The organism is Maribellus sediminis (assembly GCF_011799805.1).
Classification (GTDB): Bacteria; Bacteroidota; Bacteroidia; order Bacteroidales; family Prolixibacteraceae; genus Draconibacterium; species Draconibacterium sediminis_A.
The window spans coordinates 461,373-576,715 of sequence record NZ_WXUB01000004.1 but is presented as its reverse complement, the minus strand read 5'-3'; the positions used below and the strand labels follow the sequence as shown (position 1 = coordinate 576,715).

Below are 115,343 nucleotides of genomic sequence, written 5' to 3'. Positions count from 1 at the left end.
GCTGGTGCACCACGGTAAAACGTCATTTAGATGCGAACGGAGTGCGTTACCGCGAAATAAATGTTGCTGCGGATGCAAAAGCAGCTGAGGCGATGGTGAAGAAAAGTGGCCAGCAAGGAGTACCGCAAACTGAAATAAATGGCCAGATAGTTGTTGGATTTGACAAAACAAGAATAAATTCGCTGTTAGGAATAAATTAAAAAGTAATGATATGAAATGAGCCCCGACTTTTGTCGGGACGAATTACATATGATACCATTAAAAACAATAATTATAATCATATGAAAAGAACATTTTTAACACTGGTTGTTGCAGGAGCCCTGATGTTTGGATTCAGCAATTGCCAGGCAAAAGCAGAAAAATCGGTTGGTGAAAACCCAGTTAAAAGCGTTTCCTCCAATGAAAAAGCGACTGTAAAACTGACCAAGGCTTTGTTCCTTGAGAAAGTGTGGGACTACGAAAATTCTCCACAGGAGTGGAAATTTAAAGGCGATAAACCTGTACTTATCGACTTTTATGCCGACTGGTGTGGTCCATGTCGTACTGCAGCACCAATTCTGGAAGAAATTGCTACGGAGTATAAAGACAAAATCACCATTTATAAAATAGATACACAGGTTGAACGCGAACTGGCATCTGTTTTTGGTATCCAGGGAATTCCTGCATTTTTGTACATTCCGATGGAAGGTAAACCAACCATGAGTTCGGGAATTGCCAGAACAAAAGAAGACACTAAAAAAATGTTCACTGACAATATTGACAAACTGTTATTGACAGAGAATTAGCGTATAACTTTAAAATTTAAATGTAAAATGAAAGAATTACAGCCTATTAACCAAAATGTGTTGCTCGAGCTGTCGGAAGACAAATCGGAGCAGACTACTGCTGCAGGGATCATTATTCCTGATTCTGCAAAAGAGAAACAAGAGGTTGCAAAAGTAGTTGCAATCAGTAACATCGAAAATGCAGAAATAGCACCTGGTGACGAGGTTCTTTACAAAAAGTATGTAGGAACAGAAATTGACTTCGACGGTAAACGATACCTGCTGTTGCCTTATTCTGAAATCCTGTCGAAAGTTGTAGAAACCGAATCGATTTAAGCTGAATTCAGGATTTTATACATTCTGTCAAAAACATTTTTTTATTTCGACACCTGAGCCGGTTCATCCAAAATGATGGACCGGTTCTTTTTTGGATAAAACTGAAGTGATTAATTCATCGCGGGATTTTCAGGGAAATTTTCCCAAACTGAGTATCTGCGGCCTGCACGTTTTACAAAAGCAAACCACGATTCGGGATTGAGATCATCCATTACAGCTTCCTGCTCAACATCGGTAACCAGCCACGAATCGTCTTTCAATTCCTCTTCCAACTGACCGGCATCCCAACCCGAGTAACCTAAAAAGAAACGAATTTCGGAAGGATGAATTCCTCCCAAACGAATTTCGCGTTTAATGGCATCAAAATCGCCTCCCCAATATAAATCTCCGAGTACGTGAATACTTCCGGGAATTTTCATTCCCAGCTTGTGTATAAAATAGATGGAATCGGTAGAAACCGGGCCTCCCAGATATACCGTTGTATCGAACGCCGGAAAATCGGGAAACGCTTCCTGCATCGGGAAATCGACTTTCTTATTCAAAATAAATCCCACAGCTCCTTTATCGCTGTAGGCAACCAATAACACCACCGAACGGTTAAAATAATTCCCCGACAAAAAAGGCTCGGCAATCAAAATCCTACCCTTTCTAGGCGCGACATTGTTTGTTTGTATTCTGAATATGTCGTTGTTGTGATCCATTCTATGAGCAATATAATAAAATAAAATTATACGTCAAATAGCGCACAAGGCATCAGTATGGAAACGGAAAATGCGGAAAAATGTTTTTAGTCTTCTACTTCTTCAACGATAAAAACATCTTCATCGGGCTTGGACATGTAGTATTGTTCGCGGGCAAATTTTTCGAGTTCTTCTTTACCCCGGTTCAGCTCCTTGTACTTTTGCTTGTCAATCGCAATACGTTCCTGGTAGTAAGCTTTCTGTTCAACCAGATCGCTGAGCTTACGCCGGTCCTTCAAATGGCGCGAAATACTGTTCTCATCAAAAAAAAGAATCCAAATAACAAATGCCACTGAAGTAATGAAGTATTTATTCTTCAGAAGTTTGAAAGCACTGCTATTAAAAAATTCCTTGTTCATTCGTTGTAAATCTTCTCACAAAAATAGAATTCTGTTTGCTCAAAAAAAAGAGGAGATGTACAAAGTCATCTCCTCTTTATGAACATTCTATCGTTGGTATTTATTATTCTTCGTCGGCCTGAAAATTCGGATAAGTATATTCCGTTGGCGAAACAAAGGTTTCCTTGATCGTGCGAATGGCCGTCCAGCGCAGGAAGTTAAAAATTGAACCTGCTTTGTCGTCGGTACCCGAACCACGTGCACCACCAAATGGCTGCTGACCTACAACAGCTCCGGTTGGTTTATCGTTAATGTAGAAGTTACCGGCTGCATTTTCGAGGCGTTTTGTAATTTTCTCGATGTTGTATCGGTCTTGTGACATAACAGCACCTGTTAAGGCATAAATCGATGTTTTATCCAGGATTTCCAGTGTTTCATCCATTTTTTCATCTTCGTATACATAAACGGTCAGAACCGGCCCGAACAACTCTTCCTGCATGGTAATGTAATCAGGCGTTTTGGCCTGAATAACTGTTGGCTCGATAAAGTAACCAACCGATTTATCACAGTTACCGCCAAAGATCACTTCTGCATCTTCATCTTCGCGTGCCCTATCGATAAAGCCTTTCAGTTTATCAAAAGAATCTTCGTCAATAACAGCATTTACAAAGTTTGTGAAATCTTCAGGTGGCCCCATTTTAACGGTTGCCAGTTCGGCACCAAAAATCTCTTTTACTTCAGGCCAGATACTTTCCGGAACATAAACACGCGAAGCAGCAGAACATTTCTGTCCCTGGTACTCGAAAGCACCCCGTAACATGGCAATTGCCAACGCACGTTTGTTAACGGTGTTGTCGGCAAAAATGAAGTCTTTACCACCGGTTTCGCCAACAATACGTGGGTATGATTTGTATTTGTAAATGTTCTCACCAATCTTTTTCCAGATACTCTGGAAAACGCCTGTTGAACCAGTGAAATGGATACCGGCAAAATCAGGATGTGTTAGTACGATGTCAGCTGTCATTGGACCCGATGCAAACACCAGGTTGATAACCCCGTCAGGCAGACCAGCTTCCTGGAATACTTCCATAATTACTCCCGCTGAATAAACCGCAGTTTTCGAAGGTTTCCAAACAGCTACGTTACCCATCAATGCAGGTGCAGCAGGCAAGTTACCCGCAATTGAAGTGAAATTGAACGGAGTAAGTGCATAAATAAAACCTTCCAACGGACGGTATTCGTTGTAGTTCCACATTCCTTTAGCCGATTCAGGTTGAATCTTGTAGATATCAGTCATTACCTGAACACCAAAACGGAAGAAATCAGCTAATTCACAGGCAGCATCAATTTCAGCCTGGAACGCATTCTTCGATTGCCCCAACATTGTGGCTGCATTGATTTTAGCACGGTAAGGACCAGCCAAAAGATCGGCAGCTTTCAAAAATATTGATGCACGATGTTGCCACGACATATTGGCCCATTTTTCACGAGCACTCAATGCTGCATCAATAGCCATCTCAACGTGGCTGGCATCACCCTGGTTGTAGTAACCCAAAGTGTGAGCGATCTCGTGCGGAGGAAACATTCTTACCTTACGATCGGTAAAAACTTCTTTTCCACCGATAATCATTGGCAACTCAATTTCCTGAGATCTTAACTCTGCAATTTTAGCTTTTAATTCTTTGCGTTCCGGAGTGCCCGGAGCGTAAGTTAATACCGGCTCATTTTTGGCAACCGGCACATTAAAAATTCCTTTTGGCATGATATAATCTTTTAATTAATAATAATTTCCTTTTAACTATCAGATTGTTATGCTATGTTGACAGCATAAACACTAAGCTACTTTTTTCTTTGTTAGATGATCCTGGCAAAATCATACAGATTCTGTATCAAATCATTCATTCCGGGAACACTTCACAAGCTTTTATCCGATTGCTACAAAACTAAGGATTACTGCCCGTTCAAATCATAACAAAAATCAGGGCTTGAAATTTTTCACTTTTATTTAAACCACTGAATATCTGACGCCTAACACATGTTTCTGTAAAAACAAAACAAAAATCAGGTTTTTAAACGCGTCAAATCAACGCTTATTAAGTTTGTTTATTGAGCATTTGCAAGCAAATCGAATGGTTTTATAATAAAAAGAATCGGACGTGCCGGGTATTAATCCTATTTTCGTAAAATTGCAGCTACCCACGTGTCTTTTAATACATTTTTGATACATTTACATTATTGTTAAGAAGTTTATTTCATATCATAAACGCTCAGTTTTGGGCTGATCTTCCAAAGGAAAAGCAAAGACAGCTGTTTCAACTCCTCACTGTGTGGACTGTGGTTGGGGTAAGCATGTTAATTATATTGTTCAGCCACTTACTATTTCCGGGAACAGTACTTTGTTTAATTTGCGACTTCCTGCTATTGGCAGTTTCTATCCTGACTATTGTTTGTACACTGAATGGCAGATCGGCATGCGCCATAAATATGATTTTTCTGATTCCGGTATTTCTTTATGGCTATTACATTTCTGAATTCAGTTCACACCTTCCCCCTGCTCAAACCGTTCATTTTTCGGCATGGTGGATGATTGCCGGTTTAATATACCTGTATTTCTTTACCAAAGATGATATAAAGGTCATCCTGTTTTCCATTCTCAGCCTTCTTACCATTGGTGGCCATTTGTATCTTGGCGATCAACTGCGCGATTCCTTTTCAATATACGAGCCATTTCTGATCCATCCGCTTTTTATTTTTCTGGCCGTATTTCTGCCTACCTTTTACCTGTGGAAACGTCAAAACACTGAAAATGAAAAACTCGTTGAGGCTATTCAAAATCAAAATGCAAATCTGAATCGAGTTTTACAAAATTCATCCTTCATGATCAGCCGGATAATTGCAGAAAGAGATGAAGACGGAAACATCGTAAAACTTGTAGTCGATAAAGTAAACCATGCGTTTGAATCTACTTTTAAACGCAATTTATACGAAATACAGGGTCAGGAGGCCGATTATGTTTTCAACCTTATTTTTAAAGGTAAACTGGATGTGAACAAAACACTGCTTTTTAACCGGCGAAAAACTACAGAGTTTCATGCCTCCAACATGGACAAATGGTTTAAAACGCATGTGATTAATCCGGGATATAATCTCTACTATTTGATTTTTGAAGACATTACAACCATAAAACAAAAGATTGCCGAACTGGAAGCCAACAAACGCAGATACAAAGTTCTGCTTGAGGCTATTCCCGACATCTTCTTTGTAATTGACAAAGACGGCATTTACGAAGATTTTGTGATTAAGGAAAGTGATTTATTTAAAATGGAAGATGCCAACATCATCGGCAGCTCGATTTTTAATGCCGGTTTTCCCGATAAAATGGCCAACAAGATTTACAGTTGTATACAAAGCTGTTTAAAAACCAATTCCATTGAAACTATTGAATATTCGCTGAATACACCCAATGGTACTTTCCTTTTTGAAATGCGTTTGGCGAAATTAAACGCCAACTCGGTAATTTCGGTTGCCCGCGATATCACCAAGCGAAAAACAGCCGAATTCGGCCTTGAAAAAGCACTGAAACGCGCCGAAGAATCCGACCGACTGAAATCGGCTTTCCTTGCCAACCTGTCGCACGAAATTCGCACCCCAATGAATATCATCACCAATTTCACACGAATGTTAGTCGATGCTGATATGAATCAGTTCGAACGTGTTGAAATAACTGATGCCATCACCGAAAACGGGAAGCAGCTGATCAACATGATCGACAATACCATTCACCTTTCTAAAATAGAAACCGAAAACATTGAAGTGAAACACCAGTTCGGAAAGGTGAACTCGATTATTCGGGACATTTACAACGCTTATTCGCCCAATCTACCTGATTCGAAAGACCTCCGTATTCAGTTAAAACTGGAAGTTATGAATCCCGAATTCGGTTTTAGTACCGATATTGACTTACTAAAAGAAGCGCTAACCATTATAGTAGACAATGCGGTTAAATATACACCGGCAGGTGTTGTAACAATAGGTTACGAAATGGTAAGAAATGAATACGTTAAATTTATCGTCACAGATACCGGAATCGGAATTCCGAAAGATGAATTCGAAAATATTTTCAGTCGTTTTTACCGTATTCCAAATACGATCAATCAAAGCACCTCAGGCTCCGGAATCGGACTTTCAATTGCCCAGCACTATATTGCTTTGTTGGGTGGTGAGCTACAGTTTGATTCAAAAGTAGACAAAGGAAGTGAATTCTGGTTTGCCTTGCCTTTTACCGAAGGAAAAGGTTATATGGCCGTGGTGAAGTAAATTTTAACATTATTTGTCCTCCACACTTATTTCAAAAAACGTAAATTAGCTTCTATTGAATCAGTTTTTCCAAGATACGAATGTCAATTAGACCTGACAATTATCAGAACCAAACCTGATATGATTTGTTAAATTGTAAAATCGAAGGGAAAAGATTTAATTTAGTATAACTCAAACAATTCAATAGAAAATGAAAAATCTAATTACTACAATTTTACTTTTAGTGTTAACCGGATATGTGGCAATGGCCCAGGCACCCGATTCCATCATTTTTAAAAACGGTAATTATATTGTTGGTGAAGTAAAAACGATGGACCGTAATGTTTTGTCGATTGAAACTGATTACAGCGACGACGATTTTACCATTGAATGGGACGGAATTAAGGAAATTTACACCAAAACATTTTTTCTGATCACGCTGTCAAACGGAAGCAGGTACAACGGAAACATCAATTCGTCAGGATCTGGCAAATTGGTTTTATCAACCGATGACGGTCAAACGATAGAAGTAAATCCGGAAGAAATAGTGATAATGGACGACATCGACCAGGGCTTTTGGAGCCAGGTTTACGCGTCGGTTGATTTTGGCTGGGACATTACAAAAGCCAATAATTTCAGGCAATATTCCATGCGAAGCAATCTGGGATACATTGCCAAGCGCTGGCAGCTTGATGCCGATTACAGCCTGCTTAAAACCCAACAAGACGATGTTGACGACATCCATCGTACCGACGGTTCGTTAACCTATAAATATTTTCTCCCGCACGACTGGTATCCATTGGTAGCCGTTTCACTTTTATCGAATAGCGAACAGCAACTTGATTTACGGACAACGGCAAAACTCGGTATGGGAAAATACGTGCTGCATACCAACCAATTGTACTGGGGTTTTTCGGCTGGTGCCAACTACAACGACGAAAAATATTCTGGTGACTTAACTGCTGACCGTTCGAGCTGGGAAGGTTTTCTGGGGACCGAACTAAATTTGTTCAACATAGGCGATTTTAGCCTTCTTACTCAGTTAACAGCTTATCCAAGTTTTACTGAATCAGGACGTTGGCGTTCCGATTTCAAGTTTGATATGAAATACGACCTCCCACTCGATTTCTATGTAAAACTGGGTTACACACTTAATTACGACAATAAACCAGCCGAAGGATCATCGAAAAGCGATTATGTTTTTCATACCGGTTTTGGATGGGAATGGTAATCCCTGCAATAGTTTGAACCAATGTATTTAACTAACAATAAAAAATGAAAATCAAAACACTTTTACTACTAGCCGCTATTTTAACTGTAGGTTACGGTTATTCAAGTGCCGCTGACACAAAGTCGAAACAGGAACCGCAACGCGTAATGATGATTCAAAGTTCGTTTGAGCCCCATCTACGCATCAATGGTTATACTTTTTATGCGTTCGACGACCAGGTAGATTCGTATTACTCGAACAGCGATTATTTTAAGGGAAAAATAAAAGGTGGCTTTCAATGGGGAGGCGGACTGGAATACATGCTGGCTCCGGTTCAAAGCATTGAAATTTGTTACCTCAGGCTCGATACCGAAGCGCCAATGAATTATTATAACAATGGTCCGCAATATTCGATTTTCGATGTGGCTACCAATTATATTTTGGTGGGTGGAAACCGTTATTTTCCAACTGGTTCTGCCATCGAGCCATATGCAGGAGCTCAAATTGGTGTTGCTATTTTCAATATAGACAATCCTGATACCGGAAAATCGGGGAATGCCACCAAATTTGCCTGGGGTTTGAAAGCCGGGCTCAACATCTGGGCCAGTGAAATGGTCGGGCTAAAAATTCAAACCGGATTAAACTCAGCCGTTCAGGCAGCAGGTGGAAGCTTTTGGTTTGGTGGTGGTGGTTCAGGAGCGGGAATTTCAACCTACTCTACATTTTACCAATTTTACATTGGAGGTGGTTTAGCCTTAAAAATAGGGAATTAAGTTTTTCTAATATGATGAAAAGGTTGTAGCTAATTACTACAACCTTTTTTATGCCTTTAATTCCTGTTTTCTATTGAATTCAAAATTCTGTAACCTACTAAACGATCGTATCGGGCTGCCAAATCGCGGTAGTAAACAAAGATCTGATAATCGTTCTCTGTTTCCCAGAAACTACCTTCAATATTGGTATGATCAGCAGTCATTGAGCCTTGCGGAACATAGACGTAAATATAGTTGTAATACCCTTGCTTTAACAAAAGCGTAAGCTCGTATTCTCCTTTGTCAAAATTATAAGTCATTTCGTTGCCTTTGTTGGCGTTCCATTGGGTGAGTCCACCAAAAACATTTACGCTACCACCTAAAAGCGGTGATTCAACCGGCAGGTTGAAATGCACAAAAACATAATCGCATTCGGTGTCATAATCCCGCACTTCCTGGTCCTGACTTTCAACCGAGTATTTACCGTTCATCTCCTTATATTGAAAGAAATTTTTATTGGCCCTTATTTCATCAGTAGCCAGCGTTTTATGATAATAGGGCCGCATAAAATCTGTAGCAATAACATTTTCGCCATTCATGCGGTTAGTACGATTATCGAAATACCGAAATTCATTCCCGGCCTTAAAAACATTTTCCTTATCGTAATCGTAAATCAGTTGACCATCGCGAACGTACTGCGGCTTTAAATCAGTTTTCGCATTATCCCAGCGGCTGTTTTGCATAATCACCACTTTAACTTCTTCTCTCGGATTCAGGATGCTCAATTTTGGATGACGTACGGTAAAGTCAACTTCGTGGCTGGTGCCCTTAAACGCATCGAAAGTGGCACGACGCACAGTGCCTTCAATCGTAACGGCCGATTCGTAAATCTGGAACCGCTGTGTTAAAACGACTTTTTCTTTGTCGTTATCTTCAAAAACAACCAGTACATAATTACCCGAAAATTTGGGCTTCACATTTTCGTTCGGAATCTCGATCTGGTAATTCACATAATCAAAAGTTGTATTGAACGACATGGCATAATCTGTAATTGGATTATCAGCAAATCCATCCAGATAATCGGTTTGCGGTATATAACTTTCCTTCCAGTCTGCATCGCAATGAATGATGGTATAGTAGTAATCCTTAACATTCGAGTCCAGGTCATCGAATTTGAAAGTAAGCGACTGATTTTCATTCAGCCCCATTACGGGATTCGACAAAACAAAACCTGTACGGTACATGAGTGCCGTTTTTATGGTTTCCTTGTAGACTGCAGTTTCGTAATAAAAATTTCCGTCCTGAGCATATCCTGTTAAAAATGCCAGAAACAGAATAATGGAAAGAATTCGTAGTTTCATGCTTACATATTGTTTGTCAGTGCAACGGCAATCATTTGCCGGATAGCAATTTATAACCTTTCTAAAATAACGTCAAAATTGTTAAATTAATCTGAGAAAGCGAATATTTTATTCAATAAATCAAGGCCTTATAAATTGAAAGGTTTTTCATGGCACTTAACATCTACACATTCTACTATATTTATATATTAAGTCTTTAATCTTTATCATTGTGAAAGAGCAATTAATTATTACTTTTGCACACCTGAAATCAATATTAGTCTTAATTCAATATGTCAGAAGTGATTAGGTTAAAAAAAGGGCTGAATATTAAGCTGAAAGGAAGTGCCGAGAAGGTACTCGAAAAATTGCCGATTCCGGCAACAGTAGCTCTGAAACCAACCGATTTCCCGGGACTAACTCCAAAATTAAGTGTAAAAGCTGAAGCCGAAGTAAAAGCCGGTGATGCCTTATTCTACGACAAATACCACCCAGAAATTGTCTTCACTGCCCCAGTTGGCGGAAAAGTACTTTCTATTAACCGTGGCGAACGTCGTAAGGTTTTGGAAATAGTTATCGAGACAAACGAAAGTGCTGGAAAACTTCAGTTTAAAAAAGCTGATCCGGCCGGTTTGTCGGAAGACGAGGTGAAAGAGCAGATCCTGAAAAGTGGTCTTTGGCCATTTATCAAACGACGTCCGTACGGAGTAATTGCCTCTCCGACTGAGAAACCCGGATCGATCTATATTTCAACATTCGACACTGCTCCGTTGGCTCCGGATTACAATTTTGTACTCGAAGGCCAAATGGATACATTCCAGACCGGTGTGAATGCATTGGCTCGATTAACCGACGGGAAAGTAAATCTGGGAGTAAATTCGGGTTCTGCATTTAGCGGAATCAAGAATGTGGTAGAGAACACCTTCGAAGGTCCACACCCTGCCGGAAATGTAGGTATCCAGATTGCCAATACCAAGCCAATTAACAAAGGCGATGTAGTGTGGACAATCAATGTACAGGATGTTGTACTTATTGGCCGGTTATTTGAAACAGGTGAAGTAGATTTCACCAAAACCGTTGCACTTGCCGGGTCAGAGGTAAAAGCGCCAAAATATTACCAAACCGTTTTAGGAGCACCTGTCGCTTCCTTAATAAATAACAAATTGGTTGAGGCTGATTACAACCAGCGTATCATTAGCGGAAACGTACTTACCGGAACTAAAGTAAACACCAATACTTTCCTCGGATATTACGATTCATTGGTATCGGTTATTCCTGAAGGCGACGAATATGAATTTATGGGCTGGGCCGATCCCGGTTTTGGTAAATTCAGTGCTTCAAAAGCGTTTTTGGGCAAACTGTTCCCCAAAAAGGAATACAAGCTTAACGCGAACCTTCATGGTGGAGAACGTGCTTTCGTGGTAACAGAACAATACGAAAAGTATGTACCAATGGATATTTTGCCGGTTCACCTGCTGAAAGCAGTTTTGGTGAACGACATCGACAAAATGGAACAACTGGGTATCTACGAAGTTATTGAAGAGGATCTTGCCCTTTGCGAATATGCTTGTACTTCGAAGATCGAAGTACAAAAAATCCTTCGCGAAGGAATCAATACCATGATTAAAGAGCTTGGTTAATTTTTACAAGTAATCAATTTAGTCTTTTAAAGATGAATTTTATAAAAAACATTTTTGAAAATACGAAACCCTACGTACAGAAGGGCGCCAAGTTTCATTGGTTGCATTCAGTACACGATGGTTTCTTCACATTGTTCTTTGTACAGAAGAACACTTCAAAATCAGGTACGCACATTCACGATTACATCGATTTGAAACGTACGATGGGTCTTGTTGTACTGGCACTTGTGCCTGCACTCCTTTTCGGAATGTACAACACAGGCTATCAGCATTACAAAGCGATCGGAGAACTGGCATCAACCGGTTTCTTCCAGTTGTTTCTGTTTGGGCTGCTTAAAGTATTACCAATCGTAGTAGTTTCTTATGGTGTTGGCTTGGGTATCGAATTTGTGTTTGCCCAAATACGAGGCCACGAGATTCAGGAAGGCTTCCTGGTATCAGGAATGCTAATTCCATTGGTAATGCCAATCGAAACGCCGCTATGGATGATCGCTGTTGCTACAGCTTTCGCTGTAATTATCGGTAAAGAGGTTTTTGGTGGAACCGGAATGAACATCTGGAACCCGGCACTCGTTGCACGTGCATTCCTATTCTTTGCATATCCTGCTCAAATGTCGGGTATTAAAGTTTGGGTGGCTTCAGGCAGTCAGGCAACCGATGCGATTACATGCGCTACTCCGCTCGGAGATGCTGCATCCGGTAGTATCACTTACACTGCTGCTGATGCTTTCTTCGGATTAATTCCCGGATCGATTGGCGAAACATCAACATTGGCACTTTTGATCGGTGCTGTAATCTTAATAATTACCGGTATCGGAAGCTGGAGAATTATGTTGTCAACCATTGCCGGCGGTGCAGTTATGGGACTTATCCTTAACTTCTTTGCAGGCAGCCCGGCACTTTCTGAAGCCAACCAGGTATTCTTCGGAATTCCATTCTGGCATCACCTTATTTTAGGCGGATTTATGTTTGGAGCCATCTTTATGGCAACCGATCCTGTTTCGGCAGCACAAACCGTGAAAGGAAAGTGGATCTATGGTTTCCTGATTGGTATTATTGCTGTTCTTATCCGTGTGATCAATCCTGCATATCCTGAGGGAATGATGTTGGCAATTCTGTTGATGAACACCTTTGCTCCGCTAATCGATCACTATGTGGTAGGAGCTCATATTAAACGTAGACTAAAACGTGCTACCGTTAAAGGTCAAACTGCTTAAATATAAACATCATGAACAGAAACGGTAATACATATACAGTTTTATACGCAGCAATAATGGTAACTCTTGTTGCGGCAATTCTGGCCTCGGTTTCAATGGCACTTAAGCCACAGCAGGTCAGGAACAAAGAGATAGAGAAAAAGCAGAGTATCCTGGCTTCGGTTAACATTGCCAGTACAGCCGAAAATGCTGACGAAATTTACAGCGAGAAAATCGTAAGTCAGTATGTAATCAATACAAAAGGCGATAAAGTTGAAGGCGATGCCTTTAATATCGATCTGAAAAAAGAGCATGCAAAAAGCAATGCAGAAATGCATCTTCCGGTTTTCGAATGTAAAACCGACGAAGGATTAAAATATGTTCTTCCCGTTCGCGGAACAGGTCTTTGGGGACCTATCTGGGGCTATATTTCGTTGAATGATGACATGAACACCATTTACGGTGCCAATTTCGACCACGAAGGTGAAACTCCCGGTTTAGGAGCAGAAATATCTACCGTGCCTTTTGAAAAACAATTTATCGGAAAGAAATTATTTGATGACAAAGGTACTTTGTATTCAATAATTGTTGCCAAAGTTGGACAAGATGCACCGGCAGAGCATAAAGTTGACGGTATCTCGGGTGGTACAATTACCAGCAAGGGATTGGAGCAAATGCTTCTTGACGACTTTACCAGATATGAAGAATTCTTAAAAAAGAAAAAATCTTAAGCGATGAGCGAACCATTATTTTCAAAGAAAAATTTAAAGCTGTTATCTGATCCGCTGAACAGCAGCAACCCGATCACCGTTCAGGTGCTTGGTATTTGTTCGGCGCTGGCAGTAACAGCTCAGCTAAAGCCTGCTGTGGTAATGTCGATCTCGGTAATGGCGGTTTTAGCATTTGCTAACGTAATTATTTCCTTATTAAGAAATACTGTACCAAACCGAATCAGAATTATCGTGCAACTCGTTGTAATTGCTTCTCTGGTAATCTTGGTCGACCAGGTTCTTAAAGCTTATGTTTACGATGTAAGCAAGCAGCTTTCAGTATTCGTAGGTCTGATTATTACTAACTGTATTATCATGGGTCGCCTTGAAGCTTTTGCGCTTGGAAATAAACCCTGGCAGTCGTTCCTCGACGGAATTGGTAACGGCGCCGGTTATGCAGTTATTCTTATTATCGTAGGTTTCTTCCGCGAATTACTTGGATCGGGTTCAATATTCGGATTCAAACTTATTCCGGAAAGCTGGTACATTACCAACGGTGGTTTTTATGCCAACAACGGTATGATGATCCTTCCCCCGATGGCTTTGATCACGGTAGGAATCATCATCTGGGTACAGCGTAGCCGTAACCGTAAATTAATTGAAGACTAATCCGTAGAAAACAGATCATCATGGAAAATCTAATAAATATATTTGTTAAGTCGATTTTCATCGAAAACATGGTATTTGCCTACTTCTTAGGCATGTGTTCGTACCTGGCTGTTTCGAAAAAAGTGAGTACTGCTGCCGGACTTGGAATCGCTGTTATTTTCGTACTGGGAATTACGGTTCCGGTGGATTACCTGCTCGAGAATTACGTATTAAAAGAAGGCGCCCTTGCATGGTTAAGCCCATCGCTCGCCGATGTTGACCTGAGCTTCCTTTCGTTTATCATGTTCATTGCCGTTATTGCATCAATGGTGCAATTGGTAGAAATGGTAGTTGAAAAATTTGCTCCGGTACTGTACAACCAGCTGGGTATTTTCCTGCCATTAATCGCAGTAAACTGTGCCATCTTAGGTGGCTCGCTGTTTATGCAGCAAAAAGCCTTTGTAAACATTGGCGAAGCTACTGTTTACGGTTTAGGTTCGGGTGTTGGCTGGTTCCTCGCAATTGTAGGTATTGCCGCTATCCGCGAAAAAATTGAATATTCCAATGTACCTGCGCCGCTTCGTGGACTTGGTATTACGTTTATCGTTACCGGTTTAATGGGTATGGCCTTTATGGGTTTCATGGGAATAAAATTGTAGAATCGAAAAAAATCAGTGAATAATGATCTTATTATCAGCTCAAACTACTGTAATTCTGGCCAGTGTGATCGTGTTCCTGGGCGTTGTTATACTGTTGGTGGCCATGTTACTTTACGTGAAGAAGAAACTTACTCCTTCCGGAACTGTAAAGGTGAGCATCAACGGTGGCGACCTGGAAGTGGAAACTGAGCCCGGAAATACCCTGCTATCAACACTTGGTAACAACAAAATCCTGCTGCCATCAGCATGTGGTGGTGGTGGTACCTGTGCCATGTGTCGTTGCCAGGTTGAAGAAGGTGGAGGTTCTATTCTTCCTACCGAAACCGGTTTCTTTACCCGTAAAGAACAGAACGAAAACTGGCGATTGGCTTGTCAGGTGAAAGTAAAAGAAGACCTGCAAATTAAAATTCCACAGGAAGTACTTGGGGTTAAGAAGTGGGAATGCGAAGTGGTATCGAACAAAAACGTGGCTACTTTTATCAAGGAATTTGTGGTTAAATTGCCGGAAGGTGAAAACCTCGATTTCAAATCAGGTGGATATATCCAGATTGACGTACCTAAAATAGACGTTGATTTTAAAGACATGGACATCGATGAGAAATTCCGCGACGAGTGGGAAAAATTTGGCATGTTCGACCTGAAAATGAAAAACCCGGAACCAACATTCCGTGCATATTCTATGGCTAACCACCCTGCCGAGGGTAACATTGTAATGCTGAATATCCGTATTGCAACTCCGCCATGGGACCGTGCTGCCAATTCATTTAAGAAAGTCAATCCTGGTATATGTTCTTCGTACATCTTCAACCTTAAACCGGGCGATAAAGTAACGGTTTCTGGCCCTTACGGAGAATTCTTCCTGAAAGACAACGACAGCGAAATGATGTTTGTTGGTGGTGGTGCCGGTATGGCGCCAATGCGTTCGCATTTGTTCCACCTGTTCCACACCTTAAAAGAAAGTAAAAAGAAAGTTACATTCTGGTACGGAGCTCGTTCATGGAAAGAGGTATTTTACTACGATCAGTTCCGTGAAATTGAGAAGAACTTCCCGAACTTTACGTTCTACCTGGCACTCGACCGTCCTGATCCGGCAGCCGATGAAGCTGGAGTAAGTTATAAATCGGGATTTGTTCACCAGGTGATATACGATAATTACCTGAGCCAGCATGAAGAACCTGAAGAAATTGACTTCTACATGTGTGGCCCGCCAATGATGAACGACGCTGTTCAGAAAATGCTTTATGATCTTGGCGTTCCGAACGAAAACGTATTGTTCGACGACTTTGGATCGTAAATAGTATTGAGTACTGAGTATAAAAGTATTTAGATATTTCAAAGCCACTTTCCTGACGGACAGTGGCTTTTTTCTAACCCTCATTTCACCGCTGGTTCGAATCTGCAATTCAGACCTCAGCCCTAAAGCTGAAAAATCCGTATATTTCAAATTCTCAAAGCTTCCGAGATGCACACCGTTTGTAAATCGGCGCAAACGGGGTGGCTTTTCTATTTCATATGTACCGTCAGAAAACAAATTCATTCTCCAATAGTACCTACCCTTTATACACATCTTTGCGAGGTTCTGCTCTATTTACGTCCGGAACAATTGTTCAGTTTCGATCAGCCTTCTTCGCCGGAAGAGGTACATCATACTATTGTAACCCAGGCCGCCGTAATTCTTTGAATTACTCTGGTCTGGGCTAAAATACAACGCACTTTCAGTGCTGTTTTTTCAAATCTCGAAAACAAGTTTTGCCAATTGCAGGGCTGAAAGTTCTTAATCATTCAGCCCCGGGCAGAACGACCCCGAACATTCGGGGTGAGTGTCGCCCGGGGTTAATGATCCTACAAAATCGGCGTAATTGCGGCAAAGCATTGAAAAGGTACCCTATAATGCGCCGAATTTCTGGAGGTGATCAAAATCGCTCATTTCTTGTATTTGTGTATAAAGGATGCCAATAGTACAGGATAAAATAAAGCAAATTCACATAACAATTACTTGAGAGATTTGCCTAAAAAACCATGCTTTAAATAAATTTTGCGATTTATTGTAAAATTAGTTGTAGCTTGCACCCATTAATTTTTTTAAAGAATATGAATAAAGGAACAGTAAAATTCTTTAACGATTCCAAAGGATTTGGATTCATTAAAGATTCAGAAGCAACAAAAGAGTATTTCGTACATGTAAGCGGATGTAAAGATGAAATTCAGGAAAATGACGAAGTAACTTTTGATTTGGAAGAAGGCCGTAAAGGTCTGAACGCGGTAAATGTAAAACTAGCTTAGTTATTATATTGCTTAAAAGAAAAGTCCTGCCGGTGGCAGGACTTTTTTTATGCTTTGACTTTTGTTTTCTAAAAGCAACATACTCCTTGAAAACTTCCTATTATTCAGAAAATAACAGCGTTCAAATACGCTAAAATTCGAAACCTTTTATCGTTGGCCGAGCCAGTTTTCCACTCAGCTCCAAAACTATTGCTTCGTTCTCGCGTGGCAGTTCTTTCCCCAATTGTTGTTCCAGACCATTCACCATCTTTTCCAGATCAGGTGCCAGGTTTTTTACGGTAAGTTTCGCTTCATTTATACTTGAATTTAACAGATTTGATGCTGTTACATCAACATCGGCATAGAGTTCGGCATCTAATAGTGAACTTTCAATTCTGCTATCGGAAATGCTCAATTTCTCTTCGTCGAGGTGGTAGTTTATATTTAATCGATCCACATCCAAATCATCAAGTGAAAAATTCATCATCGATTTTCCCGTGTTGTTGTTGGCATTATCGTAGCGAACCTTGAGGTTTACAAGCTCTAAAGTCATATCTCCCTGCGGAAAATTTTGCTTGTTGAATGTTACGGTTGATTTATTATGAAAAACTAATTTATCCAGCTGAAATTCTCCCTTTCCGCCGTTCTCATCTTCCCATTCAAAATTCTTTGGTTCAAGCTTTAAACTACTTTCCATATAGGCGCTTTCAGGCTTAAAATCTTCTAATCCCTTACCTTCATATTTAATGGTAGTATGGCCTTTATAGGTGATTACAGGCGATTCAATTGAAAAATTCTGAATATCAATTTCTTTTGAGTCGGGATTATAAACCAGCGCATAGCTTCCTGCATCAACATTGGAAAACTGTTCGAGCAATTGCGAAACTGGAGGATTAGAATACATGTTCTCAGGTAATTTCACGCGCATTCCCGAAAACGACAATACCAATTCCTGCTTCTTTTCGGGGAAACGTGTCTTCAGGTTTTCGAAATCCGCTTTGGTGAGCTGACCATCAAAATCAATAACCAGATTATTGAAAGTAACAAAGGCGATTGCCTCTTCCCCACTAAATTCAGGTTTAACAAGCTTAATTTTCACCGAGTGAATCTCCTCGAATTCTGTACTCTCCAGCCAGCGTTGCGCCTCTTTATACGGAATATCAATATCGAACATTTCGCATTTAAACCTTTCCTCACCATCCGGGTTAGCTACTGAAACACCAAGGATCTTCACTTTCGAAAAAAGTGGATTAACCTTTACTTTGGCATAATCAATAGTTACAGGAAGTTCATTATCTGCAATTTTTGCTTTTAATTCGGCATCTATTTCTTTGGCTAATTTGTTGCCGTAAATACTGTTGCCGACAACTACAGCGGCAAGCAAAATCACGATTAAGGAGAGTATTATTTTAGATCTCATTTTATTGAATGAATTTATCGATTAAAGTAATTGGCTAATTTCTTTCACTAATTGTTCTTTTTGCTGAGGCCGCGGAGCTTTCATATTAACAATATTTCCTTCGGTATCCATTAATATATAAGTTGGAAAGGAATTTACCGAAAGCCGTCGTTCGAGCATTGATTGTTGTTGCTCGGGTAAACGGTAGTGAACGGCATTCTCGCCCGACAGGTGGTTTTCTTTAATAATGTTTTTCCAGGCTTGCTCGGGCGAACCATTGGCGAAGTACATAAATATTACATCTTTATCTTTAAGAGCTTCTTTCACTTCGCGAACGTATCTCATTTGATCTTTACAAGGCCCGCACCAGCTTCCCCAAAAATCGATGTAAATCACTTTTCCGCGATAAGGCGAAGTTAAAGCAGCAAATAGCGAATCGGCATCGCTGGCATCTTTCAGGTGGTCGGTATTTTTCAGGCTTTCAACATAAAGAATATCCTGCTTACCTAAATCATTGTAGTATTGATCCTGTTTGTTAATATCAGCTTTAAGCAGGTCGTTAGTGACACATTCGTTAAGCATTGTCTTCATATACTCCGGTAAAGCTGATCGCTGATGGTCGATATACTGGTAAAATAGCTGAGCTTCAAAAACATCTTTTATAATGGCATCGGTAATTAGCTGGTCGCAAATTTCGAGCATACTCTTATACCGCTTACTGTCTATCATTTCGGACGCAATATCGCGCCAGTCGTTGGCAAGAAAGCTTTTTACCGGTTCTTTTTCAAAAAGTTCAATAATCGGTTTTCCAACACTATTGTACTTTTCAAAGGCAGCTGCCAGTTGCAGCGAATCTGCCTTTGCCCGGCTCAGCGCAATTAGCGTATCCAACTGTTTGTTCAATTCCGGGATGGCAATTTTCTGCTCTTCTGTTAATGTAATCAAGCCCTTTTCGTCCATATAATACAATGCATCAGTTTGCTTTATCGACCAGGAGTTTCTTCCCAACTTATATTGCTCATAATTGATGCGATCCCGCGTAAATGTGAAGAAATCGCGAACCAGTGTACAGGGTTGCGGTGGATTGTTTTGATACAGCGTATCGTTTACATAGCTCAGAAACGTTTCCGGAAACTTCTCTTCTGCCCTGCGGTCAAGGGTAAAAAAGCGTTGCATTAGATTGCCTCCTGTCTGAAAACGGTAATAATTTTTATAGAAATATTTAAAGCGGTCGGATACTGCAGGATTGTTTTCAATGAAATTATCCAAATGCGTGTAACTATCCTTGAGTTCTTTCTTCTGGATTTCCAGGTATTCCAATTGAGGTAATTTTTGTATGCGTTCGTATTCTTCACGAGTCATTCTAGGGTTGGAATAATAAACATCGTAACTAGCAAACTCATTGTGAAAACGTTCGTTGTCTCCGGCAATTAAATGCTGTTTATTGTTTAGATCATAAAACAGAAAATAACTTTCGCCCGGCTCCACCACATCCATTTTGGTCATCCGTCCCCAGTCGAGAAATACCTGTGTAGTATTTAACAAGGAGAACTTCAGGGTAAAAAAACCGTTTTCGTCAACATCGCCATAAAACTCCACCTGGTCATCTTTTATCGGATCGTGGATAGTCACACTAAAAGGTTTATCAAAAGGATTATGACGCAGGTATCCCCGAATGGTAACCGTGTCGGCTTTGCTGAAACCGGTATCTTTAAATTTTCGGGTATCGGCTGTTGTATAGGCCGGCAAAGTTTTCCCGCACTTAAACAGGGTAATCGGCTCTGATTCGTTGAGGGTAACTTTACAGTTTGAGCTGTCGCTTAACGCCAGCTGCAGGTTAATTTGCTCATTTCCCTTTTCCAAAACAAAGCGAAATTTGTTGCGCTTGTAATCAAACGATTTACAAGGATAAACTTCACCATCGAAGATTACAAAGTCTTCAAAAAAACCAAAGCGCCATTTGTTATCGTAAGGATCGGCCCAGTTGCCCAGTATTTTATAAATCTCAGGATTATCGGCCAGAGGTTCGTACAATTCTTCTTGTAAATTGCTTACAAAACGCAGGCTTTTTTCCGAAATGTTATTCAAATAAATGAGTTTGTACAAATCGTCGTTCTTAATCAGCATCCGGTATTCTTTATCGAGATAATACCCTGCCCAGATTACTTCCCAGTTTTTGTTTTTATAACGAAGCTGGTTATTTTCGTGCAGGTAAAAAGCAATCTTACCATCCCCTGTCGTCCATTTTTTAAATAGAGGAGCAGGTAACTCATCGAAAGTAAGCCGCTTGGTATCGGTAGGAAAATCTAATAGGGTACATTGTTTAGGTCCATCTCCTGAAAATTCGAACAGAGCCTGGTTGTTATCAATATTTGAAATGGTAACTTCCTTCTTCTCTCCTCCCTCCGAAACCAGACTGAATTGAAATGAACCATCCGGTGTCTGGTTAATGTCGGTGAGCGAATAAAGCTGGTAGAAAAATTCAACATAATTTTCTCCAACCAGGATTCCATCCCAGTATCCTTTTTCTTCCACATCGAAGTGCCAAAATCCGTGTAGTTTATCAGGAATTGATTTTTGGGTTTGGGCAAAACAAAAGCCTGTAAGAATCAATACAATTAAGGCTGTTAACAAGGTTTTTAAAGGTGTGTTCATTTTTAAAGGTTTTAATGAAAAAATACTTTAGTGAGTGGTTATTTTATGATATTGGAAATTTGAAGAATGTACATTGCGATTTTGGAATTAAATGTAGCGATTTAAACAGAAAATTCAAATTTAGCTAACATTCTTTTGATTATGTCTAATGACGGATTGCGACAAAAACATGGTTTTGTTCCAGTATACATCCTCCCCTGCAAATTATTCGATTTGAATTAACTGCAGTATCTTTTGTGCATACGAGCGCCCGGTTTCAATCTTGGTGGCCTTCACATCATCGATAACCAGCACATATTTACCTCGAAAATATTTCCGGAATTCTTTTATATGCTCCACATTAACAATGGTACTGCGTTGTATACGAGTAAAATTACCGGGTAATGTATCTTCCAGCTTTTTAAGGCTGATGTCGCTAATGTATTTTTTGCCATCTTTTGTGTAAAAATCAACATACTTTTCGTTGGCCACAAAATGCGTAATCTGTTCAGGCTTTATAAGAATTACGCGGTCGCCAATTTTATGGGGAATAGAGTGAATTGTTTTGGGTTTCGATTGCTGTTGAATAAGTTCGAGCAACTCTTTTATTTGTTTACTGCTTCCAGTTACTTGTTTCGTACCGAGCTTTTCAACCGTTAATTTTAACCGTTCTTTTTCAACTGGTTTCACCAGGTAATCGAGTGCAACGGTATTGAATGCTTTTAAGGCATATTCTTCGTAGGCGGTACAAAAAATAATAATCGGTAAATGATTCATCTCCTGCAACATTTCAAAGCCTGTTTTCCCCGGCATTTGAATATCAAGAAAAATCAGATCAGGTTTCAAATGCTCAACCATTGCCAGTCCTTCTTCTCCATTTTTGGCTTCGCCAATCAACTGAAAAACAGGCTCAAATTCTGGCAGAAGTCTTTTCAAACGCTCGCGGGCAATTTGCTCGTCATCAATTATTAAGGTTGTAAAACGTTCCATTTATCTCAGTTTAAGGCTTACTTGTTTTATTGGCGAGTTGGTGAAACTCAATTCAAAACGGTCGTTGTATAAAATCTCGAGTTTATCGTAAATACTTTGCAAACCAAATCCCGGTGTCAAATCCTTTGGGAATTCCCTGCCCGAATCGGCAACCGAAATTACAATGCCCTTTTTATCTTTTTGTATTTCAACTTTTATATTTCCTCCTTCAACTGATTTTGAGATGCCGTGTTTTACTGCATTCTCAACCAGCGGTTGAATGATAAAGCGTGGAATTTTCTGTTCTTTCAATTCGTCAGGAATTACCACCGAATAAACCAGCCGATCGTTAAAACGTACTTTTTCCACATCGAGGTAAATTTTTACCATTTCCAGTTCTTCGTTAATGGTTGTCCAGTCCGATTTTTCTTTGTTAATCGAGTACCGGAATAACTTTGATAAGGACAGCGCCATGTGTTCGGTTTGATCGGCATTTGAGTGTGCCAGCCCGGCAATCGAGTTTAATGAATTATACAAAAAATGCGGATTTACTCTTGAATGTAAAGCATTTAATTCGGCCTTGGTTTTTAGCTCGCGTAATTTTGAAAGTTTGGTTTCTGATTCAAAAATTAAGTCTTTCTCTTTGAAAATGAAATAGCTGATTAAAGCACGCAATGAGGCAACGAAAATACAACCAAGAAATACGTACGATAAAGTTCTAATGTCGGATTGCAAAATCTCATGTGGTCTGTTTCGTATACTGTACAAAAACATCGCTAAAAATGCACTAAAGGGAATTAATCCGGTCGACAAAAATATCAGCACTATTTTTAAAGTTTTTCTATGCGTATTTTTATGAATAAGTTTCTCAACCAGCCTTAATAGGTTGACAGCGGGTAGGCCCATCACGGATAACATAAAAAACCCAGCAATAAGATTCTTTATATATCGATAAAAGGTAAAATTATCATATTTAATGGCAAAACCCACAGAAAAATAGAGCGCACCAACGATAGCCAATAAAACAACTGCAATAAGTCCATGTATGTTGAACTGTAGAAAATTATTAGAAGAAATGCGTTTTGTCTTTTTTATCAACCATAAATAGAACATTGTTAAGAGAAGTAATAAAACACCAAATGGAAGCAAAAGAAAGGCATAGGAGTTATCTCTCAACCATTTAGGAATGGAAATAAAAGGTTTAAATTGCTCGGTTGCCATTGCAAGTTTCTTCTGAAAATCAGCGGAATATACTTCACTCAACAATTTTTTATCAAATTCATGCAAGTCTTCGAAATATAATCTTTTACGGTTTCCTATGGAAAGAGCCCGATAAATGCTTTCCTCTACTTTTTTGTCTCGATTCTGATATTCAAGATATTCGGCATCATTCCAAAAAACCGGAAACAAAGCAAAAGCTAAAGTATTGGTCAAGTAATTTTGCCGTTTTGGAAGTGGTACCAGATTAATATTAATAGCCTGAGAGAACAATTTGTAATTATCCTGCAAAGTACTGTAACTCCATCGGTCATCCCCATCTTTATCAAGTGTTATTATATTCTTATAATCCCTGTTGTTTATACTGTCTAAAAAATATATCTCAAGATTTCCCCTATCGCGGTTTGAGAATTTTAATTGAATGGTTTCTGTCAATGCATTTAATTCAGTCATTGAATTTTCAATTATAATCGAATCAACAGTAGTATAATTTCCAAAAAGTTTAATCTCAATATCTTCGGTCCATTCCGTGAAATGTGCTTTTCCGTGCATATCAACAATTGCCCGCCACGGTACTTCAGGGAATTTCTCAAGTTGCAGGGCATTGCTAACAAGAACAATCAAGTAAAGAGGTAATAAGGTTAGTAATTTCTTCATCGCAATAAAATTAGAATTAATAGTTCCTCAAAAGAAGAATATGTTAAGGAACTTATCTATTAAATTCCGACAAAGTGGTTCACAAGTAGTATTAAATGGATAATCGAAGTATAAATCGACAAAATAGAAGTAGAGTTTTTATTGAAAACAAATGGATTGATTGTTTCATCTTTTTCTGTATTTATACACCAGCCCCCACTCTATCCAGTCGGCAACACGTTCGTCACGGGTTTTTAAGGAGATCTGAGCATCCAGTTTTGGTAAAATCTCAAACCTTCCTCCGGCGCGCATATACCATTTGCCTCTCTCCTCGAAGGGCTTGTAAATGTACCTTCCGTAATTAAACATTAAGGCAATTTTACCCACTACATATTGTAAGCCTGCATGTGCTCCGTAAAAGGCTTTATCATTAAAGTTTAATGCATCGGGACTGGTTGTACCATAATAATTTTCCACTGAACGATCGTAGAAGAAATCGACACCACCCATTATTTTTAGTTTATGATTAAACTGGTAGGCATAATCAACGGTAACACTGTTTGTAAAATAACGCGGTCCCACATTTTGGGTGCTGTCCATATCGCCATTTTTGTGTTTCCAGTCGCCTGGTTCGGCTTGCACATTACCGATGGCTGCCATAATGCTTATTTCGGAATAAGGCTTAAATTCAGGTTTTTCACGCTTTATTAATGCCGGACGACGATAAGGTTTTTCGGCAAACTGCTTGTATCGGGGAGAGTTGTAATGATAAGTTGAACTCAAATTAAATCCCAACATGTTAATTCCTTTCTGTGGTGTTGCCATCCGTCCGCAGCTAAAATGAAGAAACGAAATTCCCATTGCCACATCTATTCGCTCGGTTAACAAGTAATACAATTCGAGCGACATGTTCGCATGCAGGTTGGTTTTTGCGGCAATTATATTTTGTTCAGGATTATTATCGGGATCGTACTTATGAAAGGCCGTTGCTAAGCCAATCTCTAAATCGGCGTTTAACCGAAATTTTTCCGAAACAGACAAAATCGGTTCACTGTAAAAAAGATAATAAGAAACCGGTTTCCCAAACAATTCATCAACATTCTCGGTGCCAAGATCATAGATAGAAAACCCTATGCCATACTTTGGATAAGCATGAACTACCTGCCAGGCCTGTCGTCCGGTTGATTGTTTCCCTAAACGAAATCCAACTCCATGGAAGTTGCCTTCGAGCAATTGCCGGTATCCCTCAAAATCGGTATGATGACCATGTAAGTACGAAACCTGCATATAATTAAACCAGCCATCGTTTTTGGAAGAATCTGCAATTTCCTGTCCTCTTACAGAACTAACCAAGATCAAAATGAAAAGTAAAAACAGTATGTTTTTAAGATCTGACATAGAATCAAATCGATGTTAAACACATTCAAATAATCAAGGGATACAAAATTTGCATTGTATGTTTTTTTAAAGTCAACAGCCAAAAGTGGCTTAAAGGATCATTTTCAGCTTATTAAATATACGAAATCGTTCTGTTTTATACCGCAACTATTTCTGTTTTACTTAACACAGATTTTCCTAAAAGAATTTCAGAATTTATTTGTACGGAATATTTGTTCAATCTTCTGTATCGCCCTATTAAAAGACTTTTCAGTACGTTATTCTGTATTAAAACAACCTTAATACAGCTTTGCAAAAGGTCGTTCTTATCTTCCCCAATTTTTAAAAGACGTAATTTTGAGCCGTCAATTATAACAGGCAATTATGGGCTATACAAGTAACACACACATTATCCGACGCGATCTGCTGCGCCATGTCGTAAAACTTTTTGCTGATGGCGAACTGGAGGAGAAGATCGATCGAATTCCTTTAAAAATGGTCCCTAAGAACCGTGAAACCCAACTGCGCTGTTGTATCCACAAAGAGCGCGCGGTTATTAAATACAAAATGTTTCCTTTACTTGGCTTCACAGTTGACGATGAAAAAGATGAATTGACACCGCTAAATGAATATGCAAGCGCAGCCATTTCGCGCCAAAAAGTAAAGAACGAAATTCTTACAGTAGTTGATGAAGCGTGTACCAGTTGCGTAAAAGATCAATATGTTGTTAGCAACTTATGCCGGGGGTGTGTGGCACGTCCCTGTATTATGAATTGCCCCAAAGATGCTGTAAGCATGCAAAACGGGCAAGCGAAAATCGATTCTACAAAATGTATAAATTGTGGAATTTGTAAACAGCAGTGCCAGTATCACGCCATCATTCATGTACCAATTCCCTGCGAAGCTGCCTGTCCGGTTGGCGCCATTTCGAAAGACGAGAACGGTGTGGAACGTATCGACGATGAAAAATGCATCTACTGCGGGAAATGCCTGATGGCCTGCCCTTTCGGAAGTATTTTCGAAGTAAGCCAGATTATTGACGTAATGATGGCTATTAGAAAGGAAGAACACCTCACCGCAATTTTTGCCCCTTCAATTCACGGGCAGTTTAATTTGACCACCGGACAGATCGAAAACCTCTTAAAAGAAATTGGCTTTAACGAAGTTGTTGAAGTTGCCGACGGTGCACGTAAAACCGTAGAGCACGAATCGGCTGAATTTGTTGAGCGTTTGGAAGGCGGACAGGCATTCATGACCACCAGCTGTTGTCCGAGTTATGTAGAGACGGTTGAAAAGCATGTTCCGGGAATTAAACCCTTTGTTTCCGACACGCCTTCACCAATGATGTACGCGGCGGATATGGCCCGGGAAAAAAATCCGGATACCAGGGTTGTGTTTATTGGTCCTTGTATCGGTAAACGAAAGGAAGCCAAAAAGAATGATAAAGTCGACCTTGTAATGTCGTTTGAGGAATTGAATGCGATGATTGTTGCATTGGATATCGATTTGGGAACCTTGCCAGATAACGAAAAAAGAAATAACACCAAAACACTCGACCGCGGGTTCGCCCTATCCGGTGGCGTTGCTGCTGCTGTAAAAGCCGAACGACCTGAATTAAACATCAACGAGTTGGTGATAAACGGAATTGACAAAAAAGCGCTCGGTTTATTAAAAGCTTATTCGCGCGGAAAAGCACCAGCTAATTTTATTGAAGTAATGAGTTGCGAAGGAGGTTGTATTAACGGCCCGGCTTCGTTGGGAGATATGATTGGAAACAGGAAATTATTCAACACGAATTTGAAATAAAAAAGGTTGTTCCATTCGGAACAACCTTAATTTTGATTACGATTCTATTTGTTGTTTAATGTACATTTAATTGTCCTTTTGAATCGGCATCCACAAGGTTTCGAACACCTGTATTTCCGCCTTCAGTAATATGCAGGTCAAGCGGCTTATTCGTTTTCCAGGCACCACGTGTAAAGTCAGGAACTTCGATCGGTTTCGAACCGTTTGCAATCGACCATTCACTCAACGGTGTAATTGAGCTCCATGCGGCAGCATCGTATACATCCATATCCATTGGAAGGCCATTACGCAATAAGTCGATCAGACGCCAGTCCATGATAAAGTCCATTCCACCGTGACCACCCACTTGTTTGGCCATCTCACCCACACGGCGAACAATCTCAGGAGTATATTTTTCTTTTAGTTCTTCCATTTTAGCTTCGTCAGCCACAGCGTGTCCGAATGCGATCTGCTCAATCGGGTATTTCTGGGCAAAACATTTGGTTCCGCTCAATTGGTGAATACGTGAATACGGGCGAGGTGAAGAAACATCGTGCTGAATCATGATCGTTCTTCCTTTTGCGGTACGGATCATTTGCATATCCATGTTACCACGCATATCCCAGCCAATAAACTGTTCGAAGTAAGGATCTTCTTTTGCTTTTTCCTCAATACGTTTTGCCAGCGTAAAATCATCGCCCATCATTGCAGTCAGATAATCCATTTTATCACCGCGGTTGATGTTCATTGCCTGACAAATCGGGCCTAAACCGTGAGTTGGATATACGTTTGCTTTTCTTTTGTTCTCGTGCAGACGCCACATTTTGTAATAAGCTCCATCAGTCATTTTTTCATCCTGAGGCTTATTGAAATGCCAGTAATCCAAATCATGAATGTAAGCACCTTCGCCATGAATCAAATCGCCAAATACTCCCTGACGAACCATGTTCAGTGTTAACAGTTCGAAAAAGTCGTAACAGCAGTTCTCCAGAATCACACAGTGTTTCTTAGTGCGTTCTGATGTTTCTACCATTTGCCAGCATTCGTCCATGGTTTTTGCTGCAGAAACTTCCAATGCGGCATGTGCACCACCTTCCATAGCTGCAATTCCAACCGGAACGTGCCATTCCCACGGTGTAGCAGTATAGATCAGGTCGCAGATTCCATCGGCAGCCAAACGCTTGAATTCAGTTTCAGAACCAACATATTCTTTGGCTTTTGGTAAACCGGCTTCTTCCAGAATTTTCTGTGCACCGTCAACCGCAGCCTGACGAACATCACATAAAGCAACAATTTCAACGCCTTCGATAAAAGTCATGCGTTTTACCGCACCCGATCCGCGGTCGCCGATCCCAACAAAACCTACACGGACTTTGTCGAGTTTTGGAGCAGCATAGCCACACATATTAAAATTCATAGCCGGAACACGTTCAGCCGACTCACGAATAAATTTTACTTTTTCATCCTCATTTGTTGAGGGTGCACAGGCTCCCATTAAAGGGGTGCTTGCAGCAACACCAGCTCCTACGCCAATGTGCTTCAGAAATGTTCTACGGTTCGTACTCATTTTATTGTATTATTTAGAATGAAAGCAATTTATTTTAAACTTATTGAAGTATTTTCAAAGATTTATCTGTCTGATTCGCTAGTTCATTATCCACCCAGCAATTTAATTATTTTTGATTTAAATCTTCTTTTATTAAAGAATCTGATTTATTTACCTTTATTCCATGTTGATTAAACCATGTAAACATGTCTTTTTTCATGGCCATGCTTAACAAGGTCACAGTTTCATTCATTCCATAGCTCGAAATGTTTTCCGGCTTAGCGTAGGTTCTTTTTAATTTGAAATAATCGGCCAATAGTGTTGGATTTTCCTTTCGAAGTTGTTCAAGAATCCAATACGATTTTCCCCAGTGAATATCATTGCGGGCTCCTTTTTCAAGTTCCACACCTTCACCTGTTAAGTTTCCCTGCAGGTCGTAATTAGTCATGTCGGCATCGTATTTCAATGCACGTTCGATGGTTTTGGCAATTCGTTTTTCGGCTTCTTCCTTGTAGCCCATGTCCATCATAACAAGGTTCCCTACATAGGTTGCAATGGGTTCGTTCCACACTTCGGCAAAAGGAAGTACCCACGAGTGCACTGATTCGTGCGTTAAAAACTCAATCATGGAATCATCGCGTTCAGGGAAACCACCCCACCAAACCGCCAGGGCGATAACCGCTCCACTCGAGAAACCTCCGCCACCGGTAGCCAGCAATGTAATTTTCGATGCCATTCCGGGTGACAGCGGCACTCCCATCCGGGTTTCGATAAATGGAAAAGTTCGCTTGTACACTTCCTCCATCGCACCGGCATAAGGTTTCATATAGTCGTTGTAAGTCAGAACGAAGGATCCCATGTCCTCACTATACTCCAGATTTTCAATGCCACATCCTTTAAAAGGTTGGTTGGCATTCACTTTTTTCCCGCTAGCGATCTCCGGTAAAATCGTTTTCCAAAGCTCCACGTTTATCGAATCCCTTGCACTTGGATGACTTCCTGCAAGCGACCGCGATGCAACAAGTAGCGTACCTGCTCCGACCTTTGTTTTTGCCATCACCGGTTTATTTTCGGAATCGCTAACAATTACCTGCCAGCTTTTTGCCTGGTTGAAATCGAGCACTGCGCCATTTGCGGCTTCTATTTCAGTATTGGAGAAGCGTTCTTCAGCCTTAAAAGGTAAAGTTGCCGCTTCGCTGAATTGAGTCCCGAAATTCTTTAGTAAAGTATTCTGTGCCCTGGTTTTCTCCGAGCCAAATACCACAACACCTCCACCATCGTTAAGAAAATCATTGATTGTCTTCAGGTCTTCAGGAGTATAATCGATTCTATCATCACACGACAGCAAAATCAACAGGTTGGCGTTCGAAAAATCCACATGGTACAAATCGCACCAGTTGGTTACGCCTTTATGTCCTTTTAAATATTGCTGATGAAAACGGTGGTCGGCATAAAACGAAAATTCGTGCGACAAATCAGTAACTGCATGTACACGATTCGATTTAACATTTTGAGCCGAAGTATGCTGAAAACTCAACAATACCAACAAACAGGACAAGAGGAATATAATTCGTTCTCTCTTCATTTTTAATATTACTATTTAAAGGGGACTTTTACAATTACCGTTTCGCCTTTCCCTTCTTCGTTGGCAATACTTTGTATGGTCCACAAATCGGTCAGGTTGTCCCCGTCAATCGTGCTTCCACTGTAATCGCCCCAGGCTACGCCGTCGGTTGCGCCTTTTCCTTCGCCAAGTTTAACGATCTCGCGCAATTCTCCTTTTGGATCGCTCGCTTTCCGGAACGCCATTCGGGGACTGATGTACATATTTTCGTTTGTTTCCTGAAACCCTACCAACACATCGTTGTGCTTATTCACCGCAATGGTGGTTTGAATAAAATTACTTTTAGGATCGCTGATCCTTCCACTTTGAACAAGGGTACCATCGAGATTTAGCTGATGCCATTGCACAGCCGAACGTTCGTTGTAATTTACGGCATGTGAAAACCAGATACAGTTACTTTGCAAAACAAGGTTCTTAGGATTTCTGTCGCCGGATGACGTGACCTGATCGGTTCCTTTTTGCGGCGACTTTGGCGGATAACTGTAGTTACTAAGGCCATGAGGTTGAACAGCCACCACCTTTGCCAGCGGTGCCCCGTTCTCATCTTCATAAACCCTGGTGATTACAAAATTCTCGCCTTGTATCTTAAAGAAGTAGAGATCTTCAATATCGTCCTGGGTAAAAACGGGGTGTCCAAGACTGCCTTCGAAATGATATACGGTTGCCGGCTGGCCGTTAATCGCATCTTTCATTTTCAAAACAAAAGTTTGCTCTTTTCCTCCCGGGAAGGAATAACCAATCCATTTTTTACTAAAACCGATTCCACCGCCATCTTTTCCTTCGGCAGCCGAAACCGGATAAATGTTCCAGGCACCAAGTGGATTATCGGTTTCCGAAACAGCGATATTTACCGGCTTTACTTTCAGGCTATCCCAATACACCCACAGATCGAATCCAAAAACACGGTTGTGCGGATCGAAAAACAACTTGGGATCGATTCCATTGGCAAAGGCTTTTTGCGAAACGCCGTCAACAAAATTTCCGGACTTGTCGTAAATCACCAAACCGGAGTTGGTTGCGTGAAAAACATAACCGCCACCTACCGCAATTTGCGGATCCACCTGGCGATTACCGTCCTGAGAACCATCAAATTGCAAATATCCGTTAACGGTTCGAGGATTTCCTCCCTGTACACGTTGCGGATAGTCATTCTTTCGAAATTCCGATTTTTTTATTGGCGCAACTACCTCTGTACGAGATGGACGTTTCACCAGATTTATAACATCGGGAGCCGGTTGATATCGCTGCCCGATTACCGAAAACGATGTGAACACAAGAAACAGACTTAATGCCAAATAAGTCTGCAAATGGCGCATCGATTTTTTTGCTGCTGTATTTAACATGATAAACAATAAAGATTTATTAGGTATCTATCGATTCAGAAAAATAATAAAAATAAAAGGTTGCCCCACGAAGGTGCAACCTTTTAACTATTTGCTGTTTATTGAATAACCTTTGAATAAGGAATACGCATTTTAATGTTCCAGGTACCCGAATCGTTGATTTTGATACCCCAGCGAATGTATGCCTCGCAAACAATGTTTCCTGTGGTTTCATTAACTTTGAACTGGCTCCAGTCCATCGCACCTTTATCAGCTTCGTATGCTTCTTTATCAACTGTAAAAGCATCGCGAGTACTTATGTAGTACATCAGGTACGAAGAGTTACCAGAGTAATTCCTTCCAAACTGTGGGAACGGAGGAGCAGGCAACGAAAACGAAGTACTAAATTCGCTTTGAACTGTTTCAGTTGAGTTGTCGTGGAAATTCTGTAAATAACTTGCTCCCGAAGGATAAAAAGCGATTTTAGAAGCCGGAATTGGCTGATCGTGACTATCTGTAACGGTCATGATGACTTTAATACCCAGACTTGGTTCGTCACTGGCTTTAGTGACGCTAAAATACGGGTGCGTACCATCCAGTACGCTCGGCACACCGTCGTCGTAATCGTTCATAATTTTAGCAGTAGCTAAATCATATTTACTGCCGTTTGTTTTGATTAAGTTGTTACGCGAACGCATTTCAGTTGGGAATTCAACCGGTGCAAAAGGCATCATTTTAACCACTACAAAACTATCCAGTTGGCGGTCGCCACGAACATTTGAAACGTTTACATCGATATTAAAAATATCGTTCTCAACAAACTTACTTGCCTGTGTAAATGCTAATTCACCACTTACATCGTTGATCAACAGTGTTGGTTGCATCGACAGTTCGAGTTTTTCTTCGGCCAAAGCAAGTGTAGTATCCGTATCAGGATTAAATGCCGAAGTCCAGATCAGAATTTCATGTTCTTCGAACAACTCATTCGTAGAGTTTCCATTTTCATCCTGTACATCGGTAATTACCCACTTCAGCGGATAAGTTGAACCTTCAGCAGCAGGAGCAGCCGATGTCATAAAAGATCCCCTCGGAACAAAAACAGTGTCCTCCAGAGCATGAATATTGTCGCTGATGTAGCCCACCTCGGGTTGTACACACGAGCTTGCTGCTATCAGAATGGAGAATATATAAAGTAATTTTTTCATATACATTTTGTTTTATTCAATTGCCGGTTTTCCTTATCAGCATAAAATGCCGGATCACAGGTTCACCGGTAAAAGCATTAATTTTTGTTATTCACCCTCGTAATCAAAAAGTGTATGCGAACCCTGTAAAACGTGAATCACACCATTTGTAGAGATCAGGTTTGAAGTGCGAACGATAATCTTTGTATCGTCTTTCAGGTTATCCCAGTCATCCCACGAAGTACCATATTTATAGGTGTAATAAACATATTCAGGTGCGATTGTCAGGTTATTACCATATGCAATCTCTCCCGATAATACCGGTTCGAGCGAAATTCTTCGTTGTTCTCCGTTCACGGCCGTGTAAATCTGTCCTTCTTTGGACATATCGTCGCGAGTGATTTTTGTGTCGAAAACATAGGCACCCATGTATTTCTGTAAGGTATCAAGCGGAATGTCATCGATGGTGTAAGTTGCCAATGGATCTTCTTGTCGAAGTTCACTTAATACTTCATCCAGATATTTATTAACCGAAAGGTTATTGGCAACAAATACTGTGCTTTCACCGTCGACTTCATCAGCAAGCCCTGCCCTTTCAATAAGAATGGCAAAGGTATCGAGTTGTGGATGTTGTTTCAGATAAGCCATCGTGCTCATATACACATTCGGATCGCTGAGCCCTCCATCCACCAGGTAGTCGTCTTGTTCGCATGCGAAAAAGGCAACTGCTATCATGATTATGAAAAGTAACTTTTTCATGTAATTTGTTTTTCTTGTTTCGTTTACCTGTCTCGAAATCCGAAACAGGTATATTCTTCATTTAAATTATACTTTACCTCTCCAGTATTCGGTTTGAACAATGGATGGATTCACCGAAATTACGTTAGGGTGAATAGGCCAGAAATAACCCTTCTTCGACAAACGGTCGACGTTCATCCACGGCACGCCTTCGTAATAATAGTCCATTCTGATGCGGTCGAAACCCGACTGACCTTCTCCAACGAATTCAATCGCGCGCTCATCGAAAATGGCTTTGATCATGCTAGCGCGGTCAGTTGCTCCGCTGTAAGGAAGTACACCTGCTTTGCTTCTGATCTCGTTCAGGTCCTGAACCGCCTGGGGACCTTTTCCCTGTTTGGCTAAAGCTTCAGCCCTGAGCAGGTACATATCTGCCAAACGGAAAATCAGGATGTTTGATTCCGAGAACTGTGCATAAGGATCTTCTGAGTTTGGATCCGGTGATTGCAGCGCGTATTTCGTTAAAAACGAATCGTTGGGCTTGCTGTATTCATAAAAGAACAGCGCTTTTCTGGCATCGTTGGCATAATCCGGATTCTGGGCAATGAACTCGTTTCCGTAGAAATCGGGATTCATTTTTGGCGCTTTGTTCGTGTTCTTGTTTTTCCAGATCGGGTAATTCAGAGTTAATCCGGTGTAGTAAGCATCTGCGTCACTCATACGAAATGATTCGTTCATACTTGCATCAACATTAATCTCGAACAAACCGGTTTTCGATTGTCCCCAACACATGTCTTCGTAACCATCGATACTGTCGGTCACATAATCAATCAGAGAAGCACCACTGTTGTTGATTACCGAAGTTGCGGCATCAACACAAGCCTGGAGCATTTCGCTGTTGTCGTTGTCGCGGCTCGAATACCACAGCGTTAAGTGGGCTTTTAAAGCTTCGGCACTGGCTTTGTTGGCCTGAATTGCCCAGCTTGGATCACCAGGATTTGAATACTCAAGGTTAGCGATTGCTTTTTCCACAGCACTCAAGGCATAATCCAAAACTTCTTTTTCCGACGAACGTGGGATACGTACTACGTAGCCATCATCGGTAATCAACTGGTCTGACGACTCGATTGATTCTGTTACAATTGGTGCTTCACCCCAAATACGAGCAATATAAAAGTAGGTTAATGCACGTACAAACGCTGCTTCACCAATTATTCTTTTTTGCTCTTCGGGTGAGTCAAACATGTCTTCGGTCATTCCTTCAACATACGACTCGATGGTCATTGCCCAGTTGGCTGCACGGTAGAGATCTTTCCAGTTTCGTGAACCATCACGGTAGGCCAATACATAGTTACCGCTACCTTCAATGTAGTCAACAATCCAGTTCTGGCTGTCCATAAAAGTCATACCGGTAAATTCGCCCCAGAAAAGGAAATTCGACTGATAAGTAATGGCATATTTAAGCAAACTATACGAACCTGCCAATGCCTGTTCGGCGTTACTCTGACTCACCCAAAACACATCGGGATGGGTGATCGTAATGGGCTCCTGATCGAGTAAGCTGGTACAGCTTTGCGATCCGAGCAAGCCCAGTGTAATCAATAAACTATAAAATATTTTCTTCATTTCTTTACTGTTTTATTTTCACGGTTAAAATCTAACATCTACACCAAACGAAATGGTGGAAGCTTGTGGATATCCGTTTCCGTAAACACGGCCTTTAGCATCAACCAATGAGGCGTCAACAACAGTTTTCGAACGCTGCCATTGGTATGGATTAAGTACGCTTGAGTAAACACGGAGTCTGCTCAACCCTAACTTGCTTATAAAGCTGTTTTTCTCGAACGTGTAACCGATTGAAGCATTGGTGATTTTCCAGTAATCGCCACTTTCGAGCCACATTGTTTGTACACCTCTAAATCCATAGAAGGCACCCAGTCCTGAACCTGCAGGATACATGGCAGGGAAACGAACTCCGGCAGCACCGTCGCCCGGTTTTTCCCAGAAAGAGAGGTGGCTAAGATCAGCCAAACCATTCTTCGCCCAGCCTGTTCCACCGCGGTCGTATGCATCCATATAGCTGTTTAATACCGTATTCATGATATCTGCTCCAAAAGAGAACTGGCTGTACGCTCTCAGATACCATCCTTTGTATTGCAGGTTGATATTGAATGATCCCATGATATCAGGGATTGGCGAATATTCACGAGCCAACTGTAAATCATGTGTCTCATTCAGAATGTAGTCGCCGTTAAGGTCTTTCCAGATCGGGAATCCGGGACGGATGGCTGCCCACGCACTTTTACCAGTAAGCGGCTGTCCGGTGTATGGATTCACAGGTAGTTGCGACAGGTCATCAATAATGTAATCGTTGATGAACATTTTGTACAGGTTGATTGGCAAACCAACCACATATCCGTAGTCGCCACCGGTGTAGTCTTTGTTCCCGTTCGGAAGTTTACTGATGAAGTTCTGGTTTCTCGACAAACCCGAGCTTAATTCCAGGCGCAGTTTATTGTTACGCGGGAATACATGCCATTTCACCATCGATTCCCAACCGTAGTTCAAAATTCCGGCAACGTTAGCCTTGGCGCTGTTATACCCTGAATAAGCCGGGAAAGTAATGTCGAAGAAAAGTTTGTCGGTAAGCTTGTTATAAGCATCGAAAGTAACGCTCAAACGCTGCTTGAACATGTCGAGCTCGAAACCAAGGTTCCACTGACGTGAGTTCTCCCACGATAATTTATCGTTACCAATGGCGCCATAATTCGGAACAACACCTGTTGTTCCACCGTAGCTTGATACGTTCATCTGGTTGGTCCAGTATGCTGATCCACCGTAACCCAGGTTGTATTTTCCATAGCGCAGGTAATTCTCGGTAAACTGCTTACCGTTGATACCCCAGCTGAATTTCACTTTTGCAAAATCAACAAAGCTTTCTTTTACTCCGGCAAACCAGGGTTCGTCGGAAATAACCCAGGCCGCAGAAAGCGATGGGAATTTTGCCCAACGTACATCTTCACCAAAACGTGAAGAGCCATCAAGACTGAAGTTTCCACCTACAATGTAGCGGTCTTTGAATTTATAGCTGAAACGTGCAAAGTAAGAAAGCAGTGCATTTTCTGCGATATCAGTATAACCACTGATTTCATCTTTAGTGTAACGATCGTTAATTACTTTAATCGCATCACTACCAAAACCAACGGCATACATCGCCATGTCTTCGTAACGGTTATAATCCACTTTCTGACCGAGGATACCTGTTACTTCATGGTCACCAAATTCTTTGAAATAACTCAGGTAAGTGTCCGAAGAAAGGTTTCTACGGGTGTACAATGCGTAACTGGCAAAACCATCACCTTCCTGACGGGTAATTGATGGTTCGTAGAAATTCTTTTTGTTACTGCTGTATACAAACGTAAGCTGCGAGTTCAGTGTCAGTCCTTTAAAGACATCGAGTTGAGCCAGGTTCGAAAGTGTTGTTTGAATGGTTTGGTCGGTATTCATTTTTTCTTCCAACTCGCCCTGAAGACCTTGCAAACGCGAGTCCTCAACGAAGAACAACGAAGACTGCAAACTAGCCGGATCTACAGGCAGTGCAGGATTCGAAGAAGTTGCATCGTGATACGGGTTTCCTTGTCCGGTTTGCTGATCGGTAAAAACCGTACGTGTTGTAAGTTGGTTTCTGAAGAGTTTACCGACTTTCGAATTCAGGTTAGCTGAGAATGTATAACGATCGAGGCCGGTAGCTTTCACAACACCTTTATTATCGTCGTAACCAAACGAGATACGGTAGTTGGAAGCTTCAGATCCACCGCGCATACTAAAACTGTATTGCTGCTGTACACCTGTTTGGTAAAACAAGCCCTGGTAATCGATATTGTTATTGAACGCGGGGTTCAAACTATCGGTAAGCATGATCGGCACTTCACCGGTTTGCAGGTAATCCGGTGTCCACCAGGTATTGATCATGTCCATTTTAGCACGACGTTCAGCTGCACCTACCAACATGCCTACCAATTCAGGCTTAGGCTGAAAACCGTAGTTGGCTGTAAAGGTAAATTCCGGTTTATCCATCGCTTTACCTTTTTTGGTATTAATAATAATAACACCATTGGCACCACGCGAACCATAAATTGCAGCTGCCGAAGCATCTTTCAAAATGTCGATACTTTCGATATCAGCCGGGTTCAATGAAGCCAGGAAGTCGAGGTTAGAAACATTGTAACCTGCAAGGTCTTCCAATGAAGTCTGTACCCCGTCAACAACATATAAAGGATTACTAAATGCCGTGTTTGCATTCAGGTCGCCAGAAATACTGGTATTACCACGAATCATAATAGCACCACGTGCACCGGGAGCACCACTTAAGGTAATGTTTTGTACACCCGTAGATTGCGAAGCCAAAAGCGAAGAAACACTCGTAACAGGAATGTTTTCGAGATCTTCTGCACCAATACTGGTAACCGAAGCGGTAAGGTCCTTTTTGTGAACGGTCTGATAACCAATGGCAACAACTTCGTCGATACTTTGCGAGCTAGCCTCGAGTTGAATATCGATGGTCGTTTGTCCTGCCACCGGTAATTCAACAGTTTCGAGCCCTACAAACGAAAATACTATTACAGCATCGTTCGGTACTGCCAGAGTAAATTGGCCGTTTACATTAGTAATAGTACCATTAGTGGTACCTTTTTGAATAACATTGGCACCAGGTAAAGTGATACCATCCGGATCCCGGACTACGCCCGTGATCGTCTTTGTTTGTGCCATTACCCCTTCCACCGTGAGGCAAAAAAAGGAAAATAGCATCAGAGCAAAAACCAAGGTTTTTTTCATACAACTAGATTTGTTAAATTAAACGTTTTGATTTCCTGAACAGGCTTTGGCCCGCCGATCGTTAAAAGTAGATGAATGAAAATGGGACGTTCTGCACGAATTCGCCAATAAACCGTACAAATCACCAACACACAAAGACAAATCAATCACAGTATCGCACACATCATGCATCTTCTAATTGTCCTCCAATAAAAAAATACTCCCAATATGCTATTTTTCAATGCATTACAAACTCTACGCACAGTTATCCTTATTTTTTTATGAAGAAATGGTTTTTCTTACTTTTTTAATTTTTTGTAATGTATATCCATGCTTTATGATTAAAATCAAATCTTATTGTATTCGTTTATCTAACTTAGCACGCGATTAAAGTGTGTGTATGAAGACCTTTTTTTACAAGATTTTTCTTTTGCTGTTTTTGTTTCTTTCCATTCAGTTGAATGCCAATGTGAGGTTTACACATCTGACGATACAGGATGGACTATCGCAGCTAAGTGTAAAAAGCCTCTTCCAGGATTCGAAAGGCTTTATCTGGGCAGGAACAGCCGATGGCCTGAATCGCTACGATGGTTACGAGTTTAATATATATCGCAACATTCTGGAAAAAGAAAACTCGGTGGGAGGCAACGACATTTCCTGCATTTACGAATGTGTGAATGGGACCCACTTATTTATTGGCACACAGGATGCGGGTCTTTTTTTGTACAACAGAGATCGTGACAATTTTCGAAGTATTACGTCCAAAATTGAGCAATCGCGTTTACACATCAAAGACATTCTTGAGGATGCAAATGGAACCATATGGATTGCTACATTAAAAGACGGATTGTTTCGATACAGTATTTCAGACTCGGTACTTTACCCGGTTTCCTTTGGCGGCGAAAATCAACCGACTGCAATAAACAGTCTTGCTTCAGATGAATCGGGAACCTTGTGGTTAGGCTGTAATAACGGACTTTTTACGATGAGCCAGATTACAGCGGATCATCCTGCAGAACTGCAAAAAATAAATTATACAGCAGCAAAAACTTCCCCTAACGTGCGGGTTTTAACCTTTGATGTAAAGGGATATTTGTGGATCGGGACACAGAATGATGGTTTGTTTTGCATTCACCCGAGATCAACTTACAATAAACACTATCTGGCCGGTGATGAGCGTAATGCGCTAAAGTCGAATCAAATAAATGACATCATTTGTGACGATGATGGAATATTCTGGATTGCCACAGCTAACGGCTTGTATAAGTTCAATCAAAAAAACAAAGAGTTCGAGATTTTTCGCAACCAGAAAAATAATCCGGAGTCGATTAGTGCAAATCAAATTTATTGCCTGCTTAAAGACGATTCAGGTATTCTTTGGGCCGGGACCTACGCAGGCGGCATTAATAAACTGGATTATCATCAGTATCGTTTTCCCATATACCATGTTTTACAAACTGAAGATGAAAATACTTATTCGCTTCAGGACATTAGGTCATTTCAAATCGATGATCAAGAACATGTCTGGATAGGCACTTCAAACGGATTATACGAAATCTCGCGGAATGACCTCACAACATCGCCTGAAATATTCAGCAAAGTTACCTGGCACAACAAAAACCAATATGTAGGTGCACTGGGTTCAATTAAAAACGGAATAATTGTAAGTTCAGAATCATTTATCGAATTTATAGATCACAGTGGACAAAGGCATAATTTCACAGCTAAAATATTAGCGCAAACGGGAGTTGAGATCACGGCCTTCAGACATTCGGTAAGTGATGACCAGGGTTGTCTCTGGCTTGCCACCAGTCTTGGATTGCTAAAATACAATCCCACAGAAGATACCTTCAATCTTTTTAAGCCACCGGTTCCGGAAGACGAGAAAAAAACGCCCAACCTGAGTACATTGTTTTTCGATCATTCAGGAAAACTGTGGGTTGGTACACACAATACCTTTTTGTACGTATTCGATATTCATAAAGAAAGCTTCGAACCAAAACTAAGTGATATAAAATTGAACGGTGGCAGAGGATTTTCGAAGATATTCTCCATCAACGAAACACGTCCGGGAAATATTTGGCTGGGAACCGACCGGGGATTATTTCATCTTGATGATAACAGCCATGAACTAACAAAATTCAATGTTGAAGACGGACTCCCAAACAACATTGTATATGCAGTAGTACCCGAGAATGATCGAAAAGTTTGGTGCAGCACCAATCTCGGAATTACCTGCTTTGATACCGAAACCAAAACCTTCAGTAACTACTCCAAAGATGATGGTCTTCAGGGATTTGAATTTAATGAAGGGGCATATTTAAAAGACGACAAGGGTTTTATTTATCTTGGAGGAACGGATGGCTTCAACGTTTTTAACCCTTCGAATATAATAACCAACAATTACCTGCCCAAGGTGGTTATTACCGAAATGGAGATTCAGTACAAAGAGGTAAGTCCTGAAAATTTTCCAGATGTTGTTGACAAACAAATCAGTGAGGTGAGTTCACTAAAGCTACACCATAAATTAAATACCTTTAGTTTTACATTTACAGCATTGAGCTACAGCCTTCCGCAACGCAACAAATACCGGTTTTGCCTTACCGAAGAAGGTCAGGATGACAACTGGATTGATGCCAAATTAAGCAGAACCGCAACCTATACCAATGTACCACCCGGAAATTACCTGTTTAAAGTAATGGGATCGAATGCAGACGGCGTCTGGAATCCGGATCCCACAACAATAAAAATAACCATCGTACCTCCATTTTGGCAAACTTCGTTATTCCGGATACTCGTCATTTTACTTATTGGATCAGGATTTTATGCATTCGTTTATTTCAGACTGAAACAGATACGAAACCAACAGCAGAAATTAAAGCAACTCGTGCGGGAAAAAACCCTTGAGCTTACCGAGCAAGCCAAGCAAATTGAAAGGCAGAATGCTGAACTGCTCAGGGTTAACAGGAAGATGGCAGAAAAGAACAAACACCTGTATGACCAACACCAGCAAATTTCTGAACAACGCGACAAATTGCTAAAAATGGCCGAGACTGTTGAAGAGAGCAATCAAGCCAGAATTCGCTTTTTCACCAGTGTATCGCACGAACTCCGCACTCCATTAACACTCATAATTAGTCCGCTAAAGGCTATCCTGAATAACTTCGACAAAACTTCAACCGGCGATTTGAAACGAAATCTGGGTAACATGTACAGCAATGCCTCAAAACTGCTGTTGATAGTCAACCAGTTGCTTGATTTCAGGAAGGCAGAATCCGAAAAACTGCAGCTTCATGTGAGCCATTTCAACCTGGTAACATTTGTTCGCAATTCTTTTTTACTCTTCGATGATCTTGCCAAACAAAAGAATTTTAGTTTCAGCTTCAATGCGCCTTCGGATAACATTCCGATCTGGGCCGATTCCGACAAACTGGAAAAAGTAATTTACAATTTGCTGTCGAATGCTTTTAAATTTACCGATGTCGGTGGAAAAATCGTTGTTGGTATCTTTCCGGCCAGCGATGGTAAAAGCGTCACTATCTCCATACACGACACCGGAATAGGCATCGAACAGGATAAACTTCCCTTCATTTTCGAACAGTTTTACCAGTTAAAAACTCCACAACAGATCAATATTGCAGGAAGTGGGCTGGGACTGGCTTTGGTGGCCAAATTCATGGAATTGCATAAAGGGAAAGTATCTGTTAAAAGCGAGCCCGGCGAAGGGACGGTATTTACTGTAACCTTGCTCACGGGCAAAGATCATTTTGATGACAATGTCGTTTTTGAAAAGGAAACGATCGACAATTCCGATCTACTCAAATCGACCATCCGGCATTATTTGCCAATGCTGGAGCAAGAAACTATTCAGGAACAGGATAAAAAGCATACTGTTCTTTTGGTAGAAGACGACGAAGATCTGCGTGCTTTTATGAAAGAAATCCTTGTGCAGCAATTTCAAGTAATTGAAGCCAGCAATGGAGTATCCGGTCTGCAGCTGGCAGAAGAACGGAATCCGGACGTGGTGGTTAGTGACGTAATGATGCCCGGCATGGGCGGTTTTGAATTGTGCAACAAGATCAAATCAGAGTTTAGTACCTGTCACATTCCTGTTATCCTGCTCACATCGCTGGCCGATCAGGAAAGTCATTTTACTGGGATTGAAGTTGGTGCCGACGATTTTATTACCAAACCTTTCGACAACCGGCATTTGGTATTGAGTATTCAAAATATGATCTCAGGAAGAAAACGGTTGCAAAATAAGTACCGCCTTATTGATTCGAATAATATGAACTCAATTGTATCCGGCGATGCCGATCAGGTTTTTATTAAAGAAGCAATAGGCTTTATAGAGCAACACCTGAGTGATTCAGATTTTAACGTTGAAAGTTTGTGTAATCAATTGCAAATGAGCCAATCGCAATGCTATAGAAAGATAAAATCAATTACTGGCTTTAATATTTCGGAATTTATTCGGAATACACGATTGAAAAAGGCTGCCGAATTGTTGGTAACTGGTGAGTATAAAATAAATGAAATTGCCTACGAAACAGGCTTTAACGATCCAAACTATTTTACGCGTTGCTTTACACGTTTATTTGGGGTCAGACCCTCAGAATACGGTCGGACGATTTGATAGACCTATTTGGGGATTGCCCAGTCTGGAAAAGCTGACACATCGATATCGAAAACCAGAGTACCCCAGAAATACATAATCAGGGTGGCAATAATTATTCCTGTTAAATTTAGAAGGATCCCCGTTCGCACCATGTCTTTCACCCGAATTCGGTTGGTGCCAAAAATAATGGCGTTTGGCGGTGTAGCCACGGGTAACATAAAAGCCAACGAAGCTGCCAGTGTTGCCGGGATCATCAGCAAAAGCGGATTAATTTTAATGGTAACCGATAAACCGGCCAGAATTGGTAAGATCATCTCGGTAGTAGCTACATTCGACGTAAGCTCAGTTAGAAACGAAACCATGGTAACATTGGCTAGGGTAAGTACTAACGGCTCAACATTCGCGAGGCCGGCCAGTTGTTCGCCAAACCAGGTTGATAATCCCGATTCGACAAATCCCTGGGCCAAAGCAAAACCTCCGCCAAATAACAAAACAATGTTCCATGGAATTCTGCGGGCCGTTTCCCAGTTCATGATCCGCTCCCCTTTTTTTGATTTCGAAGGAATGATAAAAAGCAAAATGGCTATAAAAATGGCAACCGTTCCATCATTGATATAAGAAGGATTTTTGAAGAGTTGCGCCCAACCCGGAACTACAAATGACTGTATATTGAATCCGGATCGAAATATCCATAAAAATGCCAGTACCGTAAACAAAATCAAAACAATTTTCTCTTCCGTTTTGGCTTTACCCAACGCCATGTATTCCTTTCTGAAATCGCTGATCTCAAGTTGCTTCCAACTCGTTTTTGGACGATACATAAAATACAACAAAAGCCAGGCAGCGATAAACAAAAGGACGGTTACCGGCAAAGCATAAATAAACCAGTCGGCAAACGATATTTCGGTCATTTCGGGAAAAATAATACTGACAATCCGGGCAAATGAAAGATTGGGCGGGGTACCAACCAACGTGGCAATACCACCGATTGATGCTGAATAAGCGATACCCAGCAAAAGTCCGACATTGTACTTTGCCATATTCTTTACTCCTACCGATTCTTCAAGCTTCATAATTATTGAAAGTGCAATCGGCACCATCATCATCGCCGTAGCTGTGTTCGACATCCACATCGAAAGAAAAGAGGTTGCCAGCATAAATCCCAACAGGATTCTTCCCGGACTGATTCCAAACAGGATAAGTATACGTAATGCAATCCGGCGGTGCAGGTTCCAGCGTTCCATGGCAAATGCCATTAAAAAACCACCAATAAACAAAAAGATCAGGTGATTAAAATACATGGATGAAACCGTCTTACCATCCACCACTCCGAACAAAGGAAACAAGGCCACAGGAAGAAGTGCCGTAACTGCCAGCGGAATGGCTTCGGTGATCCACCAAACCGCCATCAGCAAGGCTATTGCAAAACAATACGTAACCTGCGGATTGCCGGGCTTCAGGTCAGCAAAAAGCATGATAAAAAGAGAAATAAGTGGCGCTAAAATCAATGCTAATTTTGTGGTCCAGCCAGATTTTGCTTTTTCAAGTTTAGGCATCAGCTTGCGTTTATTTCCTTCTAATTTAATAAAAGAATGGCAGTTGCTCTCATCCTTGAACACAAAAATAAACAGAACTACTCTGGCAACGAATCTTGATTATAAGCCACATTTTGGTTAACTTAACTTGAATTTATAACACAATACAAATGTTTACATACAAAGCAAAGGTAGACCGTGTAGTTGATGGCGATACAATCGATCTGGTAATTGACCTTGGATTTAAAATAACAACGTTTCAACGCATACGGCTGCGGGGAATCAATACCCCCGAAACCTACAATGTAAAAAAGGATTCTGAAGAATATAGAAAGGGAATCAAAGCCAAAGCTTTTGTTATTGAGCGCCTTAAAGACAATGAAAACGAAGTTATTGTTGAAACGGATAAAGACGTTGGCAAGTTTGGCCGCTACATTGGCATTATACGACTGGCCGACGCTGAACAAACACTAAACGATGAACTGGTAGAAAAAGGTTATGCAGAATATGCCGAATACTAAGCTGTTTAATTTGTATTCCCATTAAATCGTTTTATCTTTTCTACGTTCAATTTTTATACTTTTTATGACGAAGCAAATCAGGCAATTTGGGACAGCGCCCGTTTTTTTCACAGCCATTTCAACCATTTTAGGAGCCATTCTGTTTTTACGCTTTGGCTATGCAGTCGGAACACTCGGTCTTTGGGGAGTAGTTCTAATCATTCTTCTCGGACACCTTGTAACCATACCAACTGCGCTGGCAATTTCAGAAATCGCAACAAACAAACGCGTTGAAGGCGGCGGCGAGTATTTCATCATTTCCCGATCATTCGGATTAAATATTGGAGCAACCATTGGTATGGCGCTGTATTTTTCGCAAGCCATCAGCGTTGCGTTTTATGTGATCGCCTTTACCGAAGCTTTTGAATTTCTTTTCGACTGGATTGCGCGAACCTATGATTTTATTCTGCCGCGTCAGGTAATAAGTCTGCCTGTAATGATAGGTTTAGCAGCTTTGATTATAAAAAAAGGTGCCAATCTTGGTGTTAAGGCCCTCTATATTGTTGTTGGAATTTTGCTGATCTCGCTAATCATGTTTTTCCTGGGTCACACTGACCATGCCGAAGTAACCAGCTATACATTATCGGACAGTGCATTCCGGAATCCACAAAGTTTCTTTGTTGTTTTTGCCATCATTTTTCCTGCATTTACTGGAATGACAGCCGGTGTGGGCTTATCAGGCGATTTGAAACGCCCTTCCAAATCAATTCCGCTGGGAACAATCCTTGCCACTGTTTCGGGTATGATCATTTACTTTTTCGTGGTATTTAAACTGGCATCATCGGCACCGATTGAAGACCTGTTGAACAAACAGCTCATCATGGCCGACATTGCCATTGCCGGGGTGATTGTTGTACCTCTCGGACTTGCGGCCTCCACCATTTCATCGGCTTTGGGATCGTTTATGGTAGCGCCGCGTACTTTGCAGGCACTGGCATTGGATAAAGCTCTGCCGTCGAAGCGGGTTAACCGATGGCTTTCTACAGTAAACCCGGCCGATAACGAGCCACAAAATGCTTCCTTGGTTACAGCCATCATTGCTTTTGTTTTTGTCGCACTCGGAAATGTAAACGCAGTGGCGTCCATCATTTCCATGTTTTTTATGGTTACTTACGGTTCGCTTTGTTTGATCTCTTTTCTGAATCACTTTGGCTCCTCCCCTTCATACCGGCCTACCTTCCGCTCCAGGTGGTTCATTTCCCTGGTTGGATTCCTGGTTTCGGTGTGGGTGATGTTCAAAATAAGTACACCGTATGCATTGCTTGCCATTGTTGTAATGACTCTGATGTATTTGTACGTTAATCACTACCATAAATACCGAAAAGGATTTGCCTCTATTTTTGCCAATGCGCTCTTTCAGCTTAACCGCGATTTGCAGGTGATGCTACAAAAAAGAAAAGATAAGGTGTCGCGTCAGGAATGGCGACCAAGTGCAATTTGTATTTCGAGTAAGCCTATTCATCAGAATAAAGCATTCGACCTGCTCAACTGGATTTCGTTCAAATACGGATTTGGCACTTATTTGCACCTGATTGAAGATTATTATTCGAGAAACACGGTGGAACTGGCCGAGAAAAAATTACACGAGATCATCGAAAACGTCAGCCATGTAACCAATTATGTGTACATCGATACGATCATTTCGCCATCGTACACTTCAGCTATTTCGCAAGCCATACAAATACCCGGAGTTGCCGGAATGGAAAACAACATGGTGATTTTTGAGTACGATAAGGAAAGTCCGGATAAACTCAAAAAAGTGATCGATAACTTTGCGCTTGTTAACAGTGGGCAATTTGATATTTGTATCCTGGCATGTTCAGAAAAACCGATGAACATGAAAAACGGCATTCATGTATGGATAAATTCACTCGATACCGAAAATGCCAACCTGATGATCCTGCTGAGTTTTATTATTCTTGGTCACCCCGATCTGAAAAAAGCTGAAATCAAAATATTCGCTCTTTGCAAGGAGGAAGAATTACCATCGATAAAACAGGAATTACGCAACCTGGTGATATTGGGACGTTTGCCAATTAATGAAAAGAACATAAAGGTCATCATTCAACCTGAAGGAGTTCCGGCAAGAAGGATTATCTCAGAAAAATCGGATAAAGCCGGTCTGACATTAATTGGTTTAAGAGAAGAAATGGTGAAGCATGGCAAGGAAGAAGTTTTTGAGGGCTACGATGAGTTGGGTACGGTACTTTTTGTTCATTCCAAAAACCAGAAAAGCATTCACTAAAAACGACATTTGCAAATTGCTCTATTATACGTAAATTTCATTTGTTTAATATTGATTCTTTGTATCGTAACAAATGTAACCCGTCCCTTTAACCAGGGACTCGGGTCATTTCGAAAAGGCAGTAACCCATGAAACAGCTGAATGAATTTATTACGCATCATGTTGGTTTGAATACCGAAACCCTGAGCAAAGTGGCAGTAACTGCACTCATCATTATTTTTCTGTCGCTTTTAAGGATACTCATACTGCGCTTAGTTTGGCGAAATACCGAAAATGTGAAAGTCCGTTATCAGTGGAAACGATCTTTGTCGTTTATCATTCCAACAATTGGCTTTTTGCTTATCGGCGCTGTTTGGGTAAAGGCGTTTGAAGAGTTTGGCACCTTCCTTGGGCTCTTCACTGCCGGTATTGCAATCGCCTTAAAAGATCCACTCACGAACTTTGCCGGCTGGCTGTTTATTATCTTCAGAAAGCCTTTTGTGGTTGGCGACCGTGTTCAGGTTGGCAATCATACCGGAGATATTATCGATATCCGTCCCTTTCAGTTTACTATGCTTGAAATTGGTAACTGGGTGGATGCTGACCAAAGCACAGGAAGAATTATTCACCTGCCAAACGGAAAAGTATTTTTAAAACCACAGGCCAACTATAGTTCGGGCTTCGAATACATTTGGAATGAAGTGGCCGTGAACATTACTTTCGAAAGTAACTGGGAAAAAGCAAAATCACTTCTGGAACAAATCATCAACGAACTGGAAGAAGACATTCCGATTAAGGCACAAAAGGAAATTCGCGAAGCCAGTAAAAATTACATGATTTATTACAAACACCTTACTCCTATCGTTTATACATCGGTTAAGGAATTTGGTGTTCGTTTAACGGTTCGTTATTTGTGCAATCCACGCACCCGGCGTGGCAGCGAAAATGCGCTTTGGCAAAAAATCCTGTTGGCTTTTCAATCTGAAAAAGACATTCAGTTTGCTTACCCAACTACACGCTTTTATACAGCGGGAGAAAAAAACTGAAGCAATTTCATACCTTCAAATAGTATTTGCATCAATTAAAAAAAAACAGGATTTGCTACGGCTTGAAAGACGAAAGAATATCGAACATAAACCCATATTGATGCATTTGTGAAATTCAGTTTTTTATTTGAAACAAAAAATCGTATTTTGTATCGATCTTATTTTCAGGCCCTTTATAAAATCAATTACAAAAAACGACTAAATCATGAAAAACCAGGCTTCAATCACTTTCAAAATTAGTGTATTACTTATCTTGTTGATTATAGCAGGAATGGTAAATGCTAAACCGGATGCAAAAGATCGGAACACGCCAAAGCCTGCTATCAGCACTGCAGCGGCAATTGGAGGCTATAATGTTTATTACGGACATCTGCATAACCACTCGAACGTTTCGGATGGAGCAGAAACTCCTGATTATGCGTACAATTATGCAAAAAATACTGCCGGTCTCGATTTCTTTGGATTATCAGACCATGCAAGTGCCATTGGCAGTACTGAATGGACCACCATTAAAAATGCTGCCAACACTTACAACGAAGACGGTGTATTTGTTGCGTTCTGGGGATTTGAATGGTCGCACAGCACGCAGGGCCACGTTACAATAATAAACACTGATGATTATTGTACAACAAATTCAGAACCTAACTTCAGCAATTTACTGTCATGGGTGAATTCGCGCGAATGTGCTGCCTTTTTTAATCATCCCGGCCGACAAAATTCAACCGATCAGGAATTTGGTCAATTTCTTAACACTCCTTCCGAAAAGTTTGTAGGCATGGAATTGTGGAATAAGACCGATATTTTTAATGTGTATTACTACAATGACGGTTATTACTCTGCAGACGGGAACCTGGGCTATTTTGATGAAGCATTGATACGTGACTGGAAAATTGGTGCAGGCGGTTCGGAAGACAATCATACAGTAGATTGGGGAACCCGCACAGATAACAGACTAGCCGTACTCGCGAATAGCCTGACCAGAGCCGATATTTATGATGCAATTAAGAATAAACGATTTTTTACCACGCTTGATAAGAACCTTAAAATGTCCTTCCAAATTGATGGACAGGAAATGGGCTCGACCGTTCAGGGCAATTCGGGGCAATCGCTTCAAATAACCGCATCGGATGACGATGGAGAGGTTTTTACCACGGTGCAGTTGCTGCTAAATGGCACTGTGCTTTCCACTTGGTCGCCGGGGACATCAGATGTAAGTATAGTAGAAAATATAAGTACCTCTGATGGTGATTATTACTACATAAAAGTTACACAAGCAGATGGCGATGAAGCCATATCTTCACCAATATTTATTGAAGGTGGAATTTCGAATGTTTCGCCGCTTTGTGCAATTACCGGTCCCGAAGACGGACAGCATTACGATTTAACGCAATCCATAGTTCTTTCGGCTGATGCTACTGATTCAGATGGAACTATTTCGCAGGTTGAGTTTTTTGTTAATGAGGTTTCGGTTGGCACCGACAACTCATCGTCTTACGAAGTAAGCTGGACAATTCCTGCGAACGGAGCCTACACCATTACTGCAAAGGCAACTGACAATCTTGGAGCGGTAACAAGTTCTGATCCGGTGAACATTACCGTTGGAACATTTACAGAAACAGTCTCTGTTCAGATTGCATCAAGCAACGATGATGTGGAGGAAGGCCAGAATGGAACCATTTACACAAACAGTACCGACCTGGAATTGATTTATGATACGTACATGGACCAGTTTTTGCAAACCGTCGGATTACATTTTCCTGACCTCAATATTCCGCAAGGAGCAACAATCACAAATGCCTGGGTGCAATTTACAGTTGATGAAGCTTCAACCGGAACTGTTGAGCTGACCATTTCGGGAGATGCCTGTGATGATTCGCCGGCATTTACAAGTTCAGCATACGAGCTTTCCAACCGTAACCGAACTACAAATACGGTAAGTTGGAGCCCGTCTGACTGGAACACAGTTAACGAAGCCGGTGTAAATCAGCAAACACCCAATTTATCAACTGTTATACAGGAAATTGTCGACCGGCCAGGATTCACTGCTACGAGTGCCATATCGCTGTTTATTACCGGTACAGAAACCAACAAAAGAGTTGCCATGGCCTATGACGGAGTACCATCTTCGGCAGCCGTTTTAACTATTGATTATATTGTTGGGGATCAAAATATCCCACCTGTAGCAGCATTTACACACAACGCTAATTATCTGACAGTTAATTTTACGGATGAATCAAGTGACAGTGATGGAACAATTTCCGCATGGTTATGGGATTTCGGGGATGGAAGTACATCAACCAGTCAGAATCCTACTCATACGTATTCCTCTTCAGGAACATATACCGTTACCTTAATTGTATTCGATAATGACAATGCAAGCGACAACACAGCGCAGCAGTTTAGTGTTAATTGCCTCGACACCGACGGCGATGGTGTTTGCGATTCCAATGATGATGAAATTAATTCACCGTGTCCTGACAATGTGGATGAATTTGGAGTTTCTGTCGACACCGATAACGACGGACTTGCCGATTGTGTCGACGGTTGTCCTGACGACCCTAATAAAACCACGCCGGGTGCTTGCGGATGCGGTGTGCCAGATACCGATTCTGACAATGATGGTGTTGCCGATTGCAACGATCTTGAGGAGAATTCACCCTGTCCGCAGGACGTTGATGAAAATGGCGTTTCTTTCGACACAGATAATGACGGCATTGCTGATTGTTTGGATCAGGAATTAAATTCACCTTGTCCTGACGATGTCAATGATTATGGTGTTTCTATTGATACGGACGGCGATGGTCTTGCTGATTGTTTGGATGGTTGCCCTGATGATGCAAACAAAACGACACCGGGCGACTGTGGCTGTGGAATTGCGGATACGGATACGGATAATGATGGTATAGCCGATTGTATTGACGGCTGTCCTAACGATCCGAATAAAACAGAGCCCGGAGATTGTGGATGTGGAGTGGCAGATACGGACGCTGATAACGATGGCATTAGCGACTGTATCGATCCCTGTATTGCGCAAACTACCGGTTTTACCGATAATTCATTAAGTCACACAGGTACTGGTTCAAATTCAACAACCTTAATCCTTCCCAACAATAGCCAGGACGTATCGTTCACAATTTCAAATATCGATGAAAAAACCAGACCAGCATCGAAAAGCTATGACGAATGGGTAACAGTACAGTACGACAATGGTTTTGGGAATACTACCTTAGGAACATATTCCAGTGTAAGCTCTGTGCTTATCGAAATTCCAGAAACGGTAGTATCTGTTACTGTTAGCCTGACAGATGGAGGAGATGGTGATTCAGGAACATCAACGATGAGTATCACTTTCAGTCCGGTTAATTTCTGCGTTGCGAATGTTGAGCCCTGCAATGACGACGATAACGACGGAGTATGTAACGAAGTTGACCAGTGCCCCGGATTTGATGATTATGCTGACGAAGACGGGGACGGAATCCCTGACGGCTGCGATCCCTGTAATGATCTGATCGATACGGATGGAGATGGTATAAGCAATTGTATTGATTTGGAACTCAACTCACCTTGTCCCGGCAATGTCGATGCCTACGGAGTATCATTAGATTCTGATGGCGATGGCATTTGTGATGAAAACGATATTTGTTCCGGATATGATGATAATTTTGATACCGATGCTGACGGAGTTCCGGATGGTTGTGACATCTGCCCGGGATTTAACGATACTGTTGACACAGACGGCGATGGTATTCCGGATGACTGTGATCCATGCAATGATTTGATTGATTCTGATGGTGATGGATTTAGTGATTGCATTGATGCAGAACCAAATTCACTGTGTCCAAATATTGTAGATGACAACGGAGTATCAATCGATTCAGACGGAGATGGTGTTTGCGATGATATTGATAACTGTCCGAATGTTGCGAATGCAGATCAGTTAGATTCTAATAATGATGGTATTGGAGATGCCTGTGAAGCTTCGGATTACTGTGTCCCTGAAAATATGATCATTAACGGTGATTTTATCCGGACTGTAACGGTTGGCAGTTTTACTGAAACTTTCGGCTTAGGATCGGGCTATGAATACTATACCGACAATATCGTTTCACTAAGCACGGGAACTAACACCGTTGAACTTACTCCTGAGAACAGTAAGAACCGTAATTACTGGAAAATCTGGATCGACTCTGATTACGACGGTGTTTTTGATGATTTAAGCGAAACAGTTCTTTCTATACCAAGTAAAAAGGGAACAATCAGTGCACAAATTTCAGTTCCTGCAATCACCAGAAATACCCGAATGAGAATCAGTATGCGAAATCTGGCATTGCCTTTGCCTTGCGACGACAACTTTGAAGGAGATGTGAAAGATTTCGAACTTTCTCCAGCAGCATCAACCAAAAGCGCTTCAATGAATCCTTCAATATTAATTGAAGAAGAATTGTCGTTTAAAGTCTATCCGAATCCGTTTGTTGATGAAATTAATATACTTATTAACGGAACAGGGGAATATGAGAAATCCAGCGTTCATATCCACGACATTGCAGGTAAATTGGTTTACACGGAAGTTTATGGTAAAGAAGGTAGAATCACGATACAGGATTTACAACTCAATCCGGGATGCTACTTTATCACCGTTCAACTGGACGACTGGACAAAAACCGAACAACTGATAAAAACACATTAACTGAATATCGAATAAAACGAAAAGGCTGCTACTAATTGGTAACAGCCTTTTCTGTTTCTCTGAATTTTCGCTTAAGCTGAAGTGCAACATTTACCAAAGCTATCATTACCGGAACTTCAACCAGCGGGCCAATAACTGCCGCAAATGCTTCACCCGAATTCATTCCGAAAATGGCGATGGCTACAGCAATTGCCAGTTCGAAATTGTTGCTGGCAGCTGTAAACGACAATGTTACAGTTTGCTTGTAGTTCGCTCCCACCTTTTTTCCCATGTAAAAAGAAATGAAAAACATCACCACAAAATAGATAAGTAAAGGTATTGCAACCAAAACTACATCACCTGGGATTTTTACAATGTATTCTCCTTTTAGCGAGAACATCACCACAATTGTGAACAGCAGTGCGATTAACGTAACCGGGCTGATTTTGGGAATAAATTTCTGCTCGTACCACTTTTTACTTTTTACCCTGATCAGGATAAAACGCGTCAGAAAACCGGCAGCAAATGGAATTCCGAGATAGATCAGTACGCTTTCCGCGATCTGACCGATGGTAATATTTTCAACCGCAGTATTGGTTGGCACACCAAACCATCCGGGTAAAATGGCTATAAAAAACCAGGCATAAACCGAGAAAAACAAAACCTGGAAAATGGAGTTGAATGCTACTAAACCAGCGGCATATTGCGTGTCGCCTTTTGCCAGGTCGTTCCATACGATTACCATGGCGATGCAGCGTGCCAGCCCGATCATGATGATTCCGTACATGTAAGGTAAGTTGGCATTGTTTTCGCCCGGAAACAGTTTGAAAAACAAGATAGCCAGTGCAAACATCAACACCGGGCCGATCACCCAGTTTTGGATCAGCGAAAGGCTCAGCACCTTGTAATTTCTGAAAATATCGCCCAGTTCCTCGTATTTTACTTTAGCCAGTGGCGGATACATCATTAAAATCAGACCGATTGCAATTGGCAGATTGGTGGTACTATCTTCCGATGGTTTCAGCGATTCCCAGAAATCGGCGATTGCCGGAAATAAATATCCGCTGATCACCCCTGCGGCCATAGCCAGAAAGATCCAAAGCGTTAAATACCTGTCGAGAAACTCGAGACGTGGTTGTGACGGCATATTTCGAATATTTGAATATTAGAATTTTGGAAGGTCAGAATGCAGTCCGAAATTGTGTTTTGCCAACTGCAAAGTGCCTCTCTCTTAACACTAAACTTTGAACATTGAACCTGCCCGAATGAATTCGTTCAGGCGGGCTCTGAACTAACCCAACTGCGGTTTAATTTCTTCATCGTATAATTTTCTGAAACCGGCATTGATTTCATCGCGGACACGGTAATATTCACTCTGAATAAATTCAGGAGTTCCTACTGCATGCGATGGATCGTCGTAACCCATGTGCAATCGGTGTTTGACTTTACCGATAAAAGCAGGGCAACTTTCGTTGGCACCACCACAAACGGTTATCACATAATCCCATTCCTCATCCAGGTATTTTTCTACTGAATCGGACGTGTGCGAACTGATGTCGATTCCAATTTCTTTCATCACTTCCACAGCTTTGTGGTTAAGTTTTCCTGAGGCTTCGGTCCCGGCTGATTCCACCTGGATACGCGCATCAAACGACTGTAAAAAACCGTGCGCCATCTGACTACGGCAACTGTTACCTGTACAAAGTATAAGTACCTTCATGCTACTTTTCTAAATTTTTGATTGAATAATATTTTTAAATTCTTCTTCTGAAACAAATCCGTATTTGCGAAAAACCTCAGTTCCCCGCTTATCGAGTATTAGGTGTGTTGGCACTGCTGAAATGCCATAAAATTTCATCAATTCCTGGCTGTCGGGATTCAAAATCTGAATGACCTGAACATTCACTTTAGCCACCTCCCAATTCTTTAATGATTCCAAAACCGGCTCCATTTGTTTACAAATGGTGCAACCTGATGACTTAAATTCAAGCATGGTAAACTGAAAATCCTGTTTGTTTGCCTGGTAGTTAAAATGCTTCTGAATGTATTCCTTTGCAACAAACTGCGTTTCTTCGGTGATAGATTTCTTCACCTCGCTCCCAATATAGTCGTAGATCTTGCTTTTGAATACCAATGCAACCAGTAAACCCGCTACTACTAGAATCAAAACGATCAGAATGCCATGTTTCTTTATTATATTCATCGAAAATGTCTTTCTAAAACAACTACAGTCTTTTAAAAAACTAGGGCTTAATTTTGCCAAACAATCCCAAGAGTTTCGTATTCAGTATGTTCTTAATTTCGTCTTCGTTCTCTCCAATAGGTTTTACAGGAATCAAATCCATTACCTCGTCAGGATTCAATCCCGATTTGTAGTATAATTTCCAGGCTTTTTTCAAAGTTGATGAAACCGCCTTTTGAGCTTCCTGATCCGATAGGCCGGTTTCGAGTGCGATATGTTGCATTTCCTGCCACTGAAACCAAAAGTAAGTAGGCAACATGGCCGAAACAATCGCATAAGCTTCCAGCTTCGATTCCTCAGTTTCAAAGGTTTTGCCCAATTTCTTCAGCAATTTCAACACCTGTTTTTTCTCTTTCGCATCGAAAGCATCAGAAAAAGTAAGCGGATTGTAACCCTTGTTAATAAACGATGTGGCGTTGGGAATCATTCTTGCCAGCTTCTGGGTTGGCAGAACCGCGGCCATTTTTTCGAGGGTGATTTTTGGAGCCAGTGAAATAACAATGGTTTTTGTAGTTACTGATTCTTTTATTGCCTGCAAAGTTTCCATAACAACCGGAGGGTGAACCGCAATAAAAACAAGGTTTTGCGTAGCCACTTCGGCTGCTGAATCAACAACAGTTATTTCGGAAAAATCGGCATGCAATGCTTTTACAGTGTCAGCATTCGGATCAAAAACTTTTACGGTTTCGGGTAAGGCATTTTTGTTGGTCAGTCCTTGAAGAAAAATCCGTGTGATTCTTCCCCCGCCAACAAATCCTATTGATTTTGATTTCATAATTTTGTTGTTTGATAGTTTTACATGATATAGTTGAAGGTGAATCCTACAATGATAATTCCCAGTGCAACAATCCCAACGAAAATGGCTATAAACTGCCATTTCAGTACTTTTTTCAGGATGATGATCTCGGGTAGCGACAAACCAATAACCGACATCATAAATGCGAGCGCGGTTCCCAGACTTACTCCTTTTTCCATTAATACAGCTACAATGGGAATAATTCCGGCAGCATTCGAATACAGCGGAATACCCAGCATAATGGCCAGTGGAACAGCATACCAACTCCCCTCGCCCATAATCCGCGCCAGTGCATCTTCTGGCACATAACCGTGCGCACCTGCTCCAACGGCAATACCAATCAGAATATAAACCCAGATTTTTCCAACGATATCTTTTACGGTTTCAATCCCAATTTTAATCCGGTCGGAGAAATTCAGGTGTTCTTCGGACTGATTCTGTTGATTGGCCTTCACCTGGAACACCCAGTCGGCCACGTATTTTTGAAGTTTTAGTTTCTCTATAATGAATCCTGAAAAAGTAGCAATCACCAAACCTGTTGCCACATAAATAAGTGCGACCTTCCAGCCAAATAATCCGGCCAGAAGAATTAAGGCAACTTCGTTGATCAGCGGCGCAGCGATTAGAAATGAAAAAGTAACGCCAATAGGTATTCCGGCTTCTACAAATCCCAAAAACAGAGGAATGGCCGAACAGGAACAAAACGGTGTTAATATGCCCAGTCCCGATGCCATAACATTTCCTGCAAACAACGACTTTCCTTCGAGGGCTTTTCTTGTTTTCTCGGGTGAAAACCAACTTCTGACGATGCCCACAATAAACACAATCAACACCAGCAGGAGCATAACTTTGGGTACTTCATAAACAAAAAACCAGATAGATTCGGTGAGGTGTTTTCCTTCTTCGAGGCCAAGCAGATCGTATATCAAAAAATCGGTAATGTTTTCGAGGTTGATGAATACCAGCACCCAAAGCGGCAATAATAAAACCGGGATAATCCAGGTAGTGTTGATCCTTTTTAGTGTCAATACTTTTTCGTTCATTTCTCTCTTCCTTTATTCGCCCCTAAACGATATTTTAGAAATACACCGTGATGATGTAGTAAATTCCTACCAGCATAAAAACCACAGAAATAAACCTTCGGAACCAGATTTCGAAAGTTTTAAGCTTGTTGTAAACTGTGCCAACTCCTGAAAGAGTATACGCAATCAGCCAGGCAAAAATGATAACCGGAATACCCGTCGCAATGGCAAAAACAACCGGCAGGTACAAACCGGATGCACTGCTGATGGTCATCGGGATCAGCATGCCAAAATAAAGCACCCCGCTGTAAGGGCAAAAAGCCAGCGCAAACAAAATTCCGAGTGCCAGCACATCCCAGTAATTCTTAATGCCGTTTTTTTCGAAACGTTGAGTCAGCCTGCTAACTCCGGGAAACTTAATATTCAACACATCGAGCATCAGCAAACCGATGATTAGAAGCAGCGGACCGATAATTTTTTCGCCATAACGCTGAAAGACTCCCGACAGTGAAAACTGATCGGCACCCAAAAAAATAATTAAAGCAAGAACGGTATAAGCCACTGCCCGACCCAGTGTATAAACCAATCCGTTATAAAAAACACGGTTTCGGTTTTCGATGTCTCTGCCAATGAATCCAATTGCAGTGATGTTGGTCGCCAAAGGACACGGACTAATGGCTGTCATCAGTCCCAATAACAAAGCAGTAACAAATGGCAGTGAGCTGTTTTCGAGCAGTCCGCTTAAAAATCCTTCCATGCTATAACAGCGGTTTTATCTTTTTTTCGATTACCTCTTTAAATTTCTCGGGATTGGTGCGTGCATACAAAAATCCTTCGTTGGTGAGATCGACTTTTTTATTGCCTTTTACCACGATCAGCGACTGACTGTTCACGCCCAGTTCTTTGCCTTTCGCTTCGCCCGCCGGCTCGTCGAGGTTATAGGAAGCAAAAGTCACATCACTTCCGAAAAGTTCCTTTACATCCTGTTTTGCTTCCGATTCAATGGCTTTGCAGGTTGCACAGCGTGTGTTTAAATGAAAATAGTAAACATCTACTTTTGCGCTTTTACCTTCCTGAGTTTTTTCGTTTTGTTGTGCCGAAAGGCTAAAACTAACTAAAAGTGCGAATACAAAGCTTAGTAGTTTCGAGTTGATTTTAGTTTTCATTGTTGAAGATTTTTATTGGGTTAATAGATTTTTTAGTTCTTTGTCGTTCGGCAGGCGGCCACTTAAAACCACCTTCCCATCGATGACCAGGGCAGGTGTATTCATCACTCCGAATTGCATGATTTCCATAATGTCTTCCACTTTGCTGACCTCTGCAGCTAGTTTTAGTTCCGAAACGGATGCCGTTACAGCTTTTTCCAGTGCCTTGCATTTAGCACAGCCTGTTCCCAAAACTTTAATATCCATTTTGCCTGGTTTTAAATCAGTGTATTCCATAACGTCGATTGTTCGTTGTTCGCAAAACTGCGAACAAGCAGTATAATTTTTTTTAGCGTTGCATTAATTCTTTAAATAATGTACTGGCTTCTTCCCAGTTCTCCTTATTGATACAGTACTTCACTCTCGGCGCTTCAATTTCGCCCTGAATCAAGCCTGCATCTTTTAATTCTTTCAGGTGTTGCGACAAAGTTGATTTTGCAATGGGCAACTCTTCGCTCAGGTCGCCACTGTAACAACAGGATTGTTTGCCCAGTAATTCGAGCACATAAACGCGTACCGGGTGCCCAAGTGCCTTGGCGTACCGTGCCAGTTTTTCCTGATTATCTGAAAATACTTTTACATCCATAATACAGATTGTTCGTTGTTCGCAAAAATACGAACAGTTTTCTGATGTACAATTTTTTCCTTGTGAAATTTGATTGAATTAATTGTTAAATCATAGGTCTGCAATTTTATATCGCGTGCGATATTTCATCAGACTAACTATATTTGTGTCGCGAACGACATAAATAGGAAAGCATAAAAGAATCAAACAATGGACAACAATTTTTATCAATTCACAGCAAAGAGTTTACAGGGAAAAGAGATCGATATGGAAGCCTTTAAAGGCAAAACTGTATTGGTGGTGAATACGGCCAGCAAATGTGGTTTTACGCCACAATATGCAGGTCTTGAGGAATTAAATAAAAAGTACAAAGATAAAGGCCTGGCCATTTTAGGATTTCCGTGTAACCAGTTTGGAAACCAGGAGCCCGGCGATGAAAAATCGATTTCAGAAGGCTGTCTGATCAACTATGGTGTTACGTTTCAAATGTTCTCGAAAGTTGATGTTAACGGTGAAAACGCTCACCCACTATTCGACTACCTGAAGAATGAACTGGGCGGTACTTTTGGTAAAAAGATCAAATGGAACTTTACTAAATTTCTGATAGACCAGCATGGGAAACCTGTGAAACGTTTTGCGCCGACAACCAAGTCCGAAAAACTGGAACCTGAAATTATTAAGTTACTGGAGCAGAATAAAAACTAAATGATCGTTAATATGGAATACGAGCAATTAAAACTTGGTAACCAGGTTTGTTTCCCGATTTACGCTGCATCACGGCTGATTACGCGTGCGTACCAGCCGCTGCTCGACCAACTGGATTTGACCTACCCTCAGTATCTCGTAATGATGGTGCTGTGGGAAAACGATCAGGTTTCGGTGAATACAATCACCGATAAACTCATTCTGAACACCAACACAGTTACTCCCCTTTTAAAAAGAATGGAAGTTCTGGGTTTGATTACGCGGAAAAGATCAGAAACCGATGAACGCAGCCGTACGATCAGCCTCACAGAAAAAGGCTTGAAACTTCGTGAGCAGGCGGCTCTGGTCCCCATGCAACTGGCCGAAAAACTGGATGTCGGCGAATTAAATATTGATGAAATCATCGATCTCCGCGACAAGCTCAACCGCCTGATCGAAGCCATAAAAAATTAAAAGCTTATTGGCACATTTTCAGGTCGGGCACTGTTGAAATACTTCTGAAACATGGAAAACCGTTGCGATTTCGACTGTGCCCGTTTTTGACGAACAAACTCAAAATGAAGCGGTGAATACTGTTCTATCTTGTTCAGATAATCAGCTGTATACCACTTTTTATTCATACCAACCGATTCGATCACCATGGTTTCGATGCTGCGGTTCATCAAATCAATAAAATCACGGTTACCGGCACCCTCAAAACAACGCATCTCTTCCAAAGCAACGCGGCCAAAATGAATGGTGCGATTAACAAAACTTCCGAGATCTTCTTCGGGCAGGCACGAAAATATGGTTTTGGTAAATGCCAGCGAATCTTCCTTTACATCCTGGATATCGTCAAGCAATTGCAGGTAAACGCCATAACCAAACAGGGCTTGTTCCTGTTCGCGTGTGAGTTTTCCGGCAACCAGGTAACCATCAGCTAAAACCGATGCACCACCTTTTTCAAAACAAATCTCCACTATTCTGTCATCCGAAAGACCATTATCAGCGGCCATTTTCAGGCTATCAGTTTGTCCCTTTTGTATGGCATACAAACTTTCATACACCTCAGTAAAGTTTTTTCGTGGAAATTCATCTTCGAACATACGCACCAGCTTAAACAGTTGCTCTTCGGTAAACGAGGCAGGATTTACTTCCTCGCCATGCAACCTCCGGTTAAAGCGCCGCGAAAAAATCTCCTTCTCTCCTGCAAGAATTTCGGGATCATCGAGAAAATTATCGCTGTACGGATAGATCATTGAATAAGCAAAAACAGATGGTGTAATGCGAACCGGAACATTCAGCATCAACTGAATGCCGTTCATGATCCACACATTTCGCATTCCCTGGTATATATTTTCAGGCTTTAACTCGGGGCCAAAAGCACGTGCCTTGTAAAAAAAGTCTTTCGAAACATCCTTGAATTCTTCCGAAAGAATGACTTTAAGATGATCTTTTTCGAAATCGAAAACTGTTTCAAGAAAAGCTTTGAACATGGGAAAGAAAGAACCTCCGGGATCATTTTTGAGCTTCTGTACTTTGCTGTGGTTTTGCAGGCTTTTTATTTTGGCCTGGAAATGTTCGTAATTCGTTTCTCGTTCGCGTTTTTCTTCTTCAGTATATAACTTTGAAAACTCCGGGAAATGATTGGGACTCGATTCCCAGATTTGTTTGAAATGTTTAATGTATTCCTGAACTGGCAGCATAAGTATTGTTTTGTTCGAATATAGGAGAAAGCCGCCAATAAGGAGGAAGTTTTTAGATAAGCGATGCTTTTTTCGAGGTTAATGCAGCAATTTCGGTGATAAAACAGAATAGAAGTTGAAATAAATTATAAAAATGTAGAAAAATCAAAGCAAGCAAACATTTACGAAATAAGCACCACTCCTAACCTTCCGCCAGCTGGCGGAGAGGAACTGTCCCTTCCGGGGATTTAGGGGGTCCAAAACTACCAGCTTAAACACAAAAAACGCATCCACTTTGTAGTGAATGCGTTTTCTAATTATGGTTGCAATGTTGTAATCAGAATTTATGCGATGTTGGTATAAACCGCCTGTACATCGTCGTCTTCTTCCATCTTATCCAACATTTTTTCAATCTCTTCCATTTGCTCTTCCGTAAATTCAACCGGCGTAGTTGGAATACGTTTTAACTCAGCTTTGGTGGGCTCAATTTTCAAGCCTTCGAAAGCTGATGCCAACTCGCCAAAACTGGTATAATCGGCATACGCATAATATTTACCTTCGTTTTCTTCGATCTCTTCCAATCCGGCATCGATCAGCTCCAGTTCAATTTCTTCCACTTCCATTCCTTCAGGCAGGTCGAATTCAAAAACAGCTTTTCTTGAAAACATGAATTCAAGCGATCCGTTCGGAACCTGACCACCACCGGCCTTATTAAAGTAGCTTTTTACGTTGGCCACTGTACGGGTAGTATTGTCGGTTGCGCATTCAACAAAAACCAATACGCCATGCGGGCCTTTTCCTTCGTAAAACACTTCCACATAATCGGTAGCATCTTTTCCTGAAGCCCGTTTGATTGCCGCATCAATGTTTGTTTTCGGCATGTTTTCATGCTTGGCATTCAGAATTGCCGTACGCAACGACGGGTTCATATCCGGATCGGGACCACCTTCTTTAGCTGCAATGGTTATTTTCTTGGCGAGTTTTGGAAAAACCCTCGACATTTTATCCCAGCGCTTTTCTTTGGCTGCACGGCGGTACTCAAATGCTCTTCCCATGTGTTAGTCTGTTTTTAAAATTTGCTGCGAAAATATAAACTGCCCGCCTAATTACCAAGAAGGTAAGGCGAAAAACATTTACAATTTACATCGAAATGAATCAGAAAATACGAACAACCTTAATCAACTGTTTTATACGAATCGATTTTTTCAGGTTTACAAACCTTTTCTTTCTTGCTTACCTGTGCACCGCATTTCTTACAAGCGTATTTTGCGTGCTCTTTATTCTGAAAATCTTTCTTTTTACATGCTTTTTTGCTCATCTCCAACTATCCTGTTCACGGTGTACTAAAACAACGTTTACAGGATAATTGTTTTGCAAATATTCGCCCAATTTTTCGGCCGAATATACAGAGCGGTGCTGGCCGCCGGTACAACCAAAATTTACCGTTAGGTGCGAAAATCCGCGCTCGAGGTACACTTTAACCGACTGCTCCACCAGTTTTTTGGCAGCGTCGAGAAACAATCCCATTTCCGACTTCTGTTCTAAAAACTCCTGAACTGCCAGATCTTTTCCACTCAATTTTTTATATTCCTCGTAACGGCCCGGATTATTAATGGCCCTGCAGTCGAAAACATAACCGCCGCCATTTCCTGAAGGGTCGTCTGGAATTCCTTTTTTATAGGAAAAACTTGTTATTCTTATGGTCAGATTCGAATCGGATTTACCAATTTCCTTAAGCACTTCCGACTTGCTAAGCTTTTTCAAAACGGCAACCAGCTCGGTTATTTTCACAGGCAGATCAAGATCTTTCAGCAGCAAATCCAGGTTTTTCAAAGCATATGGAATACTTTTCAGGAAGTGTTCTTTTTTCTCGTAAAAACCGCGGAAACCATAGGCTCCCATGGCCTGCATAATACGAATAAGCACAAATCCTTTGAAGTAGGCTGTGAAGCGCTCCTCATCTACCTTCATGTATTTCTTTAGTTCATTCAGGTAGAAATGAAACAAATCCTGACGAACACTTTCCGGGATATCGGCTTTACCGTCGTACAACAACGAAGCCAGGTCGTATTGCAAGGCACCGCGACGACCACCCTGGTAATCGATAAAATACACTTCGCCGTCCTTCAACATCACATTGCGCGACTGGAAATCGCGGTACAGGAAGAAGTTGGAACTTGCGCTCAGCAGGTAATTGCTGAATTGCTGAAAATCATCTTCAAGCGCCTGCTCATCAAACGAAATTTTGGCCAGCTTCAGAAAATAGTATTTAAAGTAATTCAGGTCCCACATCATCGACTGCTTATCAAAAGCCTCGCGCGGGTAGCACACCGAGTAATCGATATCTTTTCCGCCAATGATCTGGATTTTTGGTAAAGCCGTCAGCACTTTTTTGTACTCGGCAATAATATTTTCCGAGAACCCTTCCTCCTCACGTGTTTTACTCAGAAAAGCAAAAAGTGTGGTGTCGCCAAGATCCTCCAGTAAGTATTTTTTCAGGTCGGAACTTACCGTGTAAATCTTCGGAACTTTGATTCCGAGGTGGTACAAATGGTTGGAAAACGACAAGAATGCAGTGTTTTCCTTTACATCACTGTTTAGGGCACCTATTACGGTGCGGTTCTTATTTCCAAGCCGGCAATATTCTCTGTACGAACCCGATTGCGGCAGCATTTCAAACGTGTCAACAGTTTCATTAAACTGATGTTCAAAGAGTTCAAGAATCTCGTTTTTTTCTGAAGTATTCAAAAGCCTGTGTTTTAAATTTTAACTTACTTTTATACGATCAATGATCAAGTATGACCAAACTGAAAGTCAAAAGTATCTATTTTTTGAAACTACTGAGAAATTTCTTTGTGATTGCCGGCGTGTTTTTCACCATTTGTGTGTTGATAGCTTTCACAACCTGGCCCTACTGGGGCTATCACTGGCTGGGAACAAGCAAAGCGGAATTGAGCTGGCAACCTGAATTCATTGTGCTTTTAGGTGGCGGAGGAATGCCAAGTCAGAGTAACCTGATGCGCAGCTGGTATGTTTCGCAGGCCTGCAAAAGTTTCCCCGAAGCCAAGGTAATTGTGTCCATGCCCGGCAACGCAGCCGACAGCACCAGCACTCCCCGAAAAATGAAAGAAGAGTTAGTGTTAAGAGGCGTTAACGCATCGAGTATAATTTTAGAAAGCGAAGGAACCAACACGCGTTCTCAGGCATTAAATTGTGCCGGACTGGTGAATTATAAAACGCCAATTCTGCTGGTTACTTCGCCCGAACATATGCGGCGTGCAGTGCTTTGCTTTCGGAAAGCAGGATTTGAAAAGGTAAATGCCGTGCCTGCCTTTGAAAATGCAGCCGAAGCCGATTTTACTTTTAAGGATGATGAACTGGGTGGAAATAAATTACTCGTGCCTGATGTAGGGAACAGCATGAACGTGCGTTACCAGGTATGGAATCACCTGAAGTACGAAATCCTGATCGTTCGCGAAATGCTGGCTCTCTCCTACTACAAATTAAGGGGCTGGATCTAAAAAATAAGGATGTCGTCCGTCAGTTGACGGATGACATCCTTACTCGTTTACCCCTAGTTCCCCTGAAGGAGAATTACTTGTCAGAATATTTTGAGATTTCTGTACCCTCTCTCCTGTCTCTCCCTTTTTAAATGGAGAGACGATCAGTCCCTGCAATAAATGATCTTATGTGATCAAATTGCACTGTATTTGTCTAAAACCACTGACCATTCGTCCTTCCCTGTATGAGGGAAGGATAAGAGGATGGGTGGATACGTTCAGCTATTTATTGAAATTTAATGGTGTTTTACAGTTCCACAATCAGCACCGTTTCTTTTTCACCACGAATGATGTCCACCGAAACGCGGGTTCCGGCTTCGAGTGTTTGCAAACGGGCCATATAATCGTAAATGTTTTTTACGGGTTTACCTTCGATGGCGGTAATAATATCGCCTTTTTTCATGCCCGCTTTGTACGCCGGCTTGTCTTTGGTAACACCGTCGATGCGCATTCCGCGTTTTTCCAGTCCGGCATAATCGGGCATAATTCCGAACGTTACTTTAAAACGGCCGCCACGGCTGCGTTGAAACTTACTTCCGGCTTCCTGGAAGGTGAGTTTTTCATCGCGATTAGCCAGTTCTTCCAGTACAGCGGCACCGTATTCCATCACTTTTTGCGCACCTTCGTAATCAATCAGTTCAGCATCATCGAGCGGTGTATGGTAATCGGGATGAGCGCCGGTTGAGAAAAAGAAAACCGGAATATCCTGCAGGTAAAACGATGCATGATCCGATGGCCCGATACCTTCGCCTGAAAAAGCCAGTTCAAATCCGGGATTTAGATCGGTAAGGATCTGTTCGGTTTCTACCGATGTTTTTGTTCCGCCAATGCTGATAGCGTTGGTTGTTGTATCCAGCCGGCCAATCATATCGAAATTTAACATGGACACAACACTGTCTAAACCAACTGCCGGATCGTTTGTAAAAGCTTTCGAACCTACCAAACCCATTTCTTCGGCACCAAAAGCTATAAAAATGATGCTGCGTTTGTTGCTCTTTTCTCCGGCCATTTTTTCTGCCAGTTGAATTACCGCGGAAACGCCAGAAGCATTGTCATCAGCACCGTTGTGAACGGCAATGGTATCCAAAGCACGCGAGCCCGATCCCGGTCCACCCATTCCTAAATGATCGAAGTGAGCACCAACAACCACATATTCATTTTTAAGTGTTTCATCGGTTCCGGGTAACATTGCCACCACATTCTCTGTTGTTTTTTCTTTCAGATTAACATTTACAGTAGCTTTTACAGTAGCCTCAGTTGACAAATTCAAACCGGCATTATTTTCTTCCATTTTAGCCTCGAGCGAAGCAATGGTTTCGCCTGTTCCTTTCAGAATTTCGTTGGCGACTTTCCGGGTAACCTGCAACACAGGAATTGAAAAACGACTGCTGTTTTTGTCAAAAAATAAGGACGACAACTCGTCTTTATCATTAAATTTTGGTCCGGCAACCAGAATCAAACCGGCAGCATTTTTATCGGATGCCACAAGACCTTTTGCGCGTTTAGTAGAAAACTGAAGGTAAGGACTGTTTGGATTATCTAAATCGGGATCGCCCTGCAAAGCCAGAATCCATTTTCCGGAAACGTCGGTTCCGGAGAAATCATTCCACTTTAGTGAATCCTGATCCACTTCCAGGCCATAGCCACAAAAAACTACGCCGGCTTCAACAGTTGAATTGGCAGAAAAAGCGTAAGGCTGAAAATCAACTTCAGGAGCAAATGACTCAGAACCAACCTGTAAATTATTCCCTTCGCCCATTTCTGCAGAGGCTACCAGGTTGAAATACTGAAATCCATTATCGTAAAGCAAATCGAGCCCGGCACTTTCGAATTTCGAACGTATAAACTCAGCAGCCAACTTATCACCGGCTTCACCCGACATTCTTCCTTTTAATGAATCGGACGCCAGATAGCCAATATTTTCCTGTATCTCAGGAATTGTAATCTCAGGATTATACTTTGGGCCACAGGCGGCAACTACCAAAACAATCAGTATAAAATAAACAGACTTCATCTTTTTAAAATTTCAAATGAAACAATTTGTTACAGAATCGGTTTTAACAACATTAACCACTTACCGCATCGCTGAAACGGTCGCGTAGTATTAACCATAATTCATTCGTTCAAATTTATCATTTTAATTGGGAACTCATGTAACTAGCATAAAACACAATCATAATCCTATAATTTAAATTACAATGCTCGTTTAATCATTATAAAAAAGGAGTTGCTTATATTTACGACTTTTAAAATTCAGAAGATTTGATCTCATTCGGAACAACATACTGGCCGGTTATCATACTGGCATTCATACTTGCAGCAATCGGAATTTCCCTCTTACTGTATTTCAGGAACAAAGCCAACGGCGAGCTCTCGAAAATACAATTACGTACCTTAATGGTATTGAGGTTTCTATCCTTTTTTCTGATTGCATTTTTATTACTGTCGCCATTTATCCGGAACCTGAAAAAGATCACCCAGAATCCGGTAATCATTACTGCCTGGGACAACTCTTCATCAATGATTTTAAGTGGCGACTCTGCCTCAGCAGCCAATGAAATCACGGCCGTTCAGGAAGAAATAAAAAAGCAGTTATCCGCCGATTTTGAACTTGTCAACTACACCTTTGGCGACGAACCGGGACCGGATGAATTAAATTTCTCTGAGAAAAGATCGGACTACAGCCAAATGCTGACTACGGTAGTCAACAATCACTTCAACCAAAACATCGGGGCATTGATCGTTGCCGGAGACGGTATCTACAATCGTGGCAAAAATCCGGTTAACCTGCTTGGTGATGTTGGATTTCCGGTGTATACCATTGGTTTTGGCGATACAACAGTTGTTAAGGATGCCCGCATTCAGGATGTGCGAATGAACCGCACCGCATTTCAGGGCAATAAATTCCCGGTTGAGGTGGATGTACAGTTCTCGAGGATTCGAAACAAAACCCTGAAACTTTCCATTTTTCACAATGATGTTGAACTGGAGAGTGTGATGATCACCCCGCCCAACGACAATTATATTATTACCAAGGAATTTATACTCGAAGCCAGCGAACCGGGTTTGCAACATTACACAGCAATAATAGAAAGCACAGAAAACGAGCGCAATACGGATAACAACAGTGCTAATTTTGTCATCAATATCCTGGAAAACAAACAGAAGGTGCTGATCATTTCCGATGGTTCGCATCCCGATATCGGTGCTATAAAAAACACGCTCGACGAGCAAAAAAGCTACGATGTTACGGTGTTCACTGAAGAACCGTATCCAAGCGACCTGAAAGAATTCAATTTATTAATTCTGAACCAGCTGCCAACATCAGGCAAGTCGATGGGCGAACTCGTTGAAAAAGCCAAAGCCGCCCGCCTGCCCGTTCTCTTTATTGTTGGAAGCAAAACCTTTATTCCGCAATTTAATATTCTGGCACAGGGTGCCGCAATTCAGCCGCTGGCGGGATCGGGAGAAGAAGCACAGCCTGTTTTAAATCCGGGTTTTGCCACCTTTAAACTGTCGGAAGATTTTAAGGAATTACTTCCTAAGTTTCCTCCTTTGATGGTAAACTTTGCCGATTATACCCTCGATGCAGGATTTACACCACTTTTCTATCAAAAGCTTAAAAACATTGAAACCGGGAAACCTTTGATGGCCACCGGGAAGATCGACGGACGAAAAATTGGATTTATTTTCGGTGAAGGTATCTGGCGCTGGCGTTTGTTCGATTACTACCAAAACCAGAGCCACGAGCGCTTTAACGAACTCGTTAATCAACTTGTCCAATACCTGGCTTTACGCGAAAACGAAGATAATTTCATCATCGATCATCAACCGGTTTATGCCGAAACTGATGATGTGGTCATGACTGCCGAAGTATATAACGACGCCTATGAGAAGGTAAGCAGCGGTGAAATAAACATCCTGATCAGGAATTCGAATAACGAAGAGTATCGCTTTACTTTCGATGTGCAGGGCGAGAATTACTATTTGAATACCGGCCATCTTCCGGTTGGCGATTATACATTTGAAGCAGAGGTAACACTTGGCGACGAAACCTTCACCGAAACCGGTTATTTCACGGTTATTGCCGTTAATCTTGAAAATGTAGTTACCCGGGCCAACCACAATGTTTTGTATCAGCTGGCCAACCTAAGCGGAGGTCAGTTCTACCTTCCCAATAATACAAACAGCCTGATCGACGAACTAAAAAACGGCAATAAATTAAAAGCTGTGAGTTATTACCAGGAAATGATTAACGAGTTATTAAACCTAAAATGGCTTTTCTTCGTTTTATTAGTCCTGTTGAGTGTGGAATGGTTTTTGAGAAAATACTGGGGTGTTTACTAAAAACAATTTTGTTGAGTTACTGCCAATGAATCTGTCCATCAAAAAATATTATGTTATTTGGATTAGCCTCCTGATCTTTTTAGGTTCTTGCTCATCGTTTAAAACGGTAACAATAGAACTGCCTAAAAAAGCAAAAAATGAATTGCCGGCAGAAATTCAAAGCCTGCTGCTGATCAACCGGACAGTTGATGAAAGTTATACCGATGTACCAAGTGACACTTTGCAGCAACTATTTTTCGATAAAGGCTTTAGTACCGACACCATCATAAAAGACATTCAGGCTGCCGATACCATGCTGAAAGCCCTGGGCGATCTGCTCTTCGAATCGGGCCGCTATGATATTGTGATACCTGAAAATCGATTTATCGCCCATGAAAGCAACGCATTTTTTAGCGAATCGATGCCCTGGGACGAGGTAAAAACCTTGTGTGAAGAATTCAATACCGATGCCATACTTTCGGTTGATATGTTCAGCACACGAGTGATCTGCAAATACGATAAAGAATCGTATTATAATCCCGTAGACAATGGATTTTATACGGCCTCTGAAGCACACATGGCTGTTGTTTACGAGTCGCTGCTAAAAGTTTATGAACCGGAAAATGAGAAGGTCCTGGTTCGCGAATTTATGCGTGATACTATTATTTGGGAAGACATGGCAGGATCGGCGCAGGAACTTTTCAGGCATTTCACACCTGTAAAACAAGCACTCACTGAAGCCGCAATTGCGCTCTCCCTCGATTTTACTGAGAAAATAAGTACTTCGTGGATAGCCGAGCAACGAAAACTCTTTTCAACCGGCGACAATCAACTGGAAACGGCTGCCAAATACATCGACAGCGGAGACTGGACCTCAGCAGTAGCAGTGTGGGAAAAACTGGCAAAAGAGTCAACATCGAAAAGCACAAAAAGTAAAGCACTCTATAACCTGGCTGTTGCGGCAGAAATCCAGGGAGATCTCGAAAAAGCCATCTCACTTGGCCTGAATTCATACAATACCCAGTTCAACCAGCAAACCTACGATTACCTGGAACGATTAAAGTACCGAAAACTAGAACTCGAAAAACAAAACCGATGAACCGTGTCGCCTTATTTATTTTATCCATTTTTCTTTTAAGTGCGTGTACTGTTTACAAGGAATACCCTATTGAAATTTATCAGCCGGGTGTTATTGCCGTACCCCCGCAGGCCGAGAATGTGGCCATTGTATACCGGAATTTCAAATACACCAACGATACCCTGCTGCACTATTACCAGGATGATTTCAGGCTGAAAAAAGCTGCAAAAGATCCGAAGAACCTTGACTCGGTGCTGGTAAACATCAGTATGCAGGAACTGGCTAAAAACCTGAAGGAAAAGAACGCTTTTACCAACATTAATATTTTCCCCGAACTTTTCAAGGAACATCGTGGAAATAAACTTCCGGCGCTTGATTTTGATGTTATCGAAAAAATAAGCGAAACAACGAATTCCGACCTGTTGATTTCGCTCGAAACCTTTTCCTGTTTTTATTCCGAATACTCGTCAACAGAAGCCATGCCAACCAAATCGAATGAAGTGATCACGGCTGCAGTTTGGGCAGTTTACAATCCGAATACGCAAAAACTGCTCGAACGTAAAACGATGATCGACACCATTTTCTGGAACGGTTACGACAACCAGGGAAATTACCAGCGAAAAACGAAACTTCCGCCCCGTATTACGGCACTGAAAATTGCGGCACAAATGGCTGGAGAAAACTATTCGAAGCGCTTTTTTGCTTCGTGGCAAAACGTCAACCGCATGTATTCAGTTCCGCCTCTCCCCGACTTTGCAGCTGCCGATGAATACGTACAAAAAGGTGAATGGGACAACGCCATTATGCTGTGGAAAAGATATGCCGACGACAGCAACGGGAAAATGGCCATTAACGCCCGCTACAACCTGGCCCTGGGCTACGAAATGAAAGACGACCTTGATACCGCTCAAAAATGGTTGATTGCAGCTCAGCAGATTGCCATGGACTACAAAAGCAAGGAAGATCTGAAAATGATTATGCAGTACCGAAAACTACTTTTAAAACGGCAAAAGGATATTGAACGACTAAACCAAAATGAATACTAATTTCGAATCTGACCAATGAAACCAAAAACCTCCGCCCTAATTCTTCCCATCCTCGCAATCCTAATGGTAATTCAGGGCTGTAACACGCTTTATAATTCAAGAATGATCGACATAGATATTTTGCAGCCGGCGAAGGTTAAACTACCCGACGATTATCAAAATGTGGCCCTGCGCTATAACAATTCAAATGTCGCCTGGAATCCAATCTGTGCAAGCTATAATGTTGATGGCAAAGAAATGGTCGATTCAACCAACCTCGACAGCATCGCTTCAGAAGTTTATTTCGATTTATTTGCTGCAACGCTACAAGAGCAACACTTTTTCGAAAATGTCAGCACGCTGAATTCAGCAGATTATTCTACTACTCAATTTATCGACACGCTTGCCATACCCGAATTAATTTTTGGTGATTCAACGCTTACACAGGATGAGTTAAATAGTTTTATGGGCGTTCACACCTTAACCAACGAACTCAAAAAAACAAAACCTTCTCCAAATCCGGTCATGCATAAAAAATACATCGATCCACAATTTGGCTTGTATTCAAAAGAGGAAATTGCGGTCATTGCAGATACCTGTACTGCCGATATCTTGCTGTCACTTGATCATTTCTACACGCAGAATGGCATAAGCTATTTCGATTACAGTGCTTCAGCTAACGAAGTGGTACTGATCCACTATTTCTGGACCGCTTACGATCTGAACAAGCAAAATCTGGCCTTTCATTTCTCAAAAACCGATACCATTTACTGGTCGAAGTTGGCGACAAGCAAAAAGGAAGCAATACATAGACTTCCGCCACGCAAAGATGCTGTACTAAATGCGGCTGATATTGCAGGAGGCAATACGGCAAATTTTCTGATTCCTCACTGGTCAACGGTAAAACGGATGTATTACGTATCGGGGCACGTAGAATTAAAGCAGACCAGCGATATGGTAGAAAAGGGAAACTGGTTGGAGGCTGCCAAATACTGGAAAGCCAATGTAGATAATGGGAACAAGAACATTGCCGCAAAGTCGATGTTTAACCTGGCAGTAGCCTGCGAAATGAACGATGAGATGGATGCTGCAATCGACTGGGCTGTAAAATCATATTACCTCTTTGGTGAAAACAATGAAATTCATGCTGCCAATTGCAAAGAGTACATTCGAATTCTGGCGCAACGCAAACAGGACCGAAACATTCTTAACAAGCAATTTAATATTGAATAAATAAGATCAGAGGTTTACTCCTAGCTGATCAGGCGGATACCATCAGATTCGAAACGGATCATTCGTTTTTTATACAAGGCCCCAATCGCCTGTTTAAATGTTTTTTTACTGATGCCAAACATCGCCTTGATCATTTCAGGCGAAGACTTATCCGAAATGGCCATAAACCCGTTATTCTCGCGCAACTGCTTTACGATCTCATCGCTAACCGGATCCACTTTTTGATACCCGGGTTTATCCAGAATCAGGTCGATTTTTTCATCGTCTCGCACCTTATTGATATAAGCTTTCGTCTCTTCCCCCACACTAACCGGGCGAAATATCTGGTTTCTGTATAAAATCCCAGTATGTTCGCGATTGATCACAGCCTTGTAGCCAATTTCGGTCTCTTCGGTAATAATGATCGTTACTTCTTCTCCCGGTTTGTATTCGGGTGGCGTATTATCGAGGTACTTGTTTAGTTTCGAAGATGCTGCAATGCGTTGTGTCACCAAATCGAGGTAGATATACACCAGGTAAAAGCGGCCGACTTCCATTTTTTGTTTCTGCTCGCTAAAGGGCACCAGAAGATCCTTTGGAAGGCCCCAATCCAAAAAAGCGCCTACTTTGGTCACTGCCGTTACTTCCAGCCGGGCGAACTCGCCCACCGTAGCCAACGGTTTTTCTGTGGTAGCCACCAAACGGTCCTCCGAATCGGTATATACAAAAACCTCGGCTTCTCCAGCATTTTTATGCGCTTCAGTTACAAATTTCTGAGGCATTAAAATCTCCCCCAGTTCACCGCCGTCGAGGTACACGCCGTTGCCGGTTTCCCGAACAATGGTCAGGGTATTTACTTTTCCTATTTCTGTCATGATTTACTACCGTAATTATAAGTTTATATTTCAAACCGAAGATTAACATTGCAAGTAAGATCTTTGAACAAGAAGTCATTGGTCACTTGTCATTAGTCATTGGGAAAAAATTTCGTGCAATTTATTATCAGTTGTTCTTCCTTTTTCCCTCAGTCACTCAATCACTCAACCCCTCAGTCCTTTAATCCGTCAATCTCCGCCCTCAGCTCTTGGCTCTCCGCTCTTCGCCTTTAGTTCGCCAGCAATTCGCGTGCTGCCTGCAAAGTGGTATCTGTGAGTTTCTCACCGCCTACCATAACTGCCAGTTCTTCCACACGTTCATCGTCAGTCAGGATTTTTATCGAGGTAAAAGTCTTTCCTTTTTCTTCGTATTTGTACACCCTGAAATGCGCATCGCCACGGGCAGCAATTTGTGGCAGATGGGTAATGTTAATGATCTGCGTAGTGTCGGAAAATGTTTTGATGATGTTCCCCATTTTCATGGCAATTTCGCCAGAAACACCGGTGTCAATTTCATCAAAAATAATGGTTGGCAGGGCCTTTGAATTCCGTAGCAGGTTTTTAATGGCCAGCATCACCCGCGACATTTCACCTCCGGAAGCGATGCGTGCGATATCGTCGACCGGCACATCGGCATTGGCGCTAAACAAGAGCGCCACCGCATCCAGTCCGTCTTCTCGAAAATCGTCCTGCGTATGGTGTTCTATTTTGAATTTAGCTTTTGGCATACCCAGTTGCTTCAGGTCTTCTACAACCGATTTTTCAATTCCGGTAAAAGATTTTTTACGCACAGCACTTAATTCACCAGCCTTTTTTTGCAGTTGGTCTCGCAAATCGTTCAGCGCTTTTTGCCGGGCTGCAATTTCGTTTTCGTAGCCTGTTACCGTATTTATTTTGGCATCCAGTTCGTTTCGGAGTTCAATCAACTCTACAACCGATGCAACATTGTGTTTTTGCAAGAGACCGTACAACAGGTTTAGCCGGTCGTTTACTTCCTCAATACGCGCCGGGTCGTGCTCCACACGTTCGGCTTGCGCTGCTGCTTCGTCCACCAGGTCGCGAAGCTCGATGGCAGCACTTTCCAAACGTTTTTCAATTTCAGCAGCCTCGCCGGAATATGCACTGATTTTCTCAAGCGCTTTTTTTGCGGCTTTTACGTTCTGAATCACCGAAAAACGCTCAGAATCCAGTAAGTCTTCAACAGTCGAGTAAGCTGTTTTTATTTCTTCGGCATGATTCAACAGCCCCAGCTCGTGCTCCAGCTCTTCCTGCTCGTTCTCCTGCAGGTTGGCTTCCTCGAGCTGGTTAAACTGAAACTCGAAATAATCGAGTTCGGCTTTCTCTTTCCCTGCCTTTTCTTCGAGTTCGAGTAATGCTTTCTGTGCCTGTTTATAGGCCGAAAAAAGAGTTTTATATTCGGAAAGCAACGATTTCGACTGAGCAACAGCATCCACCAGATCGAGTTGAAATTTCTGGTTGCTAAGCTCCAGGTTCTGATGCTGTGAATGAATGTCTATCAATTGCAATCCAAGATCACGGATCACTTTCAGGTTAACCGGTGTATCGTTTATAAAGGCCCGCGATTTACCTGCCGGTGTTATTTCACGACGCAGAATGGTGGTATCGTCGTAATCGAGGTCGTTAGCCTCAAAAAAAGGTTTCAGCCGGTAATTCTTTACTTCGAACATGCCTTCCACCACACATTTTTGGGTGCTGTCTTTCAACACCGATAAATCTGCGCGACTACCAAGGATCAACCCCAAAGCGCCCAGAATAATCGACTTTCCGGCACCGGTTTCCCCGGTAACCGTGTTCAGGTTGCGGTGGAAATCAACCTGTAATTCGTTGATTAAAGCATAATTCGCAATGTATAATTTCGACAGCATATAACGTTGGATTACGAAGTAACGAAAATACCAAAATTAGCAGAAGAAGCACCGCCTGCACGCAATAAAAAATTCTGTAGCGCAGGAAACATGACATAAGCTTGTAACTATTTTGTTAATGGGAACGAACTGCCAAGAATATCACCGACTTCCTCATCAGAATACACCGAAATAATTTGAACAAAAGCAGAATGTAACGTGAATTAATTTTGGCTGTATTCCACAACGGCCATTCACATAAGTTTTAAATTAGGTAATGTTATTGGCAAGTTCTGTATCGAACTACGAATTTTAAAAATCCACAAAATGAACTACTTTCGTGCAAAATTTGAGTGATTATCACAGACGATATGGATGCTGCGAACTGCTGTTTTTGGTTCCGCGGAACTTGTATTTCCTTTAAAATCACACAAAAAAAGAGTACCACTATGAGTAATTTTTTAACTGGCCGGGTAAAAAGCCTTAAATATGCCTTACGGGGAATGATTTTACTGTTAAAAACCGAGCATGCTGTAATTTCACAATTTTCCATCGCTTTGGTTTTTATTGTTCTTGGATTTTACTTTGAAATTTCTCGTATGGAGTGGATTATTCAACTCCTGCTAATGGGCCTGGTACTGGCTGTTGAGAGCGTAAACACTGCTATAGAAAAACTGTGCGATTATATCCAGCCGGAATTTCACAGCCGTATTGGCTTTATCAAGGATATTTCTGCGGGAGCTGTTTCGTTTGCAGTAATTTTCACTATAATTATAGCAGCAATTATTTATTTTCCATATATTTTTTAGCTTTTGAAAAACAATCAGTCAAAATTAGTTAACACACACTTAAACAGTAAGGTTACGGAGAATTTTAGTCGGGTGAATTACAGGTCGCTCATTCCTCCGTTTTTAATTCTACTCCTTTTTTATATTTATTTTATTTTTTCAAAAGGAGGAGGTAGTTATGTGGATGAATACGTTAACATTCAAAAAGATTTGTTCTTAACGATCAATGGTCATTTATCCAAATTTCCGGTGTTACAGTTTAACCTTACACAGTTGGGCGATGTGCTTATATTTTTCCCGCTTTTAACGGTTTTTATGGTGTATTCGCCTAAACTTTGGGAAGGCTTAATAACATCTGCACTTCTTTCGTTAATTGTATCGGCCGGCTTAAAAAAGCTATTTCATGTACCAAGGCCGGCGGCCATGTTCGACAACGATACCTTTGTAATTATTGGCAGAACACTTACCGGAAATACATCCTTACCTTCAGGGCATTCGATAGCAACTTTTGTGGTAATAACTACCTTGCTGTTTGCCTTTATGCCGAATAAGAACAGGCATAAAATAATCTGGACTTTTTTAATGCTTGCACTGGGTTTGATGATTGCCTTTTCGCGAGTTGGAGTTGGAGCTCACTACCCTTTTGATGTGCTGATTGGCAGCACGATCGGATTTATCGTGGCTGTGCTGGGAATCAGAATAAATGCCCGGCTAAATTGGTTAGTATGGATGAAGAACAAAAAATTCTACCCGGTTTTTGTGGTACTTTTTGCTGCCTGGATTTTTGCCATTATTCAAAAAATAGTAGCTGATAATTTGCTGATATTTTATTTTTCAATAGTTGCTTTAGTGATTTCATTGTACTTAATTTTAAAATCCTATGTTCAAGAAAAAAATTAAACTCATCTATTACGCGTTAATAGTTAGTTTTTTAAACCTGATACTGTATCACTACGCTTTCTATAAATTCGTTTACAGCATTATCGATATTAAAACTTTAAACGGTGTTCTGCTGCTTATTAGTTTGCTGGTTTTAACTATCGTCCTAAATGCTTTGGTTTTTTATATCGCGGTGTTCCTGCTACGTAAAGTTGGTAAATGGTTGTTAGTACTGTTTTTTACTATCAATGCTGTTGCGGTATACTTTATAAACACCTACAGTGTTATCATCGACAAATCAATGATTGGTAACGTTCTGAATACGAACTATGAAGAAGCGAGCAGTTTCTTTTCGCTTACTTTTTTGATATACCTGATATTCCTGGGAATTATTCCGAGTGTTGTATTGCTAAAAATCAAAGTCAAATTCACGAATTTTAAAAGGTTTGGTATTCAGGTAGCTTTAACCTTGATTTTTTTACTGGCCCTGATTTATGCCAACTCTACCAACTGGTTGTGGATCGATAAAAACTCGAAAAAATTAGGGGCTTTAGTCATGCCATGGTCTTATGTTGTAAATACCAGCCGGTATTATCATAGCAAGAACAAAAAGAACAAGGAACAAATATTGCTGCCGGATGCGACGGTTAATGACAGTACAAAATCAGTAGTTGTGCTTGTCATTGGCGAATCTGCGAGAAGCGCGAATTTCTCGTTCTACGGTTATCAAAGAAATACCAATCCTGAACTGGCAAAGATTAACAACCTGCACGTTTACCCGGCAGAATCGGCGGCAACATATACCACCGAAGGAATTAAAGCGATTTTAGAACACAAAAAAACCGGTAAGTTGTATGAAATTCTACCCAACTATCTGTATAGAAATGGCATTGAAGTGATCTGGCGATCAACAAACTGGGGTGAGCCTACTGTTCGAATAGAAAACTATCAGAAAAAGGACGAGCTTATACAGGCCTATAATCAAGAGGGTTTTGAGTACGACGAAATTCTGCTGCAAGGATTGAAGGATGAGATAATGAACAGTGATAACAATAAAATATTAATCGTCCTGCATACCAGTACCAGTCACGGACCGGCCTATTACAAAAAATACCCGCCTGAATTCAATCAGTTTACGCCTGTGTGCAAAAGCGTTGAGTTGGCGAAGTGCACCCAACAGGAACTCATAAATGCCTACGATAATACGATTCTTTATACCGACCACATTCTGGCTACGCTGATTGAGGAATTAAAACAGGTAAAGGACTACAATACTTCCATGATTTTTATTTCCGACCACGGCGAATCGTTGGGCGAAAAAAGCTTATACATGCACGGAATACCCCTAAGTATTGCACCTAAAGAGCAGTATGAGATTCCATTTTTTGTGTGGGCGTCGGATGATTCACTGGAATTTAAGGATAGTAATATGTTATCTCAACACCATGTTTTTCACAGTGTTTTAGATTTACTGAAAATAGACAGCCCGGTTTATGACGAAAGCATGAGTATTATAAAAAAATAAGAATGAACTTCCCCGCCGCAGAGCAGCGGGGTATCAATAGGAATACTACTTTTTCGACTCGCCCCAAGGGGCGGGGAATAAGACCCATGAGATCCCGATTGCTCCGCATCGGGATCAGTTCGACTTTACAATTTCAGTTCACTATCATTCCTAAAATTGTAGTCTCACTGATTTAAACACATTGGCGCCTGGTACAAATTATACCTTGATACGGCTGCAGTACAGTATGACATTACAAAACCAGGAATATTTTTCATCGATTCTGAAAAACCGGGATAACAATAAAAAAGGAGTAAGCATTAAATTTTGATGGCGGATATTGACTGCAAGTTTCTTTCCTCCATGTTTTTGATCTTGTCCGGGAAGCGGGCCAGCTATTTGTCCGGAACCTCCACTTCGGCGACCAACAATTTGATGGTAAGTTCTGCACTTCAATGGGAATCGATACAGTTAGCTAAAGAACAGGGATGCACTGAATATGATATGTTTGGCCCGGCCCCGAATTTAGATCGCTCGCATCCGTTACATGGGGTACATATATACAAGAAAGTCTTTGGCAGCAATCACTTCCACCGTATGGGATGATGGGAACACGTGTACAATAAAGAGCTGTATGATTTGTACCGTTTACAGGAAGTTCAAAACTAAATCGGATTTACAAGCCTTCGCTTTCTTCTATTTTTTCGTATTTACTGCCGTTTGAAGGATCGACCTCGTTTAATATAGCCAGCACACGATTTCGCTCGTCGGGATACGATTTAGAAAATACTTTTACCAGTTCATCGGATTTGGCATCGAAAAACATTTGAAGAATGTAGGTGGATGGCCGGCGGCGAAATACCTTCTGAATATCTCGCAGCGACTCGGCAATATTGGCTCTTCCCTCTTCTACCCGGTCCGACATTACATCTAAACCAAGACGGTGGTACGTATACATGGCACTACGGAAAGAAGAATAGGATTTATTTAAAACATTCTCAACCAGCCAGTAACGGTTTCGTTCGCTTTCAAATGCCTTCCAGCCTTTTTCCCGGGCGTTTTGCGAGTTGTTTACAATGGCCTGCGCTTTTTGAAAGTACTCGGTTCCACCTTCGGGTGAAAACGTATCGTAATCGAAACCCAAAATAACGTAAGCATAGTATGCCAGAATATTAGTCAGGTTATCCCGGTTGGATGTTTCATTAAACTCGAGCGTTTGAAACTCCACATAGTTGCAATGAAAATCGTTGTCCTTGATGTTCAAAACGGTTGATGTATAGCTTGAATTAAAGATCGGCCGTGTTAACTGAACCTGGATGGACCCTTTAAATTCATCGGCCGAAATCTGTTCATCGAGCCGGATAAGTATGTTGCACTTAATCTTTTCGTCGTAGCTGTACACATGATCGGTCCATTTCCGGTTGTTCATGAATTCGTACAAGTCGGATTGCATGGTGCGAAACAGGTTCTGATTGGCCCCTTTTATTCCACGTGCCGAAACGGTTACGTTGCAGCGCAACTCTTGCGCTGATGCTGAAAATACAACCAGAAAAACCAGTATTAGGGTGGTAAATATTTTGGACTTCATAACCTTACGCTTTCAATTCAATCATTTTTGCTACTATATCGCGGGCAACTTCCTGCTTAGATTTTAACTCGAAATTCTGCTTTTTATTGCCTTTCTCCAGGATGCTTATTTTGTTGGTATCCACACCAAAGCCTGCGCCTTTGTCGTTCAGCGAGTTCAGAACAATAAAGTCGAGATTTTTCTGCTGCAGCTTTCGTTCGGCGTTGTACTCTTCATTCGTAGTTTCCAGGGCAAATCCTACCAAAAGTTGCTGTGGTGTTTTACGTTTTCCCAATTCAGCGGCAATGTCTTTTGTTGGTTGCAATTCGATGCTCCAGTTCTCTTTGCCGCGCTTTGTCTTCTCGTTTAATTTGTCAACCGGGGTAAAATCGGCCACTGCGGCACACATTACAGCACCGTCGCAACCTGAGAAAGCTTCAATCGAAGCTTCATACATTTCCCGGGCCGATTCAACCGGAACTACACGTATATTACGATGCTGTGCCTTTATATTTACAGGACCAGAAACTACCGTGACCCGTGCTCCTTCAGCAGCCAGTTCTTCGGCAATGGCGTACCCCATTTTACCCGATGAAAAGTTACCGATAAAACGTACGGGATCGATTTTTTCGTAGGTGGGACCTGCTGTTACCAGGAAGGTTTTATTCAGCAGTTTTTTTTTTCGTGAAAGAAGTTTTACCACCTCTTCCACAATGTTCGCGGGTTCTTCCATCCTCCCTTTGCCTTCCAGACCACTGGCCAGTTCGCCACTTGCGGGCTCAACAATGGTATTACCGTAGTCCTTTAAAATGGAAAGGTTTCGTTGTGTGGAAGGGTGAGCAAACATGTCGAGGTCCATGGCCGGAGCAATCATTACCGGGCATTTTGTCGACAGGTAAGTTGTAACCAGCATGTTATCGGCAATGCCGTTGGCCATCTTCCCGATGGAGGTGGCAGTGGCAGGAGCTACCAGCATCAGATCGGCCCAGAGACCAATATCAACATGGCTGTTCCAGCTTCCGTCGTTGGCACCAAAAAATTCGCTGATTACAGGTTTGCCTGAAAGCGCTGATAAGGTAACAGGGGTTATAAACTCCTTTCCCGAAGGTGTAATAACCACCTGAACTTCGGCTCCCTCTTTTACTAAAAGCCGAAGAAGTACTGCTGCTTTATAAGCGGCAATACTTCCGGTTATTCCAAGAATAATATTTTTACCTTTCAGCCTCATGAGGCGTGAAATTAGATGCGTTGCTTGTTCTCGCGCGATGGGTTACGGTGATAGATATCTCCGCTTTTCAGCTCTTCGAAAGCAATAAGTGTTGGTTTTGGTAAACGTTCGTAGAATTTTGAAATCTCAATTTGTTCGCGGTTTTCAAAGATTTCCTCCAGGTTATCAGTGTATGAGGCAAACTCCTGCAGTTTCTGGTTCAGCTCTTCTTTCAGCTCCGAAGAGATCTGATTGGCTCTTTTAGCCAGAACCATCACTGTTTCGTAAATGTTTCCGGTTTCACGTGTCAGTACATCCAAATCGCGTGAAATGGTTGACGGTGCCGCTTTTGTTTTTTTGTAATCCATATTTCTTATTCGTCTATTGTAGTTTCTTCTTTATAATGCAAGTATTCGGTGGCTTTTTCGTAATACTTCTCTATTTCCTTATTGTACTTACTGTTTGGGTACTCATCGATAAATGCAAAATACTCGTCAAGTGCACTCGAAAAACGGTCTTCCTGCTTGTCGCTGATACTGCGTGTTGCCAGCAAATACTTCGATTTTAACAACATGTATTTCAGGTCTTCGCGGTATTTACTGTCAGGAAATTTCTCCAAACTGTTCGACAATGCAACAACTGCCGCCTTATACTGTTCAAAATCGTAGTACAATTTAGCACTTAAATACGACTTATACACCAGTTTATCTTCCAGTTCGTCGATTAACCGATTGGCTTCATCCACGCGTTCGCTAAACGGATACAGGTTGATATAAAGTTGCAGTGCATCAATAGCCTCCTGGGTGACCTGTTGATCGAGTCGTGGTTTTGGTGATTGCAGGTACGAACAGTATCCAATCATAAACTGTGCCTCTTCGGCATATTCACTTAATGGGAATTCATTTACCAGCGATTTGAAATAATGCCCGGCCATTAAATAATCCTTCTGGCCCATAGTACTTTTTGCGTAGTAGTAATAAATCTCGTCGGCACGGCTGGTTCCCCTGAAAATAGTTACCAGTTCCTTAAAAAGCGTACCCGCTCTCACGTATTCGCCGTCTTCGTAATATTCTACTGCTTTTTTGTACTTGAACTCGTAATCGGAACTTTTAACCACTTTATTAAAATCGCTACACGAGATTAAAAACGTGGCTAACAACACGATACTTATTCCCAGAATTCTCATTTTCTTAAACATGGCGCAAAAATATACTTTTTTTAATTAAGTGAAACTAATTCAGCCTCAAAATTTAAATCAAAAAACACAAACAACCTTTTACTTACTACATTCATTTTTAGCAATATACACAAATGCTTTTTGAAATCAGGCTTACGAATGTACAAGTATGCTTTAACAATAAATGCAGCTCTTAGTAATATTTAACACATTTGCGCAGATTTTAAAAAAGATTACATTTGCAAGCTAAACTAAAAACTTTAAACAGTAATAAGGTGGATATATTTGCGAAATTCAGAGAGAATAAAGGAGACATTGGAAAATGGATGGACCAGATTCATGGTTACTTTGCATTTCCAAAGTTAGAGGGTGAAATTTCTGCACGAATGAATTTCCGTGGGAAAGAAGTATTAACCTGGAGTTTGAACAATTACCTTGGCCTGGCGAATCACCCGGAGGTAAGAAAAGCCGATGCAGAAGCTGCTGCCCAATACGGGATGGCTTATCCGATGGGCGCACGAATGATGTCGGGACAAACAGTAAAACACGAACAGCTTGAACGCGAGTTGGCTGCATTTGTGAGTAAACCTGATGCCTTTCTTTTAAATTACGGATACCAGGGAATGGTTTCTGCAATTGATGTGCTAGCCAGCCGAAAAGATGTTATCGTGTACGATTCTGAATCGCATGCCTGCATCATGGATGGTGTTTTCCTTCACAAAGCAAAAGGCGGAAAAAGTTTTGTATACCAGCATAATAACATGGAAAAGCTGCGCAAGATGCTTGGCTTTGCAACTAAAATCGCCAAAGAAACCGGAGGAGGCATACTTGTTGTTACCGAAGGTGTATTTGGAATGACCGGTCAGGTTGGTAAACTGGATGAAATTGTTGCCCTGAAAAAAGAATTCGATTTCCGTTTATTTGTTGACGATGCTCACGGTTTTGGAACCATGGGACCAACAGGTGCCGGTTCGGGCGAACATTTCGGTGTTCAGGACGGCATCGACCTTTACTTCGGAACATTTGCAAAAGCAATGGCCGGTATTGGTGGGTTTATTGCCTGCGAAACCGACATCTGCTACATCCTGCGTTACAACATGCGCTCGCAAACTTTCGCAAAATCGTTGCCAATGGCCATGACAATTGGTGCTTTGAAACGTCTGGACATGATTCGTACCATGCCGGAACTTCGCGAAAAATTGTGGTCGGTTGTTAATGCGCTGCAAAGCGGATTGAAAGAAGCTGGTTTCGACCTTGGAAAAACCAATACACAGGTTACTCCTGTTTATATGAAAGGTGGAGAAGCCGAAGCCACACAAATGGTTCACGACCTGCGCGAAAACTACGGTATATTCTGTTCGATGGTGGTTTACCCGGTTATTCCGAAAGGTGAAATTCTTTTACGTTTAATTCCTACTGCAATGCACAGTCTTTCGGATGTTGAATACACGCTGAAAGCATTTAAGGAAGTAAAAGTAAAACTGGAAGCAGGCGAATACAAAAGTGAAGAACTTGCAAAAGTTGAAGTGGATAAATAATATCGATTAATAGGATATAGAAAAAGGGAGCCTTATGGTTCCCTTTTTTATTGTTATTTCTCGAACAGATTAATTAATCGGAGTTGTTTTTGTAATCGGAGTTAAATCGATCTTTTTGAATTCAACTTTTGCACCTTCTGCCTGAACAGCTATTTGACCTTCGTTAGCCGTACAACCGTAACCAAAATTTACCAAATCGTTGTTCACCCAAACTTTAACCGTATCGGCAACACATTCAATTACCATTGTATTCCACTCTCCCAGCGGGTGTTCAGAACCGTCGGTCAGGTTAATAATGCGGCGGTTTTTGCCTTCGGTAATTCCCCAGCTTTCTTCCGGTCCGCGCCGTTCGACCATATTTGGAACCTTAATATCTTCAACAATACACCAAAAGTCGCCAGCATCGCCACTTTGCATTTGTACCTCCAGTGATTTTGGAAACATGCCGTACAATGCCCGTGGAGTAGAAGCGTGCACCAAAACGCCACAGTTTCCGGGATCGCCCGCAAAACGATATTCCACATCCAGGCGGTAATTGCTAAAAACCGAATCGGTAATTAAATGGCCACGCGGATCGCCCATACTAACAAGCAGGGAATCGTTAACAATAAAGGACTTCTCTATATTGGGATTTTGATCGGCATCCGGAACATCGGCATGCCAACCTGTTAAATCGGTACCATTGAAGAGATGAATTGTTTCAGGCACCTTTTCATTAGTGCAGGCCATAATTCCTGCAACGGCGAATAACAAAATAGTTTTTTTCACACTAGTTAATTTTAGTTGGTTATTGAATAAATTTCTGTGCCCAGTTGATGTATTGCTCCCAGTCAAAATCAGTGACGTCGTGGACACCGCTGCGAATGTGGTAAGCCACCGTATTTATAATTGGCTTATTAACGGGCGGTTGAGTGTCATCCTGAATGCCTTTTTTTCCATACAATTTATAAACCGGACCGGCATAATAAGCACCCTGAAACTCACCTTTTGGATCGGCCCACTGATCTTCCTCGGCACTCGCCACATAAACCGGGCGTGGTGCAACAAGTGCAATCAGTTCGTGCTGATCAACTACCAATTTCTTTTCGTCGTTGTTGAAGTTTTTGAAATTATCGCAAAACCAGTGCGGGAAACTTCTATTGATGCGCCAGATGGTTTCACCAAACTGACGTTTAAAAAGAGCTGCTCCGCCACATCCTGAATTATTGGCAATTACTCCGGCAAAACGCTGATCGTTTGCCCCGGCCCAAAGCGATGTTTTTCCGAGTCGCGAATGTCCAAACACAATCACTTTCGAGGCATCAATATCCTCGTCCTGCTCAAAATAATCCATAGCCCGGCTTAATCCCCATGCCCAGGCAGCAATCGATCCCCATTCGTTGTCGGCCGGTTGTTGCTGGTCATCAACATAAAAAAGCCGTTGTACACCATCCGTCAAATCGTTTGTATCGGGATCTACTTCGCCATAATAAATGGTGGCAAAACCAAAACCTGCATCCAGCATCTTTTCAATGGCCCAACGATTGGTGCGTACGCCTCGCGACTGCTCGGTAAGTTGGTGATTTACAATTCCAAAAGAGGGATTATTGTCGACCCACGCCGTAGAAATCAGCACATTCACATCATCGGTAACTGTATGATTTCCGTAAAAATTATACCCCAAAAATAGAGGGACTTTTTTATCGGTTTTTGGCAAATAAATCAAAATAGTAAAATGAAGCGATTGCTTATTTTTTTCGAATGATAATTCCACCTGTTTCCGGATGGCTTTGCCGCCATAAGCATTGGAACTTTCCTCCAGAACATCAACCGAACTTATTGCCAGTTTTCCGGGCACTTCGCCATAAATGTTCTGCTGGTAATAATCAAGGATTTCGGGTCGGCGCTTTTTTTCCCACTGTTTTACACTACGTACCTTCTTCCCTGAAAAGGTTTTCAGAGGATCGGGCAATTTGAATTCAGGAACTTTACTTTCATCATAATTCGGCTTCCACTGCGCTTCCGCCACAAATCCGAAAGAAATAACAAACAGCAATAAAAAAACAGTACGTATCATCGCTTCCCCTTTTGCGTGTGTTGTGAAATTAAGCTTTTAATCGCATTTCCCAAAATTGATAAATAAACATGCCGGAAAAGATTGAATATAGATTGAAAGCAGATTGATACAGATTGAGGTAGATTGATTTAGTCATCGGTCCATTCAATATTTCAATCTGAAACGGTTGATGATTTTCTTTTTCGCTTTACGACTTTCTGATCATTTTACCTTCTTTACGGTATTCTTTTTCAATGCCTTTTTGAAGAATATCAGCGGTAATAACTGTTTTGTTTTGCTCCAGGGTGTGAAGACCGGCAAAGTGAATAACATTAACGATGTTGGCGCCGCTAAGCTCATAATTCCGGGCAATTTCCTTTAAGTTGACCTGTTTATCGAGGCTAACACTTTTGGGCAAATAATTCTCCCACAATTTTAAGCGTTCTGAAATTCCGGGATTATCGAATTCAACAAATGAATTGAAACGACGGGTAAACGACGGATCGATATTGGCTTTCATGTTCGTTGCCAGAATAACCAGGCCGGCATGCGATTCAATGCGTTGCAAAAGATAGGAAACCTCCTGGTTGGCATATTTGTCGTGTGCATCGCGCACATTGGTACGCTTCCCGAAAATCGAATCGGCCTCATCAAAAAACAAGATCCAATCTTTATTAGCCGCTTTATCAAAAAGATTGGAGAGGTTCTTTTCGGTTTCGCCAATGTATTTCGATACCACCAGCGACAAGTCGATTCGGAACACATCGCGTTTGGTATATTTCCCAAGCAAACAGGCAGTCATGGTTTTTCCTGTTCCCGGAGGTCCGTGAAAAAGCACCCGGTAACCGGGTTTGATTTTATCGGCTAATTTCCAGTCGGTAAGCAAGCGGGTATTGTGTTTTAGCCAAACCTCAATTTCCCTGATTTCTTCAACAGTAGTATCGTCGAGCACCAGGTCGTTCCATTCCAGATCGGTAGTGATCAACTGAGCCGGAAAATCGCTGCTGAGTTTTGGCCGCGATATTTTTCCGGAGAGAAACAAATCAACATATTCGTCATCGAGCACGAGCCGGCCACTCATTTTGGGTTCTCCCGGCGGGACCGGTTCGATGTAAATCACATTCTTTCGGGCAAAAAGGTGATCATCGTCAAACATGGCAGAAAGTTTTACCCGCTTATCCAGATCGCGTCCGGCGAGAATATACAGCACAGTTTCACCTGTCGGCAATATTCCCCGGTGATTTTTTCCTTTTACGCCACCAAAGTCAGGAAATTCGCCACCGTTGGGCAGATAAGCACCAACAACAGTTGAGATTAAACCCGGAGAAATATAGGGCACCAGCGCCAGAATTAAGCAAACTATTTCGGCTTTGGTGAGTTTATTCTGAATAATAAAATCCGACAAATACGACGAGAATTTGGAAAAATCGGGTACCTGCAAAGGCCGGGTCTGCTCTTTGCCGAAATCAAGGTTTAAACGCGCCCTGATAGCCGATTCAAGAAAATGCTGAACCACATTTAAAACACCTTCAGAAACGTGAGTACTTGAAACCATAAAACTTTGTTTTATTTTGAATCCTGTTTATTAAGAAACTCCAGGTATCCTGTTGCTTTTTCATTTGCTGGATTATGCTCCAAAACCGCTTCAATCAGTTTTCGTGCTTCATTCCATTGCTGTAAGGAAAGTAAAACAGAAACGGCGTCCAACTTTACCTTTTCATTTTCAGGATGCAGACGCATTAGGAAAGTAAATTCTTTTAATGCAGATTTAGAATCACCCTTCGACAGGTAATTTACTGCGAGGTAGTGTCTGGTTTGAAAGCTGTCGGGTTCAATTGCCAAACTTCTTCTAAAAGCCTCTTCTGCCAAACCGTAATTTTTCAGGTTAAACTCACAAATACCGGCATACAATTGAAGAACTGCGCTTTTTTCCAGCCACTCATGCCTGGCAATTATCGAAAGTGCAGCCTCAAAGCGGCCAAGAGCCATTAAATTTTTTGCCCATTCAACCTGATAATTGATATTGCCTGATTGCTGCACCAGCTTTTCCCAAATCTGACAGGCGTCAGAATACAACTTCAGGCTTTCATAAAATTTAGCAAGACTAATATTTGCATTCTCATTTTGCGGATCAAGTTGAAGTGCCTTTTTGTAGTTCTTCTCTGCATCTTTCAATTTTCGAAGAAAAACCTGCGCATTGGCCAGATTAAGATAATAAGTCGCCTTCTCCTTTACTTTTAAGGCTTTCATAAAATATTCTTCCGCTACCTTATACTCTTTCTTCTGGTGATAAAGCAGCCCCAGGTTATTTAAGGTTGTTGCATTCGCACTATCAATTTCCAAAGCCTGCATATACCGTTTTTCAGCCAGGTCAAACTCCTGATTCAGGAAATGCCCAACTCCTTTGTTATTGATCTCTATTACTTTTTCCATTCACCTTAATTTAGTCAAAAATATCGTTTTTTATATCGCGTGCCAGACCTTTAGCCATGTTCACAACATCCAGATCGGGGTAAATAACTTCAATATCTTCGAATGATATGTCGAACGGCTGATCTTCCTGGTAATGCACCGGGAATACCACACCAAACTGAATATCAGGCCCCCAACTAAACGAAACCAGATTATGCCTCCAGGTTTCCGAAATCGAGAACCAGCCAATTCCCAGACTTGCACGTGCAAATGCATTTACATCGAACGTAAACTTCGGATTAACCATGATGCGTCCTTCGGCATCGAGAATAACACCGGTTTGCGGACTCCATGAAAGATCAACCGCAGCAGAAGCTTCACCTTCCAATCCCAGGGTACCGGCCAGTTCAATTCCTCCTGACAAGCTGGCAATGGCAACGCTCACTCCAAGTCCAAGATCGCCACGGAGCGTAAGACCGGCATCGGCAGGAATGGCAAATTCACCATGACCGTGAATTTCGGTTTCATCTTCATGATCAGGATTGTAGGTGACTTCGGCGTATACCTCACGCAACTGCCCCGGGCCAAACCCGGCAGAGAAATCCAATCCCCCGCTGATTTGCGCTACCAAACCAATGCTTCGTGGCCCCAGCGGAATGGCAAAAATCGGAATCTCGACAGTTGGAACCGTAAACAGGTTTCTTCGGAATTCCCTGCGGTCGAAAACTTCAACCGTACTTGGCAAGGCAATTCTTCCTGAAACTTCCATTTCGCCATTAGGAAGAAATTCCACTCCGGCAGTGGCTTCAAGCCATGGAGTAAGTTGAAGCGTAAGATCGCCGCCGCCATACACGCGCATGGTGTCGTCGGGCTCACCTGTTGGCTGACCATCCTCGCCAATTGCTCGGTTGGTAGCTCCTACACGCACATTTCCACTCAGCATACCACGTTCGTAAGCCGCGCTGCCTTCAATGGTAATGGCACCGTTTTCGTAAGTCACCGAAAGCGAAGAGTCAATACCGGGAATATCGGGCTGGGCAGTTCCGCTTACCATTACATCGTAGTTTTCGGCACCGTCTTCTTTTGCTACCCGAGCCGAAACCGTTCCGCTTTGAATACCCGGAATATCCGAATTCAGGTTGAACTCACCCGAAATTGAAAAACCTTCCTCGCCGTATTCAACTACCATGGTACCTTGCTCAATCCCGGGAATATCGAGTTCCACATCTCCCGAGGCCGAAAAATTATTTTCGCTGTAAGTTGCCGTAATAGTAGCACTTTTAATTCCGCGAACCTTTCCATGTGGAATACCAATTGTACCACCGATTGTCCAGGTATTTTCGCGGTATTCTACATTGATTTCAGCGGGATCAAAAAGCTGCGTATCGAAATTAAATGAGCCTTCCAGTTCCAGGCCACCTGAAGTAGAAGCTGTAGCTTCAATATGTCCCTCACCGACATGGTTGATACCAAAATCAGTTGAACCACGCAAGCCCAGACCAGTTTCGGTATTGGCAAAAATCGTTAGCGACGAGTCGGATATTTGAAATGGCGGAGGTACATTGATCTGGTCCAGAGGGAAAGTTTTCGAAACCTCAAGAACACCACCATCGAGTCGGAATTCGATCGGATTACCTTCAAAAACAGGGATGGAAGGATTAATTATTCCATAGACATGAAGTCCATTGGGACGCAGCTCCAGTTCAAGAATTTCAACCGGACTTGCTTTTTTGATCCGTAGTCCGTACAAGCCTGAGGTTATGGATTGTTTGGTCAGGTAGCCGGCATATTTCGATCCGGGAAATCGGATAACATTAAAAATCTTGTCTTCGGGCCAGGGTTGCCAGGTATCGTCGTTCTCAGGAATATTTACTGAAACAGTTCCTAAATTTGGTGTATTCTCCACTCCTTCACCCTGGGTATTAAACTGTTTACCCACAATTCGAAACGGATTCCCCAACCAGGTTGCTTCGGTGTTTCTCACCCTGTCATCGGCACCTGTCCAGCGAAAAGTCTTTCCTAAACCTCCCGATTCATTTGGAAAGATCCGAACTTCGCCTTCCTGCCCGATATCTGCAAGGTTTCCGGCTTCAATCGCATCCAGATGTTCACCTGTTTCAATTTGTCGGCGCGTCCAGAACTCGTTCTCGGTAATCGCCTCGTCCCTACCAGATGATTCGGCAGAATTGAAAACCAGCGTGTACGTATTTTTTATTTGCTCGGCCGATCCCGTAACCTGATCACCATGCAGTTCTCTAAAACCTTCCAGTTTCTGATCGATGCTTTGTTTTATCGATGAACCGCTAGATCGGTTTTTTGACGAATCAAGCAACTCCATGTTTTCCATGGTATTTGGCCACTGGGCTTCCGACCAGTTTGCCAGTTGCAATTCTACTATGTGATCCACATCAAAACTCCGAAACTCCTTATCTTTCCCCCAAGTTGGTGCAGTTAATGCCGGAAGGATGGTTTCCATGCTTCCGATAAACAAGGGCTTTACGCTTCGTCCTGTAATATTGGCCTGAAAGACATGAACAGTGCTGCTGTCGGGCGGAGCATGATGATGTTCTTCGTAAAGGGTATTTAAACGGGTTGAAATCGTTTCAGTGCTAACCTCCTGTTTCCAAACGCCTTCGCGCTGATTGGTATTTCCACGAACGTAATTTCTTTTTCGCTTAAGCGGCGCCTTACTGCTGTATAAAACACCACGGTGATCAAGTAATTTAAATCCCGGAATGCCAATTTTATCAAAAGTGATGGTTTGAGCAGTATCGTCGGCTACACCTGTTGTTAGTTGCATTTCAGGTTCAACGGCATCTTCTTCACCTTCCTCCTTCTGAATCATTTTAGTCTGAATAGAAGCACCCTGCTGCAAAGTATGCGTTAATTCGTGTGCCAGCAGATGCTTCCCCGATGGACTCCCAGGATTGTATTTCCCTTCGTTAAAATAAATATCATTGCCATGGGTAAAGGCCTGTGCATTCAGGTTCTCGCTCATCTGAACAGCATCACTGCCGGTATGCACATTTACCCCGCTGAAGTCGGCACCAAAACCGGCTTCCATATCCGATTTTGTTGTAGTATCAAGCGAACTTCCACCTCCGGAAGTTGAGTTAAGTTTCGATTCAATGTTGGAGGCATCACCAGGCTGATCCGATTTGGTTTGTAACACATCTTCATTCAACTCATCAGGAAGATCGGCACTTTTTTGCAGCATTTCCTTAGGCTGAACGGCTTCCTCTTCCTCTTCTTTCTGCAATAAGTCTTCAGGTTCCGTCTTATTCTGAATATCAGGACTTACATTCTTAGCGGTAATTTCGGTCGCTTGTCCCGAATCGTTTTGAAGATCGGCTTCCGGTTTGTTTTGGAAGGCTGTTTCTTCATCCTCCGATTTTTCCTGAACGGAAGGATTGGTAGCATCAAATATATCGTTTGAAGCAGTATGTGTTTTTAACTGAACGGAGCTTACAGGTGAAAAAAAAGATGACTCAGTATCTTGCTGAGCCTTGCCTTTCATCATAATCTGATCAGCCATTTGATCAGCCTCCTTTTCGTACCTATCCCCGGGCTGCCCTACCTTTAAACTGGGTTGAATAAAAGGCTGAGCGCGATTTCCGGTTGTTGCAGAAGGCTTAAATTCTTTTGCTGATCTGTTTCCTGACATTCGCTTAAACTGCTAATAAATACTGATTACATATTTTGTTTTAAAAAGTAAAGTTGTTCAGCGTTCGATAAATAAAGGCACCTGCTTTTAGCACCATTGTATTGCCTGAAGCCGTTACAAAAAACGATTGCGTTACATTCGTAAACACTCTTCCCTGCGCATCCGATTCTCCATCAATTTTATATTTATTCGGAATTACCCACTCATGATAACCATTTGCGAACGGAGGATTTCCGCCACGCCAGGCAGCCTCATCAACCAAACCTGTATTCATGTCATCGAAAGGCAAATAGTTTTTGTTGGGTTTGTGATATAGCTGTGCCGCCGAATACTGGGTAAAATACCCGGTAACATTTGTCGCAGGCCCCGGTTGTTCCAGCCACTGTGTACGCCCGAGGTTGACGTTCAATGGAAGCACTGTGATATCTGCTTCCATTGCTGCACCCAGAGTTCCCGTTGGAATGGGCAAGATAGCAGAGCGTCGTAAAGCAATTGCCTGCGGAGGAATAGTAGAAAACACAATATTGGCAGTGCCCGCCTGGTTGGTCAAACTAATGACACTTACAGAAGGTACTGCAGGGGCTTCCCAAACCATGTTTTGACCCGAATTCAATCCTATGATGCGTCCGCTGGTTGCCGACCAGGTTCCTTCGGTATTTCCGGTAAAACGCACAAACTCACCAACTCCAACAACTGTGCGATTATCTGCAGTTCCATCCGGTGCTAAGTTTATTGTCTCCGAAGTTATCGAAGGTGCGACTTTGCCGGGAGTACCGGTTGGCAACGACGGACTTCCCCACGAAAACAGCCCATCGAGTGCTGACATGGTACGTGCATCGATCACGCCTGTAACAGGTAAAGTTGACGACCGCTGAAAACTCTGAATTGTTGCCTGTGTTTCAGCCTGAAAAATTCCGTCAACACCATAAATTGGCAGCGGAAAACCGGCATCAACCAATGCCCGTTGGATAAGAGAAACCGGTCGGCCGTTAGAGCCGTAACGCAATGTCCTTTCGCCATCCAAACAGGCTTCCAGCGTACGGTTTCCGCTAAAGCGGTCGGCTACCAGGTCGCGGTTATCATCCATGGTCATTTGAACCTCAGGCACCGCAAAACCGGTTTGCTGAATAGTATGCGTCAGCTCGTGAGCCAGCAGGTGTTTTCCTTCTTTTGATTGCGGATCGTAATTTCCTTCATTGAAATAAATATCTTTTCCGTTGGTAAAAGCTTTGGCTCCCATTTGCCGATTCATTTTTTCGGCTTCTCCATCGGTATGAATTCGAACCTGGCTAAAATCGGCACCAAAACCACGCTCCATTTCTGCCCGAACATTTTTATCCATTGGCTGCCCTGAATTTTTCCGGGCGTTTAAACTTGTTTCAACATTTGCTGAATCAGGAGCCTTTGCATTTCCTTCCATTTTCGGCATGGCTTCTTCTTCCTCCTCTTCAGACTGAGCCTGTACAGGTTCTTCTTCCTCCTCTGCCATTTGCGTCTGAAGGATTTCCTCTTCCTCCTCTGCCTGTATCTGAAGGGCTTCTTCTTCCTCTTCTGCTTGCATCTGGAGAGCTTCTTCTTCCTCTTCTGGCTGCGCCTGTATAGGCTCCTCCTCTTCCTTTGCCGTGTTCTGAGCCACTCCGGTTTCTTCCAGATCGTGTTGAACCAAAGGTGAAATGGAAGAAGACAAACTGTTCCCGGAAATCATTTGGTTACCAACACTCGAATTTTCCTGATTTACAACAGTATCGGCCATCTGATCAGCTTCGCGTTCATATTTGTCGCCGGAACGGCCAACTTTTAGTTTTGGTTGAACAGCAAAAAATGGCGATTCGCCTGATCCTTCTCTGTTGGAACTGCGGCCACTTTTAGTGTAACTTCTTCTCATGAATCCTGTCCTCATAACTTTACCATTCTACAAAGATTAAATTGTTGAGCCATGGCAGCTTAATAATGGAAATGTTCCATTGCAATTTCTCCAGTAGGATGTCCTGTGTTTTCCGTTCTATGATTAGCTTGAAATTCCGGTCTTTTTGAATCAATTTTCCGTTGCGGCTGACAAACATTTCCCTCAATCCATCAGGCGAGGTATTTTTAAGCGCCGGCCAGTTTTTTATCAATTCGCGGAGCATATTGTCCGCTTCCGTTCTTACGATTTCGTCCAGAAGGCTTGTCGCAGGAAGCGTCGTTTTCAGTGGCACTCCACAAAGAAATTTCTCCAGTACCAGATCTCCCTCAAAAAACTGATCGCTGCCCGTAGCACAATAATGCAGCGCCTGAACAGCTTTAATTCGCTCTTTTTCTCTGATCTGTCCAGCATCATCAAGCCACTGAAATTGCTGTAAAAAAGTTTTCAAAAAGGGGTGAAAAAGAACCTGTCCTGCATTTTGAACGGCGATTTCGCCGGCGTCTTTTTCAAAAAACAGCGGTTCTTTTTCATTCGTAAAACTAAGTCCATGCGAAATAATGGAAGGATCATTTTCAATTTTACCCCTTTTTTGTGTTACCCCCTTTTCCGCGACATTCTTCCGGCTTTGCTTTTCCAGCATCGCCAGAATCGTATCGCTGTCATTTTGAGTAAACTCAAATGTTGTGTGTTGAGAAATATTTTGTAGTTGCTTTGCCAATTCAATAATGCGATCAGTATACGACTTATCCGAATCCTGATTTTCCAGAATAGCATTCGCCATAAAATCGAGCAATTCAGCTTTCCAATCCGACTTTTTATAGCCAACAAAAATCTGAACCAGCACTGATAAAAATTGATTCCTGTTGTTTAAGTCCAGGTTCAACAGATATTCCTTCAAAGAAGTAAACTGCTGATTTTCTGTCATTTTTTCGGCAGCAATAAATTGAAGCACGTTTGTTAACGGCATTTGAAGAACAAACCTTTTTAAGGCGCTTCTATCGCCTATTAACAGTTGTTTCAGTTCCGCAATAAAATCAGCTTGCTGAAGCCGTTTCGTCCACTCTTCTTCTGAAATTATCGTGTCGATGTTGGATTTTTTACCGTACCAGGGCAAATAACCATGTTGCAAAAAGAACATGAAAATGGCCTGAGTATTTTGAGCAGGCGAAAGTCCTTTTGCAACAGCGGAATTTAAGCTTCTATCTTTAAAACTTTGCTCGCCATTTACCGGATAACGCTTTTCAAGGGCTGAAAAAGCGAGTTTTTGCTGCAGCTGTTTTTCCAGCTCAAAACGCAAATCGGCAAGCTGATCCATATTATCAACCTCAATTTCCAAATCGATTCGCTCAAAACGCGAAATACTTTCGGCATCGCTCCATTTGCTAAACAGCTTTTCGAACCCTGGAAAGACATCGGTATTCAAAAACGTACTGATGTTGTCCTTGATCCAATACGCCTTTTTCTCGTCTTTCAGGTCAATTTCGAGATATACTTTGTCGATAATATGTTGCTGTGTGCTGTTCAATTTATATCAGTTTGCTTTCAATGATCAGTTTCATATGGTCGGCCAGTAAAATCAGTTCGGCCACTTTTTTAGCGTACATGTCAACAAATTTTTTCATGGTATCACTGAAGATGATCTTTCTTTCCATGAACATTTTCAACAGTCCGATAATCTGGTTCAGAATGGAATCGATCAGGTCTCCAAATTTCTTGATCACTTCGTTATCCTGACAGCCCAGAATGTTGTAGAAAAGTCGCAACTGCAATTCAAGTAAGGTCAGTGCCTGTTTCTGCAATTCGGGTGAATTAACCAGCCCGACCACAGTTTTAGCTGTTTCATTTAATAGTTTCGGGAACATTACTTCCAGTTCGGCATTGGCACTCCCGTTCAAAAATTCGTCGATACGATCGAGAACTCCTTTGCTGAAATCGCTGGTACCGCCATAAATAGTTCTGGTCTGTTGCAGTATACTACTGAGTACTTCTGATGTTCCAGGTTGAATGCCGGCAAGGATTTTGGCATCAGTCAGGATTGCCACCTTAGTCTCTTCAACGCAGGTATTAACCGGCGTTTCCTCAATAAAGCGTGTGGTAATGGAAGTGCTCGTCCGGCTTGTCGGACAAACATCGGCCCCGATGGCTACAAGTACTATTTTCCAACTTGTCGGGCTGTCGGGTTTCAGATTTATCACGATCGGATCGAGGTTGCTGCCCGTAAGCGTAGTATCGTTGATCATCCATTCGAAGCTTGATGCATTTTTCGAAGTATTGGTAATGATCAACTGGTTCTCTACCTGTTTTGGCGAGCAGGAAGCAAGCGGTGGTTCGAGTACGTTGACCGTCAAACCGGAGTCTTCACCGTTCAATAAAATGCTTGTCGGGCCCGGTTTGGCAGCGGCCGGAATAAAGACAAACTGGCCTGTCGCGTTTTTAGCGACTCCTGAATCAGCCGTTATCTCAACTTTAGCATTTTCGGGAACAACCGTGAACGGATATTCGGTTTTATCGTTAGCGCAGAAGGTGTCAGTTTTTAAACTGATCTCAGGTTGAATTTCTGCAAAAATAATATCGTGTTCAACAGTGGTTTTACAAATTTTGTTGGCCGCCGTAACAGTCAACAAAACCGTAACTTTGTTCTCATCGTTTACCGGTAATTTGTAGGTATGCGATGGATTTTGTTCGCTTGAAGTTGCTCCATCCCCAAAATCCCAGAAGAAGCTTGCTCCTTCCAAATCTCCGGTCGGTACAAAACGATGGGTAGCCAGGTCGGTCGGTTCTTCAGGCACTTTAAAATCGGCCTGAATTCCCTGGTAAACCGTCAACACTGCATCCGTGACCTGGTTATTCACCGTAAAATGAATGACCTGTCCCAACATATCTTGCGGGAAATTATCTGCTGCAATCGTAATTTTTCCATTCTCGATGCTCACTCCTGCCACTTCCGGATTCATTCCGATGGTTCCGTCAGCCGGCGTTACTTCATACAAAATCGGTTCGGTATCGGTTAACAGGCAGTACCTGTCGCGCGACAACCTCAACGTTGCCGGCGGTTTTGAAATGATGTAATTAATCGGGGCACAATCGGAACAACACATGTAAGGCAGCGCAAAGTCGGCTACTACAGTATTATCAGCAATTTGTGTTGCCGGAATTACCCGTTCCAATGCACTTATTTCCTTGAGGCGTGTTGAATAATCCTCGTATTTAATCAGTTCAGTGGCACTCTTTAATACCGTGGTTCTTTCTGCTGTCGACAATTTCTCCAGGTTCATGATCTTATCGGTGATAAGCATTTTGGAAGCCGCTAAGGACTCAGCTGCAACAAATTTGTTTGTTGAAGTTTCGTCAGTTGTAGTTGACTCGCTGTTTTTATACACCAGTACAAAAGTTCCACCGGGCACAACTCCGGCTTTGTGTTCCAGACCGGGATGTTGTTCAATAAATTTTGAAAGTTGCAAACGCAGCAGGATTTGTTCTTTTCGCGCATTTATTTCATCGAGCAGCACTTCGAGTTTTTTACCCGAACAGCAAACATTCGACAGTTGGTTGATCAGCAAACCTGTGAAAGCCTGCAAACCCACCGATAATTTGGTGGACTGGTACCTCGCCTTCAACTTTTTAACCAGGCTGCACAATTGCGTCAGCGACAATTTATAATCGTTGACACGCGAAAGATTAACCAGGTTAACAGCCAGCGGCATTCGTTGTGTCAGCATGTACGTATGCGCCATTAATTCTACCGATTTATCAACCACAAATTCTTTTAAATCAGGTTCGGCATTCCACTCTTCGGTATCTACTATTCTATTTAGTTTTTGTGAAGCATTTGCAATGATATCGTTTACCGATCCACCTTTGGTTTCTTCAATGGCCTTAATCATTTCAACACCAATGGTATCCTGCACTTTGCTCATACTCTCCTCAACCACCTTTCCCTTCTCCACCTCATCGTATAAGGTTTTGGTAGCCGTTCCAAGCGTAGTTTTGTAATAAACCGGCTGGTACAACCTGGCCGTATAATTTACATCAAGATTGGTATTTAGGGCCATAGGCCTTTTCAAGTCGAGCTCAACCTCTTTAACATTGGCGCCGGGAATTTTCGTACTAAAGCTTGAAAAGAAACTTGAGACCTCAGCTAGCACGCAATCCTGTTCCTTTGTCCAGGCTTTCAGCATCACTTTCAAGTCCTCGAATTCGCATTCGTAATCGTCAATGTCCAGATCATCCGACTTGATATTTACCGACAATGCTTTTACATCGAAAGAAAGTCCGTATTGCTTTTTCTGGTCGTCGAGTTCTTCCAACACATCGCGGTAATCTTTTCCCTGGTGGCCTTCAATTCTATAAAAATCGAAAGTATCGGTGTTGTAACTTAAGGGTTCCTGAATTTGTGGTGCAGAGGCCAGCTGTTCGGTATGGTAACTCAGGTTGTAATTGTGCCGGAATAATTTTGTTTTTGTAAAATCCCACGACTTTAAAAAATTGGTTCCGGGCTTGTAATAAAAAGGAATGCTTCGTTTGCTCAGTTCAGGCAATTTATTGGATGGTGTGATCCTGATCTCTCCCGGTTTTACCAGGTAATTGTCGATCAGATCAAATATTTTCAGCAACAGGCTTTTTGCTCTTTCGATTTTCCCATTCTCGCTACCGGTAGCGGGCGAAGGATAGAAATCGTGTCGCAGATCTTTGGGTTCGCTGTTTAATTCCGACAGCAAACCCAGCATCAGGTGTTTTGGAAAAGCGGTAATATCGGGCAAACACAGTTGTTTGAGATCGAGCAACAAATCTTTTAATTCGTTGTATGTATCTACCAGGTCTTTTAAAAGATCGTAACGGTACTGAATATCGAAAGGAACATTATAAGCGCTGAATGAATAATGCGCATTCAGTTTCGAAAGTTCGGTATTCAAAGCTGCCGGAGAGATTTTAACCTGCAACAGGCTTCCAAAATTCTTTACAATTAAACTGATTCCCAAACCGAGCTGAGAAACAATATTGTTTTTGGTTAATAGCGCGCTTCCTTTTATAGCATCGTAATAAGCACGTTTCAATTCTTCGTATTTCGAAGTATTGATCTGGTTCAGGACTACACGTTTTACTGCCAGTTCCGGTAAATTAAAATATTGTTCAAAACGGTCGTGGTTGGTGTAAACTACATCGTTGGAAGCGATAAATTCGGCATCGGCTTTCGAAACCAGAAGTACCCGCAAACGGTTGATCTGTGCTACTCCCTGATTGTCGCAGTCGATAGCGGTACAAAGATCGCCGGTATCGGCGAATGATTCCAGGTAAAGCAAAACCACCATGTTGTTCAGATCAGCTAACTCAGAAAGCGGTTTTGAATTTTCAACTCCCGGGGGATGGAGTTCATATAAATCGAGCACTTCAGACGACAGTTCATCGCCTCCCGTGAGTTTACGGAAACGCGTATAACCAGCTGCATCGTCCTTGAACTTTTTATACCAGGAGTAGCTCAGTGAACCGCTTATCAGTTTCTTCAGAGGCGAACTGTCGCTATCCTTCTTCAGCTGAATCAGGTCGCCATCGGTGGTGACTCCAACACCCTGCGAAATGGTGATCGTTGCACCGCTTTTGCTGACTTTAAATCCGCAAACAATGCCTACACCGTTTAGAAAAACGCGGGAGAGCCGGTCCTGGTCGTCGAAGTAAGTTATAAACTCATTTAACTGGCCTTCTGTCAATACCTGGTTATCGACGAAAGTATGGTACTTTGTTGTGATTTCCGTTAATTTCCAATCCATCACTTCTGTAATTAAAGGTTTCCAATATTTGTGCGGCCCAGTATTATCCGGCCTTCCAATGAATCTTCCTCATCATCGCAATCGATCAACCGGCCTGCAGGGTAAATCGAATTCAGCTGTTCGAGCGATTTAATCAGCTTATTAAGCTTAGTCTCATCTTGTTTCTGTCCTGATTTTGTTTTTGAAAGCAGAAAATCCTTGTATGCTTCTTCAAACTGAACCATATCGTTCTTATCATCATCCACCCAACCTTTTGGTTCGCCAATCCAGCAAACGCGCGCCAGAACATGGGCCGGCAATTCACGACGGATCAGGTCTTCCATGAAATTTCTGAAATCCATGTTTCCGAAACGGTAGGTCCATCCGGGTAAAACCACAGTTACGCGATAGGAATAAGGATCGATCGGTTCGCAGCTTTCGCAGTTATCGGTACAAACCGACATAAACTGATCTTTTAAACCCGCGTCGCCTGTTACATCGGGGCGCAACAGGATGTGCTCTACCATATACATTCCCTCTTCGCCAAACTCTTTGCGCAGGAAATGGATTAAATCCAGAATAGCCTGTTTCAGTTCGTCCTGTGTATCGTGGTACAAAAACTGTCGAGCGATTATTCGGTCGGTGCTGTCAGGATCAGCGTTCAGGTTGATTACATCGAAGGAATATTTTCCGCTTTCTGCTTTCTGAATTTCAAAATTTCCAACTTCAGCCTCATCGTTAATACGATTCAGAAATGCTTCCTCAATGATCTCGGGATCGGTCTCTACTACCTTAACGATCGACTGATACATCTCTTCGCGTGCAAATCGTGGTGCCTTGTAATTTACGGTTGCCGAAAGCACAGCTTCTCCTTCATTATTCCTGATCCTCCAGCGGTAAACCGTTTTACCGTCGATGTCTTCAAGATTGTATATTTCAACATTCGAAGTGGAAAGATTTCGCCGGGTAAAATCCCTTACTCCACACAGGCGCGCAATGCGTTTCTGTGCACCGGCTACGTTATCCGTATCCCACAGATTTTCAGGCTCCTGATTAAAATAATTAAAGGCACTACCCCGCCAGTTGCTTATTCCTTTGTTGGTAATTTTTTTCTTCCCGTCAACTATTTCTGATTTCTCGCCATATTCCGAAAGAAAAGTCTGTTTGGCAGCTACAACCGTCTGATCGGCATAATTACCATACAATTCCTTCATTAAAAATGAATACTGGCTGAATTTTTCGGCAAAGCGCGCCAGCAAATGATCGAGCAACTGATTCTTTCGGGTAACACTATCATCGAGTTTCGACAGCAATTTTTTGGTCAGCAGTTTATCGTTTTCAGGATAATCTTCCACCAGGTCGTTGAAACCTTTAATATCGTTTACAAGCTGCGTAAAATACGTGGTCTCCGCATTATTGTCAACCGAAAGCAACTCTTTAACTTTTTCCAGATGCGCGAAGTAGGAAGCAAAAATCTGGTCGAAAAACAAGAGGTAGGCTTTTAGTTGTTTGGCCTGAGCTTTTCGCGCAACCGAAGCCCGCGAATTCAAGCCCACCTGCCCGATTCCGTAGGTTTCGGGAAAATCGTTCTGGATTGTTGTTGTTTCACCGGTTTCGAGGTATTCACCAGCGGGAACCGGAATTTCATTATCGAGGCCGGCAAGCGCCTGTTTTGCCTCTTCTTCGGCTTCCAGTTCGGCAATGTATTCCTTAACCTTTTTACTGTTTACGTTTACCGGAAGTACTCCTTTGTAGTAACTAAATGCACTCAAATCGCAGCGAACCGGCTTTTTGCCCTCATCCACGCAAACCAGCCAAACATCTTTATCTTCTCCGGGATTTTTACAATCGCTAATCGAAATATCTTTGATGAGTTTTACACCTTCAATTTTCATGATGAGCTGAACAATATCCGACAAGCGAATCTCAGTCCTCAAACGGGCATTTTCAAGTTCATTCGGATCAATGAAACCATGTTCCAACAACGGTCCTTCAAAGATCTGGTCGGTTGAATACCCTTTTTCAAATTGTTGTTGTAACGTATAAAACCAGAGTTTGGGAGAAAAATAAGTATCGATGGCGCGCAACACCCGGGCATGAACTTTTTCTTCGTCGACTTCGGGATCGAGTTCAATGCTGGCACACACCTGGATGGAATGCGTTTTCACCTCTTCAACCTCAACCAGATCTTCGCAAAGATTGCGGTTATCGTGGTAAGTGCTTATGATTTGTTGGTTAATTGCCTCAATCTTTTCATCCTTATCATTGGCTTTTTCGAGCACTCGTTCGTCGTAATCCACTACAATTTTGTAAAGCCCGTTAATGATGAACTGCTTTTTCTCCTGTTCTTCAAGACCTTCAAAATCGGCAGGATCATAGCTCAGCAGGTCGTTTTTACAATCTACATGAACTGTTTTTTCATATTTTTTAAGCCAGCAGTTTTTTACCCCTTCAATGTCGATAAACAACTTTCGGTAATCGGCTTCAGTCACCGGTTTTGATGGAAGAATTTGAGTTGCCGCGAAAAACTGATCTTTGATGGGTGTATTTCCCGAAGGAGTGAGTATGTTCTCGATCGGCATTGAAATGCGCGCACCCAGATCGGTAATCGCATAGCTCAGCATTTCGAGTACCGTTATTCCGGGATCGTGCTCGTTATAATCCGTCCAAATATTCCCGGACAGTTTTTCGATGTACTCCTGCCCTTTTTGGCGCAGGAATGCATAATCGAGGTCGTCGCCCGAAGCCACATTTTTGGGTATGGTAATATGTTCGTTTAACTCTGACATGATTCTGCAGGTTCGGTTATGGTGTTTGAACAATTATTCTCGGCATCGCCTACCACGTGAATTTTCGAGGATACTAAAATGGCCTCAGGACTGTTCGGGACAGCGATTTTCACCTCTGTTTCTGCTCCGGTTGCAGCATTGGTTTGAAACAGCTTAACATCGCTTACAAAATCCACATACTTCAATTTTTCAACATAATCGATGATGATGCTTTTGTGCAGCGAAAGCCCAAAACTGATGACGGCCTTCGTATCAAAAGCCCAGGGAGAAAGCAAACGCGTGAGGTCCTCTTTAAGCACTGTTTTGTAAAAAACCTCGTCAAATCCCTCATTAAATTGCACCTTCAGATCGACCCTCACTTCCTCGTACTCCGGATTAATAACTTGAATGTTGACCAAAGGAGAGTTAAGTTTCCGGAGGTAATTGGCTATACGATTTAGTGTTGCCTTACTTACCCTGGGCTTATAAATATCAAATACGTTTCTGTTTACTATGTCGGGAATTACCACCAGCACCACATTTCCCGGTGCCAGGTAGCTGGTTTTTCGTTTGTTGTTTACCACCTTGGTTGCGGTGTGATTCAGGCACTTTACTTTGTGAATCTCAGGAAACTCCTGCAGCACCAAATGCTCGTAATCCCAAAGTGTTATGGCCCGGTTTTTATGTCGAAGACGTTCGCTTACACGTCGGTAAAAAGCTGAATCACTTTCCGTTGGCTGGCCTCCGAATGAGTTGTAAGGTTGCGAAAGCGACTTAATTCTAGGCGGCCTCACAATCATCTTTTTAATGGTATTTGAAGTCAAACCTTCGTTCAGATGATCCAGCTTGTTGTTATTGTTTTCAAATATGGCCTCAATTGCCTGCGCATGTATGCCGATTGCTTTCGACACGGCGTTGTATTTTTTATGAATGCGGGCTTTTAACCACATCATTCCGGCAGGAAGCAGTGTATTAGTACTGCTTGCTTCTTTTGGTATTTTAAATTTGAAAATGCCGGATTTTAACAGGTTATCCGTTTGGTTGGAAATAATGGAGGACCGTTCCAGCCGTTTCCAGTCGTTGTTACACAGCATCCACCACTCCACCTTTTGTTTGCCGACAAACGATTCCACTTCCGGATTTTCACTTCCTTCGAGAACCTGAATCAACAGCGACACATTTTGTTGTGGCAAAGCATTTTCCAGCCCGATGTACAATTCTCCACCGTTGCAATAAGTCGGTACTGCATTCAGTACTTTTGCTTCATCTGCTGGTAAAATATTGTTGGAAATCTTTTGCTCAGTATCTTCCAAAGCCTGCCCAAACGGATGCTCGTGATACAAATCGAAATCTTTTACAGCATCATCACTTTCTGATGGTTTAAGCTGAGCCGAAGCATAATAATCAAGCGTAATTTTTTCGATAAAAGGCGTGTACGGTTCGTTGGGCACCAACACACTTTTGTCCTCACTGCCCATGGCCAGGGCATACAACCGTGGATATAAATCATGCAGAAAAGGCTTATTCAGCGATAAACGCACGGGTCCAATATTTTCCTTTTTATCATCAGGATTAGCAACATCAAGCGAAAGTGTGAAAATGTCGTTTTCGGGACCTTCAAACAGCGACTTGTTATTGAGGCTGCTCTGTGTCACCCATTCTTCGTGTTCGTTGAGTTCAACCGCTGCCGTGAAATGCGAATTACTTTTAACGATAAGTGTATTCGTCAGGAACGGAAATTGCGAAATATCGCCTAACTCTGATAATGCCGATTGCGTGAGAAAGTCGGTAAACCTGCCTTTTTTACTGGCCGCTACTTTGGGTGTAGAAGTATCCCCCCCGGAATCTGACGAAACTGCCTCCGAGATATCATAAATACCTTTCAGGTAATTGATACCCGAGAATCTTGCGTTTTCATTGGTACGGTAAGCATAATACCAATCAACAAAATTGCCTGGTGTATTTTTCCATTCAATATTGATGTTGAGCTTATTCCACTTTTTCTTAAAAAGCTCGGCATAATCCACATAAAACTTCGATTTTTTTACCGGCTGTGTTCCGAATGGATAGAAAGGTTTTGTGGCTTTAATGCCACCAATATCATTATAAAGGTTCAGGTTTTCAATGCGGCTTACGGCCACGTCAATGTTCAGCTCTTTGAGTTTCCGGCCAACCAGATCGCGATACAATTCATGCGCACTTTCATTCTCAGTTCTGAACAGAATCCTGCACACAGGGAATGTTGTGGAAAAATTTTCAGCATGAACTTTTTGATTGTAAGCAACCACTGCTTTCTCATCTTTCGGAATCAGAAAAAGAATGTTCAGTTTGCTTAAGTCACTCGAATCGGAACCTGTGATAAAACTGAAATCATTGTTCTCGTTCGAATAGGCAGCAATGATCTGCAAATCCTCAATCCAGCCTTTTTCTCCGGTACAAAGTATTTTCAGGTTTGCGCTTAACTCTTCATGCGACCATGCCTTTGAAAGCTCACTATCAAACTGAAGGCTGAGCTGGACATACCGTTCGCCTTCCTGCAACTCAAGTATTTCCCCGGAAACAGCAAATCCAAGTTTAGCATCTGCCAGTTCGGGATATTCCCGCAAATCGGGTTCATCTCCTTCCGGCGGAACGTCATAATAACCAAACGGCCACCATTTTACAGTTTTATCCGGAAAATCGGCACCTAATCCATCGTAAGAATTAGCTACGTCGGCCGCTTTTATTTTCTGAAATTCATGATCGTTGTAAACGCTTTTCAAAGCAGCAACTTTGGCCTGATTGGCTACCAGTTCATCTTTTGTTTTGTAGATCAGCTTTTTCCCACCGGGATCTTTTCCGGCATCCAGCGCAGTTGATTTACTTACTATTTCCGCAACTGCATTTTTTGCCAGTTCGAAAAGTACATGAACGGTATCAGGTGTTGCCGGCTGCTTTTCGAGCCGAAGTATAGTTGAGTAGTAAAAATCGAGGTGTCGTTTGGTGAGCCGGTTAAAATGGTTTTGCGTGGTTTCCAGCAGTTTTATGAAACTTATGAATAAAGCCAGGTGAGGTGTTATTTCCGATCCTTTTTCAAGGTCCTGCAAAAAGCTGCTCAGTTCATCTTTCGAAACGAAGAAATCCTGCCAGTTACCCGACGGAACCTTGTCGTTATTCACATTGAAATAGTTGACGTGAGCCGCAAAGTCCCAGGCAAATTTCATCCACTCTTCCAGGCCAAAATCGTTGAGTTTTACCCAGGCCGGGTTGAGCGCTTCATTAAACCGAAGTTGTTGTTCGGTTCCTTCACGAGGCAATAATATGTCTTTTCCGCAATTCGCCATTTCGTAGATGTTTATGTTTCGCTGCCTTCAGTTTTATAGAATGGGAAAACCATATTTTTCCGCGAGTTTGTTGAACGAATGGTATAGTCGATATTGATCAGCAGTTCTCCTTCCAGCTCGTTGATCGGATCGATGGCGATCTTATTCACATCTATCCGTGGTTCGTGATACAGGATCGCCTTTTTTATCAGGTCGATTACAAAGGTTTTCAGTGTCAGGTTCAAAGGCTTAAACAACAATTCATCGAGGTTACAGCCGTAATCGGGAACCATGATTCGTTCACCCAGCCGCGTTGACAACAAAATCTCCAGGCTGCTTTTAATGTCGTCCTCATCTTCCAGCAGCTTTACGCTTTTTGTACCCTTGTCGAATTCCGGAGGGAAGCTCCAACCGCGTCCTAAAAATGAATTGTATTCGCTCATATCAACCTCCAATTATTACTGTTCCGCTACCCATTACTATTGTTCCGCCGTGTGCGGTAAGATCACCTACGCGAGCGGCCGGCATTCCTCCGATCAGCACCGTTCCCGATCCCATTGCAATGGTGTCGGGCGGTCCCATACAGGTAGCCATGTCTCCCACCCGGGCTGCAGGTAATCCTTCAATAAAAACCGTGCTTTCTCCCGGAGGTAGTATCGGTCCTCCAACATGGGACGAAGGCCCGTTAAAAGCCGGGCAGGTGTGCATATCTGTTATTCGTGCTGCAGGTGGCATATCAGTTTATTTGTACTAGTGATCCTGAAACTTTTGTTATCGCCGACGATGCCAGTTCTGAACCGGCAGCGCCTTCGGCTTTAAATTCGGCATTGGCAGTAAGGCTTACATTCGTTCCTTCGATTTTTACATCGCCCGTTGCCTTTATTGAAATATCTCCACTGCTTTCGAGTGTTATCCCGCTTGAATCGAAAGTGCTCACATTTCCTGATTCATCTTCGATCTTGATCGTGCCCGAATCATCGTCAACCGTAATGGTTTTTCCTCCCGGAGTTTCCATAACGATCGATTTTTTTTCGTCGTTGAAAAGGAATTTCAGTTCGCTTCGGGTTACAAAACCTTTTTCGTTGTTAGGTTCTTCTGGTTCAAGCGGTGCAGGAAGGGCACTACTGTTCAGCATACCAAGAATCACCGGATCGTTTGGATCGTCGTTCAAAAATCCTACAATCACCTCGTCGTCAGGTTCAGGTCTGAAAAACGATCCGCGGCTATCACCGGCATCGAGAGTGGCTACACGCGCCCATACGCCTTGTTCGTCGTTGTTGATAATCGGCATACGAACTTTAACCCGGTATTCTCCGTTCGGGTCGTCGTGAATTTGCGTGACTTTGGCCACATGCAATCCGCTAACCGCACCAAGCAATCCGGCAGCCGGCATTTCGTTAATATCAACTGTTTCCGAAAACCAAACCGGATCGATACCAAATTGCGCATCGGTTGTCCAGATACCTTCAGCAACCTGGTGACGAACAGCGGATACATAAACCTTCCCATTAAAACGATCACCCACACCCGACAACGCGAGTGTAGTATTTGGCTTTACATCGGCTACGCCCTGAAAACGAACGCGCCCACGGATTTTTGACAGCTGGTTAAAGAGCTTTTTCGCATTGGCCCAGTCCTGTAAACCGGCATCGGTACTGGCACTTCCATCGCGTAATTCGAGCTTATCCAATTCAATTACAGAAGCCAGCTCACCGGCCGAAATATTTCCGTTTAATTGAACGTCGGCATTATTTGCTTCCTTTTCCAACACTTCCTGGTTGGCCACATCCCAGCCAAAACTGGTGACATTGGCAAACTGGTTCCGGGCATCCATTTCTGCATCAAAATCAAGAATGGTAGCGCCATACACCAGAGTCATTTTTTCGGTTTGAGCATAATCAGGTGACAGCACTGAAAATTTGCCATCATCAACCACGCAAACTTTACCATTGGCCTGAGCGCGTGTAACACAGAAATCCCAGTCGCTTACACGGTATTGTACCATTTCAGGATAGTCCACTTCGGTTGCATCTACTTCAGCTTCCAGACTGTGTGCACTGATGATCTCTTCCAGAATGTCACTGTCTTTACTGTCGTAGAAATACTTGCTTTTCCGCCCGATGCTTAGTTTCACAGCTTTGTCTTTGCATTCAATTTCAAGCTGTGCCTTGTCGGAACGTATCTTCAGATTGTGCCTGATAACGATGCCTTTGAAAATAGTTTCGTCTTCATTGTGATAACCGGCCTTAATCTCGATCTCTTTTCCCGGTACAAAAAAACTTTCGTTGCTTAGTACAAAATCCTGTTGGGCAGGATCGCCATCGAGCAAAACGATTTTTGCCCAGGGAATCCGGTTGATCTCCTTTTGCACGGCAATGCTCAAAACCTGGTAGATTGAAGACAATTCTTCGCCTTCAATTAGTATTTTGAAAGTTACAAGGTCGGCCGACCGTGCGGTTGGTATGACTCGAGTTTCAGGCATAATTATGATACTTTCTCAATGGGTGGAAAGAAAATCTTCTGTCCAACGGTTAATTTTCTGAAGTTGCTGATCTTATTCGCACGGGCTACTTCGAGGTAATATTTCGAATCGCCGTAAATGCGGTGGGTCATCAATGGCAAAGTATCCCCTTCCTTCACAATGCGAACATGCGTAAGGTCGGGCGACGAATTGTTTTCGATCGCCACCCGAAGATTATCCTCGATAAAACCTTTAAATTTTGCAGTGGCGGAAGCACGTAAAGGTGTTCCGTCGGCTTTGAATAATTTAAAAGTAATGTCCATTTCGGTGAGAACACCTTTAAACAAAAGTGCTCCCCACGAAATAATGAGGTAATTCGGGCGGTGTTCATCGCCATTGTAATCGAATACCACACGTTTGAACAGGTCGATATCGTCGGCCACGCCAACTCCCTCATCAACCGACAATTCGTCGTCATCGGACGTTGAAGGCTCGCCATAGTTCACCAACACCCCGGTTCGGTCGAAAATAAATTCCAACTCCAGATCTTCGGGCGGAGTACGGTTGTAACGCGGCGAGGAAGAACTGGTCCCTGAAGCCTGCCGGCTGTTCTGTTCAACCTTGTATTTGAAAACATACTTTTCAGGATTCAGTAAAGCTCTGAATTCGCCATTGGCAATTTCGTTGTTAAACTGTTCGTCGCGGTATGCTTTAATCTGCAGTTTTGTAAGTTCTCCCGACATATCAGCGTTCTTCTTTTTTCGACAAAAGTTCCATCACCTGTTCCACACAGGCTTCAATGATCTTCTCCTGCGCGCTTTCCTGTTCACCTCCACCTGCTTGCGGACGTTCGGATTGGCCGGAAACATTGATCTTGATATTCAGTTCCTTTATCTCTATCGGCATAATTAAATTACGTTGAAGTAGTTATAAGTGAGTTCCAGCGTTTCGATGGCCAGTTTGCTTTCTTCGGCGTTAAAATCGCTCATGCTCCATTTCACCGGATAGGCGTGAACCACGTTCCAGCTCATCAGTGGCTCATGTTTTTCATTCAGCAGTTTCACAATCAGGTTCGTTGGTTTAAAACTGAAGTTTTCAACGGCATCGCGACACCATTTAATCACTTCCGAATCAACCAGCAAACCTCGTTTTAAAACCAGGTTTGGGTACTTGGTACGCACCGGCACCTTGTGTTTGAACCGGTTCTCACCTCCTTCCGCAATTTCTTCGGTATCCACGTCAACAGTTAATCCTGAAACCGACTGAAAGCGCTGATCGTTGCTGCTGGAAGTGATATCCGGAAACTCAACACTGAAATGAAATCCTATGGGTGGATGAAAGTTTGTCATTCGATCATGGTCAGTTTTTCGTGAACAAACTCGGCTGTTTCGATCGCAATTTCATTTCCATCGGCTTTAAAATCGGTGGCCTGAATTTTTGTGATGTAAGCGTTTATCGCCTTCCAGCTGATAACAGGTTCGTGACTTTCGTTTAAAAGGCTGATCACCAGATCGCCACGGTATTTCTCTTCACCTTCCTGAAAATAAACCGTTTTCACCCATTTTTCGTAGAACTCGCGTCCTTTGTCGGCGAAGGTTCCGCGTTTGAGTGTAATGTTGCTGTACTTCGAAAGACCGGGTTGTTTGGCCTTGTGGTATTCAGCATCGGCACCGGCGCGGTATTCGATCACTTCGCGTTCGAAATCGAGCCCTGAAACTTCGGTGCAGTTAAATTCTGTGTCTCCAAAGCTCACTTTAAAATGAAACTTTGGTAATGGATATGTAGTTGCCATAATTTATTCTTTAAAAGTTTGTTGATTAAACCTCCTGCATTTTGTGTGAAAATCTCAGAACAATGAATTCAGCCGGCCGAACGGCAGCCATACCAATTTCTATAATCATATAGCCATTGAGAATGTCCTGTGCGGTCATGGTTTCACCCAGGCCTACTTTTACGAAGAAAGCTTTGTCAGGCGTCGACCCGGCCAGAGCTCCGGCTTTCCACAGGTTCACCAGGTAATTATCGATCATTGCTTTTACTTTTACCCAGGTGTTGGCATCGTTAGGCTCGAATACAAATATTCCGGTGGCTTTTTTAACCGATTCTTCGACCATATTAAAGAAACGACGTACCGAAACATAGCGCCACTCGTTGTCGTTTCCGGCCAGCGTTCGTGCTCCCCATATCAGGGTGCCTTTTCCGGTAAAAGCACGGATGGCATTTACTGATTTTCCGGCTTCGGTATCGATATTCAGACTTTCCTGATCTTCACTCGTAATGTTTACTGCCGGACCTTTAACTGCGGTCAGGGAAACATTTGCAGGGGCTTTCCACACGCCACGATTGGCATCAACTGCTGCATAAACACCAACAATTGCTCCACTTGGTGGAAGTACAACTCCTTGCTTATTAATTGCTGCAACAATTCCGCTGTACACCGGATCGATCTGTTTCAGCGTTTCGGTCCTCACTTTGCGTGTGGCTGCCAGCTCCGAGTAGAATCCATTAATCAGGGCATTCAACTTGTCGTAAAGTGCGGTGAAAAACGGAGCAGCCTTCGTGGCTGTGCTGGTATCGGAATATATGTCGTTAGACGAGGTGGTAGGCGCTGCAAAAGTGTAGCCCGTAAAATCAGTGCCAAAATCGGCCAGGGTTAAAATCGGAACGTCCCACGGAGGACCGGCCGGTACGCTGCCGTTTGCAGCATCGCTGAAATAAACGTAATCGTACAACACTTTCAGCAACTTATGAAAAGGCGTATCTGCCGCAATAGTCTTGGCATGCAGGCTGGCAGCTGATTTTGGATCAGCAGTATCACTGTCGGTAAACGTCAGGTCGTGGAATGCTTCAAAAGCGTCATAAATAACACCTGCCTGCGTAACCAGTTGCGGCCTGGTGGTAATTGGACCTAAAGCGACCGGTGCGGCTTTGGCAGCAATATCGGTATCCAGATGTCCGATAATAGCCACCAGATCGCTGTTGAACAAGGAAGTTACCGGACTTACCGGCGCACCACCTTTTGAGAATGTTCCGGCTACAATGGCATCGTAATCGATTTTAAACGGCAACGTGGTCTTTATCCAGGGGTAATAAGTGGCTCCGTATTTCAGGTAATTCATGCCCACGTTATTCCTGAATTTGGCCACCGGATCGGCAGTTGGTGTTGCATCTTTATCGCCGTTTACAATATCGAGTACCGAAAAACGGTCCTGCAATTTGTTGCACTGAGCCAGCATGGCAGCGTGAACTTCGCCTGCGCTTGCTTCGGCCAGATGAACGGATTCCGGTATAAGTAGCAGTGTTGGCAGGTCTTCTTTTTCGAGTGTTGCCAATCCGGCAAGCAAAGCTGTTTTTACTGCTGATAAATCGCTAAAAGGATCGGGTGAATAAGCGCCAACGGAAACAATGTAGCAGTCGCCGCCGCCATTTGAGAAAAACATGCGCAAGGAATCGTATAAAAGAAATTTACCGTTCACTACCGCAGATTTCACCGTATTATCGGCTTTTAATTCAATCTGAATGGTAGTAGGATCAGGTGCTCCACCAAAAAAGAACTCGTATTCTTTTAGCGAGCCTATTTTTATGGGTTTAAGAATACTTTCGGCATGAAAGTCAACGCCATCAACTACAGCCATTTCGGTGTAGCCAATAAAGGCGGGGATCGCGGTCTCTACCTGAGCGACCGAAGGCGGAAAAATGGAGATTTCTTCCACATAAACGCCCGGTGTTTTGTACGTTGTTGCCATAACTGTTTTGATTTAATGTTACATGTATATTTCTGAGTATATTTTATTGTCGGCCCCGTTGGGCTTTATCATGTTAGCGTCCGGATTCGGGAGTTCTGCCCCGTCGAGTTCAATCGATACAAATCCTTTTTCGGTGAGAGGATGTTCTTCATTTGTTACCAGTTGCCGCGGATTTCCATCTTCAAAGTCTACATCATCTTTATTCTTTTTCACCTTCTGATCGGTATTGAAAAAATACCTCCAGTAAGTCTTTCGGTTTTCGAACAGTAACTGGAAAGAGGCAAAAGGTTCGCTGATTTTTTGTTGAGCATCGGTTACATTCAACGAAGCATTTTCGCCCTTCATCGAAACACGAATCACCCCGAACAAACCGTTTTTTTCAGCGCTGGTCAATTCCTTCAAAACTTGTTTCTCTCCATCGCTGCTTGCAATAAAATCATCGTTGACAGCCAATTTCCCACTGCTTAAGGGGACGAGCGGAAACCCCGGAGATTCGGTGTTTAAACGTTTATTGGAAAAGAAAAAGAGCTTACCGGCATTCGATAAATCCAGGTGAGTAAGATTAAAGAATGTGTGTGCATTTAATTTTAACAAAAAAGACAGTTCCAGTGTGTCATCCAGTGCGATCAGGGGAGTTGATTCATCAACTTCTGAAACATTCACCCATATTGTAAAGCCGCTGGTATGCCGCTTGAAAACAAGTTTGTGTCCTTCGAGTTTGTTTTGGGTTACAGATGTGGGGACAATTCTAAAAAACGTGGATATATCGTATCCGGCAAGCTGCTTTTCCTTGTCATTGTCATTCATCGAGAAGAACTCAACGTCGCCTTTATTCAAATAATAAAGGTGTAATATTTTTACCTCGAACAGGGGTTTATATGTAATTGCGAATGTCATTGTTTCATATCGTTTAGGGTGCCACCAATGTGTGTAATTACTTCTGAACTGGCCAGTTTTTTATCGCGTTCAATCTGAATGATCTGCACTTTATAGATCACTGAAGGCAACTGCCGGCCACCCAAAGTTCCCCAGATGTTATTCAATACTTCAAATCCGGGCGTGAACAGTTCAACTACAAATTTGAAATGGTCGAGCACTCCAAACGAAGCGTTCGATCGGTTGTAAACTGTGTTTGATGAAGTGAATATTTTTTTACCCTGGAAAAATTCAATGGTACGCGAAATACTACTCAGCGAAATGTCGTATGTTGAACAGTTAGCCGCAACCAGCAGGTACAAATTAAGATTCACGGGAGGATTTCGGTATTCGGTTTTATTATTTACCACGCGGGTCGAAGAAAAGTTCTTTAACGTGGTTTCTTCCTCAATATTTAGCAGGCTGATTATAACCTTTCCTTCGATTCGATCGGCATCTTTCGATCCCGACTCCCAAAGTGCGACATTATCAAGTACCAGGGTCTTGCCAAGTCCTACTTCGTCAAAGTATTTTTCAAGTTGTTCTTTTAGAATTTGTACGGTCTCGAATATCATTTTTCTCTCATTAGGGTTTGTATTAAAACGACCTACATACGAGTTAACTCCCTGCGGGATACCTATAAAATTCTAATGATAAAAGGGCTTTGGCGTCTTTTCTGTACTAAAATGAATCCTTTAAAGAATTCAAGTGATTTAACAGTAAATGCAAGTTACAACAATTAGGCAATACGAGTCAACAGTTTTACTGATTCTAAATAAGAGATTAAAATTAATAAGCTGGCTGTCAACTCATTTAACAAAAGATTTATGGACAAATTGATATTATTTAAAAAATAATGATTAAATCTTAGCCTCCGAATTGCTAAGTATTCACCACATCAAAATTCATTAAGTATTCAGAATATGAATATTTTACTGCTGCATAATTGCACATAGTACCATAACACACTATCAGTCTGAAACATAAACCCTGATCACAGATTTAAACAATCACTAATCATAAATTATTATACAGGTAATTACATACTTAGTTTTTATTTAAGATAAATTAGTCTTAAATTGTATTGCATTACAACCCGAAACTTTTCAAAATGAATACAAGAAGAAATTTTCTAAAAAATCTGACTTTAGGCGCAGGAGTAATTGTGAGTCCAAATTCGATATCTCCACTGTTTTCGAAAGCAAAATCAGGGGTACACCGTGTTGGAATTTTAGTGGCAACTTCTTCGACAAACTCAGAATATTCTGAATCTTTTTTAAATGGTGTTCACCTTGCATTTCAATGGATATCAAACGAAAACATAAGGTTTGAGCCAATTACAGAAATGGTAAAGTTTGGATATCAATCGCAAACGATCAGAAAAACGCAGCACCTTATTCAAAATAACCAGGTTAACAGCCTGATTAGTCTTGTAAACACCGATGTCGGCGACAGGATTAGCGAAATAACAGAAGCTGCAAAGATACCTGTCGTTGTTGCAAATGCAGGCGAAAACATTCCATCGGCAACCATTCGAAAAAATCCATATTTGTTTTACAGCTCGCTTGATTTGTGCCGCAATTCAGCGCTTTCAGGTAAGTTAATGGTAAACAAATTTGGAAAAAACATAAGCATTGTCAGCGATATACACGACTGTGGTTACGACACTATTTACAGTTTTCAAAGCGCAGTAGAACAGGCTGGCGGCGAAATCACAAATAAATTTATAAATGACCGGACTGATCCCAATTTCTTTGAACAAACTATACAACAACTGGAAAAGGGAAAGAGTGATGCCCTGTTTCTTTTAATGAATAAACACGAGGCGACTGCATTTCTGCAAACTTACCATAACAATGGTCTAAAAATACCGGTTGTTACTACTTCGTTTGTTACCGAAAAAAGTTTGGCAATACAACTCGGAAGTGCTGCAAATAACTTGTACCATGTCAGCTCGTGGATAAAAGAACTCGATAATCGAAACAATATTCATTTTGTAAATGCTTACCACAATCAGTTTTCTTCTGATCCGGATCAGTTTAGTTTTTTAGGCTATCAAACCGGACTATTGACTGCTGAGATTCAAAGTGTAAGCTACCAGGAATCTAGCAAACCCCAGGTCCTTCTAAAAAATTCTCCATCGGACCAATCAGTGCTTAACACTCAAACCGGATTCATTGAGCAGGTTGCTTATTTGTGTAAAACTACACAAGGCAGCTTTTCGTTACCGGCAAATACGGTTATCGATCAAATCGAAACCACCAAAGACTTCGAAGAAAGTTTTAGAAGAGAAGACGAAAACATTCATTCAGGATGGCTAAATCCATACCTGTTTGTATAGATAAATTTTTATTCACCATTAAATCTTATAAATTATGGATCCCTTTTTAGGACAAATTATGATGTTTGCCGGCAACTTTCCGCCCCGAGGCTGGGCTTTCTGCGACGGCACTTTACTCCCTATTTCTTCCAATACTGCCTTATTCTCTATTTTGGGTACAACATATGGAGGTGATGGCAGAACAACTTTTGCATTACCGGACCTACGTGGCCGGGTAGCAATGCATCCGGGGCATGGTCCGGGATTATCTTCACGGATTTTAGGTCAAAAAGGAGGTACTGAGTCAGTTACATTAACAACGTCGGAAATGCCGTCCCATAACCATGCTGCCACCGGAACTGTTCAGGCAAAAAACGGACAACCCGATGAATCCAATCCCGGAGGAACGGTACCTGCATCGCTTACCGGTGGTGCCGAAGGCTATGCTGAAACACCCAATACAACTATGAAAAGCGGTGGTGT

General features: G+C 42.1%; 89 protein-coding genes (2 of these 89 cut by a window edge). 33 read left to right on the top strand and 56 right to left on the bottom strand.

What is annotated here, in order from left to right; all coding sequences use genetic code 11:
• The 3 genes from HFD85_RS17105 to HFD85_RS17095 form a co-directional block, all read left to right on the top strand.
• Nucleotides 1-200, top strand: the 3' portion of a protein-coding gene (locus tag HFD85_RS17105; RefSeq protein WP_206082007.1) for a thioredoxin family protein. Its footprint begins 379 nt before the window's first position; 200 of the gene's 579 nt are visible here — the last part of the coding sequence; its start codon lies beyond the left edge, outside the window; it ends in the stop codon at nt 198-200.
• A gap of 81 nt (nt 201-281) precedes the next feature.
• On the top strand, nt 282-785 hold the full coding sequence (locus tag HFD85_RS17100) for a thioredoxin domain-containing protein (protein ID WP_167612650.1): 504 nt from the start codon (nt 282-284) through the stop codon (nt 783-785).
• Nucleotides 786-812: 27 nt separating this feature from the next.
• The gene (locus HFD85_RS17095) at nt 813-1,100 is read left to right on the top strand and encodes a co-chaperone GroES (protein ID WP_167612648.1); all 288 of its coding nucleotides are present in this window, start codon (nt 813-815) and stop codon (nt 1,098-1,100) included.
• A 110-nt stretch (nt 1,101-1,210) separates the two neighbouring features.
• Here the strand turns inward: HFD85_RS17095 and HFD85_RS17090 are convergent, their stop codons facing one another.
• The 3 genes from HFD85_RS17090 to pruA form a co-directional block, all read right to left on the bottom strand.
• Nucleotides 1,211-1,801, bottom strand: coding sequence for a YqgE/AlgH family protein (locus HFD85_RS17090; RefSeq protein ID WP_167612646.1), 591 nt, complete (start codon nt 1,799-1,801; stop codon nt 1,211-1,213).
• Nucleotides 1,802-1,887: 86 nt separating this feature from the next.
• Nucleotides 1,888-2,199: an FtsB family cell division protein gene (locus HFD85_RS17085; protein WP_167612644.1), complete on the bottom strand. Its 312-nt coding sequence runs from the start codon at nt 2,197-2,199 to the stop codon at nt 1,888-1,890.
• 103 nt (nt 2,200-2,302) lie between these two features.
• On the bottom strand, nt 2,303-3,940 hold the full coding sequence (gene pruA, locus HFD85_RS17080; protein WP_167612642.1) for an L-glutamate gamma-semialdehyde dehydrogenase: 1,638 nt from the start codon (nt 3,938-3,940) through the stop codon (nt 2,303-2,305).
• A gap of 722 nt (nt 3,941-4,662) precedes the next feature.
• Between pruA and HFD85_RS17075 the strand changes: the two genes are divergently transcribed.
• The 3 genes from HFD85_RS17075 to HFD85_RS17065 all read left to right on the top strand — a co-directional run bounded on the left by HFD85_RS17075 (nt 4,663) and on the right by HFD85_RS17065 (nt 8,457).
• Nucleotides 4,663-6,495: a sensor histidine kinase gene (locus tag HFD85_RS17075; protein ID WP_167612640.1), complete on the top strand. Its 1,833-nt coding sequence runs from the start codon at nt 4,663-4,665 to the stop codon at nt 6,493-6,495.
• A 190-nt stretch (nt 6,496-6,685) separates the two neighbouring features.
• Complete coding sequence (locus tag HFD85_RS17070; RefSeq protein WP_167612638.1) at nt 6,686-7,705, top strand: DUF481 domain-containing protein; 1,020 nt, start codon at nt 6,686-6,688, stop codon at nt 7,703-7,705.
• Nucleotides 7,706-7,749: 44 nt separating this feature from the next.
• Entirely contained in the window at nt 7,750-8,457 is a 708-nt protein-coding gene (locus tag HFD85_RS17065; protein WP_167612636.1) for a porin family protein, read from the top strand.
• Between the two features lie 56 nt (nt 8,458-8,513).
• On the opposite strand, the gene HFD85_RS17060 is transcribed toward HFD85_RS17065, so the two are convergent.
• A complete protein-coding gene (locus HFD85_RS17060) occupies nt 8,514-9,797 on the bottom strand; it encodes a type IX secretion system plug protein (RefSeq protein ID WP_167612634.1) in 1,284 nt (427 codons plus the stop codon).
• Between the two features lie 272 nt (nt 9,798-10,069).
• On the opposite strand from HFD85_RS17060, the gene HFD85_RS17055 reads away from it, so the two are divergent.
• The 7 genes from HFD85_RS17055 to HFD85_RS17025 all read left to right on the top strand — a co-directional run bounded on the left by HFD85_RS17055 (nt 10,070) and on the right by HFD85_RS17025 (nt 16,912).
• On the top strand, nt 10,070-11,416 hold the full coding sequence (locus tag HFD85_RS17055; protein ID WP_167612632.1) for a Na(+)-translocating NADH-quinone reductase subunit A: 1,347 nt from the start codon (nt 10,070-10,072) through the stop codon (nt 11,414-11,416).
• Nucleotides 11,417-11,448: 32 nt separating this feature from the next.
• A complete protein-coding gene (locus tag HFD85_RS17050; RefSeq protein WP_167612630.1) occupies nt 11,449-12,633 on the top strand; it encodes an NADH:ubiquinone reductase (Na(+)-transporting) subunit B in 1,185 nt (394 codons plus the stop codon).
• A gap of 11 nt (nt 12,634-12,644) precedes the next feature.
• Entirely contained in the window at nt 12,645-13,343 is a 699-nt protein-coding gene (gene nqrC / locus HFD85_RS17045) for an NADH:ubiquinone reductase (Na(+)-transporting) subunit C (RefSeq protein WP_167612628.1), read from the top strand.
• A gap of 3 nt (nt 13,344-13,346) precedes the next feature.
• Nucleotides 13,347-13,991, top strand: coding sequence for an NADH:ubiquinone reductase (Na(+)-transporting) subunit D (locus HFD85_RS17040; RefSeq protein WP_167612626.1), 645 nt, complete (start codon nt 13,347-13,349; stop codon nt 13,989-13,991).
• A gap of 20 nt (nt 13,992-14,011) precedes the next feature.
• Nucleotides 14,012-14,629 (top strand): NADH:ubiquinone reductase (Na(+)-transporting) subunit E, encoded by a 618-nt coding sequence (gene nqrE, locus HFD85_RS17035; RefSeq protein ID WP_167612624.1) that lies wholly within the window; start codon nt 14,012-14,014, stop codon nt 14,627-14,629.
• 22 nt (nt 14,630-14,651) lie between these two features.
• Nucleotides 14,652-15,923 (top strand): NADH:ubiquinone reductase (Na(+)-transporting) subunit F, encoded by a 1,272-nt coding sequence (gene nqrF / locus HFD85_RS17030; RefSeq protein ID WP_167612622.1) that lies wholly within the window; start codon nt 14,652-14,654, stop codon nt 15,921-15,923.
• A 797-nt stretch (nt 15,924-16,720) separates the two neighbouring features.
• A complete protein-coding gene (locus tag HFD85_RS17025; RefSeq protein WP_167612620.1) occupies nt 16,721-16,912 on the top strand; it encodes a cold-shock protein in 192 nt (63 codons plus the stop codon).
• Between the two features lie 130 nt (nt 16,913-17,042).
• On the opposite strand, the gene HFD85_RS17020 is transcribed toward HFD85_RS17025, so the two are convergent.
• From HFD85_RS17020 to HFD85_RS17000, 5 genes are all read right to left on the bottom strand, one after another.
• On the bottom strand, nt 17,043-18,311 hold the full coding sequence (locus HFD85_RS17020) for a hypothetical protein (protein ID WP_167612618.1): 1,269 nt from the start codon (nt 18,309-18,311) through the stop codon (nt 17,043-17,045).
• Between the two features lie 21 nt (nt 18,312-18,332).
• Complete coding sequence (locus tag HFD85_RS17015) at nt 18,333-20,945, bottom strand: TlpA family protein disulfide reductase (protein ID WP_167612616.1); 2,613 nt, start codon at nt 20,943-20,945, stop codon at nt 18,333-18,335.
• Between the two features lie 204 nt (nt 20,946-21,149).
• Complete coding sequence (locus tag HFD85_RS17010; protein ID WP_167612614.1) at nt 21,150-21,914, bottom strand: LytR/AlgR family response regulator transcription factor; 765 nt, start codon at nt 21,912-21,914, stop codon at nt 21,150-21,152.
• Nucleotides 21,915-23,768, bottom strand: a complete 1,854-nt coding sequence (locus tag HFD85_RS17005) for a sensor histidine kinase (RefSeq protein WP_167612612.1) — start codon at nt 23,766-23,768, stop codon at nt 21,915-21,917.
• A gap of 165 nt (nt 23,769-23,933) precedes the next feature.
• Nucleotides 23,934-25,145 carry an acyloxyacyl hydrolase gene (locus HFD85_RS17000; protein ID WP_167612610.1) on the bottom strand — a complete coding sequence of 404 codons (1,212 nt, stop codon included), beginning with the start codon at nt 25,143-25,145 and terminating at the stop codon, nt 23,934-23,936.
• A 363-nt stretch (nt 25,146-25,508) separates the two neighbouring features.
• On the opposite strand from HFD85_RS17000, the gene HFD85_RS16995 reads away from it, so the two are divergent.
• On the top strand, nt 25,509-26,930 hold the full coding sequence (locus HFD85_RS16995; protein WP_167612608.1) for a monomeric [FeFe] hydrogenase: 1,422 nt from the start codon (nt 25,509-25,511) through the stop codon (nt 26,928-26,930).
• Between the two features lie 55 nt (nt 26,931-26,985).
• On the opposite strand, the gene HFD85_RS16990 is transcribed toward HFD85_RS16995, so the two are convergent.
• From HFD85_RS16990 to HFD85_RS16960, 7 genes are all read right to left on the bottom strand, one after another.
• Entirely contained in the window at nt 26,986-28,476 is a 1,491-nt protein-coding gene (locus tag HFD85_RS16990; RefSeq protein ID WP_167612606.1) for a Gfo/Idh/MocA family protein, read from the bottom strand.
• Between the two features lie 106 nt (nt 28,477-28,582).
• A complete protein-coding gene (locus HFD85_RS16985) occupies nt 28,583-30,040 on the bottom strand; it encodes a hypothetical protein (protein WP_167612604.1) in 1,458 nt (485 codons plus the stop codon).
• Between the two features lie 11 nt (nt 30,041-30,051).
• Nucleotides 30,052-31,422, bottom strand: a complete 1,371-nt coding sequence (locus HFD85_RS16980; RefSeq protein WP_167612602.1) for a hypothetical protein — start codon at nt 31,420-31,422, stop codon at nt 30,052-30,054.
• Between the two features lie 98 nt (nt 31,423-31,520).
• On the bottom strand, nt 31,521-32,606 hold the full coding sequence (locus HFD85_RS16975) for a DUF5007 domain-containing protein (protein ID WP_167612600.1): 1,086 nt from the start codon (nt 32,604-32,606) through the stop codon (nt 31,521-31,523).
• A gap of 87 nt (nt 32,607-32,693) precedes the next feature.
• Entirely contained in the window at nt 32,694-33,344 is a 651-nt protein-coding gene (locus HFD85_RS16970) for a fasciclin domain-containing protein (RefSeq protein WP_167612598.1), read from the bottom strand.
• Between the two features lie 66 nt (nt 33,345-33,410).
• Entirely contained in the window at nt 33,411-34,949 is a 1,539-nt protein-coding gene (locus tag HFD85_RS16965; protein WP_167612596.1) for a RagB/SusD family nutrient uptake outer membrane protein, read from the bottom strand.
• A gap of 24 nt (nt 34,950-34,973) precedes the next feature.
• Nucleotides 34,974-38,159 (bottom strand): SusC/RagA family TonB-linked outer membrane protein, encoded by a 3,186-nt coding sequence (locus HFD85_RS16960; protein ID WP_167612594.1) that lies wholly within the window; start codon nt 38,157-38,159, stop codon nt 34,974-34,976.
• Nucleotides 38,160-38,538: 379 nt separating this feature from the next.
• Here HFD85_RS16960 and HFD85_RS16955 point away from each other — a divergent pair, with 379 nt between their 5' ends.
• Nucleotides 38,539-42,774: a hybrid sensor histidine kinase/response regulator transcription factor gene (locus tag HFD85_RS16955; RefSeq protein WP_167612592.1), complete on the top strand. Its 4,236-nt coding sequence runs from the start codon at nt 38,539-38,541 to the stop codon at nt 42,772-42,774.
• Nucleotides 42,775-42,779: 5 nt separating this feature from the next.
• Here HFD85_RS16955 and HFD85_RS16950 read toward each other — a convergent pair whose 3' ends face one another.
• The gene (locus HFD85_RS16950; protein ID WP_167612590.1) at nt 42,780-44,312 is read right to left on the bottom strand and encodes an SLC13 family permease; all 1,533 of its coding nucleotides are present in this window, start codon (nt 44,310-44,312) and stop codon (nt 42,780-42,782) included.
• 149 nt (nt 44,313-44,461) lie between these two features.
• On the opposite strand from HFD85_RS16950, the gene HFD85_RS16945 reads away from it, so the two are divergent.
• The 4 genes from HFD85_RS16945 (at nt 44,462) to HFD85_RS16930 (ending at nt 52,808) form a co-directional block, all read left to right on the top strand.
• Nucleotides 44,462-44,812, top strand: a complete 351-nt coding sequence (locus HFD85_RS16945; protein WP_167612588.1) for a thermonuclease family protein — start codon at nt 44,462-44,464, stop codon at nt 44,810-44,812.
• 64 nt (nt 44,813-44,876) lie between these two features.
• Nucleotides 44,877-47,096, top strand: coding sequence for an APC family permease (locus HFD85_RS16940; RefSeq protein WP_167612586.1), 2,220 nt, complete (start codon nt 44,877-44,879; stop codon nt 47,094-47,096).
• A gap of 128 nt (nt 47,097-47,224) precedes the next feature.
• Nucleotides 47,225-48,121, top strand: coding sequence for a mechanosensitive ion channel family protein (locus HFD85_RS16935; RefSeq protein WP_167612584.1), 897 nt, complete (start codon nt 47,225-47,227; stop codon nt 48,119-48,121).
• A gap of 205 nt (nt 48,122-48,326) precedes the next feature.
• Nucleotides 48,327-52,808, top strand: coding sequence for a CehA/McbA family metallohydrolase (locus HFD85_RS16930; protein WP_167612582.1), 4,482 nt, complete (start codon nt 48,327-48,329; stop codon nt 52,806-52,808).
• A 31-nt stretch (nt 52,809-52,839) separates the two neighbouring features.
• On the opposite strand, the gene arsB is transcribed toward HFD85_RS16930, so the two are convergent.
• The 9 genes from arsB to HFD85_RS16885 form a co-directional block, all read right to left on the bottom strand.
• A complete protein-coding gene (gene arsB, locus HFD85_RS16925; RefSeq protein ID WP_167612580.1) occupies nt 52,840-53,934 on the bottom strand; it encodes an ACR3 family arsenite efflux transporter in 1,095 nt (364 codons plus the stop codon).
• A 144-nt stretch (nt 53,935-54,078) separates the two neighbouring features.
• A complete protein-coding gene (locus tag HFD85_RS16920; protein ID WP_167612578.1) occupies nt 54,079-54,507 on the bottom strand; it encodes an arsenate reductase ArsC in 429 nt (142 codons plus the stop codon).
• Nucleotides 54,508-54,516: 9 nt separating this feature from the next.
• Nucleotides 54,517-54,990: a thioredoxin family protein gene (locus HFD85_RS16915; protein WP_167612576.1), complete on the bottom strand. Its 474-nt coding sequence runs from the start codon at nt 54,988-54,990 to the stop codon at nt 54,517-54,519.
• A 40-nt stretch (nt 54,991-55,030) separates the two neighbouring features.
• On the bottom strand, nt 55,031-55,804 hold the full coding sequence (locus HFD85_RS16910; RefSeq protein ID WP_167612574.1) for a pyrroline-5-carboxylate reductase family protein: 774 nt from the start codon (nt 55,802-55,804) through the stop codon (nt 55,031-55,033).
• A gap of 20 nt (nt 55,805-55,824) precedes the next feature.
• Entirely contained in the window at nt 55,825-56,868 is a 1,044-nt protein-coding gene (locus tag HFD85_RS16905) for a permease (RefSeq protein ID WP_167612572.1), read from the bottom strand.
• 34 nt (nt 56,869-56,902) lie between these two features.
• Nucleotides 56,903-57,604 (bottom strand): aromatic aminobenezylarsenical efflux permease ArsG family transporter, encoded by a 702-nt coding sequence (locus HFD85_RS16900; protein ID WP_167612570.1) that lies wholly within the window; start codon nt 57,602-57,604, stop codon nt 56,903-56,905.
• Between the two features lies 1 nt (nt 57,605).
• Nucleotides 57,606-58,013 (bottom strand): nitrophenyl compound nitroreductase subunit ArsF family protein, encoded by a 408-nt coding sequence (locus HFD85_RS16895; RefSeq protein WP_167612568.1) that lies wholly within the window; start codon nt 58,011-58,013, stop codon nt 57,606-57,608.
• A 12-nt stretch (nt 58,014-58,025) separates the two neighbouring features.
• Nucleotides 58,026-58,259 carry a thioredoxin family protein gene (locus tag HFD85_RS16890; protein ID WP_167612566.1) on the bottom strand — a complete coding sequence of 78 codons (234 nt, stop codon included), beginning with the start codon at nt 58,257-58,259 and terminating at the stop codon, nt 58,026-58,028.
• Between the two features lie 82 nt (nt 58,260-58,341).
• Entirely contained in the window at nt 58,342-58,638 is a 297-nt protein-coding gene (locus tag HFD85_RS16885) for an ArsR/SmtB family transcription factor (protein ID WP_167612564.1), read from the bottom strand.
• 189 nt (nt 58,639-58,827) lie between these two features.
• Here HFD85_RS16885 and HFD85_RS16880 point away from each other — a divergent pair, with 189 nt between their 5' ends.
• Both HFD85_RS16880 and HFD85_RS16875 read left to right on the top strand, forming a co-directional pair.
• Complete coding sequence (locus HFD85_RS16880) at nt 58,828-59,322, top strand: glutathione peroxidase (RefSeq protein ID WP_167612562.1); 495 nt, start codon at nt 58,828-58,830, stop codon at nt 59,320-59,322.
• Nucleotides 59,323-59,775 carry a MarR family winged helix-turn-helix transcriptional regulator gene (locus HFD85_RS16875; protein WP_206082006.1) on the top strand — a complete coding sequence of 151 codons (453 nt, stop codon included), beginning with the start codon at nt 59,323-59,325 and terminating at the stop codon, nt 59,773-59,775.
• Here the strand turns inward: HFD85_RS16875 and HFD85_RS16870 are convergent.
• From HFD85_RS16870 to HFD85_RS16860, 3 genes are all read right to left on the bottom strand, one after another.
• On the bottom strand, nt 59,772-61,007 hold the full coding sequence (locus HFD85_RS16870) for a class 1 isoprenoid biosynthesis enzyme (RefSeq protein ID WP_167612560.1): 1,236 nt from the start codon (nt 61,005-61,007) through the stop codon (nt 59,772-59,774). The two genes, HFD85_RS16875 and HFD85_RS16870, sit on opposite strands and share 4 nt — an antisense overlap.
• Before the next feature lie 323 nt (nt 61,008-61,330).
• Entirely contained in the window at nt 61,331-62,041 is a 711-nt protein-coding gene (locus HFD85_RS16865) for a YebC/PmpR family DNA-binding transcriptional regulator (RefSeq protein WP_167612558.1), read from the bottom strand.
• Nucleotides 62,042-62,300: 259 nt separating this feature from the next.
• Entirely contained in the window at nt 62,301-63,734 is a 1,434-nt protein-coding gene (locus HFD85_RS16860) for a RapZ C-terminal domain-containing protein (RefSeq protein ID WP_240925068.1), read from the bottom strand.
• A gap of 83 nt (nt 63,735-63,817) precedes the next feature.
• On the opposite strand from HFD85_RS16860, the gene HFD85_RS16855 reads away from it, so the two are divergent.
• Nucleotides 63,818-64,507 carry a YdcF family protein gene (locus tag HFD85_RS16855; RefSeq protein ID WP_167612556.1) on the top strand — a complete coding sequence of 230 codons (690 nt, stop codon included), beginning with the start codon at nt 63,818-63,820 and terminating at the stop codon, nt 64,505-64,507.
• Nucleotides 64,508-64,793: 286 nt separating this feature from the next.
• On the opposite strand, the gene HFD85_RS16850 is transcribed toward HFD85_RS16855, so the two are convergent.
• Nucleotides 64,794-66,560, bottom strand: a complete 1,767-nt coding sequence (locus tag HFD85_RS16850; RefSeq protein ID WP_167612554.1) for a M28 family peptidase — start codon at nt 66,558-66,560, stop codon at nt 64,794-64,796.
• Between the two features lie 248 nt (nt 66,561-66,808).
• On the opposite strand from HFD85_RS16850, the gene HFD85_RS16845 reads away from it, so the two are divergent.
• From HFD85_RS16845 to HFD85_RS16830, 4 genes are all read left to right on the top strand, one after another.
• Nucleotides 66,809-68,893, top strand: coding sequence for a hypothetical protein (locus tag HFD85_RS16845; RefSeq protein WP_167612552.1), 2,085 nt, complete (start codon nt 66,809-66,811; stop codon nt 68,891-68,893).
• 25 nt (nt 68,894-68,918) lie between these two features.
• Complete coding sequence (locus HFD85_RS16840) at nt 68,919-69,971, top strand: DUF6340 family protein (RefSeq protein WP_167612550.1); 1,053 nt, start codon at nt 68,919-68,921, stop codon at nt 69,969-69,971.
• The gene (locus HFD85_RS16835) at nt 69,968-70,996 is read left to right on the top strand and encodes a DUF6340 family protein (RefSeq protein ID WP_167612548.1); all 1,029 of its coding nucleotides are present in this window, start codon (nt 69,968-69,970) and stop codon (nt 70,994-70,996) included. The genes HFD85_RS16840 and HFD85_RS16835 overlap by 4 nt, the downstream gene beginning before the upstream one ends.
• 102 nt (nt 70,997-71,098) lie before the next feature.
• On the top strand, nt 71,099-72,208 hold the full coding sequence (locus tag HFD85_RS16830) for a DUF6340 family protein (RefSeq protein ID WP_167612546.1): 1,110 nt from the start codon (nt 71,099-71,101) through the stop codon (nt 72,206-72,208).
• Between the two features lie 20 nt (nt 72,209-72,228).
• On the opposite strand, the gene HFD85_RS16825 is transcribed toward HFD85_RS16830, so the two are convergent.
• The gene (locus tag HFD85_RS16825) at nt 72,229-73,062 is read right to left on the bottom strand and encodes a CvfB family protein (protein ID WP_167612544.1); all 834 of its coding nucleotides are present in this window, start codon (nt 73,060-73,062) and stop codon (nt 72,229-72,231) included.
• Nucleotides 73,063-73,292: 230 nt separating this feature from the next.
• Nucleotides 73,293-74,948, bottom strand: a complete 1,656-nt coding sequence (recN, locus tag HFD85_RS16820) for a DNA repair protein RecN (protein ID WP_167612542.1) — start codon at nt 74,946-74,948, stop codon at nt 73,293-73,295.
• Nucleotides 74,949-75,376: 428 nt separating this feature from the next.
• On the opposite strand from recN, the gene HFD85_RS16815 reads away from it, so the two are divergent.
• From HFD85_RS16815 to HFD85_RS21935, 4 genes are all read left to right on the top strand, one after another.
• Nucleotides 75,377-75,736, top strand: coding sequence for a diacylglycerol kinase family protein (locus tag HFD85_RS16815; RefSeq protein WP_167612540.1), 360 nt, complete (start codon nt 75,377-75,379; stop codon nt 75,734-75,736).
• Nucleotides 75,737-75,808: 72 nt separating this feature from the next.
• Complete coding sequence (locus tag HFD85_RS16810) at nt 75,809-76,615, top strand: phosphatase PAP2 family protein (protein WP_206082005.1); 807 nt, start codon at nt 75,809-75,811, stop codon at nt 76,613-76,615.
• A complete protein-coding gene (eptA, locus tag HFD85_RS16805; protein ID WP_167612538.1) occupies nt 76,596-78,119 on the top strand; it encodes a phosphoethanolamine--lipid A transferase EptA in 1,524 nt (507 codons plus the stop codon). The genes HFD85_RS16810 and eptA overlap by 20 nt, the downstream gene beginning before the upstream one ends.
• Before the next feature lie 309 nt (nt 78,120-78,428).
• Nucleotides 78,429-78,704: a peptidoglycan bridge formation glycyltransferase FemA/FemB family protein gene (locus tag HFD85_RS21935; protein ID WP_167612536.1), complete on the top strand. Its 276-nt coding sequence runs from the start codon at nt 78,429-78,431 to the stop codon at nt 78,702-78,704.
• 70 nt (nt 78,705-78,774) lie between these two features.
• On the opposite strand, the gene porD is transcribed toward HFD85_RS21935, so the two are convergent.
• The 4 genes from porD to HFD85_RS16780 are packed head-to-tail and all read right to left on the bottom strand — an operon-like array spanning nt 78,775 to nt 82,070.
• The gene (gene porD, locus HFD85_RS16795; protein ID WP_167612527.1) at nt 78,775-79,686 is read right to left on the bottom strand and encodes a type IX secretion system protein PorD; all 912 of its coding nucleotides are present in this window, start codon (nt 79,684-79,686) and stop codon (nt 78,775-78,777) included.
• A 4-nt stretch (nt 79,687-79,690) separates the two neighbouring features.
• Nucleotides 79,691-80,893 carry a bifunctional phosphopantothenoylcysteine decarboxylase/phosphopantothenate--cysteine ligase CoaBC gene (gene coaBC / locus HFD85_RS16790; RefSeq protein WP_167612525.1) on the bottom strand — a complete coding sequence of 401 codons (1,203 nt, stop codon included), beginning with the start codon at nt 80,891-80,893 and terminating at the stop codon, nt 79,691-79,693.
• Nucleotides 80,894-80,904: 11 nt separating this feature from the next.
• Complete coding sequence (locus HFD85_RS16785; RefSeq protein ID WP_167612523.1) at nt 80,905-81,240, bottom strand: DNA-directed RNA polymerase subunit omega; 336 nt, start codon at nt 81,238-81,240, stop codon at nt 80,905-80,907.
• A gap of 5 nt (nt 81,241-81,245) precedes the next feature.
• Nucleotides 81,246-82,070, bottom strand: a complete 825-nt coding sequence (locus HFD85_RS16780) for an outer membrane protein assembly factor BamD (RefSeq protein WP_240925067.1) — start codon at nt 82,068-82,070, stop codon at nt 81,246-81,248.
• A 254-nt stretch (nt 82,071-82,324) separates the two neighbouring features.
• Here HFD85_RS16780 and HFD85_RS16775 point away from each other — a divergent pair, with 254 nt between their 5' ends.
• Nucleotides 82,325-83,587, top strand: a complete 1,263-nt coding sequence (locus tag HFD85_RS16775; RefSeq protein ID WP_167612521.1) for an aminotransferase class I/II-fold pyridoxal phosphate-dependent enzyme — start codon at nt 82,325-82,327, stop codon at nt 83,585-83,587.
• A 69-nt stretch (nt 83,588-83,656) separates the two neighbouring features.
• Here HFD85_RS16775 and HFD85_RS16770 read toward each other — a convergent pair whose 3' ends face one another.
• From HFD85_RS16770 to HFD85_RS16675, 20 genes are all read right to left on the bottom strand, one after another.
• A complete protein-coding gene (locus HFD85_RS16770) occupies nt 83,657-84,355 on the bottom strand; it encodes a 3-keto-disaccharide hydrolase (protein WP_206082004.1) in 699 nt (232 codons plus the stop codon).
• Nucleotides 84,356-84,374: 19 nt separating this feature from the next.
• On the bottom strand, nt 84,375-85,643 hold the full coding sequence (locus HFD85_RS16765) for a glucuronyl esterase domain-containing protein (RefSeq protein WP_167612519.1): 1,269 nt from the start codon (nt 85,641-85,643) through the stop codon (nt 84,375-84,377).
• 187 nt (nt 85,644-85,830) lie between these two features.
• Nucleotides 85,831-87,177 carry an ATP-binding protein gene (locus HFD85_RS16760; RefSeq protein ID WP_167612517.1) on the bottom strand — a complete coding sequence of 449 codons (1,347 nt, stop codon included), beginning with the start codon at nt 87,175-87,177 and terminating at the stop codon, nt 85,831-85,833.
• 11 nt (nt 87,178-87,188) lie between these two features.
• A complete protein-coding gene (locus tag HFD85_RS16755; protein ID WP_167612515.1) occupies nt 87,189-88,055 on the bottom strand; it encodes a tetratricopeptide repeat protein in 867 nt (288 codons plus the stop codon).
• Nucleotides 88,056-88,065: 10 nt separating this feature from the next.
• Entirely contained in the window at nt 88,066-91,698 is a 3,633-nt protein-coding gene (locus HFD85_RS16750) for an eCIS core domain-containing protein (protein ID WP_167612513.1), read from the bottom strand.
• Nucleotides 91,699-91,738: 40 nt separating this feature from the next.
• Nucleotides 91,739-93,598 (bottom strand): eCIS core domain-containing protein, encoded by a 1,860-nt coding sequence (locus HFD85_RS16745; RefSeq protein ID WP_167612511.1) that lies wholly within the window; start codon nt 93,596-93,598, stop codon nt 91,739-91,741.
• A 4-nt stretch (nt 93,599-93,602) separates the two neighbouring features.
• The gene (locus HFD85_RS16740) at nt 93,603-95,129 is read right to left on the bottom strand and encodes a contractile injection system tape measure protein (protein ID WP_167612509.1); all 1,527 of its coding nucleotides are present in this window, start codon (nt 95,127-95,129) and stop codon (nt 93,603-93,605) included.
• A gap of 1 nt (nt 95,130) precedes the next feature.
• Nucleotides 95,131-99,369, bottom strand: coding sequence for a PKD domain-containing protein (locus HFD85_RS16735; RefSeq protein ID WP_167612507.1), 4,239 nt, complete (start codon nt 99,367-99,369; stop codon nt 95,131-95,133).
• 11 nt (nt 99,370-99,380) lie between these two features.
• Entirely contained in the window at nt 99,381-102,137 is a 2,757-nt protein-coding gene (locus tag HFD85_RS16730; RefSeq protein ID WP_167612505.1) for a hypothetical protein, read from the bottom strand.
• Nucleotides 102,125-105,439, bottom strand: coding sequence for a baseplate J/gp47 family protein (locus tag HFD85_RS16725; RefSeq protein ID WP_167612503.1), 3,315 nt, complete (start codon nt 105,437-105,439; stop codon nt 102,125-102,127). Before HFD85_RS16725 ends, HFD85_RS16730 begins: the two co-directional genes overlap by 13 nt.
• Before the next feature lie 11 nt (nt 105,440-105,450).
• Nucleotides 105,451-105,861 (bottom strand): GPW/gp25 family protein, encoded by a 411-nt coding sequence (locus HFD85_RS16720; RefSeq protein ID WP_167612501.1) that lies wholly within the window; start codon nt 105,859-105,861, stop codon nt 105,451-105,453.
• A gap of 1 nt (nt 105,862) precedes the next feature.
• Nucleotides 105,863-106,153 carry a PAAR domain-containing protein gene (locus tag HFD85_RS16715; protein ID WP_167612499.1) on the bottom strand — a complete coding sequence of 97 codons (291 nt, stop codon included), beginning with the start codon at nt 106,151-106,153 and terminating at the stop codon, nt 105,863-105,865.
• A 1-nt stretch (nt 106,154) separates the two neighbouring features.
• Complete coding sequence (gene vgrG, locus HFD85_RS16710) at nt 106,155-107,900, bottom strand: type VI secretion system tip protein VgrG (RefSeq protein ID WP_167612497.1); 1,746 nt, start codon at nt 107,898-107,900, stop codon at nt 106,155-106,157.
• 2 nt (nt 107,901-107,902) lie between these two features.
• Nucleotides 107,903-108,622, bottom strand: a complete 720-nt coding sequence (locus tag HFD85_RS16705) for a CIS tube protein (RefSeq protein ID WP_167612495.1) — start codon at nt 108,620-108,622, stop codon at nt 107,903-107,905.
• 1 nt (nt 108,623) lies between these two features.
• On the bottom strand, nt 108,624-108,785 hold the full coding sequence (locus tag HFD85_RS16700) for a DUF5908 family protein (RefSeq protein WP_167612493.1): 162 nt from the start codon (nt 108,783-108,785) through the stop codon (nt 108,624-108,626).
• A gap of 2 nt (nt 108,786-108,787) precedes the next feature.
• A complete protein-coding gene (locus HFD85_RS16695) occupies nt 108,788-109,228 on the bottom strand; it encodes a phage tail protein (protein ID WP_167612491.1) in 441 nt (146 codons plus the stop codon).
• Complete coding sequence (locus tag HFD85_RS16690; RefSeq protein WP_167612489.1) at nt 109,225-109,671, bottom strand: phage tail protein; 447 nt, start codon at nt 109,669-109,671, stop codon at nt 109,225-109,227. Before HFD85_RS16690 ends, HFD85_RS16695 begins: the two co-directional genes overlap by 4 nt.
• Nucleotides 109,672-109,696: 25 nt before the next feature.
• Entirely contained in the window at nt 109,697-111,625 is a 1,929-nt protein-coding gene (locus HFD85_RS16685; RefSeq protein WP_167612487.1) for a phage tail sheath family protein, read from the bottom strand.
• Between the two features lie 18 nt (nt 111,626-111,643).
• Nucleotides 111,644-112,522 carry a hypothetical protein gene (locus tag HFD85_RS16680; protein WP_167612485.1) on the bottom strand — a complete coding sequence of 293 codons (879 nt, stop codon included), beginning with the start codon at nt 112,520-112,522 and terminating at the stop codon, nt 111,644-111,646.
• Nucleotides 112,519-113,115 (bottom strand): Pvc16 family protein, encoded by a 597-nt coding sequence (locus tag HFD85_RS16675; protein WP_167612483.1) that lies wholly within the window; start codon nt 113,113-113,115, stop codon nt 112,519-112,521. Before HFD85_RS16675 ends, HFD85_RS16680 begins: the two co-directional genes overlap by 4 nt.
• A 536-nt stretch (nt 113,116-113,651) precedes the next feature.
• On the opposite strand from HFD85_RS16675, the gene HFD85_RS16670 reads away from it, so the two are divergent.
• Complete coding sequence (locus HFD85_RS16670) at nt 113,652-114,881, top strand: ABC transporter substrate-binding protein (protein ID WP_167612481.1); 1,230 nt, start codon at nt 113,652-113,654, stop codon at nt 114,879-114,881.
• A gap of 34 nt (nt 114,882-114,915) precedes the next feature.
• Nucleotides 114,916-115,343: the 5' portion of a phage tail protein gene (locus HFD85_RS16665; RefSeq protein WP_206082003.1), read on the top strand. It continues 112 nt past the right edge of the window; 428 of the gene's 540 nt are visible here — the first part of the coding sequence; it begins with the start codon at nt 114,916-114,918; its stop codon lies off the right edge, out of view.

Bases quoted from the DNA above. Each gene is read 5' to 3' on its own strand.
- HFD85_RS17010 (WP_167612614.1), bottom strand. From the start codon at position 21,914: ATGGAACGTTTTACAACCTTAATAATTGATGACGAGCAAATTGCCCGC.
- HFD85_RS16695 (WP_167612491.1), bottom strand. From the start codon at position 109,228: ATGACAAACTTTCATCCACCCATAGGATTTCATTTCAGTGTTGAGTTT.
- HFD85_RS16830 (WP_167612546.1), top strand. From the start codon at position 71,099: ATGATCGACATAGATATTTTGCAGCCGGCGAAGGTTAAACTACCCGAC.
- HFD85_RS16970 (WP_167612598.1), bottom strand. From the start codon at position 33,344: ATGAAAAAGTTACTTTTCATAATCATGATAGCAGTTGCCTTTTTCGCA.
- HFD85_RS16935 (WP_167612584.1), top strand. From the start codon at position 47,225: ATGAAACAGCTGAATGAATTTATTACGCATCATGTTGGTTTGAATACC.
- HFD85_RS16780 (WP_240925067.1), bottom strand. From the start codon at position 82,070: ATGTTTAAGAAAATGAGAATTCTGGGAATAAGTATCGTGTTGTTAGCC.
- HFD85_RS16930 (WP_167612582.1), top strand. From the start codon at position 48,327: ATGAAAAACCAGGCTTCAATCACTTTCAAAATTAGTGTATTACTTATC.
- HFD85_RS16915 (WP_167612576.1), bottom strand. From the start codon at position 54,990: ATGAATATAATAAAGAAACATGGCATTCTGATCGTTTTGATTCTAGTA.
- HFD85_RS17085 (WP_167612644.1), bottom strand. From the start codon at position 2,199: ATGAACAAGGAATTTTTTAATAGCAGTGCTTTCAAACTTCTGAAGAAT.
- HFD85_RS16900 (WP_167612570.1), bottom strand. From the start codon at position 57,604: ATGGAAGGATTTTTAAGCGGACTGCTCGAAAACAGCTCACTGCCATTT.
- HFD85_RS17000 (WP_167612610.1), bottom strand. From the start codon at position 25,145: ATGTCAGATCTTAAAAACATACTGTTTTTACTTTTCATTTTGATCTTG.
- HFD85_RS16895 (WP_167612568.1), bottom strand. From the start codon at position 58,013: ATGAAAACTAAAATCAACTCGAAACTACTAAGCTTTGTATTCGCACTT.
- HFD85_RS16990 (WP_167612606.1), bottom strand. From the start codon at position 28,476: ATGAGTACGAACCGTAGAACATTTCTGAAGCACATTGGCGTAGGAGCT.
- HFD85_RS16750 (WP_167612513.1), bottom strand. From the start codon at position 91,698: ATGTCAGGAAACAGATCAGCAAAAGAATTTAAGCCTTCTGCAACAACC.
- HFD85_RS16885 (WP_167612564.1), bottom strand. From the start codon at position 58,638: ATGGATGTAAAAGTATTTTCAGATAATCAGGAAAAACTGGCACGGTAC.
- HFD85_RS17005 (WP_167612612.1), bottom strand. From the start codon at position 23,768: ATGAAGAAATTACTAACCTTATTACCTCTTTACTTGATTGTTCTTGTT.
- eptA (WP_167612538.1), top strand. From the start codon at position 76,596: ATGTTCAAGAAAAAAATTAAACTCATCTATTACGCGTTAATAGTTAGT.
- HFD85_RS16995 (WP_167612608.1), top strand. From the start codon at position 25,509: ATGGGCTATACAAGTAACACACACATTATCCGACGCGATCTGCTGCGC.
- HFD85_RS16965 (WP_167612596.1), bottom strand. From the start codon at position 34,949: ATGAAGAAAATATTTTATAGTTTATTGATTACACTGGGCTTGCTCGGA.
- vgrG (WP_167612497.1), bottom strand. From the start codon at position 107,900: ATGCCTGAAACTCGAGTCATACCAACCGCACGGTCGGCCGACCTTGTA.
- HFD85_RS16920 (WP_167612578.1), bottom strand. From the start codon at position 54,507: ATGAAGGTACTTATACTTTGTACAGGTAACAGTTGCCGTAGTCAGATG.
- HFD85_RS16950 (WP_167612590.1), bottom strand. From the start codon at position 44,312: ATGCCTAAACTTGAAAAAGCAAAATCTGGCTGGACCACAAAATTAGCA.
- HFD85_RS16840 (WP_167612550.1), top strand. From the start codon at position 68,919: ATGAATCTGTCCATCAAAAAATATTATGTTATTTGGATTAGCCTCCTG.
- HFD85_RS16850 (WP_167612554.1), bottom strand. From the start codon at position 66,560: ATGAAGTCTGTTTATTTTATACTGATTGTTTTGGTAGTTGCCGCCTGT.
- HFD85_RS17020 (WP_167612618.1), bottom strand. From the start codon at position 18,311: ATGAGATCTAAAATAATACTCTCCTTAATCGTGATTTTGCTTGCCGCT.
- HFD85_RS16945 (WP_167612588.1), top strand. From the start codon at position 44,462: ATGTTTACATACAAAGCAAAGGTAGACCGTGTAGTTGATGGCGATACA.
- porD (WP_167612527.1), bottom strand. From the start codon at position 79,686: ATGAAGTCCAAAATATTTACCACCCTAATACTGGTTTTTCTGGTTGTA.
- HFD85_RS17040 (WP_167612626.1), top strand. From the start codon at position 13,347: ATGAGCGAACCATTATTTTCAAAGAAAAATTTAAAGCTGTTATCTGAT.
- HFD85_RS16955 (WP_167612592.1), top strand. From the start codon at position 38,539: ATGAAGACCTTTTTTTACAAGATTTTTCTTTTGCTGTTTTTGTTTCTT.
- HFD85_RS17095 (WP_167612648.1), top strand. From the start codon at position 813: ATGAAAGAATTACAGCCTATTAACCAAAATGTGTTGCTCGAGCTGTCG.
- HFD85_RS16975 (WP_167612600.1), bottom strand. From the start codon at position 32,606: ATGAAAAAATTACTTTATATATTCTCCATTCTGATAGCAGCAAGCTCG.
- HFD85_RS16865 (WP_167612558.1), bottom strand. From the start codon at position 62,041: ATGGGAAGAGCATTTGAGTACCGCCGTGCAGCCAAAGAAAAGCGCTGG.
- HFD85_RS16700 (WP_167612493.1), bottom strand. From the start codon at position 108,785: ATGCCGATAGAGATAAAGGAACTGAATATCAAGATCAATGTTTCCGGC.
- HFD85_RS16725 (WP_167612503.1), bottom strand. From the start codon at position 105,439: ATGGCGAATTGCGGAAAAGACATATTATTGCCTCGTGAAGGAACCGAA.
- HFD85_RS21935 (WP_167612536.1), top strand. From the start codon at position 78,429: ATGGCGGATATTGACTGCAAGTTTCTTTCCTCCATGTTTTTGATCTTG.
- HFD85_RS17050 (WP_167612630.1), top strand. From the start codon at position 11,449: ATGAATTTTATAAAAAACATTTTTGAAAATACGAAACCCTACGTACAG.
- HFD85_RS16985 (WP_167612604.1), bottom strand. From the start codon at position 30,040: ATGAAGAGAGAACGAATTATATTCCTCTTGTCCTGTTTGTTGGTATTG.
- HFD85_RS16715 (WP_167612499.1), bottom strand. From the start codon at position 106,153: ATGCCACCTGCAGCACGAATAACAGATATGCACACCTGCCCGGCTTTT.
- HFD85_RS16910 (WP_167612574.1), bottom strand. From the start codon at position 55,804: ATGAAATCAAAATCAATAGGATTTGTTGGCGGGGGAAGAATCACACGG.
- HFD85_RS16705 (WP_167612495.1), bottom strand. From the start codon at position 108,622: ATGTCGGGAGAACTTACAAAACTGCAGATTAAAGCATACCGCGACGAA.
- HFD85_RS16815 (WP_167612540.1), top strand. From the start codon at position 75,377: ATGAGTAATTTTTTAACTGGCCGGGTAAAAAGCCTTAAATATGCCTTA.
- HFD85_RS17090 (WP_167612646.1), bottom strand. From the start codon at position 1,801: ATGGATCACAACAACGACATATTCAGAATACAAACAAACAATGTCGCG.
- nqrF (WP_167612622.1), top strand. From the start codon at position 14,652: ATGATCTTATTATCAGCTCAAACTACTGTAATTCTGGCCAGTGTGATC.
- HFD85_RS17065 (WP_167612636.1), top strand. From the start codon at position 7,750: ATGAAAATCAAAACACTTTTACTACTAGCCGCTATTTTAACTGTAGGT.
- HFD85_RS16755 (WP_167612515.1), bottom strand. From the start codon at position 88,055: ATGGAAAAAGTAATAGAGATCAATAACAAAGGAGTTGGGCATTTCCTG.
- nqrC (WP_167612628.1), top strand. From the start codon at position 12,645: ATGAACAGAAACGGTAATACATATACAGTTTTATACGCAGCAATAATG.
- HFD85_RS16690 (WP_167612489.1), bottom strand. From the start codon at position 109,671: ATGGCAACTACATATCCATTACCAAAGTTTCATTTTAAAGTGAGCTTT.
- HFD85_RS16785 (WP_167612523.1), bottom strand. From the start codon at position 81,240: ATGGATTACAAAAAAACAAAAGCGGCACCGTCAACCATTTCACGCGAT.
- recN (WP_167612542.1), bottom strand. From the start codon at position 74,948: ATGCTGTCGAAATTATACATTGCGAATTATGCTTTAATCAACGAATTA.
- HFD85_RS16875 (WP_206082006.1), top strand. From the start codon at position 59,323: ATGATCGTTAATATGGAATACGAGCAATTAAAACTTGGTAACCAGGTT.
- HFD85_RS16940 (WP_167612586.1), top strand. From the start codon at position 44,877: ATGACGAAGCAAATCAGGCAATTTGGGACAGCGCCCGTTTTTTTCACA.
- HFD85_RS16730 (WP_167612505.1), bottom strand. From the start codon at position 102,137: ATGTCAGAGTTAAACGAACATATTACCATACCCAAAAATGTGGCTTCG.
- HFD85_RS16825 (WP_167612544.1), bottom strand. From the start codon at position 73,062: ATGACAGAAATAGGAAAAGTAAATACCCTGACCATTGTTCGGGAAACC.
- HFD85_RS17070 (WP_167612638.1), top strand. From the start codon at position 6,686: ATGAAAAATCTAATTACTACAATTTTACTTTTAGTGTTAACCGGATAT.
- HFD85_RS16685 (WP_167612487.1), bottom strand. From the start codon at position 111,625: ATGGCAACAACGTACAAAACACCGGGCGTTTATGTGGAAGAAATCTCC.
- HFD85_RS16980 (WP_167612602.1), bottom strand. From the start codon at position 31,422: ATGTTAAATACAGCAGCAAAAAAATCGATGCGCCATTTGCAGACTTAT.
- HFD85_RS17060 (WP_167612634.1), bottom strand. From the start codon at position 9,797: ATGAAACTACGAATTCTTTCCATTATTCTGTTTCTGGCATTTTTAACA.
- HFD85_RS17055 (WP_167612632.1), top strand. From the start codon at position 10,070: ATGTCAGAAGTGATTAGGTTAAAAAAAGGGCTGAATATTAAGCTGAAA.
- HFD85_RS17025 (WP_167612620.1), top strand. From the start codon at position 16,721: ATGAATAAAGGAACAGTAAAATTCTTTAACGATTCCAAAGGATTTGGA.
- HFD85_RS16890 (WP_167612566.1), bottom strand. From the start codon at position 58,259: ATGGATATTAAAGTTTTGGGAACAGGCTGTGCTAAATGCAAGGCACTG.
- HFD85_RS16670 (WP_167612481.1), top strand. From the start codon at position 113,652: ATGAATACAAGAAGAAATTTTCTAAAAAATCTGACTTTAGGCGCAGGA.
- pruA (WP_167612642.1), bottom strand. From the start codon at position 3,940: ATGCCAAAAGGAATTTTTAATGTGCCGGTTGCCAAAAATGAGCCGGTA.
- HFD85_RS16880 (WP_167612562.1), top strand. From the start codon at position 58,828: ATGGACAACAATTTTTATCAATTCACAGCAAAGAGTTTACAGGGAAAA.
- HFD85_RS16720 (WP_167612501.1), bottom strand. From the start codon at position 105,861: ATGAGCGAATACAATTCATTTTTAGGACGCGGTTGGAGCTTCCCTCCG.
- HFD85_RS16960 (WP_167612594.1), bottom strand. From the start codon at position 38,159: ATGAAAAAAACCTTGGTTTTTGCTCTGATGCTATTTTCCTTTTTTTGC.
- HFD85_RS17015 (WP_167612616.1), bottom strand. From the start codon at position 20,945: ATGAACACACCTTTAAAAACCTTGTTAACAGCCTTAATTGTATTGATT.
- HFD85_RS17075 (WP_167612640.1), top strand. From the start codon at position 4,663: ATGATTTTTCTGATTCCGGTATTTCTTTATGGCTATTACATTTCTGAA.
- HFD85_RS17100 (WP_167612650.1), top strand. From the start codon at position 282: ATGAAAAGAACATTTTTAACACTGGTTGTTGCAGGAGCCCTGATGTTT.
- nqrE (WP_167612624.1), top strand. From the start codon at position 14,012: ATGGAAAATCTAATAAATATATTTGTTAAGTCGATTTTCATCGAAAAC.
- HFD85_RS16765 (WP_167612519.1), bottom strand. From the start codon at position 85,643: ATGATACGTACTGTTTTTTTATTGCTGTTTGTTATTTCTTTCGGATTT.
- HFD85_RS16680 (WP_167612485.1), bottom strand. From the start codon at position 112,522: ATGACATTCGCAATTACATATAAACCCCTGTTCGAGGTAAAAATATTA.
- HFD85_RS16870 (WP_167612560.1), bottom strand. From the start codon at position 61,007: ATGCTGCCAGTTCAGGAATACATTAAACATTTCAAACAAATCTGGGAA.
- HFD85_RS16835 (WP_167612548.1), top strand. From the start codon at position 69,968: ATGAACCGTGTCGCCTTATTTATTTTATCCATTTTTCTTTTAAGTGCG.
- HFD85_RS16905 (WP_167612572.1), bottom strand. From the start codon at position 56,868: ATGAACGAAAAAGTATTGACACTAAAAAGGATCAACACTACCTGGATT.
- coaBC (WP_167612525.1), bottom strand. From the start codon at position 80,893: ATGAGGCTGAAAGGTAAAAATATTATTCTTGGAATAACCGGAAGTATT.
- arsB (WP_167612580.1), bottom strand. From the start codon at position 53,934: ATGCCGTCACAACCACGTCTCGAGTTTCTCGACAGGTATTTAACGCTT.
- HFD85_RS16760 (WP_167612517.1), bottom strand. From the start codon at position 87,177: ATGGTTTCAAGTACTCACGTTTCTGAAGGTGTTTTAAATGTGGTTCAG.
- HFD85_RS16675 (WP_167612483.1), bottom strand. From the start codon at position 113,115: ATGATATTCGAGACCGTACAAATTCTAAAAGAACAACTTGAAAAATAC.
- HFD85_RS16745 (WP_167612511.1), bottom strand. From the start codon at position 93,598: ATGAGGACAGGATTCATGAGAAGAAGTTACACTAAAAGTGGCCGCAGT.
- HFD85_RS16735 (WP_167612507.1), bottom strand. From the start codon at position 99,369: ATGGATTGGAAATTAACGGAAATCACAACAAAGTACCATACTTTCGTC.